Annotated in this window: 58 protein-coding genes and 1 pseudogene; 25 read left to right on the top strand and 34 right to left on the bottom strand. The window is 33.8% G+C overall.

From position 1 onward, the window contains the following. Positions 1 to 11 precede the first annotated feature (11 nt). From AVL50_RS07550 to AVL50_RS07525, 5 genes are all read right to left on the bottom strand, one after another. Positions 12 to 335: a hypothetical protein gene (locus AVL50_RS07550; protein ID WP_062615877.1), complete on the bottom strand. Its 324-nt coding sequence runs from the start codon at positions 333 to 335 to the stop codon at positions 12 to 14. Between the two features lie 217 nt (positions 336 to 552). Next, complete coding sequence (locus AVL50_RS07545; RefSeq protein ID WP_062615876.1) at positions 553 to 1,047, bottom strand: hypothetical protein; 495 nt, start codon at positions 1,045 to 1,047, stop codon at positions 553 to 555. A gap of 100 nt (positions 1,048 to 1,147) precedes the next feature. Further along, positions 1,148 to 1,654 carry a hypothetical protein gene (locus AVL50_RS07540; RefSeq protein WP_157491197.1) on the bottom strand — a complete coding sequence of 169 codons (507 nt, stop codon included), beginning with the start codon at positions 1,652 to 1,654 and terminating at the stop codon, positions 1,148 to 1,150. Positions 1,655 to 1,718: 64 nt separating this feature from the next. Next, positions 1,719 to 2,270, bottom strand: coding sequence for a hypothetical protein (locus AVL50_RS07535; protein WP_157491196.1), 552 nt, complete (start codon positions 2,268 to 2,270; stop codon positions 1,719 to 1,721). 457 nt (positions 2,271 to 2,727) lie between these two features. Next, a complete protein-coding gene (locus AVL50_RS07525; RefSeq protein ID WP_062615872.1) occupies positions 2,728 to 3,420 on the bottom strand; it encodes a LuxR C-terminal-related transcriptional regulator in 693 nt (230 codons plus the stop codon). Positions 3,421 to 3,560: 140 nt separating this feature from the next. Between AVL50_RS07525 and AVL50_RS33805 the strand changes: the two are divergent. From AVL50_RS33805 to AVL50_RS07510, 3 genes and pseudogenes are all read left to right on the top strand, one after another. Beyond that, positions 3,561 to 3,887: pseudogene (locus tag AVL50_RS33805) on the top strand (carboxypeptidase-like regulatory domain-containing protein); the annotation flags it as partial. 2,416 nt (positions 3,888 to 6,303) lie between these two features. Then, the gene (locus tag AVL50_RS07515) at positions 6,304 to 7,386 is read left to right on the top strand and encodes an ankyrin repeat domain-containing protein (protein ID WP_062615870.1); all 1,083 of its coding nucleotides are present in this window, start codon (positions 6,304 to 6,306) and stop codon (positions 7,384 to 7,386) included. Positions 7,387 to 8,193: 807 nt separating this feature from the next. After that, complete coding sequence (locus AVL50_RS07510) at positions 8,194 to 13,206, top strand: fibronectin type III domain-containing protein (RefSeq protein ID WP_062615869.1); 5,013 nt, start codon at positions 8,194 to 8,196, stop codon at positions 13,204 to 13,206. A gap of 972 nt (positions 13,207 to 14,178) precedes the next feature. Here the strand turns inward: AVL50_RS07510 and AVL50_RS07505 are convergent. The 4 genes from AVL50_RS07505 to AVL50_RS33705 form a co-directional block, all read right to left on the bottom strand. Then, positions 14,179 to 16,038 (bottom strand): SusD/RagB family nutrient-binding outer membrane lipoprotein, encoded by a 1,860-nt coding sequence (locus AVL50_RS07505; protein WP_062615868.1) that lies wholly within the window; start codon positions 16,036 to 16,038, stop codon positions 14,179 to 14,181. Positions 16,039 to 16,040: 2 nt separating this feature from the next. Continuing rightward, on the bottom strand, positions 16,041 to 16,913 hold the full coding sequence (locus AVL50_RS07500; RefSeq protein ID WP_062615867.1) for a hypothetical protein: 873 nt from the start codon (positions 16,911 to 16,913) through the stop codon (positions 16,041 to 16,043). A 202-nt stretch (positions 16,914 to 17,115) separates the two neighbouring features. Next, positions 17,116 to 17,643, bottom strand: a complete 528-nt coding sequence (locus AVL50_RS07495; protein ID WP_062615866.1) for a BamA/TamA family outer membrane protein — start codon at positions 17,641 to 17,643, stop codon at positions 17,116 to 17,118. A 52-nt stretch (positions 17,644 to 17,695) separates the two neighbouring features. Continuing rightward, a complete protein-coding gene (locus tag AVL50_RS33705; RefSeq protein WP_256366107.1) occupies positions 17,696 to 17,818 on the bottom strand; it encodes a hypothetical protein in 123 nt (40 codons plus the stop codon). A gap of 679 nt (positions 17,819 to 18,497) precedes the next feature. On the opposite strand from AVL50_RS33705, the gene AVL50_RS07490 reads away from it, so the two are divergent. The 8 genes from AVL50_RS07490 to AVL50_RS07455 all read left to right on the top strand — a co-directional run bounded on the left by AVL50_RS07490 (position 18,498) and on the right by AVL50_RS07455 (position 31,476). Continuing rightward, complete coding sequence (locus tag AVL50_RS07490; RefSeq protein ID WP_062615865.1) at positions 18,498 to 18,908, top strand: hypothetical protein; 411 nt, start codon at positions 18,498 to 18,500, stop codon at positions 18,906 to 18,908. A gap of 380 nt (positions 18,909 to 19,288) precedes the next feature. Further along, the gene (locus tag AVL50_RS07485) at positions 19,289 to 19,993 is read left to right on the top strand and encodes a chalcone isomerase family protein (RefSeq protein WP_062615864.1); all 705 of its coding nucleotides are present in this window, start codon (positions 19,289 to 19,291) and stop codon (positions 19,991 to 19,993) included. Positions 19,994 to 20,207: 214 nt separating this feature from the next. Next, positions 20,208 to 21,224: an efflux RND transporter periplasmic adaptor subunit gene (locus AVL50_RS07480; RefSeq protein WP_082795709.1), complete on the top strand. Its 1,017-nt coding sequence runs from the start codon at positions 20,208 to 20,210 to the stop codon at positions 21,222 to 21,224. A gap of 12 nt (positions 21,225 to 21,236) precedes the next feature. Further along, positions 21,237 to 25,640 carry an efflux RND transporter permease subunit gene (locus AVL50_RS07475; RefSeq protein WP_082795708.1) on the top strand — a complete coding sequence of 1,468 codons (4,404 nt, stop codon included), beginning with the start codon at positions 21,237 to 21,239 and terminating at the stop codon, positions 25,638 to 25,640. A 184-nt stretch (positions 25,641 to 25,824) separates the two neighbouring features. After that, complete coding sequence (locus tag AVL50_RS07470; protein ID WP_062615861.1) at positions 25,825 to 27,111, top strand: ATP-binding protein; 1,287 nt, start codon at positions 25,825 to 25,827, stop codon at positions 27,109 to 27,111. A gap of 198 nt (positions 27,112 to 27,309) precedes the next feature. Continuing rightward, entirely contained in the window at positions 27,310 to 28,590 is a 1,281-nt protein-coding gene (locus tag AVL50_RS07465) for an ATP-binding protein (protein WP_062615860.1), read from the top strand. A gap of 173 nt (positions 28,591 to 28,763) precedes the next feature. Further along, positions 28,764 to 30,104, top strand: coding sequence for an ATP-binding protein (locus AVL50_RS07460; RefSeq protein WP_062615859.1), 1,341 nt, complete (start codon positions 28,764 to 28,766; stop codon positions 30,102 to 30,104). 25 nt (positions 30,105 to 30,129) lie between these two features. Beyond that, a complete protein-coding gene (locus AVL50_RS07455) occupies positions 30,130 to 31,476 on the top strand; it encodes an ATP-binding protein (RefSeq protein WP_062615858.1) in 1,347 nt (448 codons plus the stop codon). 151 nt (positions 31,477 to 31,627) lie between these two features. Here the strand turns inward: AVL50_RS07455 and sppA are convergent, their stop codons facing one another. After that, a complete protein-coding gene (gene sppA, locus AVL50_RS07450; protein ID WP_063850596.1) occupies positions 31,628 to 33,430 on the bottom strand; it encodes a signal peptide peptidase SppA in 1,803 nt (600 codons plus the stop codon). Positions 33,431 to 33,664: 234 nt separating this feature from the next. On the opposite strand from sppA, the gene AVL50_RS07445 reads away from it, so the two are divergent. From AVL50_RS07445 to AVL50_RS07435, 3 genes are all read left to right on the top strand, one after another. Then, positions 33,665 to 34,501: a LexA family transcriptional regulator gene (locus AVL50_RS07445; RefSeq protein ID WP_062615878.1), complete on the top strand. Its 837-nt coding sequence runs from the start codon at positions 33,665 to 33,667 to the stop codon at positions 34,499 to 34,501. Positions 34,502 to 34,816: 315 nt separating this feature from the next. Next, positions 34,817 to 35,341, top strand: a complete 525-nt coding sequence (locus tag AVL50_RS07440; protein WP_062615856.1) for a DUF4924 family protein — start codon at positions 34,817 to 34,819, stop codon at positions 35,339 to 35,341. A gap of 154 nt (positions 35,342 to 35,495) precedes the next feature. Beyond that, positions 35,496 to 36,404, top strand: coding sequence for an NUMOD4 motif-containing HNH endonuclease (locus AVL50_RS07435; RefSeq protein ID WP_062615855.1), 909 nt, complete (start codon positions 35,496 to 35,498; stop codon positions 36,402 to 36,404). Between the two features lie 73 nt (positions 36,405 to 36,477). On the opposite strand, the gene AVL50_RS07430 is transcribed toward AVL50_RS07435, so the two are convergent. Both AVL50_RS07430 and AVL50_RS07425 read right to left on the bottom strand, forming a co-directional pair. Continuing rightward, positions 36,478 to 37,644, bottom strand: coding sequence for a homogentisate 1,2-dioxygenase (locus tag AVL50_RS07430; protein WP_062615854.1), 1,167 nt, complete (start codon positions 37,642 to 37,644; stop codon positions 36,478 to 36,480). 145 nt (positions 37,645 to 37,789) lie between these two features. Continuing rightward, entirely contained in the window at positions 37,790 to 40,024 is a 2,235-nt protein-coding gene (locus tag AVL50_RS07425; protein WP_062615853.1) for an amino acid permease, read from the bottom strand. An 801-nt stretch (positions 40,025 to 40,825) separates the two neighbouring features. On the opposite strand from AVL50_RS07425, the gene AVL50_RS07420 reads away from it, so the two are divergent. The 6 genes from AVL50_RS07420 to AVL50_RS07395 all read left to right on the top strand — a co-directional run bounded on the left by AVL50_RS07420 (position 40,826) and on the right by AVL50_RS07395 (position 51,446). Then, positions 40,826 to 42,364, top strand: coding sequence for an AbgT family transporter (locus tag AVL50_RS07420; RefSeq protein ID WP_062615852.1), 1,539 nt, complete (start codon positions 40,826 to 40,828; stop codon positions 42,362 to 42,364). Positions 42,365 to 42,784: 420 nt separating this feature from the next. Next, a complete protein-coding gene (locus AVL50_RS07415; protein ID WP_062615851.1) occupies positions 42,785 to 43,699 on the top strand; it encodes a DUF2911 domain-containing protein in 915 nt (304 codons plus the stop codon). Positions 43,700 to 43,798: 99 nt separating this feature from the next. After that, complete coding sequence (locus tag AVL50_RS07410; protein ID WP_062615850.1) at positions 43,799 to 46,312, top strand: PIG-L family deacetylase; 2,514 nt, start codon at positions 43,799 to 43,801, stop codon at positions 46,310 to 46,312. Positions 46,313 to 46,436: 124 nt separating this feature from the next. After that, a complete protein-coding gene (locus tag AVL50_RS07405; protein WP_062615849.1) occupies positions 46,437 to 48,134 on the top strand; it encodes a sodium:solute symporter in 1,698 nt (565 codons plus the stop codon). A 303-nt stretch (positions 48,135 to 48,437) separates the two neighbouring features. Next, positions 48,438 to 48,920: a 6,7-dimethyl-8-ribityllumazine synthase gene (gene ribH / locus AVL50_RS07400; RefSeq protein ID WP_062615848.1), complete on the top strand. Its 483-nt coding sequence runs from the start codon at positions 48,438 to 48,440 to the stop codon at positions 48,918 to 48,920. A gap of 132 nt (positions 48,921 to 49,052) precedes the next feature. Further along, the gene (locus tag AVL50_RS07395) at positions 49,053 to 51,446 is read left to right on the top strand and encodes an RND family transporter (protein WP_062615847.1); all 2,394 of its coding nucleotides are present in this window, start codon (positions 49,053 to 49,055) and stop codon (positions 51,444 to 51,446) included. An 84-nt stretch (positions 51,447 to 51,530) separates the two neighbouring features. Here AVL50_RS07395 and AVL50_RS07390 read toward each other — a convergent pair whose 3' ends face one another. The 10 genes from AVL50_RS07390 to AVL50_RS07345 form a co-directional block, all read right to left on the bottom strand. Continuing rightward, positions 51,531 to 52,055, bottom strand: coding sequence for a hypothetical protein (locus tag AVL50_RS07390; RefSeq protein ID WP_062615846.1), 525 nt, complete (start codon positions 52,053 to 52,055; stop codon positions 51,531 to 51,533). A gap of 9 nt (positions 52,056 to 52,064) precedes the next feature. Next, complete coding sequence (locus AVL50_RS07385; RefSeq protein WP_062615845.1) at positions 52,065 to 53,084, bottom strand: alkane 1-monooxygenase; 1,020 nt, start codon at positions 53,082 to 53,084, stop codon at positions 52,065 to 52,067. 219 nt (positions 53,085 to 53,303) lie between these two features. Then, positions 53,304 to 62,498 carry a T9SS type A sorting domain-containing protein gene (locus AVL50_RS07380; RefSeq protein ID WP_062615844.1) on the bottom strand — a complete coding sequence of 3,065 codons (9,195 nt, stop codon included), beginning with the start codon at positions 62,496 to 62,498 and terminating at the stop codon, positions 53,304 to 53,306. A 796-nt stretch (positions 62,499 to 63,294) separates the two neighbouring features. After that, complete coding sequence (gene arsA / locus AVL50_RS07375) at positions 63,295 to 65,067, bottom strand: arsenical pump-driving ATPase (protein ID WP_172826786.1); 1,773 nt, start codon at positions 65,065 to 65,067, stop codon at positions 63,295 to 63,297. A 27-nt stretch (positions 65,068 to 65,094) separates the two neighbouring features. Next, complete coding sequence (gene arsB / locus AVL50_RS07370) at positions 65,095 to 66,183, bottom strand: ACR3 family arsenite efflux transporter (RefSeq protein ID WP_062615842.1); 1,089 nt, start codon at positions 66,181 to 66,183, stop codon at positions 65,095 to 65,097. 29 nt (positions 66,184 to 66,212) lie between these two features. Further along, complete coding sequence (locus AVL50_RS07365; protein WP_062615841.1) at positions 66,213 to 66,833, bottom strand: hypothetical protein; 621 nt, start codon at positions 66,831 to 66,833, stop codon at positions 66,213 to 66,215. 31 nt (positions 66,834 to 66,864) lie between these two features. After that, entirely contained in the window at positions 66,865 to 67,197 is a 333-nt protein-coding gene (locus tag AVL50_RS07360) for a helix-turn-helix transcriptional regulator (RefSeq protein WP_062615840.1), read from the bottom strand. Positions 67,198 to 67,279: 82 nt separating this feature from the next. Next, on the bottom strand, positions 67,280 to 67,780 hold the full coding sequence (locus AVL50_RS07355) for a hypothetical protein (protein ID WP_062615839.1): 501 nt from the start codon (positions 67,778 to 67,780) through the stop codon (positions 67,280 to 67,282). Between the two features lie 67 nt (positions 67,781 to 67,847). Continuing rightward, positions 67,848 to 68,363 (bottom strand): hypothetical protein, encoded by a 516-nt coding sequence (locus AVL50_RS07350; RefSeq protein ID WP_062615838.1) that lies wholly within the window; start codon positions 68,361 to 68,363, stop codon positions 67,848 to 67,850. A 118-nt stretch (positions 68,364 to 68,481) separates the two neighbouring features. After that, positions 68,482 to 68,976, bottom strand: coding sequence for a DUF1648 domain-containing protein (locus AVL50_RS07345; RefSeq protein ID WP_062615837.1), 495 nt, complete (start codon positions 68,974 to 68,976; stop codon positions 68,482 to 68,484). 197 nt (positions 68,977 to 69,173) lie between these two features. Between AVL50_RS07345 and AVL50_RS07340 the strand changes: the two genes are divergently transcribed. Beyond that, positions 69,174 to 69,821 (top strand): peroxiredoxin-like family protein, encoded by a 648-nt coding sequence (locus AVL50_RS07340; protein ID WP_062615836.1) that lies wholly within the window; start codon positions 69,174 to 69,176, stop codon positions 69,819 to 69,821. Positions 69,822 to 69,976: 155 nt separating this feature from the next. On the opposite strand, the gene AVL50_RS07335 is transcribed toward AVL50_RS07340, so the two are convergent. The 4 genes from AVL50_RS07335 to AVL50_RS07320 form a co-directional block, all read right to left on the bottom strand. Next, positions 69,977 to 70,444, bottom strand: coding sequence for a hypothetical protein (locus tag AVL50_RS07335; RefSeq protein WP_157491195.1), 468 nt, complete (start codon positions 70,442 to 70,444; stop codon positions 69,977 to 69,979). 527 nt (positions 70,445 to 70,971) lie between these two features. Then, on the bottom strand, positions 70,972 to 71,286 hold the full coding sequence (locus AVL50_RS07330) for a hypothetical protein (protein ID WP_062615834.1): 315 nt from the start codon (positions 71,284 to 71,286) through the stop codon (positions 70,972 to 70,974). A gap of 527 nt (positions 71,287 to 71,813) precedes the next feature. After that, entirely contained in the window at positions 71,814 to 72,122 is a 309-nt protein-coding gene (locus AVL50_RS07325) for a DUF6150 family protein (protein WP_157491194.1), read from the bottom strand. A gap of 16 nt (positions 72,123 to 72,138) precedes the next feature. Further along, positions 72,139 to 73,524, bottom strand: a complete 1,386-nt coding sequence (locus tag AVL50_RS07320) for a cation:dicarboxylate symporter family transporter (RefSeq protein WP_062615832.1) — start codon at positions 73,522 to 73,524, stop codon at positions 72,139 to 72,141. Between the two features lie 170 nt (positions 73,525 to 73,694). Here AVL50_RS07320 and AVL50_RS07315 point away from each other — a divergent pair, with 170 nt between their 5' ends. The 4 genes from AVL50_RS07315 (at position 73,695) to AVL50_RS07300 (ending at position 76,270) form a co-directional block, all read left to right on the top strand. Beyond that, positions 73,695 to 74,186, top strand: coding sequence for an RNA polymerase sigma factor (locus AVL50_RS07315; protein ID WP_062615831.1), 492 nt, complete (start codon positions 73,695 to 73,697; stop codon positions 74,184 to 74,186). Continuing rightward, entirely contained in the window at positions 74,170 to 74,805 is a 636-nt protein-coding gene (locus tag AVL50_RS07310) for a hypothetical protein (protein WP_062615830.1), read from the top strand. The genes AVL50_RS07315 and AVL50_RS07310 overlap by 17 nt, the downstream gene beginning before the upstream one ends. Positions 74,806 to 74,846: 41 nt before the next feature. Next, entirely contained in the window at positions 74,847 to 75,416 is a 570-nt protein-coding gene (locus tag AVL50_RS07305; protein WP_062615829.1) for a trans-aconitate 2-methyltransferase, read from the top strand. Between the two features lie 149 nt (positions 75,417 to 75,565). Further along, positions 75,566 to 76,270 carry an AAA family ATPase gene (locus AVL50_RS07300; protein WP_062615828.1) on the top strand — a complete coding sequence of 235 codons (705 nt, stop codon included), beginning with the start codon at positions 75,566 to 75,568 and terminating at the stop codon, positions 76,268 to 76,270. 623 nt (positions 76,271 to 76,893) lie between these two features. Here the strand turns inward: AVL50_RS07300 and AVL50_RS07295 are convergent. The 8 genes from AVL50_RS07295 to AVL50_RS07260 form a co-directional block, all read right to left on the bottom strand. After that, positions 76,894 to 77,481 (bottom strand): hypothetical protein, encoded by a 588-nt coding sequence (locus AVL50_RS07295; RefSeq protein ID WP_062615827.1) that lies wholly within the window; start codon positions 77,479 to 77,481, stop codon positions 76,894 to 76,896. A 117-nt stretch (positions 77,482 to 77,598) separates the two neighbouring features. Continuing rightward, complete coding sequence (locus tag AVL50_RS32900) at positions 77,599 to 77,841, bottom strand: hypothetical protein (protein WP_157491193.1); 243 nt, start codon at positions 77,839 to 77,841, stop codon at positions 77,599 to 77,601. Between the two features lie 288 nt (positions 77,842 to 78,129). Continuing rightward, entirely contained in the window at positions 78,130 to 78,723 is a 594-nt protein-coding gene (locus tag AVL50_RS07285; RefSeq protein ID WP_157491192.1) for a hypothetical protein, read from the bottom strand. A gap of 224 nt (positions 78,724 to 78,947) precedes the next feature. Next, on the bottom strand, positions 78,948 to 79,589 hold the full coding sequence (locus tag AVL50_RS07280; RefSeq protein ID WP_157491191.1) for a hypothetical protein: 642 nt from the start codon (positions 79,587 to 79,589) through the stop codon (positions 78,948 to 78,950). Between the two features lie 299 nt (positions 79,590 to 79,888). Beyond that, positions 79,889 to 80,548 carry a hypothetical protein gene (locus tag AVL50_RS07275; protein WP_062615823.1) on the bottom strand — a complete coding sequence of 220 codons (660 nt, stop codon included), beginning with the start codon at positions 80,546 to 80,548 and terminating at the stop codon, positions 79,889 to 79,891. A 217-nt stretch (positions 80,549 to 80,765) separates the two neighbouring features. Next, a complete protein-coding gene (locus AVL50_RS07270; RefSeq protein ID WP_062615822.1) occupies positions 80,766 to 81,107 on the bottom strand; it encodes a hypothetical protein in 342 nt (113 codons plus the stop codon). After that, the gene (locus AVL50_RS07265) at positions 81,104 to 81,541 is read right to left on the bottom strand and encodes a hypothetical protein (protein ID WP_062615821.1); all 438 of its coding nucleotides are present in this window, start codon (positions 81,539 to 81,541) and stop codon (positions 81,104 to 81,106) included. Before AVL50_RS07265 ends, AVL50_RS07270 begins: the two co-directional genes overlap by 4 nt. A 110-nt stretch (positions 81,542 to 81,651) precedes the next feature. Next, positions 81,652 to 82,104, bottom strand: a complete 453-nt coding sequence (locus tag AVL50_RS07260) for a hypothetical protein (protein WP_062615820.1) — start codon at positions 82,102 to 82,104, stop codon at positions 81,652 to 81,654. Between the last annotated feature and the right edge of the window lie 172 nt (positions 82,105 to 82,276).

Genomic DNA, 82,276 nt, shown 5'->3' with positions numbered 1-82,276 from the left:
GGGTAACTATACTAGTCTTTTAACTCAAAATTAGAATATTGTATTTTAAACCACTTCAATCCTTTCTTAACGAAAAAGTAATTCGCACTATCTAGTTTGAATACAGAATCTCCTTCATCAATCATAGTCGTATCATTCAAATTCTGCAACTTCCAGGAAGTTACAGAATCATACTTATAGCCATTTTCATCCCAATCATAAATTTCTCCTTGTATCTCAACATAAAAATGTCGCAGTGAATTATCCTTTTCTGTAATAACACCTTTAAATTTTGTCAAGTATAATGACGTGTCATACACTAATTGATCATCTCTCGATAAATATTTGTTTATCATACTAATTATGAAAATTATTGAAAAAGGAATCAAAATTATTAATCTTAATATCTCTTGAGATTTACTATTCTTCATAAAAAAATGTGTGAAAAGTGTGATTATCGAAGTATTCTATTTGAAAAAAAAACTATAGTTATCCGGTAGTTCAGACTACAAATTATCCTTCTTGAAAATGGTGTAAATAATTAACACATGGAGTAATGGTGTAGAAATTCATTTAATGTTTAAAATCACAAACTGGTATCAAAACTCTTAGATAAAGCTTTTTCACATATTCCTCTTGGTATAAAATTTCAGAATAAATCTCTCCATCTGCATCAATTATTTTTTGGTGATAATCTTCTATTTTCATAAAGGTCAATTTGAATTTCTTGGTTGCTAATTTCTGGATCTTGATTTTGTTATTTAACCGTATAATTGGGTTAATCTCATCATAATATTCACACCAAGCCGAGTTATTGTTTATGTAATCAATATAATAACCATCCAAATACGCATTCTCATCCATTAAAAAATCTGAGTATGAATATTTTTTAAAATTGTGAGTACTATCTACAATACAGACTAAGTTTGCTTCACCTCTTTTATGAATGAACACTTTATAGGGATTAATCAATTCAACTGTGTCCATACTGTAATACTTCATGTCATCTTGTGCAGAACTATAATTAGCACAACTCATGAAAAGGATCAATAATATTATATTTTTCATACTATTTATTCTTTTTTACTTTAAGTCAAGTGATAACATTATAAACAGCTAACACAGGTATACTCTTGGAAAAAATATCAAACATACCATATTTCATCTATTAATAACTATCATAATGAATCTTATAAACTGATTTACATGTATCAAAATAATTGCGGAAGTCATTCTTGATTTTCATTAGTGATTTATAATATAAATCAACAAAATCACTTTTATTCTTTTGTACATTCCTGTTACGAAAAGGTACTATTTTTATAGATTTTATCAGCTTCCCATTTTCTTCAGCCACGAATTCATGATAATCACTTAGATTACAAATACCTGAATCTACATAAATTGTATCTACTTTTACAGAAATAATAGTATCAAACAAAGAATCTAAATTAAGATCAGAAGTATTAAAATAATTGATTTCAGCTTCAACAACTTTATCCAAAATATATTGATCCCTTTTAATTGTATCTTCTGTTAAAGAGTACATTTGGTTAAAGACTCCATATGTTCCAAAGCCATCTACATAACGGACTTTCTTTTGACAATAAGACTTTTCTAAAGGAAATAGAAAAAATATCATCATTAATAAAACTATTCTAATTGTTTGCTTCATTTTTATTGAGGATATAAACTCAACACTGTTTATGTGTTTATATCGAGTTTGCTGTTAATATATATCACAGGTTACAACTTAATTCTTCCAACCGATCCCTTAAATCCAATTTCAATGATTCACAATACTCAGTACCAGGCCTGCTTTCATAAAATAATACCAAAATAATAGAGTATGTGTAATCAAAGTTTCCACTTTCTCCATGCTCTGGTAAAAATGGAAGATCGCCCCATATTTCTTTGTCCGAATAGTGAGGGTGGTATAAATCAAGATGAAATAGATAATACAAAAATTCGATCTTTTTACAATCCGATTGAATATTCTGATAAATGACGGATAAGTCCTTTTTTGCCTCTATTTTTTGAATTTCCAATGAATCAAATATTTCATTCAATTGGTAATCGTCTGGATCCAGTTTATAGTTGCTTAAAACTTCAGTGATGCTTTTTAAATCACTGCTATCCAAGTGTACTAATACATCTTCAAAATGACAAGTGCTACTCTCCTTTATTGTATCTAATTCATGAATTAAAGATGATGTTTTGGTTTGATTTGATACTTTATATGGAGAACATCCAATTAAGATAGACATTAGAACAAATAAGATAACCTTCATAAATGCTGTACATTAAAACAAGAATCTACATTTTTAAGCTTAAAATCAATTATAACTTATTCAAAAGATAAATTCCAAGTGAAGTGAACTCTTAACACCTAAAACTGTAGAGTAACTAGATGATATTGTCTTGAACACTCAAAACCACTTGAGATTTATACCTATGGTATTACTTTGAAGAACATTAATATCCATAGCGTTACAAAGGTCATTAAACTGATAAAAGTTATAGAGTTTGAAATCCCTTTTCCTAAATATAAAAAGATCACAAATAAAATAATACAAAATAAATTAGCAAGATCAACTCTATTACTTGCAATCACTGGATCTTCATTACCAACTCCTAACCCATTCATGAAAAAAATAAGTAATACAGAGTATCTTATAAGGTAAAAAACAATTAGACTTCCAAAAGGTACTAAAATAAATTTGCGCATAATAAAAGCTAATTAGACTATCAAATCAACTGCATAGACATAGCTACCTGAACTGCTTCGGTTGTATTCCCCACGGCCATTTTAGAAATGATATTCTGACGATGTGTGTTTACAGTATTAACAGAGATATTGAGTTTGTCTGATATTTGTTTGCTTAGAAGTCCGTCTCCGATTTCTTTTAGCACTTGGATTTCTCTTTTTGATAGATCGTAATTTTTTTGTTCCCTTGGAAATACCTTCACATCTCCTGTTTCAGTATTGATCACTTGAGCGGTACAGACTTTAGCTACTTTGGGTTGCATGGATTGGTCCAAGATGCCCAATGTGTATTTTAGGTTTTGCTGATCTTCTGTCATTTCTAATACCAAATGCTTCTCGATCACCCAAACGTAATCTCCCTTTGCGTTTCTGATTCTATACTCGGTAACATATTGTACATTGAACAAATCAAGATCTCCTTCTGCCATTAAATTAAGAAAATAACCGCTCATATAGTTGAGATGCTGAATGTCTTCAGGGTGGACTTCCTTGTCCATAAATCCTTTTTGGAGGTCCTCGTCGTTTTCAAAATCCCAGCCAAATATCTTTTCGTAATTTCTGGAGATGTAGGTATGATACTTTTTTTCAAAATCGAAAATAGTGACACAGCTTCCTAGTCTTTCGATTTGCTTTACGGTTGTAATATATTGATTTACAGATTTATCAAGTTCCATAAGTAAGTTCTTTAATAGTTGAAGTTAATTAATGAGTATTCCAAAAATCATTATTTTTCAGTATTGAATCAGTAGTTAAAATACACTCTCTTTGTAAAAGGAAAAATACAATCATCATCATTTAAAAAAGAGATCAAAACATGAAAAATATCCTTTTGCTACTATTTTTTTGCGTTACGAATATACAAGCTCAAAATTTAATCCACACTGTTTCTGGAAAAGTCATTGATAAAGATACACAGCAACCTCTGATTGGTGTATTAGTTTTCACACAATATAACGATACCACTACCTCGAATACTACCAATATTGATGGTCAATTTGAATTAAAATTACCGATGGGTCGTTATAACCTTCAGTTTCAGATGTTGGGTTATCAATCTTTTGTGCAAGAAGAAGTGGCAGTTCCTAATGCCTATGGCAATAACATCAGTGTTGCATTACAAGAAGATGAGACCGTTCTTAATGAAGTGGAAGTGGTGTATAAATCATCCAAAGATGAACCTCAGAATACCATGGCTATTGCTTCAGGTAGACAATTTACGGTGGAAGAAAGTAGTCGTTATGCGGGTGGATTTGATGATCCGGCAAGATTGGCTACGGCATTTGCGGGAGTGGCAGGTTCTACGGGTTCTAATGGTATGGTGATTCGTGGTAATGCTCCTAAAGGGGTTTTATGGCAGGTGGAAGATTTGCCTATTCCTGATCCCAGTCACTTATCAAATATTGTTGCTTTTGGAGGCGGAAGTGTGACAGCTTTGAGTACGTATGTAATGGATAATTCTGACTTTTATACAGGTGCTTTTACTTCTGATTATGGTAATGCAATGGCTGGTGTTTTTGACTTATCGCTGAGAACAGGTAATGCAGAAAAGAGATCCTATCAAGCACAATTGGGTGTGAATGGAATTGATTTTGGTGCTGAAGGACCTTTTAAGAAAGGAAGTGATGCGACATATTTATTCAATTACCGTTATTCTACTTTTGCTTTGCTAGCCCCAATTTTACCGGAGGAAATGGGTTTCCTGGGCTATCAAGATTTATCTTTTAAAGTGAATATTCCTACTAAAAATGGTAGTGAATGGAACATTTGGGCTGTAGGTGGTGCTGATCGTCAATATAGAGATGCTTCAAGAGATTCTACTGATTGGACCTTTGATGATGCCAACCAATCTTTTTCTACTAATATTCTGTTTGGTGGTTCTGGTGTGTCATATCAGGTGCCTGTCAATAAAAAAGGATATTGGAAAAATATAGTAGGTTTTACGGGCAACTCAACTTATTGGTCTTCTTCTGAGCTTGACAATCAAATGGTCAATCATACATTAGATGATTTTAAAAATGTACAGTATGACTTCTCTTATAAAACATACCTGCATTATAAATTCAGTAAAAAACATACAAACCGAACGGGTTTGACCATCACCCAAAAACATTATGACATCAATATGCAACAAGCAGAGCAAATGGGTGATCCGTTGGAAACATTTGCTGTGGGCAATGGGAACAGTCTGTTTGTACAAGCTTATACGCAATCCAAGTTTCAACTTTCTCAAAAATGGTCTATGAATGTGGGGGTGTATGGACAGTATTTTGAGGGAACGAATGCTTTGTCCATAGAACCAAGAGCGGCGTTGAAATATCAGATCAACCCTTGGCATTCGTTGTCTTTCAGCTATGGTTTACATAGTCAAATGGAAGCGTTGCACTATTATTTAATGCCTCAAAATGTGGAGGGTGTGGAAACGTACCCGAATCAATCTCTGGACTTCTCCAAGGCACATCATTATGTGTTAGGCTATAATTGGAACATCAATAATAATTTGAGGTTTAAATCAGAAATCTTCTATCAAGATCTTTTCAATATCCCGGTAATAGAAGGCAGTTATTTTTCGATGTTGAACCTTACGCATCAGTGGTTTGTGGACGCTCCTTTGGTCAATGATGGAACGGGTAGAAATGTTGGTTTGGATCTTACTTTTGAACAGTTTTTAAAGAAAGGCTATTATTATACCATCACTTCTTCCCTATTTGATTCAAAATACGTGGGCGGTGATGGTGTTGAGAGAAATTCCCAATTCAACAAACGTTATGTTGTCAATATTTTGGGAGGTAAAGAATGGACTGTTGGAAGGGAACGTAATAAGACGTTATCATTGAATGGTAAATTCACTTTTATGGGTGGTGATAGAAGGCATCCATTAAAGGAACAGGAGACGATTGAACAGGGAGAAATTGTGTATGATTATGAGCGTGCTTACAGTGAACAATTTCCATCAAGCAAAATTCTGAGTGTGAGTATGCTTTATAAAATCATGAAACCGAAGTACACTTCTCAATGGACGATTCAGATCATCAATGCATTGGGAGCTCCTGAATATTATGGGTATAGTTATAATCAAAAAACGGGAGCAATTACGGATGATACGGACGTTTTGATATTGCCGAATATTGCTTATAAGGTGATGTTTTAGATTAAGTCTTTTTTGTGATGGTTCGTGATGTGGCTCACGAACCATGATCAGCAGAAATCTCCCGATTTCTAAATATCAAAAATATTCGAAAATTGAGATTACTATGTATTTAACACTGTTTAAACAGCGTTTCAATGAAACAGAACTAACATAATTATAATTGCATTTATACTTTGTTACCCAAATTTTAAACTACTTTTATCACATAATGTGATATATATAATTGTATATATCACATTATGTGAATATTTCTAAATACCCCCTCAAGTTAATTGTATGTACAATCAATTTGATTAGATTGCGGTCGTAAATATTTAAATGATGAAGGAACAACTCTCTATTTGCTTGTAAGAATACAAGTTTAATCATTGTCTGATCATTCTAATTATTATTAAATCCTAACTAAATCATGATGAGAACAACAACCGGATTATCCCTATTGTTATCACTTTTCATTACGGCACAAAGCTGTCAACAACCTGATGATCAATCAAAACAAAACTCAGTCGTTGAACAAGAATATAAAGAAACAGCAACGGGATTACCAACACTGCATCAAGCTATCATTGATAATGATGAAAAAAGAGTTTTAGAACTCATCAAAGCAGGTGCAGATGTTAATCAGTTAGATTCTAAAATGGGCAATGCTCCTTTACACATTGCATCACAAGGAGATAATCCCAATCTCATTTTACATCTGATTGAAGCCGGTGCTTTTGTCAATTTGCATACACCTCATGCTGGTCACACTCCATTGATGGTGGCTACTTGGTACAGCAAACCTGAAAATATCAAGGCGTTATTGACAGCAACTGATATTAATATTTATGCTAAATCTCCTTTTGGAGGAAGAATAGCTAAGGACTTTATTGGCGGATTTGATCAACATCAAACTGAAGATGAACAAAAGAGAAATGCTGCTTTAATTGCTATTTTCAATGCTTATGAAAAACAATTAGAGAAAAAAATTGAGGCTCAAAAAATCTATCAAACAGTAAATGATAACACACTTTCTGATGAAGAGAAAGCCGACCTTGTGCAATCATTGATTGATGAAAATCAGAGTGTAAATACAGAATCTTTTGTCACTGGTGATGGAAATGACCGTCACTCTCCCCTATTGGTGGCTACAAGGAATAATTACCCTGCCACTACAAAAGTACTTTTGGAAGCAGGCGCTGACATTGGTCAGAGAGGTTATTTGATGAATGCAATTGCCTTTCATAAAGCAGGCTATATGGGCAATACTGAGATTATGAAAATGTTGGTACAACATAGTGATGCCGACAAATACATCAATGATCAAGGTTTAAATAATGGTTATACACCATTGCATGATGCAATCTGGCATGGTAATACTGAAGCGGCTAAAGTTTTAATTGATGCCGGTGCCCGATTGGACCTTAAGACCTATGAAGGGGATACTCCTCTTGACCTTGCTAAAAGGTATAACTATAACGACATCGTAAAGTATATCGAAAATAAACAATAAGACACTAAACCTTCGTCAACTATTAATTGATGTTTCTGCAAGCTTTTGATGTTCTACTTCAAATCCTCCTTCTTCTTCATTTTTGTCTTGAAACAAAAACGAAGCAAAAAATTCAAGGCTTTGAAGTCAAAAGCTAAATTTCATTCCTTTCACCTGAATGATTTTAAACTCGCTTTGCTCAAACAAAAAAATCATTTTAACCGGCTCATTCCATGAAATTCTTCACGCTTTTCCCTTCAAGGCCAACGGAAGAACTACAAAATGAAAACAGAGCACAAGGTAAATGTTTTTGCTTTAGTAAAGTGTAGTTCTGTAGGAATGTTGCAAAGGAACGAAGGCTTAGTATACAGTTTATTGTCACCCCTTAATTAATCAAAATAAATAGCGGGTATACCTATAGAAAAAACCGACAGTTCTTTGGTATATCCCGCTTTACTCTTCGTCTTTAATTCCGAGACTAAGAACCATAAAAATGAACTAATCCGTTGAGTTTATCATCATCCTTTTTTATAAAGTACAAATTCAAAATTATCTAATACTAATTCTATTTATTGTTTTGCGATTACTTCCTTCAAAAAACTTTCAATAGAACCACTATTCATACGTTTTTTAGCGTTGTACTCACAAAAAATAAATTAGAATTAACTATGATTTATTTTTGACTTAGTACTTAAATCATTTTAGAATAAGTAGTAAACTCTCTCTACTGCGTAATAGAATTGATCATTTTTTAAGGTCAATACAGACTTCTATTTAGGAGACCGCTCATGATATAACTCAACATACATTCAATCTAAATTATATTAAATGTTTCAACTTTATTATTACAAACTGTCCACATTAGCTGGTTGGAAGCTTATTCTCTTTTTATCTATTTTTTCCTCCATTTTTATTGCAGAGAATAGCTTTGCGCTCTCTCCACAATTAGTAGCTTCAAATGAAAGTACCCTCAATCAATTTAAGAACAACGTCTTTATTGAATTGGGTACCAACACACATGAAATTGATATTACAGCACTAAATAATGAGTATCACACGGTGATGATCACAAGTGATGATGAAGACCTTGTCACTGCAACAATACAAGGCAATCAACTGATTTTAACGCCACAAAATGATGAAGTGGGTGCCACACAGATCAGAATTAATGTCAATAATAGCATTACCGCTTCATTTACGGTTTTCATCAACAGTACGATTGATCGGTTAATGTATCAAGAAGGCTTTGAAAGAAATAATGGTCAATGGTTCTCTATGGGCAACAACAGCTCATGGGAATGGGGCACACCTAACAGTACGATCATTAATAAAGCGGCCAACGGAAGTGATAAGGCTTGGAAAACAAATCTTGATGGCAACTATAATCCACAAGAACAATCTTACCTTATCAGTCCTCTTTTTGATCTATCGGCTGTAGAAAAAGTAAAGATTTCATTTGACCTTTGGTGGGAATTAACGGAATCTATCTTTTTTGATCCTCGCGATGGTGTCAGATTAGAATACAGCACTGATTTGGGCGAATCTTGGCATTCACTCACCGATGAAGGTAGAAGCCAAAACTGGTTCAATGAAGGTAACATTCCAAGCTTTAATGGAGCTGGATGGGCGTATGAAGAAGAAAATGAAGATTATGTCCCTGCCTTTTTGGAATCTGAAAAACTCGGGGGTGAATCACAAGTGATGTTTCGCTTTTTCCTACATTCAATTAGTCACAATCCAACAGAAGGTTTTGCGTTTGATAATTTCTCTCTCCAAGAAGTAGATTATGACTTGGGTATTGAAACAGTAAACATTGTACATAACAATGTACAAGTCGGAGTTCCATTTTCGGCAGAAGTGACAGTCAAAAATTATGGTACAAAAGCATTGAATAATTTTAATGTCTCCCACCAATATAATGGTGCTGGAGAAATTACAATTACAGCTTCCAACACTATGTTAGCGCCTAATGCTGAAACAACAATTACGATTGATAATCTAGTTTTTGACAGAGGTGGTCAACAAGCCATTCAATTCTTCGTGGACCAAGCCAATGATGTGTTTGCCATCAATGATGAATTCAACTTAGAAATCTTGCCTCAAAGTGCAACAGATTTAAAAATCAATTCGATCGAAAAACCCATTGTTATTGCCGAAGGTGTTCCTTTTGAAGTTGAAGTTGAGGTTGAAAATATTGGCAGTAATGCATTGGGAGCATTTTCTATTTCCTATAAATTGGGTGATCAACCTAGAGGTTCCGTTAATTTTGATCAAGAAGTACTTGCAGGAGCTACCGCCACTGTAACGGTAACAGGTATAGTGGGAGAAGAAAATGGGACTTTCCCACTTGAATTGAGACTTTCAAATGATGGTGATAATTCGAACAACAGTATCACTGAAAATTTTACTATTTCCCCTATTCTTAGTAGTCTTCCTTACAATGAAAACCTAGAAAACAACGACGGTTCCTGGGTAGCTGGGGGCTTTAGAAGCTCTTGGGAATATGTAAACGGCAACGGCGGAAAGATCTGGAAGTCAGATATTGAATCCCATTATCTCAATAGAAAAGAAGTTTCTTATATCGTCAGTCCTGTATTTGATTTTACAGACATTGCTAAAATGCGTCTGTCAATGGACATTGAATATAACATCCAAAATGGTCGTGGTGGCGCACTGATGGAATACAGTACAGACTTAGGAAAAACATGGCACTTGTTAGGGCTAGGTTGGTACAATCACCACCGTTATGATTTAAATCAATACAGACCTATACTGCATAGAGATCACTGGTGGGCAGGAAATTCGAATGGATTCCAAAGACATACTGTTGAAAATGATCAAATTGGGAACCAACAACATGTGGTATTTAGATACCGTGTAGAAGCGCAAGACAGCAATCAATTTTCAAGAGATCATGAAGGATTTTCTTTTGATAATGTCACTATTTTATCTGCCAATCACAACCTAGCATTGACTAATATTCTCACTGACTTTGCTCCTGCAAATGGGAATTTTGAATTGAAAGTTGAAGTAAAAAACGAAGGTGGAAAAACACAAGACAACTTCAAAATTGCCTATCAAATTGATGGTGGTGAAGTAGTAGAAAAGAATATTACAACATCAATTACCCCTAACAGATCAAGCATCATTACTCTTGATGATGTTGAAGCACTGACAGTAGGTGAACATACAGTTGACGTTGAAATTGTATTGGATAAAGATTTTGACACAAGCAATAACACTTTCTCAAAAGATATTCAGGTATTGCCTATTGTTTCTCAATTCCCATATAATGAAGATTTTGAAAATGATAATGGTGATTGGTTTACTTATGGTTCAAACAATTCATGGGAATGGGGTGTAGCAACAGATCAAAAACAGGGCAACGTCTGGGCAACCAACTTAGATGGCCATTATAATCAAGAAGAAAAATCATACATCGTCAGTCCATTCTTTGATATATCCGAGCTTAGTAATATCGACATTTCATTTGATTCATGGTGGAACATCACTTTTGAAAGAGATTATATTACTGCCATAAATGATAATGTTGTCTTTCAATATAGTATAGATCAAGGTGTCACTTGGGTAGATTTTCACCCTAATGAGGAGAGTGAAAACTGGCATAATAAAGTATATTATTCAAATGGGCCATTTTTCTTTGGCACGGTCTCTTATTGGTCTGGTTCTTCATTGGATGAAAGTAATTCCTATGATTTTGTCAGATCAGTTTCAAATCTCTCAACCACAAATCATTTTAAAAAAGTATTATTCAGATTTTCATTCAACTCCTTTGATCACTTAAATACAGCAGAAGGTTTTAGCTTTGATAATGTTCGAATTATGGAAAAGATCAATCCACCAACAAATTTGGTTCTTTCCAATACTTCCACAACGCAATTGACATTCAATTGGGATAAAGTGCAAAATGCAACAAGCTATGAGTATGAACTAAGTACAGACCGTGATCACTTTGAGGCGAATATCAGCAACAGAGGAATGGTGATGAATGCAGAAACTGTACAGATAAGTAACCTCACTCCTTCTACTAAATATTACTTTAGAATAAAAGCGGTAAATAGACTTTTTGAAAGTGAATTTACCAATATCATTGAAGGTACAACAGTTGAAATTCCTACATTAGAAATTCCTTTGAATATAGTCGTTTCCAATACCACTACATCACAACTGACATTCACTTGGAATGAGGTACAAGACGCAACTAGTTATGAGTATGAGTTAAGTACGGACCATAGTGACTTTAATAACAACATTCTTACTCAAGGAACTGTTGATAATGGAGTTTCAATTGAATTGGAAAACTTAACCCCTGCCTCTACTTATTTCTTCAGAGTAAAAGCTAAACACTCTACAACTGAAAGTGCGTTTTCAGAAATCGTAGAAGGTACAACAATGGCTATTCCAACATTGGATATTCCTGCCAATGTAGTGCTATCGAATCCAACAACTACACAATTGACTTTTACTTGGGAGAAAGTACAAGACGCAACTAGTTATGAGTATGAGTTAAGTACAGATCGTAATGACTTTAACAACAACATTCTTACTAATGGATCTATTTCAAGCGGAGAAACTATTCAATTCGATAACTTATCACCTGCCTCTACTTATTTCTTCAGAGTAAAAGCTAAAAACAGTACTACCGAAAGTGTGTTTTCGGATATCGTTGAAGGAACTACAACAGCTATTCCAACATTGGATATACCTGCTAACTTAGTGGTTTCGAATCCAACAACTACACAATTGACTTTTACTTGGGAAAAAGTTCAAGACGCAACTAGTTATGAGTATGAGTTAAGTACAGATCGTAATGACTTTAATAACAACATTCTTACTCAAGGAACTGTCGATAATGGAGTTTCAATTGAATTGGAAAACTTAACCCCTGCCTCTACTTATTTCTTCAGAGTAAAAGCTAAAAACAGTACTACTGAAAGTGCGTTTTCGGATATCGTTGAAGGAACTACAACAGCTATTCCAACATTGGATATACCTGCTAACTTAGTGGTTTCGAATCCAACAACTACACAATTGACTTTTACTTGGGAAAAAGTTCAAGACGCAACTAGTTATGAGTATGAGTTAAGTACGGACCGTAGTGACTTTGAAAATAATATTAGCAATAAAGGAATGATTGTGAACGCCACCACAGTTCAAATCAATAACTTAAATGCTGCCTCTACCTATTTCTTTAGAGTAAAAGCGATAAATAGCAATACAAGTAGTGCATTTTCTGATATTATAGAAGGCATTACGGAAGCTATTCCTACTTTAGATGCACCTATGAATTTAGTCATTTCAAATGCATCGACAACTCAATTGACTGTCTCTTGGGATAAAGTAGAAAACGCAACAAGCTACGACTACGAGGTAAGCAATGATGAACATTTTACGGAGAGTCAAATTATCATTAAAAGTTCAGTAAATACCACCGAAGTGATTCTTGAAAACCTGATCAGCAGCACTACTTACTATGTAAGAGTGAAAGCAAAGAATAACCAAGTGGAAAGTGACTATTCTACTACAGAATCGTTCGCTACAGTTGATATTGTTTCCTCAATTGATGATCATTTCAACAGCAGTATTAAGGTGGCACCTGTCCCTGCTTCACAATACATCATCATCACATTTGATGACAATCCCAGAGGTCAGTTTGTGCTCTTTTCTTTAAAGAATACCTCTGGACAAACCGTCAGAGAGTGGAATAAGGTGGGTCAAAAATCGATTACGTTAGATATTAATACACTGCCATCCAACATCTACTTACTTCAGATATTGATTGATGGTCAATACTTTACAAAGAAAATCATGAAAAAGTAATTTCTTTCACAGTTTCCAAAAACAACCTTTCTCACTGAAATGGTTACGGCTTGCTACAACTCTTTGGTTGTAGTAAGCCTTTTCTTTTTAATCAATTCTACCACCTAATTGATTTTCTGATTACATATCTAAATACAAGGTTTTTTATAGTTACCCTCTTAAATGTAGCATAACAGCATGTACAGTGTGTAAGTCCTAGCATGTACAACGGTACATAGGAGCATCTACGGTGTCTAAGTCCTAGCATATACAACATGTACATAGGGGCATCTACGGTGTCTAAGTCCTAGCATATACAACATGTACATAGGGGCATCTACGGTGTCTAAGTCCTAGCATATACAACATGTACATAGGGGCATCTACGGTGTCTAAGTCCTAGCATATACAACATGTACATAGGGGCATCTACGGTGTCTAAGTCCTAGCATATACAACATGTACATAGGGGCATCTACGGTGTCTAAGTCCTAGCATATACAACATGTACATAGGGGCATCTACGGTGTCTAAGTCCTAGCATGTACAACATGTACATAGGGGCATCTACGGTGTCTAAGTCCTAGCATGTACAACATGTACATAGGGGCATCTACAGTGTCTAAGTCCTAGCATGTACATAGAAGCACGTACGGTATGTTGCATCGCAATGTCCTCACATACCACAATACATAACCATTAACTATTCATAAAATATTCGTCTAACATACAAGACGAACCTATCTATAATTTTGATTCTCCTGAGAAGAGTTTTTAAACATTAAAACTAAATCTCTAATGTCTTTACACAAAAATAAAACCCTAACTAATAGTAATTAGGGTTTTATACTCTCTTTGTACTTATCTATATATTTATGTCTAAATCTCACCTATATAACACTATGGCATACTGTTAAGTTCCCTGCATTCAAAATAGTGTCTATAAATATTTCAACTTTAGCTCTTTTTAATTTATAGATAGTATACATTATTTTATTTCTTACTGATCCATTGAGGAACTGCTATAAAATGAGTTGCGCTACTAGAATTAAACTGAGCTTTTTGTCGCTCAATAGCATTATCTTTATTTGGTCCACTGAATTGCCCCCACATTGAATATTCAATACGATATGGACGAACATAGTTTGTTACACCGCCTTGGTGCTTTTCCACACGATGTGTACCAATAACAGCTTCATCGACTGATTCAAGTGGACTTTGAGCATAAGAAGGTAGGTCAATAAATCTATTTTGTTCAGAAATTGTTCTTTCCATAAAACTTGGATACCCTGTTCTATTCAACAGTGAAAATGCTTCAATAGACTTATCGCCAATCAATGATAGCCAGTGCTCGGTAATAACTACCTCACGTTTATTCGCAGAAGCATTATAACGAGCTATTGCATCATCTACATACTTTATTTTGTTTGCTGAATGATCATACGCTGAATTTGTTTGTAATTTATACCTATCCACTAACGAAGTTTCAACATCAGCTCCACCAAACCCAACAGCATCATATTTAGATTGGGCCAATTCAATAGCTTGTTTAAAAGCATCATTATTGTTAATTCCATACTCTGGAATTGTTGATGCTTCTGCAATTAGGAACATCACTTCATCCGCTCCAAGAACAATCGTAGGAGATGTTCCATTAAAAGTTGCAGGTGATATTGCAGCAGGCATAATATATTGTCCAACACTAAAATCCATTGTTTGGTCAGCCCAATACTCTACATGTTGTATAGTCTTATTATTTTCTGTATAAAATAACCCACGTCCACCATCACTTGTCGAAGCTAAACGAAGACCTCTATAGTGTACTTTTTTAAAGTTTCCATTATTATTCATCCCCGCAATTGCAAACGGATCAAAATTATCATAGTTCTCATATTTCGTATAGGCTTCAGATGACCATGTGTAATCAAGGTGTGAAAATAATCGGAAAATTCTAGGGTCTTGATTCGCTTGCATCAACTCTAACGCTTCAGGCGAAATGAAATTACCACTAAAGCCACCAACTCTTGATTGATTGACTACACCATAACCGTTTATTGAATTTCCCCAAGGGCCTCCCTCTTCTGTATGGTAGATAACCGGTACATCTTGCCATGATTTTATATAACCACCAGTGTGATTGTATCCCATTTTAAAGACCTCAGCACCACGAACCGGATTCGCTTCTGACATCAATACTCCAATCTTGATAAATAATGAATTGATTAACTTTATGTAACCGTCTTTATTATTCACACCAAAGTTGTATCGTATTGCATCTTGAACATCATCAATAGAGTCTAAAACTGTACGAGCCTCAGTCAAATCATAAATCATTAACTCCAAAGCTTCTTCCTGTGTATCAAACTCAGGGTAATAGATTCCTGCCGTAAAACCTTTCTTTGTTGCTGAATATGGAATATCACCATATAACTGAGTTACAAGTAATTGATTGATTACATTAGCAACATCAAGTTGAGCAATTTTGACATCTGCATCACTTAGATTACTATTCGATAGCTCCAATCGAGTAGATGCATAAGATGGTGTTATTATTGAATACAATAAATCAATTAACGCACTTGAAATGGCATCGTTAGTGGTAAAACCGCTACCATATGTAAGATAGGTCGAATTAGTACCTGAAAGCGGTCCTGCAAGTAGGATTTGTGCTCTCCAAGAGGAATGCCCATTACTATAAATTTGTGATTGTGCTTTATCAATCTCTGAATTAGCAAATGTTGTATTTATTCGTTCACTACTTGTTTCAGTTGTATTCACTTCCTCTACTAATTTATTAGTACAAGAAGATAGCCCAGCAATTACAAGTATGCTAAGTAATATAGTTTTTTTCATTTTTAAAGTTTGATTTCAATTCTACGGTCATTCCAATCAATACCTCCAATTTCCACTTGGTTTCCATTGGTAATTTCGTTGTCCTTATCCACTAATGCGTCAAAAATAGTTTTGATATCTATGTCAAAATCAATTCGATCTCCAATATTTATCTCAAGTTGATCTAAATCAGACTCCCATGAATAATACTCACTATTTTCCCAATTCAACGTGTCATATTTTGCAAAAGAAACATAAATATGATCAAATACACCAGACGTTTCAATTGATCTATAGTTCTCCGTAGGAACAATGTTATAGTAAGGGTTACTTTCCGTCTCGATAAAAAAATATTTTTCTAAATTCCTATATTGCCAATCTTCATTCCCCCAATTTTGAAGATAGTAACGTTCTGTAACGGTAACAGACTCATTTGTTCGTAATCTAATATTATAAGTAAAATCAGATGGGATTTCTGATGTTGCATTAATTTTATACACAAAACCTTTCGGTTCAAGCTTCATATTAAATTCAAGGTCCTTATCAATTACCTCGATCGATCTTTTTGCAATACCCATACAGTTTCCAATATGATCATCAATACGAATGTCAATAATGTATTTGCCAGGTACTACTTCTGATAATTCTACAACATCAGATCCAGGAGTAGAATCAAATAAAAGATCTCCAGATTCGCTACGTAATGTAAAATAACAATACTGACCTTCAAAATAATTGTTATTTGTTCGATTGAAGGATACAAATTCTGGTGGTGACAATGCAACCTTAATAGAGTAGGTTTTGTCTGTTGGTATCACAGAGTTTTCTTCTTGCTCTGAAGTACTACAGGCAAAAGCAGTACATAGAACTAAGAAAACTAAAACTAGGTTCTTCATAAAAAAATTGATGAATAAAATTGGTTCAAAAAAATTGGTTTTAAAAAATTGTTTGCTATTTCAAATGTATGACAAAAGAAAGAATCTATTTCTTAATAAAACTAAAGTAACAACGATATAATTATCAAACTAATTATGAAAAGAAGTAAATATTAGTAGGATTATATTTCTCTTTATCAAAAGCTGTTACTACTAAATTTAATTACATGTTAAGTAAATAACATTTCTTGTCAAGTGTATAACCTGTAAACAAACGGACAGCAAATACATCTCTATTTCTTCTTACTGGAAAATAATGATTGTATTCTAATGTCAATGGATTAGACTTTTGTGTATTACCCATAAAAGCTGAATGTGTCACAAAGTTAGTCTTAATTAAGTAACCACTGCGAGGGTAGGATATATTAGATCGTTTATCAATAGATACTTCAAGCGTTAAACCGTAAATAGTTGAAGCACTTTGTGGCATCTCAGCTGTAAATAATGTATTAAAGCGAGTATAGGTGTGGCCCATCCCTGCATATACATCTTTGAACACTTTTCGGCTTACATGTAAATCTGCGTAGTCTAAAACTGCATTATATCGATACGATCGGTTAATTTGACTTCCTACGAATGTCAGGAAATTGAAATCACCAACACCAGCCACTGTAGATATTCTCCATTTATCTTCATTGAAGTAAAACTGACCAAATGCCATTACCCTCCATGTACCGCTTTGACTATACATAGAAAAAACACCTACACAGGAAAATGGAGAAAGGGTATCTTTTTCTGATGGATTAAACACTAATTACTGGAATAACTCCAATCGTAGCTTCTGACTGTACACCATAATCTACATATGGCAGAGGAATAAACTTAGCTTTTCCTTGAATTCTGTCAGAACCGCCCCATGTTTCCAAATTGAGCAAAACAGGAGAGAAAGAATTTAAAATATGAAATGAAAATAGGCCTTATCAGTTGTGAATTTTGTTTACTATTCTAATAAGTATGAGAAATGATGCAAAACCCTATCATAAGTACCCGTTCAAAATTATCTATAGCTTAAATGCATTTAAATTATGATCAACTACTTAACTCTATTTATCATTTCAATGTTTTTATTCAAAGCCTAACGATAATTTTAAAACGCAAAACCCTACCTATATAATAGGTAGGGTATCTACAATCAAAACAGTAAATAATCAAATCTTGAAGCAAGGTTAGTTATTTCATAAACTTAATAATACATCATTTACAACGATCTCATTTATCAATTTCTTGGCACGGATCATCATCCGCACCGTAGTAGACAGTAGTTGGGTTATAGATAATGTTGATTTAATTGGCTTAACTATCTAACTTACACTCTACTTAACGCACATTCAGAACAGTACGATTTCCTCAATAAGCCCAAAAAGTACCTTATTCGTCCATTTTGATTTGAAAAAAGTATTTCTTGCACTTTTCTAAGTATATAATAAATGAACAAGCACTTATTTATAAAAAGCTTTATCTTTATTTAGTACAGTGTCAAAAGGAAAAAGATCGTTCGTCTTTTGAAGTAGTACATATTAGAATCAAAATTACCAATTGAAAAGAATGGAATACGAGCTAGTTTATCAGAGTGAGTATATCACCAATTTTTGGAATGCACCCAACAAAATTCTAAGAACTATTTGGACAACCCCTATCAGCATGCCGGAAGAAGTATACCGGCAAGAAGTTTTATCACATTTAGATATTACGCAAAAATATGCACCACAAGGAATGTTGGTCGACTCAAAAAACGCCTATTATAATGTAATGCCTGAAACCCAAGATTGGATCAACCAAAAATTTGTTGGGGTTGTAGCTGACATTGGACTTACAAAAGTGGCTTGGATAGTCTCTGAAGATTTCTTCGCACAGATCTCTTTTGATCAATTTATTGATGATGCAAAAGATCAACAAGCATTAAAAATCCAATACTTCACCAACAACGAGGAAGCCATTGAATGGCTATTAAAATAATTCATTTTGTCCTAAAATTAATGTATGAAGGGGAGTCAAACTCCTCTTTTTTTGTACCCTTTTTTTCAGTTTTAATCATTTTTTGAAATAAGAAACAGCCAAAACAACCCTTATTAGCAAAGTGTGAATTCATTATACACTTCACCACTTCAATCAATCTCATTAATAACGGGTGAAGATTATCACTAATTAAAATTCCTTTACATTTGAAAGAGGACTTTATCTATAAAAAATTATACTATTTCAGTACAAATGAAAATATTTTAGTGTGATATAGACGCTTTTAAGCGAAACAGTGACAACGCTCACCAAAAAAATAAATTTTAATATCAATAATTGCAATGCAGTAATACAAAATTTTTTATTTCATACTTCTATTTATGGCTAAATTCATTTACACTCTATTATTAATTTTATCATCAACACACGTATTTTCACAGGAACAAACCTACGACGTCTCAATTTTTAAAAACGTAAAATTCCCAAATGTAATTACAGTCGAAAATGAAAACTTAAAACTAAATGGACATGGAATGCATTCGTCAGGCCTATTTAAGCTTTTTGTATGCGGACTGTATGTTTATGAAAGAACTGATGATCCAATTAAAATTATCTACGATGACCATGCAAAAATGATTGAAATGGTCATCACATCCAATCAATTCCAGTCGGATAAGACTATTGAAGAAGTGAACCGAGTTCATGACGAAAACATGAAGCTAATGAAGTCAGGTGAACTTGGTGACATGGTCAATAACATCAAGAAATTTGATGGTATTATTCCACACAAAATGATCTCTATTGACAAGAGTTTTAAAGACTCTATTATTAAAGCCAATAACGGTCAGATTGATAACATTGTCGGTGACATCGAAACTTTCCTCAGCATGTTTCAAGAAGAAGTAAAAATCGGTGACCACTTCAGATTCACATGTTACAACAACGAATTGCACCTCTCAAAAAACAACAAAGAGAAAGGAGTAATTCAAGGAAAGGAATTCCAAAAAAGCCTTTTAAACATCTTCATTGGGAACATGACATTCAATGAATCCCTTAAAGAAGATTTACTTTCTAAAGATCTTTAAGATCCCACATCAGTAGTAAAAGCCGTTGTTTCTTCTTGATTCAACGGCTTTTTTATTTTGAACACTTACTAAAGAAAATAACGATTTATAGATAATATGGCACTTAGGTTATTTATACCTTTATTTAAAACAAAAGACTATTAATTCAGTTCATCAATTTGTAACTTCTTATTACATCGCATTTACTCCCAAAAACACACTACTATTTTTGACAATGAACCACAAAATCTTCTTCTTTCTCATGATTGGCGTTTTCGTTTTTTTCCAATGTAAAAAAGATCTCCAAGAAAAAACGACCACTGTATACACAGTGAACGTTGAAAAAATAAAGGCTCAGAAAATACAACCCTCTTTAGATCTTTTTGGGGAAATAAAATCAGAAGGTAAGCATGAGCATTCATTTTTGATTGATGGAAAATTAGCGGTTATCAAAGTAAAGGAAGGTCAGAATGTCAAGAAAGGAACAGTACTGGCTCAACTGGACAGAGTGGATTATAATGAAGCTGTAAAAATTGCAAAAGCCCAATTAGATGAAGCCAATGACCAACTAGAACGTTTAACAAAAATGTACAAAGCGGGAAGTTTGGCGGAAGCAGATTATAATAAAATCGTCTTCTTACAGCAACAAGCAAAATCCAATTATACACTCTATCAAAACAAATTGGACTACACAACACTTAGAGCAGCAGTGAGTGGTACGGTCAGTAAAATCTGGGTCAAAAACGGTGGTGGTATTTCAAAAGGAGAACCAATTATTAGAATCATTAATAATAACTCTGTTTTTGCTACGGTTGGAATTCCAGAAAACAAGGTCAATAACATTGATTATAATAAAGAATGCAAAATCATAATCAATGCTACTCAAGATACCATTATGGGTAAAATCACCACCCTTCACCCGACCGCAACCCTACTTTCAAGAACTTTCCGTTTGGATATTTTGATTGATAATAAAGAGCATAAATACAAAGAAGGAATGCTTTGTAATGTGGAGGTTTATGAGAATGGCAGTGAAGAAAAAATAAGTATTCCTATACAGTTAGTCACCAAAGACATCGATGGTCTCAATTATGTATTTGTAAAAAGAAAAGGACTGGCTCACAAGCAAAGAGTTTTCCCTGGGAAGATTACTGGAAACAACATCATTATTGACAAAGGTTTATATGCCAATGATGAATTGATTCTTAATCCACCTATCAATTTAATGGATGGAAGTGCTGTAAAACTTTAAAAACCGAGCATTATGTCTATTGTAAAACAAGCACTTGACCACAAGCAGATTATTCTCACTATCACTTTCCTAATTGTCATGTATGGTATTTTCTCTTTGGAAACGATGCCAAGAAGGGAAGATCCAAAATTTAACATTAGAGAGGGACTGGTTGTGGCATTTTTCCCAGGGGCGAGCAGTGTTGATGTGGAAAAAAAAGTGACAGCAAAAATTGAAGATGTACTTTTCAGTTTTGAGGAAGTCAATAAAGAAAAAACTTATTCCAATTCTAGGGAAGGGGTTTTGTACATCGTTGTAGAATTACAGGATTACGTTACGCAAGCTGATATTTTCTGGTCAAAGCTTCAAAACCGCCTTAATTTGCTTAAACTCACAGAACTCCCTTCCGGCGTGATAGGCCCCATTGTACAATCTGACTTTGGGGATACCGTGGCACTTTTGGTTTCTTTCCAAAGTAAAAATAGAAGCAGCAGAGAAAACCAAGGGTATGTAGATGAGTTATGTGATCGGCTGAGAGGTATTACTTCCCTTTCTAAAATCAAAAAGATGGGCTCCAAAAAAGAATGTTATTACATCAATGTGGATTATAGAAAGCTAAGTCAATATAAAATATACACTCCTCAAATTCTTGCCTCTTTAGCTGGTGAAAATCTGATTGTTCCCTCCGGGCGTATTGAAGTAAATGGCATCAATACACAATTTATCAGCACACATCAATTCTCCAACCAATCAGATATTGAAAATCAAATTATTGCCGTAGGCGCTCAAGGAGAAACTATTCGGATCAAAGATATTGCCGAAGTGGAAAGAGGATTTAAAGAAGATGACCAATATATCAGAGTCAATGGTACCTCCTCCATTCTAATTTCAATGGAAATGCAAAACGGTTTCAATATTGTTGATTTTGGAGAGGAAGTAGAAAACATGGTAGAAGAATACCAATCTGAGATTCCTTCAGATGTAAAAATTGATTATGTGGTCAATCAGCCTGAAAATGTAAAAGAAAGTATCAATGATTTTATTCGTGAGTTTTTCATCGCTATAATCTCCGTGATTATTGTAATCCTGCTTTTACTTCCATTCAGAGTGGCACTTATTGCCACGTTGGCCATTCCTGTTACAGTAGCCTTTACGTTTGGTATTCTTGATGGTTTAGGCATACAATTACAGCAAGTTTCATTGGCCTCGCTTATTGTGGTTTTAGGAATGCTGGTAGATGATGCCATTGTAATTGCTGATAATTATGTTGAGAAATTAGAAGAAGATTTTGATCCTTATGAAGCCGCTTGGCGTTCGGCAGACGAATTGAAAATTCCTGTTTTTACCGCAGGGTTGACTATTGCTGGAGCATTTTTCCCACTTATCACCCTCTCAGGAGCAGTAGGCGAGTTTATTCACTCTCTTCCTTTAACTGTGGCTATTGCCATTAATGCTTCCTATTTGGTGGCCATGCTTCTCACTCCTTATTTATGTTATACTTTTATCAAAAAGAAATTTGAGAAAAAAGAAGGTGGAAAGAAAAGTATGCTGGATTACTTACAGCTCTTCTTTGATCATGCCATTGACCTTTCATTTAAGTATCCAAAAACGTTATTTCTCTTCTCTACCCTGTCATTTATTGTTGGCGGCAGTTTGTATTTTCTATTAAAACAAAAGCTATTCCCTGCCGCCGAAAGGAATCAATTTGTGATTGAAATAAGAACCAAAGAAGGTACCGCATTGAGCGTCACTGATAGCATTACACTTGAAATTGAAAAGCAGATCAACAGCAATGAAAAATTGGTCAGCTATGCTAGTTTTGTTGGTACTTCCTCCCCAAGATTTTACTACAACTATGCTCCAAAATTCCCACAAAGTAATCTGTCCCAATTATTGATCAATACCATTTCTAATGAAGCTACTGAAGAATGGGTAGCTGAATTAGAAGAAATTCTTCCCGACAAGTTCCCAGAGGCTGTGATTGATGTCAAAAAAATGCAACAAGGAACTCCTTATGAAGCACCCATCGAATTAAGAATCAAAGGAAAAGATTATGCAACTATTCAAAAGATTGCCAAGGATATAAGAACCATCCTAGAAAAATCTCCTTATTCTTTTAATGTTAGAAATGATCATTTTGAAAATCAATTAAGTATTGAAGTAAATACCATTAAAAACGTTGCACAACAATTGGGCATCAGTGAAGCTACTATCATGAGGCAACTTACGGTAGCTTATACAGGAATGTCCGTGGGTACATTGTGGGAAGGAAATACCGCTTTGCCCATCATTATTCAAGATAAATCTGTAAAACATAAGAACATTGAAGGGTTGAAAAACTTTTATGTGACCAGTATGATTACAGGAGCAAGTTTTCCACTGATGGAAGTGGCTGAAATTTCCCCAGCATGGATGCCTTCTAATATCAAACATAGAAACGGTGTAAATACATTGACCGTAGAATCACAAACTAAGGTGGATGTACTGCCTTCACAAGTGCTTAATTCCATTCGTGAGGAATTGAACAATTATCAGATGCCACATGGTTATGAATTAGAGATTGGCGGTGAAGATGAAAGTCAAAGAGAAACGTTTGAAGAAATGAACAATGTGATTCTTTATTGTGTATTTATCATATTCCTTGTTATTCTGATGCAATTCAAGACTCTGAATCAGGTGAGTATTGTATTAGCTGCAATTCCGCTTAGTGTATTTGGGGCCTTCTTCGGACTGCTATTATCAGGCTATCCATTTGGTTTCACAGCATTTGTAGGATTGGCTTCTTTAGTGGGGGTATCAGTGAGGAACTCCATTATTTTAGTCGATTTCGCCAATGAATTAGTCATCAAAGAAAATCACACCATCAAAGAAGCCGCAATTGGGGCGGGCAAAAGAAGAATCAGGCCTATTTTTCTTACCACTATGGCGGCCGCAATTGGGGTGACACCAATGATTATTTCAGGTTCTCCAATGTGGGCACCTTTGGCCACAGTTCTTGCTGTAGGTCTTGTCTTCTCCATGTTTATGACCTTATTGACAATTCCTGTCCTTTATTGGAAGTTTGGAATGACAGAAGAACTCAAAAAGCACATTTCAAAAGGAGCTGCAGTGATTCTATTCTTTTTCATTTTCCAACCCAATGACCTACTGGCTCAAGAAACCATACAGTTAGATCAATGTGTTGAGATTGCAAAACAAAACAACCAACAATTACAATTATTGCAGCTTGAGATTCAGAAAAAGCAAAAGGAAGTCCATAAAGTCACAGCCAATTACCTTCCAACTGTGATACTTGATGGAGGCCTTTTTTGGTATTATCACACTGAGAGAACATCTGATGTCAGCTTAAAAGTCAATGAACTGCCATTGATCGGTGAAGTCCCTCCTATTCCCTTTGGAGCAGAATTTACATTGGCTGAAAACAATACGTTTTTAGGAGTTGCAAATGTTGGTGTTTATCAGCCCATTTCTCAGATTTTTAAGATAAAAGCAGGTTCTGAAGTAAAGGAAATTGATTATAAAATAGTACAGAATAAATACTATGAGGCTGAACAGCAGATCCGCTCTGGTGTTTCGAAACTTTATGTAGGCATTGCCATTGAGGAGGCCAAGGTCTCAACCTATCAAGAGCAAATTGAATTGATTCAGAAAAAATTAAAAGATGTAGAGGTAGGTGTTGATGCAGGGGAATTACTAGACGTATATGCCATAGGGTTACAAGCTGATTTGCTCGATCATCAATCCAAATTCCAACAGTCGAAAATTGATGCTTCAAAATATAGATTACAATTGAATACCATCTTAGACTTTCCCCAAGATTCAATATGGAGTGTAGCTGAAGTCACTTATGATTCCATTGGAGTACTGGAACTTCTGAGTACTGTAAGTACTGATTCTTCCATTATTCTGGACAATTACAGAGTGAGGGAATCCAACTTAATGATAGAAAAGGCGGAAGCGGGATTATCCTTTCATAAAAACCAGCATATTCCAGATATTACCCTTACAGCACAGGGCTTTTATTTTGGTAATATTCCTTTGATTCCACAAACTAACGTTTTAGTAGGTGCCACATTAAGCTGGCCAATACTGCAGTGGGGAAAGAAATCACGTGATGTTGAAATTTCTAAAATTCAACTCCAACAGGCAAAGCTTCAGCTGGATGAAAATAAGAAAGAAGTTACAAAAGATATAATTGTAGTATCTGAAGAATTAAAAAATGCAATGGTCATTTTGAAAACAGCCCAACAGGCACTTAAATTTAGAGATCGCGAATTAAAAATAAAGAAAGACGCCTTTGACAACGGCCTTCTGAATTATAAAGATTACTCTGACTGTCAGGAAAAAAACCTTGAAAGCAGAACTCTTGTACTCAAAGCTAAAGCGAATGTGATTGTCAAAGAGTACGAATTAAGAGGTTTAATCAACAGTCAATAATTGACAAGTTTCCATCTAAATTGAAGGATTGTAACATTGTTTAGTAGATACAGGGTTAAATTTGCCCATTTCTTCTTTATGTTCGCTGATAGTCTTAAATTGAGAATACGTAACCTAATACAAAAATTAACTCGCTCAATTGTTGACTATCAAAAGAATCATATTTAGACTACAGGGGATTGGAATGCACGAAGGATTAGATGTTGATACTGTAAAAAAAATCTTTCTAACCAATTCATTTTCATTTACGAGTATCAGCGTGACATTCATCATGTTATTATACGCTTATTATTTAGAGCTGAGTAATTTGATGATAGCATTCATTGGAGGGATTGTGTTGCTTTTATTTTCACCTCCATTACTGAACTATCTTCAAAAATTCACATTAGCAAGAATTGCATACCTTTTCAACTCCTTTCTCATCTTGATGACAATTGGTATTGTATCCGGAACTGAATCACACGCACAATTTTTACTTTTAACTTATTTGGGACTACCGTTTATCTTATTTGATGAAGAACCCGCCGATGTTAAAGTGGTATTATCTTCCTTCGGGATTATTGGTTTCATTTACCTTCAATGGCATTTGAATAACTATGATCCTGTTTTTAAAATACCAGATGAAATAATATGTGATATAAGATTAATCAATGAGCTTACAATCTTTGGTATAGTATTGAGCTTATTTTATTTTTTTACATCAATTAATAATAAATATCTCGATAAACTTAAGAAAAACAAGAATGAAATTGAGGATAAAAATAAGGAGCTGGAACACTTTGCTTATATCTGTTCTCATGACCTAAGTGAACCTCTTAGAACCATAGATGGTTTCATCAGAATCATCAAAGAGGAGTCAGACTTAACAAACAAAAAACTCAATACTTATTTTTCTTATGTGGAGGCGGCAAATCAAAGAATGAATATAATGATTATTAGTTTATTAGAATTTGCAAAATTGAAAAACAAAAATGAGTTCCATATTTTTAATGTCTATAACATCATAGGAGAAGTAAAAATAGACTTGTATCAATTGATCTCAGAGAAAAATGCAATTATAGAATTCTCTAATAATTTACCTAACATCATTGGTTTGCCCACTCAGGTTAAACAGGTATTTCAAAATTTGATTATCAATGGTCTTAAATATCAGTCTCCATTTACCCAACCTATTATCAAAATTTCATATAAAAGTACACCTGAATATTGGGAGTTTTGCGTGGCAGATAATGGTATTGGTATAAAAGTAAGAGACCAGAAAAAGATCTTTCAGATATTTACAAGATTGCATTTAAAATCTGACTTCCAAGGTGATGGTATTGGATTAGCATTCTGTAAAAAAATAGTAGAAATACACCAAGGCAAAATCTGGGTAGAATCTATTTATCAGCAAGGAAGTAAGTTTTATTTTACAATTAAAAAAGACCTAGCACTTAAAGATAACCATGTCAGTGCAGAAGTATTTATTTAGTTAAAAAAATGACTTGAATCTGATATAAGCAAACTATAGTAAAATTGTAGGATAATAACTTTATATATAAACGCAATTGGTTAATCATTTCAATATTTCGTATTCTGCATTTGACCTAGTATATTTCTTCTAACCAATAGGACTACCTAATTTTGTGAATTAATTCCTCAGTCTTTGAAAAACTCTAGAATCAAAAAAATGCTATTTACGCTTCAAAACATTGGAGTGCATGAGGGATTGGATGCTATGACAGTCAAAAAGGTACATCTCGCAAATAATCTATCTCTGATGTGTATTGGAGCCGCCAGCATCCTTTTTATATTTACACTTACGTATAATGTTCCACTTGAAGCCAAAGTTTTTCTTTGTTTTATTGGTCCTGTTTTATCTATCATTCCCACTTTAAATTATTTCAGGTATTACAGAATCGCTCAAATTGCTTTTTGCTGTTTAGCATTACTCATCATCACTTCAATGAGTGTTACATTAGGCAAATCATTCCATTTTCAATATGTTTTACTCCCCTATCTCGGGTTGCCTTTTGTGATGTTTGAGGATGAAATTGGAATTAAGAAAATTATATTCTCATTATTTGGTATCCTCCTTTTTATCTATTTGGAATGGCACTTTTGTAATTTTGATCCACTTATCACACTTCCTGAAGACGGCCCGAAAGCCAATCAATTCCTTACTGACATTCTCATATTTGGTATTGTGTTTCTGTTATTTTTCTTTTTTATCAATGAAAATAAAAGCTACATCAAGAAGCTTCAAAGAAAGCAAGAACAGCTAGTAGATAAGAACTATGAGTTAGAACACTTTACCTATATCTGTTCTCATAATTTGAGTGAACCTTTACGTACTGCCAGTAGCTTTTTAGAGTTTGTCAAAAAGGAAATCAAAGACTCGAGCAAAAAACTAGACATTTATTTCAACTACATACATGAGGAAATTGAACGAATGGATCAGATGATTCTAAGTCTCTTATCCTTCTCCAAATTAAGTAAGGCATTTGACTTTAAAGTAACCGACTTGAATACTACCTTATCTGATATTAAAATTGAGCTGAAAGAGGTCATTGCGGAAAAGAATGTTGTCTTCAATTATGAGTACCTGCCAAGTATTTACGCAGAACCTCAACTTATCAAAAAGTTATTTAAGCACCTTATCTCAAATGCTATCAAATATCAAAAGCAGGATGCTCTACCATTCATCACAATTCACTTTAAAGAAAACCCCAACAATTGGGAATTTGTTGTTGTTGATAACGGCATAGGTATTAAGGAAGATAATCAACACAAAATTTTCAGCATGTTCACTCGTCTTCATCTGGATTCTGAATATGATGGAATTGGCGTTGGTCTTTCCTTCTGCAAGAAAATAATTGAGATTCACGGCGGGCAAATTTGGGTAGAATCAAAAGTCAATGAGGGAAGCAAATTTCATTTTTCCATCAAAAAACATTTACCGGTTCAGTAAAATATCGACACTTTAAATTGTATGATTATAACATTGTATAGTAGTTCAAAAGTGAAATCGATTTATAATTTTCTATTCTAGCGATCACATAGTATATTTCTAATAGCTCACAAAAACCTAATTACTCAATTTTTAAATCCCTTATCTTATTGAAAAATTCACGATTCGGAAAAATGATAACCGTACTCCAAAATATTGGAGTGCAGGAGGGATTGGATGCTGATACTATCAAAAAAATTCATCTAACCAATTCAATCTCCTTCATGGGGTGCTTGTCTGCTGTGGCTATGCTAATTTATGCATTGGTGATGGACACTCCGTATTATTCAAAACTTGTCACAGCACTTGTAATTCCTGAAATAATGATCGTACCATTGCTCAACTATTCAGGGAAATACTATGTGGCAAGAATCACACATTGCCTTTTATCCTTATTTATTTTAATGACTGTGGCCATTGTTTCAGGCCCGCTTTTACATTCTCAATTTCTTTTAGTGCCATACTTAGGCCTTCCATTTATTTTACTGGATGACAAAAAAGGAAGAGTAAAAGTCTTACTTTCATCCGCTGGGATTATTGGTTTTCTATATCTAGAATGGCATTTCAGAAATTTTGATCCTCTGATTTTTCTTGACCCTAGCATTGTATTTGAAACCCGGTTGCTCAATGAAATCATCCTTTTCGGTTTTATTATCTGTCTCTTCTATTTTTTCACCTCTGAAAACAACAAATACCTTGAAAAACTGAAAAAGAAAAATGAAGAAGTTGAGGAAAAAAACAAGGAACTGGAACATTTTGCGTACATCTGTTCCCATGACCTAAGCGAGCCACTGCGAACCGTAGATGGCTTTATTAGTATCATAAAAGAAGAATCTGATTCCTCTAATGCTAAGTTGAATACCTATTTTCATTATGTAGAGGAAGCTAATAAGCGGATGAACACCATGATTCTAAGTTTGCTGGCTTTTTCAAAACTACAAAACAAAAATACTTACCAAAGTGTCAACAGTCATGATATTATCAGTGAAATAGAAGTAGACCTAAGCCAATTGATTCTCGAAAAAGAAGCTACCATTGAGTATTCTTATTTGCCAGACATTCATGGTCTCCCCACACAGATTAAACAGGTTTTTCAAAATTTAATTATCAATGGCATCAAGTATCAATCACCACATACAAAGCCAGTAATCCAAATTTCTTATGAAGACACCCCTGATTACTGGGAGTTTTGTGTAGCGGACAATGGGATTGGAATTAAAGAAAAGAACTTGCAAAAAATCTTCCATATGTTTACTCGCCTTCACTTAGATAATGAATTCAAGGGACAAGGAATTGGTTTAGCTTTCTGTAAGAAAATTGTAGAGATCCATAAAGGAAAGATCTGGGTTCAATCAAAATATCAGCAGGGCAGTCAGTTTTATTTTACCATTAAAAAAGATTTACCTATAGAAGTCAATAAAATACCCACTAAAACACTACACTATAAACCCAAAAGCTATAAAAATGTAGATTAACGATTGACAAGGAATTATATCTTTTATGAAAAAATTAAAGCATATTGTATTCAACATTGGAATTCAAAAAGGACAATCTCCTACAATGATTAAAAAAGTACGTTTGTTAAATGAACTTTCTTTAATCGCTATAGGGGTTATCATCATTTTTTTTATTACTTCAATATCAATCAATTCTCCTTCAAAGATTACAATAATTACGGGTTGCTTAATCCCTGTTTTTGGTATAATTTTACTTCTCAACTACTATCAGAAGTTTCATTTATCTCAAATTATTTACTGTGTCTTATCATTAATTATCATTGGTGGAATGGCTATTAGCTTAGGAGAAGTTTTTCATTTCCAGTATCTATTCATTCCTTATTTAGGGCTACCTTTAATCATTTTTGAAGAAGTTAAAACACGTAAAAAAAATACATTTACACTTTTAGGTATAATGGTGTTCAGCTATTTAAGATGGCATTTCCATCATTTTGAACCCCTCATTTCCACAACTGAAGAAATACAAAGGTATAGTCAAATGGTAATTGACTTTATCAATTTAGGGGTCTCATTGGTTATTTTATCTATCTTCTTATCAGAAAATAAAAAGTATATTAATAGTATTAGAGATAAACAGGAACAACTTGAACGGAAAAATTATGAGCTAAAACATTTCACCTACATCTGTTCTCATAATCTTAGTGAACCACTACGCACAACTAGTAGTTTTCTTCAATTTATTAAAAAGGAAACCCAAGGTCCAAATGAGAAATTTGACCTCTATTTCAATTATATTCATGATGAGATGAAGATTATGGATCAAATGATTCTGAGCCTGCTCACCTTCTCTAAACTAAGTCATGAACAAGAGTTCAAAGCCACTAACCTTAATGGTATTCTTTCTGAAATCAGTAATGAAATGAAAGATATAATCACCCAAAAAAATGTGATACTTACTTACCATCTATTTCCTGAGATGGATGTTGCTCCAGATCTTATCAAATTATTATTTGAACACCTCATCACCAATTCGATCAAGTATCAAAGTGAAGATGCAATTCCTGAAATAAATATCACCTATACAGAATGTGATACCTATTGGCAATTTTGTATAGCTGACAATGGCATTGGTATTACAGACCAAAATCAAGATAAAATATTTGATATGTTTACCAGACTTCATTTGAAATCAGAATATGAGGGTATTGGTGTTGGTTTAGCTTTCTGCAAGAAAATAGTGGAAATGCACCAAGGCAGTATATGGTTTAAATCTAAGCAAAATGAAGGTAGCCAGTTTTATTTTACTATTAAAAAAGATTTACTATTGGAAGTCAAAAGTACTCCAACACCAACACTTCATTACAAACCTAGTCAATTTAAAAATGTATAATTAACTGTCTTTCAATCTCTAATACATATTTTTAGACACAAAAAATCCTGATATCGATCTTGTACATTGAATACAAGATGAACATCAGGATTTTAATTATTGGAGAAATAAAGAGCATGTTTGGAATATATATTTTTACACGCTCTAAGAATTAATATCCTTCGATTTCCTCTAAATAAGGTACTCTTGCTTGAACACCTTTCATTGAATTCATCCAATTCATGATTTTATCAGTTTCAGAAGAATACTCCCCTAACAAACTCTTTTTCAAGTAAGCTTGAGCATCGATTTCTAAGTTCTTAAACATTTCTTGGAAAATATCAATCTCACCAGGAAGATACTTCACTTCGTATCCATCTTCTTCTAAACCAGCCAATTCAGCAGCCATTTTAATAGCAACTTCATAGCCACCTAATTCATCTACTAATCCCACTTGTTTCGCTTGAACACCTGTCCACACTCTACCTTGAGCCACTTTTAATAAATCATCAATATTCATATGACGACCTTCAGCTGCTTTTTCAGTAAATGTCTTGTAGCCTTCCTCTACGCTTTGCTGAATAATAGCAAAATCTTCTTTCGTAAAATCATCCAAAGGTGATTGGAAGTTAGAAAACTCACCAGTACTTACTGCATAAGTTTTAATACCTAATTTCTTGCTTAGTAATTCAGATGGATTGAACATTAACCCAAAAATACCAATAGAACCTGTGATGGTATTAGGGTAAGCTACAATCTTATCGCAACCCATAGAGATGTAATATCCACCTGAAGCCGCATAAGTTGACATAGAAGCAACAACTGGCTTTTTCTTTTTAAGGTTTTGAACCGCTCTCCAAATCAAGTCAGAAGACAATGCACTACCACCTGGAGAATTCACTCTCAATACCACAGCATCCACTGATTCATCATCGGCTAACTCATTAATTTCTTTCACTAAATCAACGTTGGTAATTGCTTTTGAACCACTTTCTGATTTTCCATAAATAATTTCACCTTCAGCAGCTAAAACAACAACCTTACCGTCCTTTTCAATATCATTTGTTCTAGGATCAAAAGCGTTTTTGTATTTGTTATATTTAATAAAGGAAATATCAGATGTTTTCTCCACTTCCAACATCTCAGCTATATGTGTCTCCGCTTCATCTTCATAAACTAGCTCATCTACAAATTTATATTGCTGCGCATCATGAGAATTTCTAATCAACATCTTATTAGAGATATTTCTCAACTCCTCTAATTTAATACCTCTTGACTCGCTGATACCCTCTAAATATTCATCATACAAAGAATTTAGATAAGAGGAGATTTGCTCTTTGTTGGCAGCACTCATTTTATCTGTCATGAAGGGTTCAACAGCACTTTTATATTTACCTACTCTGAAAATCTCTGGCTTAACACCAATTTTCTCAAAAAAGTTTTTCAAGTAAACAATTTCAGAAGAAAGACCATTAAACTCTAAACCACCAATTGGGTTCAAATAAATCTTGTTGGCTTCTGCTAACACAAAGTAACCTGCTTCTGTAATGTAGTCAGCATATGCGTAAATAAACTTCCCTTCATTCTTGAAGATTCTTAAGGCATTTCTTACTTCTAATGCCATTGGCATACTACCACCAAATGTTCCACCTTTAATATAAATACCTGAGATATTATCATCATGAGTAGCTTTATCGATAACATCTAAATAATCTTGTAAACTCACTGAGCCTTTTGAAGGAAAGAAGCTTGAATTAAGAGATTCGAATGGGTCTGTTTCACCGATTTCATTAATGGGTTGAGATAATTTTAGTACTAGTACAGATTGATCATCAATCATAGTAGGTTCGGAAGTACCGCTAGAAGCTGATGCAATAATTCCAATCAATGCCACACTACCACCAACAATTACTACTCCTGTAAAAATAGACATTCCTAATAGTACGGCGAAAATGGTCTTTAAAAATCCTTTCATATATATGTTTTTGAAGTTGTGTTTATAATTATTATTTGAGTTTTTATATATGTAATAAACAATAATAAAGTTAAAACATTATTACCGTCTTACAATATCTTTTAATGTATAAATCTTATACAATTCAAAAAAAAATAGGGCTTTATTACATTTTCGTTGAAATATTTGGCAATTAATGTTTAATATCTTAAATTGACAAAAAATTTAGTATTCCTAAGTGTAAAAAATCATCAAATGTCGAAAATACCATCAAAATTTGGAAAAAACCTAAGGTTTTTAAGACAACAGCAGAAGCCCAAATTAAGTCAAACTGATTTAGGAGATCAATTAAGTACAGAAGAAGATATTGTATCAAGAAGTGCAGTATCCTCCTATGAGGATGGTCGTGCAGAACCTAATTATTTCCGTTTAGAACGTATTTCTCAGTTCTTTAATGTTGCCATTGATGATATTTTGACAAAGGACCTTACATTAATGGATCCAATTAGTGTTCAAAAGAGAGAGAATACAGAAGAGCATATTTCAGGAAAAGGAATGCGAATTCTTGCTATTCCAACAGATAAAGAAACTGACGAAGAGAACATTGTATTAGTGCCTGAAAAAGCCAGAGCCGGATATGCAGCGGGATACTCAGATACTTCTTTCTTCAAAAACCTCCCAAAATATACACTGCCTTTCTTACCAAAAGGAAAAACATATAGAGCATTTGAGATTACAGGTGATTCCATGCCTCCATTAGAAGAAGGTACAATTATTATTGGTGAATACATTGAAGACTGGAAAACTATTAAAGAAGGTTCAGTTTGTATTGTCACCACAAAATCAGAGGGTTTTGTACTAAAAAAAGTGTACAATAACATTAATAATAATAATAGTTTCATCCTCAAATCAACCAATCTAAAGTACTCCCCTTACGAGGTTAGTGCACTAGAAATCAGTGAGATGTGGCGTTTAGTCGCTCACATTTCCAGAGAGTTTCCAGAGAAGGAAGCCAATGACTCATTATCAGAGATGCAGGAAGCAATTTGGAGGCTTGATCAAGAAGTCTTGAATATCAAGAGTAAAAAATAAATCTAAATAAAAATATTATTATTCGAGGAAATATTTGATTTATCATCTATTTCCTCTTTTTTTGCTTTTTAAATAAAAAAACAGCCACTATTTAAGGATTGTTTTAATCTATAGGCATACGTTTTTAAGATATTAGTATTTTGATATTATTTATAAATTCATTTTTTAAGTCAATTACTCTACTACATCTTAAACATAAAATAAAGTCTAGATCTATTAAATAGTTGCTCATTGGTATTGCAATAATGAGATTCATAACTAATTAGAGAAATACCTTTTTCTAAATAGTTACTTACGCGTTTAGAACTTGCATTAATGATAATAGCAGATAAAAAAAAGGAAGATAATATATGTGAGTACATCATATATATCTATCAATCAGAGGAGTTATTGAGGGCCTTTAATTTTAATTTTGACGATATAAAAGAATATGTTCTTAAGCATATTACAAAATTAACTGAAGAAGAAAAAGAAGAGGTACTGAACTGGCATAAAGAACTAATGAAACTCATGGAATCTGAGGAGGTAATGAAGGAAGGACATTGCTCTTTGGCCCAAAACGAGATTGATACAATTACGACAATTCATGAGAAACTTCTAAAAGAAGATCAGGATTATTTGAAAATTTATCAAAATGCCGCTCCACATATTGAGAATAACTTAAAAATCGCTGATGGTTTAATTACAAATCCAATACAAATTTGTATAAATGGGATATTTGGGTTATTATTACTCCGAACAAGAGGGAAAAAGGTTGATGATCAGACGAAAGAGATTCTTAATACCTTCGGAGATGTTTTATCGTATCTTGCATTTAAATATAAACAACAGTTCTATTAACGTATAGCATAACATTCATTAATTGATTTTCCTTACGATTTACGTTTACAAATAGTACAAAGATATAGCCTCTTTCTTTTTTATGATTTAAACAAGTATTTAGGTTGTAATCTATCACTACAAATTTAACTATCTTAATTGAAACAGTCGAATTATGAAAACTACTTCGCCCGAAAAAACAACTACAGAAGAAATCTGGGTTGAGCTACCCTTTACTGATAAGAAGTATGAAATTAGTAACAACGGTAAAGTTAAATCTTATGCTCGTTCTCAAAAAGGTGAACTTATTAAAGGAAGAGATATAGGAGGTGGTTACCTTTCCATTGACTGCAAAGTAAATGGGAAGAAGAAATCATTTTACGTACACCGTTTGGTAGCTGAAATGTTCCTTGATAAACCAAAAGAAGAAGGACAAATTGTAATCCATAAGGATGGCGACAAGTCCAACAATCAAGTAGACAACCTAGAATGGTGTACTTTGAAAACAAGGTTTGCCACAAAAAGAAAATACATTCCAGATTATTCTGAAAAGTTTGTAAAAAGCTGTAAACCATCTAAGAAAACCGCTGAAAAACCAATTGACGGTCATGATTATTACCATTATAAAAACAAATACCACCGTATTTCAGATAATGGATCATGCTTGTTTATCAGAGTTAACGAAGATGGCAAATGGAAATCTTTGGCTATTGCCGAGATTATTTTGAGAGACCTAGGAAAGCTTAAACCTTCAAAAAGTCACAAGCTTGCCTACAGAGATTGGGATTATAAGAACTTGGCTCCTATCAATTTATTCTGGGAAACCCAAGCTGACAAATCAACACGTCTTTTGGAGCAACGTCCGTTACAATTAGACCGAATCCGTAAAATGGGTCAGTCACACCGTAAAGAAATCGCACAGCGTAAAAAAGATTTAATCAAGAAATACCTTGATGAAGGTAAAAGCATAGCTAAAATCAGTAGACTTCTGGATATTGGATACACAAGATTGTACAACTACATCAATGAAAATGATCTAGCTGCAATCACTCAATATTCAAAAAAAGAAATTGAATTAGATTAAAGAAACAATTGATGCCATTATAAAGTAAATTATAATGGCATCGTTGTTATTATTAAAATAATATTACATTTTTTTATTGCCAGCTAAAAGGATATTCTTCATCTAGAAACGCTTTTGCTTGTTCGGTTATATATAATGGAGCAAATGTATCTACCATAACCGCATATTCTTCAGTCCCTTTTTTGCCAATACTTTTTTCCATAGTTCCTGGATGTGGCCCATGTGGTATTCCTCCTGGATGTAATGTAAAAGCACCTTGTGCAATTCCCTTTCTGCTCATAAAGTTTCCTTCTGTATAAAACAGCACTTCATCTGAATCAATATTAGAATGATTGTAAGGTGCAGGAATACTTAAAGGGTGATAATCAAAAAGACGGGGTACAAAAGAGCAGACAACAAAAGCTCCTCTGGCCTGAAAAGTTTGATGTACTGGCGGTGGCTGATGCAATCGACCTGTTATGGGCTCAAAATCGTAAATTGAAAAGGTATAAGGATACAAGAAACCATCCCACCCAACAATATCAAATGGTGAATTCCCATAAATATAATGGTGTAATTCAGCACCTTTCTTGATTTTCATGGAATACTCCGACGCTGTCATATCTAAGTCTGACAACCTTACTGGCGGATGTAAGTCTCTTTCACAATATGGTGAATGTTCAAGAAGCTGTCCTAATTCATTTCTGTAACGACCTACCGTTTCAATTGGCATTTTAGATTCTACAATCAAGAATTTCTGAGTGCTATCCTGATCAAATTCCATTTTATAAATGGTCGTTCGAGGAACCACAATGTAATCCCCTTTTTGAAACGGGACTACACCAAACTGTGTATGCATTTCCCCTTTTCCTTCATACACATAGATCATCTCATCACCATCGGCATTTTTAAAATAATCTTCCATTTGCAACTGCTTTGGATAGCATAATGAAATAATGCATTGGCTATTGACCATCAGAGGTAACCTTGCAGAGAGATAATCATCTCCTGTAAATTCAACATCAGCAGTTTTGAGATGTGTCATTTTCAATCCATACCCTTCTAGTATCTTGTATCCATAAGGAATAGAAGCTTTGATTCCTTTGACTTTTGTAGGAGGTACTTTATGGTATATGTTAGAATAAATACCTGAAAACCCCAATGAACTCACCAATTCTTCATGATACAATGAACCATCAGGCTGTCTGAATTGAGTGTGCCTTTTAGGAGGAATTTCTCCTAATCTGTAATAGTAAGTCATGATAGTTATGTGTTTAAAGCATGTGTTATAACAACGCAAACAACGCTTGTTTGCGTTAATTTATTGGTTAATTAAGTACTAAGCCAAAAAGTATTGATAATTAATTTATCATAATCTTGGCTTAGTATTTATTCAGAGAAAAACATTATGAAATGTCTTTCCCTTGAGCTGTATGGATAAATAATACATCTCCTATATCATCATATCCATAAAATACTTGTTCATTAACTTTCTTCAATGCTTCTAACCTTAATCCAACAATAGTAAGGTCTGCATCTTGTGAAGTTGAGTTAATCACTGTTTTAATATCTACATTATCTGCCCTTGATATTAAGCGTACATTATTCTTTGATATTGGCAGACGTCCTGTTTTTATCAGTTTTAAGATCTGTTCCCTTCTCATTTCTAACTCTGCATCTGGGAAACAGGCTAGTAATGTAATTTTTGCGTTACTCCACTCTGGATGACCAATGATAATAAATGCCAAAAGAATCATGAGGTTCGCATTCTCAAGATCTTTAGGAGTTAACCAAATATGAATCTCTGTTTTATAACCAAAATTTCTTTCATCAGAAGCGAGTACACAAATATCATTGCCGGTAACTGACATTAGCTTAAAGTTATCAATCACCTGTTTCAAACCATCATCATTGTTTTTCTTTGAGAATTCAAACATCAACATATTGTTCTCTTTACCAGCAACAGATGGCAATTGAATTACTTGTGCAATCACAGAAGTCATTGACGGACTAATCATTGTATCAAGATATACTTTTGAATTACTTGCTTCAGATATTTTAATCAACCTATCTAGATCCTTTTGAGCTTCTTTATTGGTTTCTTTTGATAAATATCCGTCAATTAAATGGATATATGTAGCAAATCCATATTTGTGTGCAATCCATTTCACAAGATTAAAAGCAGAGAAACGTTTAAAAGTATTTCTACTTACACAAACCACAGCCGGTCTCCAGTGATCTTCTTCATTATCAATTTCAGTTTTCTGCAAGAAGATCTGGAATTGCCTACTCAATTGGAAAATTACACCTTGGAAAATAGCTTTTAATCCTTCTTTGTTTGGAGTGAACCTTCTTACCATTTGATATAAAATCACCATAAATACCAATGCAATCATGGTATAAGTCACAGAGATTTTGAACATCAAGTAAAGACACATTACAGCTCCAACCAATGAAATAATAGGTTTTGATTTGAATACTGGTCGATATGCTGGATCAGATGCAAAATGCTCTAAGAAGGAAATCAAACAAATGGCACCGTAGGTCACCATGAAAAACATTGTAATAATTTGAGCAACGATATCAATATCACCAATCAACACAAAAACAATAGTCACAAATGAAGTAACTAAAGATGAGTTTAATGGTTCTCCAGAATCTTTAGTAATGTACCCTAACCATTTATTGACAGACTGATTAGGTAATACCTTATCTTCTGCAATGGCTTGCAACGTTCTTGGTGCAACTAGAATTGAACCAATAGCTGATGAAAGTGCCGCTGCCGCTAAACCAATTGGAACCATAGGACCCCAAATAGAAATATCGGTCATGATCAATGGATCAGTATCCAAATCTGTCAGAGAAGCTGACACCGACAATTTATAAGCGACAAACATGTAGACTACCATACCAAAAACACCTGCCAACATGGTTCCAATTGGGATGGACTGTTCTGGTGATTTCAGGTCTCCTGATAACCCTACCCCTGCCGCTATACCGGTGAAAGCGGGGAAACAAATGGCTAATACTTTAAAGAAACTATCTCCATCTTTAATGTGACCATTCCAATCTACTTTTGTTAATTCTTGTGCAAATTCAGTTGTGCCTGCAAAGAAAGAAAGTAAAGAAAGGAAAAGAATCCCTACTACTATATATAATGTACGCATTCCCAAATCTGCACCTTTATAGATAACCAAGGCGATTAATCCAATTGTGATTGGAATTGTAATCCACCTGAGATTGAGGTCTACAATGCCATAATCAGCCAATAATGGAAATAAAGGGCGGAATGCTTCTGCAAATGCTATAATATAAAAGGCCGTACTAATGGCCTGAGATAAGTAAAGTGATATACCAATTGCACCACCTATGGTAATACCGAATGATCTGGAGATGATATAATAAACACCTCCACCTTGTACTTTTTGGTTCGTTGCAATTTCAGAAATTGCCATTGCTGTAGGAATGGTTACTAAGTGTCCTACAAGTACCATGACTAAACATGACAACAACCCTAAGTTTGCTACTGCATATCCAAATCTCAAAAAGAGAATCGCACCTAAAATCGTACTTATTGAAGTGAAAAATACGGGAGCCGTCCCGAAACCTTGATGTTGTGTTTTGTCTAATCTATTAGCCATAATATGGTTGCTATGTACTCAATATTAGGATGAATACCTTTAAAGGGTCCTTTTATTCGTTTTTTATCCTACTCTAAGCCTATAGACAACTACATTTGAGTTATTTAAATCACTATGAGTAACATTAAAAACCACATCCTCAAAACCTCTTTTTATTTATATCCTAATACATAAATTCTATATAAGATCCTTTATACTCCGTCTTATTTATTACTTTAAAACAGTTTCAAATTTCAATTGTTTTTGAGCAATACAAAACTAAAAGACATTGATATGAAAGGTTGATGACCTTATGTAGCTTAATCAAATATAGTATTTTTGTTTTTACTCATGCAAGTCAAAATGTATGATTTTAGAGTCTCTTAGTCTTAAATAATCAGTTCTGAAAAGCTTTAATAAAGATTAAAAGTAGGGCTTTGTTCATAAATTAATCCTAAAAACTAGATCTGAAATAAAGTATGCATTCTTTTAAAACTTATCATTTACTAAATGATAAAGAAAAATGAAACCTCTTCATATGCTTCGTTATTAATTAATATTTACTAATAACATTTTTCAGATGATTGATATTTACACCTTATTATGTAGTTTAGTTCCTAATAAAATTCAAAATTCATAGCTGACAGTCTTTATCTCATTAGATTTCAAAAACTCTCCTTATTTTTGTTTGATTTTTTATTTCTATGATAGAAATCTTAACCATATAAAGTAAACATACTTCATTACGTCACAATCTAAATCGCTAAACGAAACTGAATATTGAAGGTTTACTGAAAAAAATACTATATAAACTATTAATACATGAACGATATTCAACCAAAAAAAACAAGTTTAATTGATCGTTTTCTATCTTTTGTAGAAAAAGTAGGAAATGCTTTACCTCACCCTGCTACTTTATTTGCCGGGTTTGCCTTTGGTGTTGTGATTCTTTCTTGGGTATTTGCACAAACAGATTTAAGTGTTATTCACCCTGGAACTGGAGAAACCATTTCAGTTGTCAACCTTATTTCACAAGAAGGCATTTATTTAATGCTGACAAAACTGGTCAAAAACTTTACAGACTTTGCTCCACTGGGTGTGGTATTAGTAGCCATGCTAGGTATTGGTATTGCTGAAGGAAGTGGCCTGATCGGTACGCTTATCAGAATTCTGGTTTTAAAGTCACCAAAAAGTATCATCACTTTTGTGGTTGTTTTTGCAGGCGTATTATCCAATACAGCAAGTGAAGTTGGATACGTATTATTGGTTCCTCTTTCAGCCGTTATCTTCTTGGCATTTGGAAAACATCCCATCGCTGGACTTGCCGCCGCTTTTGCAGGGGTGTCTGGTGGGTATTCTGCCAATCTGCTATTAGGAACAATTGATCCGCTGTTGCAAGGTATTTCACAAGAGGCTGCTCAGATTATTGATACGGACTATTCTATTAATGCTGCCTGTAACTATTATTTCATGTTTGTATCTACTTTCTTCATTGGAATTGCAGGTACAATTGTAACAGAAAAGATTGTTATCCCCCGTTTAGGAGAATATAAAGGTGATATTGAAGCTGAAGAAATGCATAGTTTAACTTCTGAAGAGAGAAGAGGATTAATTTATGCTGGTATTACTGCTCTTGTATTAACGGTTGTCATCCTAGCAGGTATTTTACCAGAAAGTGGTTTCCTAAGAAGTGTTGATGAGCCTGAGAATATTTTTAAGTCTGCCTTAATGAAAGGTATTGTTTCTTGGATCTTTATTATTGCTGCAATCTGTGGTATTGCTTACGGTAAAGGTGCAGGTACCTTCAAAAATGACGCAGACATCATGAAAGGTATGGCGAAATCAATGGAAACAATGAGTAGCTATATTGTTTTGGTATTCTTTGCCGCACAATTTGTTGCTTATTTCAAGTGGACTAATCTTGGTTTAATCTGTGCTGTAAAAGGTGCTCAGTTTTTGGAAACGATCGGGTTAGATAAAATTCCATTACTTATTTGTTTTATTTTCCTCGCCGCTCTGATCAATTTAGTGATGGGAAGTGCCTCTGCAAAATGGACTTTAATGGCACCTGTCTTTATTCCTATGTTTATGCTTGTAGGAATTTCTCCAGAATTAACACAAGTCGCTTATAGAATTGGCGATAGTGTCACAAATATTATTTCCCCAATGATGTCTTATTTCGCATTAATTGTAGCGTTTATTCAACGTTATGACAAAAATGCAGGTATAGGAACTGTCATTGCCACAATGCTTCCTTATTCTATTGCATTCTTGATTGTTTGGGTGGTTTTAATGGCTGTTTGGCTAGTATTAGACTTACCAATAGGACCAGATTCTCCCCTTCATTACTTACCAAATTAATATTTTTTGTAAAATTATTACAATTTCCATTGTATTTATAAAATATCTTCGTATGTTTGTAATGCAATCAAACACGATTGCAATGAGAAATAGTTAGTTTTTGGGTTAGCAAAAAGGTTCTGGTATCCGGGACCTTTTTGTCGTTTATAAGGTTTCGTTTTTAATGCTAACTATTTTACACTTTACTCCTTTCAAAATACCCTCATCTACTTTTCATATTCTAATGACGTCTTCAATTTATGAGGCAGGATTTCCAAAAAGGTTACTTTATTGTTTTTTAGATATTTTCACACTAATTAAAAGTATTTTAATATTCCAAATAAATTCAATAATATATTTGAATTATTAAATTCTATTTGGTTAATTGACCCGGCCTTTGAGTCAATTACTCTCAAATTTTTAAATTAAATACTTATAAACATGTTTAAAAGATCGCTACTAGCTTTATTAACGATTGCATTATTTGCGGTGCAGAGCCTAACAGCTCAAGAACTTCCTGCACCAAGTCCAAGTGCATCAGTAACTCAAAAAGTAGGCGTTACTTCCATTACAATTGATTATTCTTCTCCAGCTGTAAAGGGCCGTAAAGTATTCGGTGAATTAGAGCCTTTTGGAAAAGCGTGGAGAGCGGGTGCGAATGCTCCAACTGCCATTACATTTAGTTCAGACGTGAAAGTTGGTGGATCTGATGTTAAAGCAGGTACTTACAATATTTTCATGACTCCTCAAGAGTCTGCTGATTGGGATGTGCATTTCAATGGTAAAGGAAAAAGCATCTTTGCCTACAACACAAAAGACGGTCAAGATATGGCTGCTATCAAAGCTGATGATGCTGCATCTGTTAGTGTAAAAGCTACTGAAGGACCTTTCAGAGAGCGTTTAACTTACTTGATCGAATCTGTATCTGACACTGAAGGTAAAGTAACTTTATGGTGGGACAAAACAATGGTTTCTTTTATTGTAACTGTTCCTACAGCAGATTTAACGAAAGCAAACATTGAAGCTTCATTAAAAGATGCTGGTAAAGTTTGGAGAACTTATCAAAACTCAGCAAAATACTACGCTGAATCTGATCCTGCAAAAGCAATGGAATTGATCGACATGTCAATCGCTACTCGTCCAAATTACTTCTGGAACCAGTGGACTAAAGCTCAATTCTTAGCAAAAGAAAATAAAGTTGACGAAGCGCTTGATTTTGCTATTGCTGCAAGAAAAGCTGGAGAAGCAAAACCTGACGGTGCATACAACTTCTTCAAGCCTTCTATTAATAAGGACATTGAAGCTTGGTTACCAAACGCTTCTAAAAAATGGAAAAAAGCTAATAAAGATATTTAATCTTTTGGCGTTCATATAAATAAAGGCATTCTAAGAGAGAGATAAGTAATACTCTTTTAGAGTGCCTTTTGTGTCTATTTCCCAACTTCCCTAATAGAAATGAAAATCAGAGTACTATTTTTAGCAATCACCTTTTTTTATACACATCTATTATCTGCCCAAACGCCTGTAGATGGACAACCTAATGTATCCAAAATCATTCAAGAAATTAATCACCTCAATACACTTGGGAGTGTAATGTATTTTGCTGCTCATCCTGACGATGAAAACCAAAGAGTTATTGGTTATTTCGCTCGAGCGAAAGGTTTTGAGACGGCATATACTGCTTTAACTAGAGGAGATGGCGGTCAAAACCTTATCGGAAAAGAAATTAGAGAAGAGTTGGGAATTCTAAGAACCCAAGAACTTATCGAAGCTAGAAAAGTAGATGGAGGGCAGCAGTTTTTCTCAAGAGCCAACGACTTCGGTTATTCTAAAAACCCTGAAGAAACTCTTTCAGTTTGGGATAAAGATCAAGTGTTAGCCGATGCGGTTTGGAACATCAGAAAATTCAGACCAGATATTATTGTTACCCGTTTTTCTCCTGACAGAGGTGGACGTACGCATGGTCATCACACAACTTCTGCAATTATTGCTGTAGAAGCATTTTCTTTAGCGGCAGATCCTACTGTATTTCCTGAACAATTAAAATACGTCCAGGTATGGCAACCGAAAAGAATTTTCTGGAATACCAATTCTTGGTTCTTCAGAGGAAAAGGAGAAAAATTTGAAAAAGACAAGTATTTAGGCGTCGATACAGGTGAATATATTCCAGTATTAGGTCAATCTGTAGGTGAAATTGCAATGGCCGCTCGTTCTAAACACAAATGTCAAGGCTTTGGTGCTGCACTTCATAGAGGTGAAAATATTGAGTATTTTAAGTTACTGAAAGGTGATAATGCCGACAAAGACCCAATGGAAGGTGTAGACACTTCTTGGGGAAGAGTAAAAGACAGTGGAGCTTTACAAGAAGCTATCAAAACTTTACAAAAAAACTTTAACCCTACCCAACCTGCTTCAGCATTACCTTATTTAATTAAAGTAAAAAAAGAATTAGGCAAACTTGACCAAACCAATCACTGGGTGATTGTAAAAACAAAAAAAGTGGATCAATTGCTTTTGGAATGTTCAGGAATCTGGTTAGAAGCACTTACTCCAGAAAGTATTGTTGCTCAGGGTGATTCCCTCACTGTAAATATTTCTTCTTTGGTAAGAACATCAAGCAAAGTGACTATTGAAAGCATTAAAGTAGGTGATTTAGAGGAAAGAAATCCTTCATCAATACTTACTGAAAATAAGATTTTGAAAGAAGAAATCTCAGTGAAGATTCCAGAGAATTTTGAAGTTTCACAACCATATTGGTTAAAAGAGAAAGCAACAAAAGGGATGTACGTTGTAAACGATCAAAAAATGATTGGTTTACCAGAAAAGTTCGCTGAGATTCCGGTGACTATAGCCTTAAATATTGAAGGTGTAACTGTTCATAAAGCATTAAACATCTATCAAAAACGTGTGTACCCTGCTAAAGGTGAGCGATATATCCCTTTAAAAATTGTTCCTCCAGTTGCACTTACATTAGACCAAAGTGTTTGGATTTTTGGAGATAATAATTCTAAAGAAGTTACAGTCTCTATACTTTCAAATACTGTTCAATTCGATGGTACTTTGAAGTTAAACACTCCAAAAGGATGGAAAATTGAACCTCAGCAAATCCAAGTATCACTTTCTGACAAAGGACAAAAGAAAGAAGTGAAATTTACCATTACTCCTCCTAAGAAAGATAGTGAAGGTGAATTACAAGCGTTAATTGAAAGCAGTGGAAAGACATACAATCAAGGACTGATCAATATTGATTATGATCATATTTACAGACAAGTTTATCTAAAACCTTCTACAGCAAAAATCATTAAGCTGAATATCGACAAAGGAAATGCTAACAAAATAGCTTACCTGATGGGTGCTGGCGATGCAGTACCGGAATCATTAGAAGCGGCAGGATACAGTGTTGACATACTTTCTCATGAACAAATCAAAGCATCAACTCTAAAAAGCTATGATGCTTTAATTATTGGTATCAGAGCTTACAATGTCTTAGAAAACATGAGGTATTTACAGCCTGAAATCTTAAAATATGCTGAAGAAGGTGGTACAGTTATCGTTCAATACAATACATCTTTCCGTTTGAAGGTGGATCAAGTAGGACCTTATCCTTTAAAACTGTCAAGAGATAGAATTACAGTAGAGGAAAGTCCAGTTTCATTTTTAACTGAAAAGCACAAAACATTAAACTCTCCAAACAAAATCACAGATCATGATTTTGACAATTGGGTACAGGAAAGAGGTTTGTATTACCCTAATGAATGGGGAGATGAATATACAGCAGTTCTTAAAATGCAAGACCCTAATCAAGATCCAGTTGATGGTGCACTCCTAGTTGCAGATTACGGAAAAGGAGCATTTATCTATAGTGGAATTTCTTGGTTTAGAGAGTTGCCTGCTGGTGTTTCAGGCGCTTATCGCCTTTTTGCCAACTTATTAGATTACAAACCTACTAACTCAAAAGATATAAAATAATGGATCAAAACGAACAGAAGCCTCCTGTGGGCAAATCCTGGAAACAACTTTATGCAATTGTGTTAGGAGAATTAGTTGTCCTTATCACTTTATTTTCAATCTTTTCAAAAGCATTTAACTAAGGATGAGTATTTTAGACTGGGCTGTACTTTGCAGTACACTGGCCTTTATTGTGATCTATGGTATTTGGAAAACCAGACAGCAACAGGACATCAACAGTTACCTTCTTGGAAATAAAGAAGCAAAATGGTTTACAGTAGCACTTTCCATTATGGCTACACAAGCCAGTGCCATTACTTTCCTTTCCGCACCTGGACAAGCTTTTGTAGATGGCATGCGTTTCGTGCAGTTTTACTTTGGTCTTCCAATTGCAATGGTGGTACTTTCAAGTGTGGTGGTACCTATTTATCACAAGATGAATGTGTACACTGCCTATGAATATCTCGAAAAAAGATTTGATCTGAAAACAAGAACCTTCACGGCTATTTTATTCTTAACACAAAGAGGCTTAGCCGCTGGTTTTACCATTTTCGCACCATCTCTTATTCTATCTTCATTGTTAGGTTGGAATATCAATATCACTAACATAGTTATTGGGGTCATCGTGACTGCTTACACTGTGATTGGCGGTACAAAAGCTGTAAACCAGACTCAAAAACTACAAATGGCTGTAATTTTTGTTGGAATGCTGATCGCTGGAGTATTGGTTGTTCAAATGTTGCCAGACGAGATAAGTTTTTCGAATGCATTACATATTGCTGGAGTGGCAGGAAAGTTAAATGCTGTTGACTTTGAATTTGACCCAACAAGTAAATATAATGTTTGGTCAGGCATTATTGGAGGTTTCTTCTTGGCAATGTCTTATTTCGGAACAGATCAGTCGCAAGTTCAACGTTACCTATCAGGTGCGTCGATTGCTCAAAGTAGACTAGCACTCCTTTTTAATGGTATGATTAAAATACCAATGCAGTTCTTGATACTTTTTATCGGAGCGATGGTATTTGTCTTTTATTACTTCAACCCCTCTCCAATTATATTTAATAAAGTGGCCTTAACTGAAGCTACTGAAAAGGTAGATGGATTTGATAAGCTTCAAAAAGAATATGCACATCAAATGAAGGAAAGAGAATCATCTGCTTTAGATTATGCTGCCGCGTTGAACTTTGGAAATAAAGAGGAAATTGCTACCACTAAATCTCATCTAATGGTAGAAAATGCTAAAACAGTAGCCTTAAAAAGTGAAATCATTGAAAAGGTAGAAAAGCAAGCACCTGAAGTGGATGTTAATGACACGAACTATATCTTTCTGAATTTTGTGATTGAGTACCTACCTCAAGGTTTGATTGGTTTATTGATTGCGGTAATACTTTCAGCAAGTATGTCTTCTACTTCTTCTGAGATTAATGCGTTGGCATCTACAACCATTATTGATATTTATAAAAGAATTCTGAAAAAAGACGGCTCAGATCAACATTATCTAACAGCGTCAAAAATGGTGAGTGTAGGCTGGGGACTTTATGCTATACTGTTTGCCACCTTTGCCAATAAACTAGGGTCTTTAATAGAAGCCGTCAATATCTTAGGATCTTTAGTCTACGGTGTCATTTTAGGTGTATTTTCAATCGCTTTCTTCTTTAAGAAAATTGGTTCGAAACCTACTTTTTATGCCGCCATTATTTCTGAAGGAATTATTATTTACTTATTCTTCTTCACAGAAGTGCCATTCCTATGGTACAATGTTATCGGATGTTTATCCGTTATTTTATTCAGTTTGATTTTTAGCTACTTCATGAAAGAAGAAGTTAGAATGAATGAAGAATAATTCAATTTAAACCTATTTTGAGCCTAAATTTTAGAGGTATTGATCTCAGGATTTGAATTTAGTTACAATTAACATTGATGCATAAGCATACTATGATTAACAAAATTCAAAATTACCCGCTAAAAGATCAAATTACACTAAAGTTTAGGTTCATTTTCTTCATTTAAATGAAAGTTAGGTTAACATTTCTAAGATTATGATGTTTTTACAATTAAAGAATCTATAAAATATGCTTCAAGCTATTAGAAGATATAAAATTTAATAACTTTGTAAGCAGTAAAACATTAATCATTATAATAAGAAATGGCAACAGCATTAAAAAGTCTTAGTGAGTATTCAAAGAAGAAAGAAATTGATATTTCAAACAAAAAATTTGCTATTGTAATATCAGAATACAATCCTAAGATTACTGAATCGTTATACGACGCAGTTGTTGAAACGCTACTTAAAGAAGGCGGAAAAGAGGAGAACATTTACAGAGAGGACGTACCCGGTGCATTTGAATTGACTTTTGGTGCTCAATTAATGGCACAAGAAGAGGAAATTGATGCTGTCATCACTTTAGGATGTGTGATCCAAGGTGAAACACGTCACTTTGATTTTATCTGTGAAGCGGTAGCCCACGGTGTGACGAATGTATCATTAAAATATAACAAGCCTGTCATCTTTGGTTTATTAACACCAAATACAGAGCAACAAGCATTTGATAGAGCAGGTGGAAAACATGGTAATAAAGGTGTTGAAGCGGCAGTTGCAGCAATCAAAATGTTGGGAATGAAGCAATAATTCATTATTCCTTTTTGTACTAAGGCAAACTCACCAGCTAGTTAATTGGACTTGGTACGTATTACTATTAAAATATTTTTCAATAAGCCTATCGCTTCTAAGTGGTAGGCTTATTATAAATTCAAACACATCATGTGGAAAAAAATAGCAGAATTTATTCTTGGTAACAGAATTCCTATTTTAGTGTGCATTGCGATCTCTACCCTTTTTATGGGCTACCACGCAAGGGACGTGAAATGGTCTTATCAATACATCAGAATTATTCCTGACGATGATCCAGATATGATCAATTTCAACCGTTTCCAAGAATTATTCGGAGAAGATGCTTCTTCGTTTGTGCTAGGGATTAAGGATGAAAAACTTTTTGAGTTGGATAACTTTTTAAAGTTTATGGAACTAGGTGATGAAATCAAAGAATTAGATGGAATCACAAGCGTATTGTCATTAGCAGATGCTCCAAATCTTAGTGCGAACAGACAATCTCAAAAATTTGAAATCAAACAGTTTTTCAATACTCCTCCAAAAACTCAAGCAGAGTTGGATAGTATTTTAGGTGCTGTTGAAAATCTGAAAGTTTATAAAAACCGCTTAATCAGTAAAGGCGGTGCTACAGCAATGGTGATTAAAATGGACCCTGAGGTTCTGAATTCGAAAAACCGTACTGCTGTAATGAAAAGGCTTGAAAAAAGAGCTATTCAGTTTCAAGAAGAGTCAGGAATCCATCTGTATTATGCAGGGATGCCTTATGTTCGTTCGATTATGGCGGACAAAGTAAAAGCAGAGACAATGATATTCTTAGGGATATCGATTGGTGTTGTTGCTATTGTTTTATTCTTCTTCTTCCGTTCTTTTTCACCAGTATTCTATCCACTTTTAGTAATTGGTACAGTGATCGTTTGGATTATGGGTACGCTATCCTTGCTCGGTTACCAAATCACTATTCTTACTGGATTACTTCCGCCTGTGCTTGTCGTTATTGGTATTCCAAACTGTATTTATTTGCTGAATAAGTATCATCAGGAATATGCAAGTGGCACTCCTAAGGTAGAAGCTTTAGCATTTATCATCAAAAAGATTGGTGTAGTTACGTTGATTACAAATACGACTACAGCGATTGGTTTTATGGTATTGATTACTACAGGTATCACTGCAATGCAAGAGTTTGGTATCGTAGCCGGTATCAATATCTTCGTGACGTTTATCATCAGTATTACATTTATTCCTATTGTATTCTCTTATTTACCAGCACCTGATGTAAGACACCTAAAACACTTAGACTTCAAACCTACCAATTGGTTATTACATCAATTGGAGATGTTGGTTCTTCATCATAGACCTTGGGTGTATGGTTTTACAGCTGTTATGGTCGCACTTTCTATTTACGGAAGTTACAAAGTAACAGCCAACTCATTTATGGTAGACGATTTACCTGAGGATTATCATGTCAAACAAGATTTACGATTCTTCGAAGAGGAATTTAGTGGTGTAATGCCTTTTGAATTGATCATCGATACAGGTCGTAAAAAAGGATACTTAAAGAAAGGTACTTTAGCGAAAGTTGAAGAGGTAGAAAACTTTATTGAATCATTAGATGAAGTTTCTCAACCTATTTCGATTAATACTTTCCTTAAAGCTGGAAATCAAGCCTTCCACGCTAGTGACTCAAATTATTTCAAACTTCCTTCTAGAAGCGAGATGTCTTACATCATGAAATATTTAAGAAACAGTGCCGACGATGCTTCTTCTTCGTTAAGTGATGCAATGATTGATTCTACAGGAAGGTATATCAGAGTTTCATCAAGTATGGCTGATATTGGTTCGGTTAAAATGGACTATTTGGTTGACAGTGTGATCAGGCCAAAACTTGCTCAAATTGTAGAAGGTACTCAATTAGAGACAATGGTAACAGGTTCTACTTTGATCTTTATCAAAGGAAATGATTTCTTAATCAAGAACTTGAAGCAAAGTATGTTGATCGCATTTGTTCTGATAGCTATCATCATGGGTACATTATTTGGTAACTTGAGAATCATTATTATTTCTCTTATTCCAAATATCATCCCTCTATTGTTTACTTTAGGATTGATGGGCTTCTTGGGCATTCCATTAAAGCCAAGTACCGCCATTGTATTTAGTATCGCTTTTGGTATTTCAGTTGATGACAGTATTCACTTCTTAGCAAAATATAGACAAGAAATTGTGCTTCATAACTATAATATGAAGAAAGCTGTAATCATGGCATTGAGAGAAACAGGTTCAAGTATGCTTTATACTTCTATCGTATTATTCTTTGGTTTTGCCATTTTCATGGGGTCTACGTTCGGGGCGACTCAAGCACTAGGTTTATTGACTTCAGTTACGCTAATTGTAGCGATGACAACAAACCTTACATTACTTCCTTGTCTACTTTATACATTCGATGCAAACAAGCAAAGCATGCATCCTATCATCGACGGAATGGACACGTTCTATTTTGAGGATGAGGATGAAGAAATCGACTTGGGAAAAATTGACGTCAACAAATAGAGAATTTTATTTCCATAAAATAAAAAACACCTAATTGGGAAACTAATCAGGTGTTTTTTTATATAAAATGTAAAAATCAGCCTATCATTTCATAAGCATTTTATCATTGATATCATTTTGAAGGTATACATTTCCTCCTTCGCTAAAGAGTGCACACATTGACTTAGAGTTCAGAAAAATATCTGTAAATGTATTATTCGAATATTTAATAATCTTTTCACAGTCCAACGATTGATTATAGATCTTAATGAAAACACTTCCTTGGTCATTTATACAAAAGTCTGAAAAATCACTATACTCGTAATCTTCAGGCAGATCTACAAGTTCTGAATCTTGCTTGCTTATGAGATCAAAAATTTCTATTTCTTTTGAACAAGGTGATACCTTAATGATTACCGAATCATTATACAAAAGGCTTTCATTCATTTCCAATGCAAATGAATACAGAATCTCCTCTTCATTAAATACTCTTACCTTCGTTTTTGAAAAATGATTTTCTTGAGGATTCGAGTACATAATCTGAAATCCAACTTTATCATTAATATTTGTAATAGTAGTTTTAGCTTTTTCTTGAAAGAAAAAAATTAATAGAATTGTTAAAAAATACATAATTAGTTATTAGCTTAATCTTTTATCCATCACCCAAAACCATAACCAAGGTACCAATGAACATAAAATTGCCGTAGGGTATCCAAATGGTAATTCAGGCGCTGATGTTTGATGTTCTAAAGTGTGATATTTTTTTGATGCTTTATAATGATGGTCCGAATGTCTAGTTAGCTCAAAAAGAATGATTCTACCAAAAGTATAATTGGCATTCCAACTATGATGCAATTGCACTCTTTCGTATTTTCCATTCGGTAATAGTTTCCTTTTTAATCCATAATGCTCTACGTAATTAATTGTTTCAAGTAACAAAAAACCCACGATTCCTGAAAGGATACAAAATAATAAAACCTTTTCATTAAAGAAGAATAAAATTGCAGACACATAAATCAAATAGATCAAATGATACAAAAGCATATTATTTTTGAGAGAGAAAAACTTCCCTTTCAATAATTTCATCTGAATTTTCCAAGCACTTATATAAGAGAAAATGACCGTTTTAAACCAAAAGGTATACACGTATTCTCCTTTCTGTGCAGTCGCTGGATCTAAGGGAGTTGCCACATTTGCATGGTGTCCCCTATTGTGTTCAATAAAGAAATGCATATAAAAAGTAGGAAGCAGTAAAGCCTGAGCCATTAACTGTTCCTTTTTGTTAGAACGATGTCCCAATTCATGCGCTACATTAATCCCTGAAGTCCCTAATACCAACCCCAAACTTACAAATAAACCAATTGATTCATAAGTAGCATACGTATGGTTCATCCATTGATAAGAGCCATAAATCACCAACCCAAAAACCCAAACTAGATTCAGGTATAAAAACCAATCGTATAGTATGGAATAGTCCTTATTATTTTCCTCACTTACCTTATCTGAAGTAGGTAGTAATGCGTCCATTATTGGCGTGATGATAAAACTAAAAATTACTGTAAGCCATGTGAATACTCCACCAAAATAAAAACCTATAAAACAGCAAAGAGGAATTAAATAAGCAGATGTATATTTTATTTCTTTGTAAAAGGTAAACATGGTTTTTGGCTATGCATTTAGAGGTTGACGTTGCTTTCTTATTTATTTAAGTCAATTAAAGAGTTTCAACAAATAAAACAAAAAATTATCAAATTAAATATTACATCGTTCATAAAGTGAAGTTATTTCCTTATCGGTGTTCAAATTAATATCATAAAAAATACACCTTGCTTCACCCAATAGTGAAACGAGGTGCATTTTTATATTTTCAACTCTGATTTACTCCACAATCAATCTTGTCGATTTAATAGTTTTACCAGATTTTAATCTCAATAAATAAACTCCTCTTGGTAATTTATCTAATTGAATTTGCTTCAACTGACTATCACCATAAGACCACTGATCGCTTAAGACTTTATATCCCAGTGTTGTAAATAAACCAATTTCTACATCTCCTTTCCAAGATTTCAATAATAGATTAATTTTACCATCTTGAACAGGATTAGGATAAACAGTAACATCTGCAACTGCTTCTTCTCCTTGCATAAATACCTCTACTGGATCAAAAATTGTTTCCGTTCCATCAAAATCAGTTTGAATCAATCTATAATATGATATTTGGTTCATCACAGGATTCATATCGATGTATTCATAATCCAAACGGATATTAGAATTTCCAGCACCATCTACTATTCCCAATGCACTCCATGTTTTACCATCAATTGATCTTTGGATTTCAAATTGATCGTTATTCAATTCTGAAGCTGTTGACCATTCTAATTTCACTTCAGTTTCTTCAGTAAATGCATTGAATGAAATAAGTTCTACTGGGAGATCTGTTGACTCATCAGTAGCACCAATTGCAAGGTATTTTTCACTGAATGACACTCCATAAGTTTCAAAATAGTCGTCAGTATTATGCAGAGGATCTCCCGCTTTCGTCCATTGATCACCTGAGAAACCAAAAGCCCACACCGCCAAAGTATAACTCGAACTTTTACCTAAAGACTCATAATATGCATAGATATCTGCAGTACTTGATGTTGCACTTTCTCCATCTGCAATGTCCGTTACTCTCCATTGGTAATCTTGAGAAATCACCGTAAGATTTGTTGTTTCATCAATAATAGTCTCATCTTGACTATTTGGAGCATGTTCCACAGTCCATGTTTTCCCAGACCTAACTATTGGAGAATCATTATCCTCTTTATAGTGTACTTCTAATTTACGTTGGTTTCCGCTACCTCCTACCTGGAATACAAAACTATCATTGATATTCATTTTCTTAGAAAGCGGTCCATCAACATAAGAATTACCACTTATATCACTCGTCTCACCTAAAATAAGTAAAGATCCATCGACATTTCCTGAATTATTCAATACAGAATTAAGCGTTAAATTAGTAATCTCCTTTACGTCTCCACCTGATAATATCACGTCTCCACTTGACTTATCGATCTTTAAATTATCTATTGATTTACTATCGCTAGACTTGAAATCTCCAATGAAGTTTTGATTTCCAGAAGATCCATTAAAAGTTAGTGTAGCACCTGTCAATGTAGATGAGGTTGTTCCGGCATCTTCAAAATCTCCTCCAACACTTAATTCTGAACCAGAACTTAGAGATAAAGTTGAACCACTCGCTAAAGTGATATTACCATCTACAAATAATTCCGATGAGTTCTCTAATTTTAAAGTACCATTTACATCATTATTACCTTTGACAATAAATGACCCTGCTTTTACATTGAAAGTCGATCCTGCTTCTACGCTAACATTACCATTTGATGTAGATGCAGATGCTGTATTGGATGTAAATGCACCATTATTTTCAATAGTTATATCATTTACAGTTGATGCAGTACCAATTTCAAATTCTAAATTATCCACTAAAAGGGTACCAGAACCCATATTCAAACCATTACCATCAGGCAATTCCCACTTTTGATTTGAGCCTGTTCCAATTAATTCTAAACTACCAATCGTCAATTTACTATTGTTGATTGGGGCGTTTAGATTGATTAATGGATTAGTTGCGTCACCTTCAATGATGATACCACCACCTGATGTATAAAAACTTTCCCAATCCGCAAATGGCATTTGCCCAATTGTTGCATTATTAATATAGAACTTCAATTTACCGCTCCCCTCAACTTCGTTGAATACAATATCTCTATCACCAACATTAATTTCAAGAGTACCATTAATAATTGCTTTATAATAGGATTTAAAACCTAATGAACCATCATTGGTCGTAACTAAGTTTGTTCCTACTGGCACTTCTAGAATTGTTCCTGAAGTTAAATCTGGAGAAGGTTCATCTTCAAGTTTAGAATAAGATGAGCCATTGTCTTTTGAAATTTCCCATTTCAATGTAGAAACATCACTTAACGTAGCGTCAGTAACTCCATCGGAAATTTTATATCTAATAATGTTGTCAGGAGTAGAATTCACTTCCCCCGCGAAATAATCTCCAGTGATTAAAGATGAATTGAGGTTTATTCTGATTTTGTTATTAATGAAATCATCGTTGATGCCATCAGATCCAGGGTTACTTGTGCTGTTATCCAATACGTCTTCATTAATATCAATTGGCTTTCTAATTAAAGCTTCATTATCAATAATCACACCTCTGTAATCATCTAGCGTTCCTCTCACATTTGCCTCATCAAAATATAAAGATACATACCTTGGACTTGCTTTAGAAGTTCCAGTTTCTGAGAAGACAAACCTCCAATACTGTTCTAACGCATTCTGAGTGTCTCCTTGATTTTCAGCAACTGTATGCATCGTATTCACAGGTTTTACGGTCACATTAGCACCATCAAAATCGCCAAAGAATCCTACTGGAGCATAAGTACCTGAATAACCCATTGGAATCACAATCTCAGATGAGATATTTCCTGATGGCAAAGCAATTTTCACACCTTGTGCATTTACACCGCCACTTAACTGAATCATATTATTTTCATCAAATGCAGTTGTTGCTACCAATGATATATCTGTTCCCAAATTAAGACTATACTTATCGATATTTAGTACTCCATTTGTAAATACAATTTCTTCTGCCACTAATGCTAAGTTATCTTCTAAGTTGATTCCAGCTAAGTTATCAATTTCCATACGACCTACACTTCCTAAAATTTCTAATGCTTGAGCACTCGAACCGTTTAGTTTAATTTTTCCTACTGTAGTAGTAGTATGTGCACCAGATACCGACAAATCACCTCCAACATTAATTGTATTACTATTATCAGACAATGTTCCTGAAGTAATAGTTAAGTCCTTACTTATATTAATGTCAGTGTTCATATTAACAGTGGACCCGTTTGTGTTTACAACCATATTTTGAGTTGTAATTGTTTGACTTCCAGAAATAGACTGATTATCAGAACTAATCAACGTAATAGTTGAAGTTGAAGCATCTAATGTACCATTGTTATTAATACTACCTGCCGTAGATAAGTTTTTACCATTCAGATTTAAAGTCGCCGTAGATGGAATTTCAAGATCGCCAGATAATTGTATATCATTGATCAAAACATTTACAGTAACATCTGAAATTAATTCTACCTTACTTACTTCATTGGCTAATTCAGCTCCAATAGTCTCTGTTGTTGAAATATTGCCCAATTTAATTTCAGCAATTTCATTTACAGAAGATGAAGCAGCATCTAATGCTATTTTACCCGAAGCTACAATAATTTCTCCTCCGCTAAAATCAAAGGTAGAAGCACTACCTACCACCTCAAAAGTACCCCTTGAAGCTACATTAGGTGCACCAATCAAACCTGTACTAATGACACCACCAGATTGAGTATATTTAATCGAAGCATCATCCGCAGCTAAATCTCTTCTCAATTCTGAACCCACATTTATGATCCCATCAGTTAATTCAATTTCACCACTTACAGAGTAAACAATTGAGTTATCTTGACCTGCATTCGACATATTTAGTGTTCCACCCGAGACCGTTAACTTACCTCCAAGAGAGAAATTTGTTTTATCGCCTTGTACATTTACAGTACCTTGATTTATTGTCAAGCCCGCTGTTGAAGCAAGGTTCCAGTTTGTACCAGGCACAGCATACGGTGTGATATTGATATCACTATTATTAAGGATTAAGGTTCCATTCGACAATGTAATTAACTCCTCAGTAGTACTTGATGGTAAAGTAAAATTAGTATTCATACTAAATGTTGGCGTTTTAGACGCTCCTTTATTCATTACTACTTTATAAAGTTCTGGAACTATTTCTGAAGTATAGAAGTTAGAAAACACTCCATCATCTTCACCTTGTAATTCTAAGATTACTTTATTACCAGTCGCTCCATTGTATAAATCAAACTTGATATTGTTTTGATCTCCAGCTGAAATTTCTAGGATTTCAATCCCTTCTTTGACAATTAATTTATGTTCCACATCATCCGTTCCTTCTGTCAAAATTCTATTCTCTGCTGAATTTATGTTTGAAAAGATATTATCAATTTTGATATTTTGACATGATACTTCGATAGGTGTTGATGCATCAAAAATAAAATCTCCTTCTTGAAAACCTCCAATATTGATAGTTCCTTCAACATCAAGACTCTTATCCAATCTTAGTACTAATCCTTCCACCATCATTCTTTTGATCTGAACAGGATCTGTAATAGCATCATCAAACACATATTCACCCCCAGAGGATGCTCCATATAATCTTAAAGTAGGATATTTTGGAAAAGTTGGGATTACAAAATCATTAAAAGGATTCCCCCCATTATTTCCAGATTGGTTTTGGATCATCAATTCACTTTTCTCTTCACTTAAGAAATCGTTCATATCATTTCCATTTAAAACACCTCTGTTAGTACCATCTGTATCCGTACCTCCAAATATTCTAAATCTTCCTATATCTTCTACTACTTCTGCTGTTAGAGTTGAATTATTTTGAATTCTAATTTCCGGCAGTCCATTACTATTTTCTTCTTGATAGAAACTGCTTGACTCATTTCCTTCTTCAAAACGTACTAAAGCAACTTCTCTTGTGATACCATTCATTCTTACTCTATGTCCAGTACCGTCTACGTATGCTGATCCATTCCATGAACCAAATCCAACCACTACAATATCACCTTTGCCTGGCTCTCCTGAATTTTCTAAAACAGTACCTGGGCCATTGGTTTTCCAATCTGATCTTGTGGTCCAACGCTGATTTTCATCCCAAAAAGCGATACTTGAAACTGTGTTTCCATCCGCTCCTGTACCTCTGAAAGAATAATATACCTGAATTTGTCCAGAGAATTGTGACGCCTCCCCTGCAGAGAACATTGCAGTTAATGGCTTAGATGTAGTGGAAACATTTACAGTGTTGGTTCCTACTGTCACTGTTCCTAAAACTGTTCTTGAGTAATCTCCTTCTAATAATATTCTTGAAGCAACATAATCCGTTTCAGTACCTATTACATCTTCATCATTATAATTCAGAGTCAATGTGATATCTGGTTTATTCGAATCATTTGAGTAGCTATACGCATTTGATTTCCAATAATAATCCAACAAGTTTGTCGCATCATCAGGATCTGTAGCAAAATCAACTAAACTACCATTATTGATGGCTAGTTGAATAAAACCTTCCTCTGAAATATTAGCTACTGTAACTGATGCAGGAGTATATTTATATGAGTTTGCGACGGGAGTATCAAATTCAGAACCTAAAGGATAATTATAAGTTCCGTTGGAATGAATTAAATATGTCAATCCACCATCTGATGAATTACCCGTTCCTAAAATAATTTTATTATTTGTCCCAATTGCATTACTACCTTCATCCACAATTCCTTCAGCTCCAATAACAACTCCAAATTCGTTTGTCTTGATGATACCTTCTTCCCAAGTCAGTTTTGTTGCATAGATGTTTTTCTTAAGATTAAAACCATCCGAATTGTTTAACCAAAGGTGAGCAATTCCCACATTTGTTGTATCTGCAACTTGCTCATCTACCAAATCATAGCTTGAAGTGATATTTTGACTTGATCCAGCACTGTTGTTTAATTTGATATGACCTAATGAAGTAGATTTTCCAATTCTTCCTTGGAACGTTAAGTCTCCTGTAACTTCTACAGCATAATTGGTGTAATCAAATGTTCCTTGTGTAAGGGTCAATGAATTGAGCACTTTTAACCTTGTATCTCCATCAGAAGCATTATTACTAATATCTCTCAACTCTAAAATATCAGATGTATTAGGTAAATCAATTACTAAATTATTGATTTCATATGGAGTATCAGTATCTCTGATATCAATGTAATGGTTTTGTATTGTACCACCATTGTTATCACTTGCACCGTTAAATGTCAATGTATTATTGTTATCAATATTAAGCTGTGCGTCATTATACAAAGTAAGATCACCACTAATCGTTACATCAAATGTACCGACCTCAATATTACTATTTTCTTCCACCACTAAGTGATTCAACACTTTTAGGCTTCCATCATTTGAAAGTGGGTCACCAAATGATCCAACACCATCCGAAAGTCTAACTTTTCGAGAAGGATAATCCGTAGTTACTGTTAAATTGTAGAAAGGAATAGAAGAGATAAAACTTACATCTTTATCTGTATTTATATCAAAAACGATTTCTCCACCTGTTACATTATAGAAACCATCGTCCATTGCAAACTTTGTCAGATAACCGATACTGCTATCTTCATTATGGATGGTAATTGTACCACCTGACATATTGAAAGAATTGGTATTGTATGGAAGAGAGAAAGCCGCTACATCACTGCTTGGCACATGACCGTAAATTGTCATTTCACCTCCTGACATAGTAAATGAACCTTGGTGGTCTCCACCCAAAACTGAAGTTTTAATTTGATTTAAAAATACTTCACCTCCTTGAATAACAAGATACCCTTTCTCTCTTAGAGTGATACTGTTATGATTACCATTACTCGTGCCATCATAATTAAGACCAATATTCAAACGACCTCCAGTCACTAAAACATTACCATAAACAGTTAAAGCATTGACAGGTCCAAAATTAACATCAGCTCCTTCATCTACCCAAATTCTACAACCAAATCCTAAATCATAGTTACCTGTTGTGTTTGCATAACTTGGAATATAAATGTTTTGCCCGAAGTGAATAGTTCCGTACTTCATCACAAACATACCATTACTTGTCGTCATGGAACCATCAGAACCGCCAGTTCCTCCGTTGCCATGAGTATTATAACCGTACATTTCAAAAAGGCCTGTTGCACCCGCACTGATATTTACACCATAATAATCCGAAGTACCTTTTTCAATAACCATTTGATATAAAATGGTTTGGCCATTTGCAATAAGATCTTGATCTCTATTATCTGCATCAAAATGAATGATAGCATATTGTCCTGATAAATTATCAGCAAAGTATTTTTCTAATTCAGTAAGATATTCATCAGAACCATAAGTGTAACCAAATTCCTCAACAATAGATTTTCTATTTGTGAAGGCCACTTTTCCGGAGTTATATAAACCTCCTTTGAAATAAATATTATGGATAACGTTGTCTGTACCTATTCCTAAAGATCCGTTTGTTGAGATTCTAGTGTTACCATGAATGGTCAAATTCACCGCTTCATCTGAATTATCACTTGTTCCTAAAACTACTTTACCCGATTCAATAAGTAATGAATCCGTTAGAGTAATTGGATTTGAAGTGGCAATCATCAGCTCGTCTAGAGGATTATCCAAATTAATGTGGACTGTATTATAGGAATAATTATTCGTGAGAATTGTACCTGAACCAGTAAATTCAACGACCCCACCATTTTCTGTCAAAAATCCTCCTTGACCAGTTGCTGTAGCCGCAGATGGAAAATTATCCTCTGAAATTCTTATCCTTCCTTTTCCATTAAGAGAAGCAAAGCTATGGCCAGTAGTACTTCCTACAATAAGTCTACTTCCCTTATTTACACTTACATCTCTTGCTGCTATATTATTTTTATCCATTGTTACTTCAAAGCCAGATAAGATAACTACATTATCTGTTGAAGCAGGAATTTCATTTAAACCGTCTGATGCTCCTGAAGGGTTTCTTGTCCAAATGTAAGAATCCCAATCTCCTGAACTTTTGGTATAAAATGCCTCTGGAGCCTTGGAAGCTAATGTATAAAAACCGTCTCCATTTACATCATATTGTGCATCAGTTATTGTAAATTCCACTTTATCTGAACCCACAAAAGAAGCACTAGGACCTTCTACTATTTCATACTCAGAACCATTGTCTGAAGAGTAAACTAAAGTATAATCTCCTGTTCCTCTTTCAGCCCCATCACCTGTATCATAGTCATTTGGTTTTCCTTCATAGTTTTGAATATTAAAACTTAATGAAAAATCTAAGTCTCCATTTTTCTGGATGTATAACTTTTTAGCCCAAATTCGTTTTTCTGCTGGTGCATTCTCAAAAACCAATCCTGCCTCATCTGTTTCACCTACTATTACATAATCTCCATTTGAAGTTCCAGAAGTAGAAACTTCAATAGAAGTAGAAGGGTTACTCCTATCTGGCGTATAATCTCCACCATCATTACCATATACTACAACATTTTGATTTGGAGCTGTATAGTTATTGAAAAGCTCATCTGTATCTGAAAACTCAGCATGTGTGAAACCATATTTTGCTGTCAAATAATCATTGACTCTTAATCTAGTTACTGGGTCCAACCCTGTTGATTTTTCATAGACAATCACCTCAGCAATTGAACCATTCCAACCTAATACAGTAGAATAATTTGCTCCTCCAACAGTACCAAATTTATGTGTATTGGTATTCGACGTATTATTTGTCAAGACATTAAGTAAACCTCCATTTGAAGTATGGCTAGTTTCATTACTCCCATTTCTTTGAAAAGAGATTAAACCCCAATTTCCACCAATAGGCCATAATGCTCTATCTGTATTGCTTAAAACATTGTCAGGACCTCTAAAGTAAAATTGAGCATTATCCCATTTACCATATAAGGATCTAGTAGTATTACCTCCTGCATAAAAACCAACGTTACCAGACGTGGCACCTGCTTTAACTACAACAAAAACCTCATAGTTTTCCATTAAAAATTCAAATGCAGCATCTGAACTATTTTTTAATATCAAACCTTCATGACTGCTTGAAGTAAAAGAAACAGCCGGCTGATTGCCAATAAGTGCATCACTTGAATTGTAAGTGATTACGTTCACAGCATTTTCATTGTGTACATAATAACCATTATCTACACCTGTTATAGTGGGAGCTTGGTCCACCCATTTATCTAATCTTAATAATGTACCATCCCCGTTGACATCAGTGTAATCATCAGCAATGATAGCATCGGCTTTCAACCATAGTTTTAAGCCGTCAGCAGGGATCTCATTTTGGGCAAAGATATTGGTCGCAGTAAAAAAGCATAATAATACTAAAAAACATCTCCTCAGAGAGAAGTTGAAAACAGTAATTTGTAGCATATTTAATTATTTAGTAAAGAGTATATTGTTGTTTTATTCGTACTTGAAATACAGACAATTGAAAAATTTATTACAAAAAGTTTCCTGTTACCATTCCAAAAAATGGCACAGATGTTTTGACCATTAAACATCAGTTTTACTCATGATTAATTGTCTTTTCATTTTCTAAGGTGTGTGATGATATAATTCAACTACTCGTTGATTTGCAGAAAAAAAATAACAGTAAGATGAATGAATATTTAATCTCTTAAGAAATAATGTTTTGAGGCACGATATAATGAATACCGTTTGTTGACCTTACTATTAAGTTATCAAGTGTAGATGTAGTGGACAAGTGATTTCAATTACTACCTACCAAAGTGATAAGAATGCAGATAAGAGTATGAGTTAAACCATATAATTCACATTTATGAGAATGAAGTGTTCTACCGAACATTGTTTAGGGATTAGTTGTTCAGACAACATTTTTGATGTAAAACTAAACCCATTTTAATCCAAAATCCCTCATACAGAGAGATCGTTCCAAAATTATTTCGCAGCATATTACTTGATTTCGTGAAGAGTATATTTTGTTCGTAAAAAATTAAGTTTTGTATTGAATCAATTATAATATCACTAGTGTGATCATCATCATTTTTACACAGTATACCGTAAAAGTCTTTTATTTTTTTGAATTATTAAAATAATTAGAAACATTTTTTAAAGATATGGGAACTTTTTTTCAAATAAACAAAACAGCCTTAAAGTGATTGTATCTCTCTCACTTTAAGGCTTGTGTAAAAAAATGCAATTTATTTTAAAGCATTTCAGCCATAATTTTGTCCTCTTTAATGTAGTCTATTTGAAACACCTTGTTTGTTTGAACAGACTTCAACTCTGATATTAATTGTTGCTGATGCTTTCTTTTTCGCAATAAAATTGAGTCTGAAAAATTCACCTTGGTAGGTAAAGATTGATTGACAACCCAGGCATATGGATGAATTGACGCTCGCTTTAAATCACTTTGCAAACTTTCTGCTTCCCTGATCGGAGTCGTTTCAGGCAATGTTACTAAGATTACTTTTGTGATGTTTTGATCCTGTATCATTTGATAAGGAGTGTGTAATTTAGAAACATCAATATTACTTTGTTTGACTACTTGTTTATGATAACTGCCCGTAGTATCTAATAATAATAATGTATGTCCTGTTGGAGCTGTATCTACCACTACAAACTGTCTTTTTGCACTTCTAATGGCTTTAGAAAATGCATGAAACACAGCCACCTCTTCTGTACAAGGAGAATTTAAATCTTCTCTGATCAATTTTATTTGATCTTCAGTCTTCCCTACCCCTCTCTGAGCAACTGCTTTTTCAATATAGATTTCAGTTTCAACTTTTGGATCGATTCTCTCCACTGTTAATGTTTCTGGAAGATCCACTACTTGACCTGTATAATCCGCTAAGTGAGCCGCAGGATCAGTGGTCGTCAAGGTCACTTTATGTCCTCTATTTGCTAATGAAATAGCAATAGCTGATGCAGTTACCGTTTTACCTACACCACCTTTTCCCATTGTCATGATCAAACCATGGCCATCTTTTTCAAGATCATCAACTAAAGCTGTAAAGTCAGGTGTTTCCTCTATTTCAAAACCTTCAGTTTGCTCATTTTCTAATATTAATTGCTGTTTCTCTTTTGAAAAAACAGAACGCAATTTTTCTAGACCTAAAATATTATAAGGCAATAAAGGAAATTCTTCTCTTGGTAACGATAGTAGAACCTCAGGAAGATTTTCTAGTTGATATCTTGCATTTTCTGAAATCTGAGCTGCGTATTCATCTTCCAAATCAATAGGTGAATAAATTCCATTTAGAAGCAAACGCTGATTATACATTCCCAGTTCAGACAGTTCTTTTGCAGACCTAGCCGCTTCCTTTAAAGAAGTTTCCTCCGCTCTTGCTACTAAATAGAAAGTAGTTTGTTCAGGGTCTTTCAGTACATCCACCACTTCCTTGTAACGCTTATGATTACTTTTTAAAGCACTTGATGGCCCTATACAAGAAGCTCCTTCATTATGATCTAAGAAATCATTCCATGCATCTGGCAATTCCAGTAGTCTCAAAGTGTGACCTGTAGGTGCTGTATCAAAAACAATATAATCATAGGCCTCTGGATTCGCCTCTCCTGAAATGAACCTTGTAAACTCATCAAATGACGCAATCTCAACCGTACAAGCCCCTGAAAGCTGTTCTCTCACTTTATTTCTGTAAGCTGGTGTAGCAAGCATTCCTAGAGAAGAAATCGCTCTATTTTTATACGATTCACCAGCCTCTTCTGGGTCAATATTGATTGTAGATAAGGTAGTTAAATCAGGATGTTTGGCTATAGTTTTATCACCCACTTCTGTCGCCAGTACATCTGTAAGGTTAGATGCTGGATCTGTACTGATCAATAATACTTTATGACCTTGATCTGCTAATTGAACCGCCGTTGCACTTGATAATGAAGTTTTTCCTACTCCTCCTTTTCCTGTAAAGAATAAGAATTTTGTATCTCTGAAGTCCATAAAAGTCAAAAGAAGGTAATCCACACTTTTTATGCGGATTACCTTTCCTATTTATTTGTTTGTATAATATTTTTTCCTGAACCAAAAGGCTAAATTCACCAAAGCAATTAATGCTGGCACCTCAACCAAAGGGCCAATCACACCTGTAAAGGCTTGACCGGAGTTGATTCCAAAAACACCAATTGCCACTGCAATCGCTAATTCAAAGTTATTTCCTGTAGCTGTAAATGCAATGGATACGTCTTTTTCATAATCAGCGCCAAAATACCTAGCCAGCATAAAACTTACCACAAACATTACCACAAAGTAAATCACAAGTGGAATAGCAATTCGAACAACATCCATTGGAATTTCTACAATCATTTGTCCTTTTAGTGAGAACATTACTACAATGGTACTCAATAATGCAATCAATGTAATAGGTGATACTCTTGGCACAAATTCTTTTTCAAACCATTCTTGACCTTTCGCTTTGATCATGATCTTGCGGCTTAAAAATCCTGCTAAGAAAGGAATACCTAAATAGATAAATACACTTTCCGCAATCTGTCCCATAGTAATATCCACCACTGTACCATCAAACCCAAATAAAGGAGGTAAAATTGTAATGAATACATAAGCATAAACACTGTAGAAAAGCACCTGAAAAATACTGTTCAAAGCAATTAACCCTGCTGCGTATTCTGAACTTCCTTCTGCCAAATCATTCCATACTACCACCATTGCAATACATCTTGCCAGTCCAATTAAAATCAAACCTGTCATGTATTCTGGATAGTCATGCAAGAAAACCAAGGCTAAAGCAAACATCAAAATCGGACCAACAATCCAGTTCAGTACCAATGAAACTGTAAGTACTTTCACATTCGTGAAAACTTTACCCATCTCTTCGTACTTTACTTTTGCTAATGGAGGATACATCATTAAGATCAAACCGACTGCCAGTGGAATATTGGTTGTCCCAACTGACATATCATTGATGGAATCTGCAACACCTGGAAAAAAGTAGCCAATACCTACACCAATAGCCATGGCTAAGAAAATCCAAAGTGTCAAATAGCTATCTAAAAAAGAAAGTTTCTTTGGTTGCTTCTGAGGACATAATGGATCTTGCGCCTCTAGATTTAATTCCTTATTCATTGTTATGGAAGTTTTATAAACGAAATGGATTAAATAACTGAGAAAGCATATAATAATTCTCTAGCAATTTGACGACATCTTTCATCGTATTTGTCTTCTTGCTCCGGAGTACCATCAAATGCTTTTGGATCTTCAAATGGCAGAGAAATTCTTGTTGCCCCTGGAATAAATGGACAGTTAGCATCTGCATGCCCACATGTCATTACGGCTCCAAAACCCGATTGAGCATTGAATGAATGATCATATTTTTTTGAGAATCCAATAATTGCTGGCTGATTCTCATCATATTTGATTGCATACACAGGGTTAGCCTCATCCGATAATTTCTGAATAGTTAATCCTGCTCTCTCTAATGCATTGGCAGCCGATGGGAATAAAGCTGTTGCCTCTGTACCACCTGAGTACGCAAATACATCAGAAAAACCATAATGATAAGCCGCCACTTGTGTCCACACTTGTGAAAGGTGGCTTCTTCTTGAATTGTGGGTACAAATTAGAATCAAGTTTGCTAAGCCGTCTTCTGCTAACTTCATTTTTACAAAGTTTGAAATTACTTCAAGAGCTGCTTTTCTCTCATCTGAGATTAAATGAAACTCTTCTTTTGCTGAAGTAATGTACTGCTCTAATGTTGATACCGTTGTGTTTTCCATTTTTATATATTCTTTTAAAAATAAATTCTAATTAACAAGCACAGCTTTTACCGGGTGTGATCTGGTCTGACGAAGAATTGAAGAACACTTTTATTTTGTTCCATACCTCCTCATTGATACAATAGGAAATGCAATTTCCTGTAATTGTACCTTTGATCAAGCCTACTTTCTTCAACTCTGAAAGATGTCTTGAAACTGTAGATTGAGCAAGTGGCAAATGATCCACAAGATCACCATTGATGCAATCTGGACTATTAATCAAATATTCCATGATGGCAAGCCTTGCAGGGTGCCCCAATGCTTTTAATATTTCCGCCATTTGAGTTACTTCAGGAGTGAACCCATCTACTTTTGTTATTCCCATATCGCAATATTACGATATTTAAATATAGATTGATGTATTTTCAATGTTAACAAAAAGTAAACGCTTCATAAATGAATCATAATCACCATGGTAAAGTGTAATTCAGATCAAAAGATAGACTATATTCTTGTTGGGTGATATTGTATTCAAGTGATGAAGTTAGAGAAACAACATGCTTTGGCGTTACTTTTAAAGTGTAAGTGGCTGTCAATCCTGTAGACCAATCTCCATTATTAAATTGGTAGTCTCTACGTTCATTTTCATTATTCAAAAAACCTTTAGCAATACCTGAACCAATAGACCATTTATCATTGATTTTATATCCTGCTGTAACTGCCACTGTTAAATTTTGAACATATCTATTGGGTTCTTTTTCCTCATCCCACATCAAAGCCATTCCAGTAGAAAAATTGGAATTTTTAATGGATCTCGAGTAATCCATACTTAAACCATAAAAAGGATTATCATTTGTCATATTCACTCCTCTACTTACGGAGAATGAGATAGCATTACACTTTTCTTGTGCATAAACAGTAGCTGAAAAGAAGATAATCGAAAATAGAATAAGGATTTTTTTGAACATAATATTTTCACTTTTACAAAAAGAAAAGCGTGCTCAACGTCTTGAATCCCTATCTTATTTGTACTTATTAATTGTCCGTTTTTTTCTCCGGCAACTCCCACTCCTCCCAGGTGATCAATCTTGCAAATTTGGTGGTGAATTGATGTCCCCCCAAGAAAACGAATGCCACAATGAATAAGAGATCTATAATCAAATAATAATACCACATCAACTGATCAAGGTGTAATAGTTCCATAAAACCTGGTATATATAAGGGTACTGTAAGTGATATCAGCCACATAAACATAATAAACAATGCCAAATTGTATTGTCTTTTTGTAGCTGGGTATCTTCCTTCAGGTAAACCCAACATTCTTTTTAGCTTGTTCTGAACTAAAGTAATGCCTTGTTTTCCTGCCAATGCTGTACCTATTACTAAAAAAACCTCTGGGCCTCCTACCATAAATACCGCGACAAGGGAAGTAGTAAGTGTTGATGATAAATTAAAGAAAGGGATTAATAAGCCAATCACGGGCGATATAAATCCCATTACTATTAAAGCTATTCCAATTTTGCTTCTTAATGCTGTTTTGCTTGAATTCATCTGAACAGATTGATTGTTTTTTTTTCAAATTAAGAAATAAGTATCAAGACAAAATTATTTTATGGTAAATCTTCATTTTCGACTTTGCATTTAAAATCAAAAACTGATATAAACCCAATCAACTTTTATTTTTTTCCATCACTTTCACAAGGTAAATAATGATGGGTACAAAGGTAATAAGCAATACAAAAGGCATAAAAAATACACCCAATCCCTCTGGATCCATTTCAATAGTCTTATAGACAATAACCAGAAATACAATCAAAATGGCCAATTTGAGAAAACGCATAAAACGAGTGGACAGCATATACTGTCTTTCAGCATTTTCCTCCGTAATCACTGTTGGGTAATTAAAAGTATGCGGATATTTATTGAGTACTGTTAGTAATATAAATAACAAGGAAGAAACCACAGGCAGTATAAACAACGTACTCTTATGACCGTAATTGTCAGGGATTCCTTGAGCATTAAAATGTATTGCGATTTCATTTGGCAGCTCTTCATACACCATCAGTGGTAACAACCATATCAATAAGAGTACTAGAATTGCTATTATCTCTACGGTTTTATCCTTATTGGTTAAGTTCAATTTAATTTTTGGTTGATTTTTCATGATAATTGTTAAGCTAGAGAAGAAAGTAACCCTATTACTATACGTCCTCAACGTGTAAACATCTGTTAATAATCGTCAAATATTCAGTTAAATGAGCATATTCTACTACTCATTATCATTAAATACTCCTTGGGGTTGGAAATAGGAAAAATAAAAAGCTATATTTGACCCATCAGTCAAAAACAAATTTTTAAACTATGAAATTAAACTTAAAATTAACTCTCAGTATTGTACTTGGCTTCTTATTGGCAGGTACAATGGTATCAGCACAAGAAAAAGCTGTTTATGAAAAATACGGTGTTGTTGTATCATCTTTACAACCCGGACTTGAAGTTGGAGACAATGCTTTCCTATTTGATGGTAAAACACAAGACGATAAGAATTTCGATCTTAAAAAGGCATTAAAAAAAGGGCCTGTTGTTGTCAACTTTTTTAGAGGAAGCTGGTGTCCATATTGTGCAAAACACCTTATCAATGTCAATGATTCATTGAGTATGATTGAGAAAGCGGGGGCTACTTTTGTAGCTGTCACTCCAGAAACACAAGAACGCTTTGCTGCTTTTGCTTCAAAAAAAGGGTTTGATTTTGATTTAGTAGGTGATCCAAAACTTGACATCATGAATGGTTTCCAAGTGACGTTTGATGTCAATGAAGGATACCAAGAGATGTTACAGAAATATGAAAAAGATTTAACGAAGATAAATTCGATCAAAAAAGCTTCTTTACCAGTTCCTGCTACATTTATCATTGGTCAAGATGGTAAAATTATCGCAAAGCATTATGATCCTGATTATAAAGGAAGAATGAGTGTGAAAGACATTTTAGCAGCACTAGAAAGTATCTAAAAATATAATTACAGATTTTCATACAGTAAGAGAGGCCTTTCGAAATGAATCGAAAGGCCTTCTTTGTATGTGCCCGTACAGTTTGGGCGTAGAGCTAATGAAAAAAAGTTTACCGTTTATATTTTTAAGAAGCATTATACTGCTTCATTTTTAGATTAATTTTTTTTATTGTTTGCTATTTTCCATGTCTCCGTTGAATGCGTATTGGGTCTATAATTCAGCTGATTACTAGTCAAAGTCACATTCTTTACAAAGTTGCCTGGATCTGCAATAGTCATCAAATGATTGATTTCAAATCCATGTATTACAGAGTGAGATGCATCTGAATTATCATCTATGATTTTCTCTAAGATTATTTTATCAATCTTGGCAGAAGCGTTATTTGATTCGTGCGTAAAAATCCTCTTGGCTATAAGGACCACTTTTTTTGTGATGGAGATTTCACCATAACTTTCATGAGACAGGTTTACATAAATACTGTCGCCATGTGAAGCTTGATTAATGGCATCTTGTAAACTGTTAAAATCTGCATTGTTGGATTGGTTACATACATAGATAGCCTGAGCATTAATTGAGGTGCATACCCCAAAGAGTAGCATTAGGGTTATTATAAGATTTTTCATAAGTACAATAGTTAAGTTAAGGGTGAGAATTAGTTTTGTAATAAATCGCACAAAACATGCCATACCACATTGTTTATCAACTCTATACAAATTAATATAGAATACTTAATATCACTATACCCACAAGTAGGTATTTTGTAAGAAAAGAAAACTACTATCAAATTAATCCAAAATGATTCTCCCTTATTTTCTACTTCTGGATTGTTTGATAGTAGTAAGATCTTGTGGGTACTAAATCATGGTTAGTACTATGAAAAATAGTAGTTGGGTTATGAATGTTTTCAATGCTTTTTATAGAAAAATTTTAGTATTCAAATGTGTGCAAAACTTGTTGAAATTTAGATGAAGAAGCAAACGCTGTTATGATTGAGAAGTAGGATATAACTTAGAAAACTACTTCTATTTTCACCTCTCCTTATTTTGCCACAGCAAAAAATTAAGGTTTTGAAGTCCGCATTTAGTCCGCCATTATTTTGATTTTATAAGATGAATAAAACTAGACTACAACGTACATGGTATAATTGCTTTTACAACGAAACCGTAAATTTATGATTAGGCTTTAGGACTTCATCTTTATACTTCAGCTGATGATAATCTTTCACCGTATCTACCAACTCCCAAGACCAATTGACACCTGCCACCTGAGACAACTGTTTTGAGATGCCAAAATATGTAGCGCCTCTTCCTACATTAATGGTATAACTATTAGCAATGATTCTTTTACTACTTACTTCTTTTTTTGCAGATTCTGCTAAAGGTGCTTTTGGAGACGTTTCAGAAATTGCATTATTTGTGAAGCTCAATAAGCACATTATCAACATGGTGATTATGAAATTTCTCATTATATATTCTGTTTAAATTACAAACTCTAACTGGTTACAATCACTTTGTGATCGTTTGATAATTCAAATTTAGATAATGATTATTTTTTAAACAAATTAAATGTTTATTTTTTTATCATTAATTGCGAATATTTTAAACAGAGATGATTATCAGTACATTATAGAATGACTATTCATCAATTTTTAATCAATAATGTTAAGCGACATTCGTACTTTGCTGATGAAAGAGGTTGTTTAATTTCTACACACCATCAATTTTTAAAAATTAGTCTATAGTTTTCTTTAAAAAATTGACAAAAAAAAGAGGTGCCAAATTAATGACACCTCCCGGAAAGCGTTCTTTCCTTTTTTGCGCATGCGCACTTAGGCAGAATACTTCGATATATTTTTAAATTAACCCGTGGTTAATTATTTGTTCAATACCTTGAATGAATGAACCTCAAAGGTAACACCATTAAAGTTTCTTTAATGTAAAGGTAGTATAATAATTGTTAAGGACCACAAAAGAAATCACAGTTTTAAGTTTTCTACTTAAAATACACTTTGTAGTCAGCTTTATAACTTTCTGATGTAAGATAGATTTTCAAATCGGCCTTGTATAATTCATCCACCAAAATCCAATCTGCTGTTGTCTCCCATGATTTTGAAGAAATAACTTTGTCCGCTTTATAAGCCTGATCTACTGATACAACCACATAATCTGCTTTCCACTGCTCTGCAACGATAATTACACGAGGTTTATCAGCACTAACTTCTCCCATCAATTCACAACTTGCTAAGGCTAATAATGAGATGCAAAAGCAGAATTTCAATAAAATATTTTTACAAAACAGCATATCTTCATTCTTTTAGTTATGAAGCTTGATTAAATACTTTCATATCCATTTGTTTTTCTTTTTTTGAGATAAAAGTAGCAGCCGATGAAACACCGAAAATGTTAGTGGCTGTACGCCCCATATCTATTAATGAATCTACTGATAATACAAAAGTTAAAACCATTCCCATTACTTCTGGTGTAATCCCCATAATTGTCATGGCTGTAATAGCGGCAAAAGAAGCTGTTCCTGGTAAACCTGCTATTCCAAAAGAAGAAATTGTAACAGCAATAAACATGGTGATAATTACTCCAGGAGACATAATATCAATCTGCTGAATTCCTAATGCATTGGTCACTCCCACTGACAAGATAATCATAAACACAGGCCACATTGCACCGCAGGCATTCATTCCCATGGTTGTACCTAATGAAGCCGCGATATTTGCCGTTTCTGTATCTACTCCATTTCTTTCAGTTAGAGAGTTAATGGTTACTGGAAGTGTTGCTCCTGAAGATTGTGTTGAAAACCCTGTAATTATTGCTGGTAACAGATTCTGAAAATGTTTCACAGGATTATTCCCTACTGTAAGCTGTACTAGCATATGCATTCCAAAAATCAGTGCCATAGTCAAATAAGAGACACCTATGAAAATGGCTAAATCACCGAACAAAGTAGGTCCATTTTTGGACACCGCAATGGTCATCAAAGAGAACACACCATAAGGCGTCAATTTGATAATAGTCATTGTGATGGAATTGATAATGATTTTTGTGCTGTCCAAAAGACGGATAATTCGTCCCATTTCTTCTGGCTTACGTTGCTCCATTCTACGAATTGCCAAGCCAATCAGCAACGCAATCAATAACGTTCCAATAATGTTATTTTCTGAAAATGCTTCAAAAATTGACGTCGGTATTTTCTGTGTAAAACCATAGATCACTTTGCCGAGTGAGGCATCACCAATACTTTCAATTCTATTAGCATATCCTTGAGCAATGTTTTCTTCGGAAAGTTTTGAAACATCTATCAACGAAGAAAAATTAAAGAAATTGGCCATTATGAAAGCAATAGAAGCGGCTCCAGTGATGGAAACCACAAAATAAGCAATCACCTTGCCTATTCTATTCCCAATATTTGATTCTTTATTCAAGTTCACCAGAGTAGAGGTGATACTTATAAATACAATTGGGACAATCATTAATTTCAGAAAACGGATGTACACATTCGAAACCGTTTTCATATAATATTGTAATTCTTGGTAAGTTTCTTTAGGTAAGAATTCGAAAAGTCCCCAACCGAAAATGATTCCTAATCCAATGGCTGAAAGGTTGCGGTAATGAAATTTTATTTTTCTATCCGATAAAAGTTTTAAGACACCGAGGAGGCCTACAAAAGCTATTAAAGCTATGATTAAATACATGTAATTTTTTTTTGATAATCTTAAATGGTGGAGAAATGTACTGAAAAAAAATCACAAATTACTGGAATTAGTATTTGTTTGAAGTTGATTTCAATTATAAGTTTTCAAAAAAAAATTCCCAAGGGTGTAATAATTTTCGGTTTGGGCCACTAATCAAATAAAAAAGAATTGTGAGCAGTGATTTTTATACAACATACATTCAGCCTCATAGTGGAATTATCATTAAGATATGCCGTGCTTATACCAACACGCAAGAGGACTTTGAAGACTATTATCAGGAAGTCTGCCTGCAGATATGGAGGAGTAAAGACAATTTCCAACAAAAGTCTGATTGGTCTACTTGGGTGTACAGGTTGGCGGTCAATGTCTGCCTGACATTACTCAAAAAGAAGAAAAACAACGTCCAGAATTTTGCAAGCGATTATTTGCCTCCAGAAATGGAAGAGGAAAGCAAAGCATTTCAAGACGAAGACCTCTCTCTTCTTTATGATGCCATACGCAAGCTGTCTGAAATAGACAGAGCTATTATTCTACTTTACTTGGAAGAAAAAAGCTATCAGGAAATTGCTGAAACATTTAACGCAACTTCAAACAACATTGGGGTTAGAATCAAAAGAATTAAAGAACGTTTAAAAAAATTATTACATGGAAAAGTCAATTGAAAGCATTTGGAAAAAAGGATTTATCAATCAAGAAGCATTAGTGGCACCCAAAATCAATGCACTTTATGAAAAGAAATCCATCAATTTTGTCGACAAATTTATCCGAGATTTTAAAATCAACCTCTGGGCTATTGGTGTCTTTGCGTTTGGCCCTCTATTTCTTGGGTTAGTAGGCAATGTTTTAGGATTGGGAATGATCCTTAGCTTATCACTTTGGTATTTGGTTTATTATGGTCAAAAAAAGCTAAAAGTACTCAAAGGATTAGAAAAAACTAATACAAGTTATGATTATATCAAACAATTTGACGGTTGGTTGAAAAATACAATTAATGGTTATACAAAAATTTATAGATTCGTTTATCCATTAGTACTTATTATCTCGACTTTATGTGTTTGGGAAACATTTTTGAAGCAAGAAATAATAAACCATTATGATTCCGCATCATTAATATGGGGAATACCCAAAATGGGCCTAATAATGGTAGCGATTGGAGCAGTTCTTCTTTCTGTTTTTGCTAGAAAGATCTATTATTTTGATATGAACCTTGTCTATGGTTCCCAGTTCAAAAAGCTCAGAGAAATGATAGCAGAAATGGAGGAGTTGAGGAATGAAGAATAAGAGGATGTTAAGGAACATCCCAAGAACTAAAATTAATCTAAATGGAAGGAACGTACTATTTGAGTAAAGAGGGAGTTGAGGAATACATCAACATGGCCAAGGAAGTCAATAGTGAACCACTAATTGAAAAGTTAAAAGAACATCTTGCACCTCAAAGCATGTTGTTGGAACTAGGTTCTGGCCCAGGAACAGATTGGAGAATTTTAAGTCAGACATTTACAGCTGTGGGTTCTGATTATTCAATGGAGTTTGTAAAATACCTGAAAAGAAATAACCCTGCAGGTACATTCCTTCATCTTGACGCTATTACTTTAGATACTTTTCTTCGTTTTGATGGAGTTTACGCCAATAAGGTAATGCAACACCTTACGGATGAAGAAATCAAAAAATCTTTGGAAAAGCATAGTGATATTTTGAACAAAAGCGGTATTATCTGCCACTCCTACTGGAAGGGTGAAGGTGATGAAATATTCAAAGGGCTTTTTGTCAACTATCAATCGGAAGAAACACTTCAAGAACTTTATGAGGAACAGTTTGATATTTTAAAAATTGAAGTTTATAAAGAGTTTGAAGAAGAGGATTCGATCATAATTATTGCAAAGAAAAAATAATTACAAAAATATATTTCAAAGCATTCAAGGTGACTCCATTTGCATGAAGTCACCTTTTTTTAGTGATATTGGTTAGCGGAAAATTCCATTTTAAGTGTAATATTTACATATATAAATTAATAACCAGAACAACTAAAAATAATAAAGCCATGGAACCCGATATTTATAATTACCTGATAGATATAGAAAATAGACAAGTTAAAACTCCTGAATCAAAAGGAATGATTGTTACACTGTCTAGGAAGTTTGGAACAAACATTAGACCTGCCGCTGAAAAATTAGTACAACAACTTAATGATGAGCAAGTGGGGTTTGATATGCTGAAGAGGCCTTGGAAATTAATTGATAAAACAGTGTTATATCAAATTTCAAAAGAGCTCAAAGTAGGCATTGATAAGCTGAATGAGTTTGTACCTATTCAAAACAAAAGCATCTTCGAGCAAATTATGTACGGCTTGGATATCTACCATGATAAACTAGACGACAACCTAAGAGGTGCTTTACAAACTGTTATCAATTCATACCTTGAAAGAGGTAATGTAGTCTTCTTAGGAAGAGGAGCAAGCTTTTTTGCTCAAGGATTGGATAATAGTCTTAAAATTAAAGTTAAAGCCTCTGACCAATACCGTTCAACACAATATGCACTCAAAAACGATCTTCCAAAAAACTACGCTATAGAAGTGGTAAAACGTAAAGCTAAAAGACGTAAAAACTTCTTGAAATTTATATCCCAAGCTGTTCCAATTACCTATGATGAAATCATCGACAGAGAAAATATCTCTAACGATGCTCTTGCTGATGAGCTATATACTCTTGTAAAAATGAAAGAGTATGAAATGCTCAGAAATGTATAGTTTTATTACACACAACACTTTTTGACATCAAAGATTCTGGTATGCTAAATCGTTTCGGTTTAGCATACTATGTTTTTAAGTACAAATTATCATCAACTGTAAATTGGCATTTCTGCAAGCATTAAGGTCCTACTTCCAAGCTTCTTCATTTTTTCTTGAAGCAAAAAATTCAAGGCTTTGAAGGGAGAAGCGCTAAACATATTAAGTAAAAAGCCTACTGCCGCGAATGTTAAGCGTAAGCATCATTCGTGTCCTACAAATCATCAGAAATCTCCTGATTTCTAAATACAATAAATATTCTAAAACTTTCTTTGGTACGGCTAATCTAGGACAAAAGTAAACGAATGTTTCTTGTACTATAGTTAAAACTATGGGCAGGTGATACAACAACCTAATCAAGGCTAAAGTCTTGAAGATTGATAACGTAAGCAACACTTTAGTGTTGGTGGAGTCAACATCACCAGCCCATAACTTTGGTCATAGTGCACGTATATTATTTTTCCTTTTCTTTTGTCCAAGTACTTGTATATTGAAAGGTGCAGAGAAACCTGCATTGTTAAAAGACGAAGTTGTCAGTAGTACCTTTCTGAAGAAGCCTATTGACTACTAGAAAGAAAACAGAGTTACTTCATTAATAACCACATTTCTTTTTTCTTATGTTTCACTATAATTGTATTTGCACCAAATTCATCCCAATCAAAACTATCTCCAGCTGTCATATTGGATGAAAAATCGATTAAAACTTTTTCTTTAAGTTTACTTTTCTCATCAATTGAAAACTCGTTCAATAAATTAGGATCAATTTCCTTAATCGGTTCTATTGTTGTTCCTTCAATGTCCAAAACCTCATCTCTGATAACTTGCTGAAAAAATTCATACAATGAATCAGATTGCTTTTCTAAATAAGCTGGATCATGACAACAGAAATAAACAGCTTCGCATTCTAAATTTTCATTAACTTCAACTACCCAAGTATTACCTGCACCGTCATTAGAAATTTCAATTCCATTATTCACTAATCCATTAAAATCATGATAATCTAAATGAATATGAATCTCCTGCCCATTAAGGAGGAAGTTTGCTCCATAATTTTTGATTATATCAACAATTTCATTCGGAAATGATTTATTGTCAATATCTTCTGGCTCCGAAAAGGACATGAATTTAATACCAGATGTAATAGTTTGTTTTAAATAATCAATTGTTTGCATTAGTAAATCTTTTAATTGTTAAAAGCATATGACAAGTTTGTCATTTTAATTTCATGATAGACCATTTGAAAATGGCTTTTACAAGTTAATTTTTCTCTTTTAAAATAGCAATCAGGGCTACAAAACTGCAATTAATAAGAACAGTAATAACCCCATACTTGCAAAAGATATTAGGTTCTGAAAAAATTGCTGTTTTGATAGGAAACCTATTCCATAGCTTTTCAATGTATTTTTTGAATTACCCAAAACGACACAAACTAATCCAAATATTAAAAAGCCTAAACCTAAGTCAATGTTACTTTCAGAATACATCTTGAATAAACCTCCTGATACACTTAAATAAGAAAAAAGGTTTATCATTATTAAACTATATTTTGACCTGATAAACAGGGACAAAATACTTATCAATAGAACTAACTGCTCAGTAAAGGTCAATAGTAACTGCTTTATAGATAGTATTAGTTCTAATGATAAATTAGAATAACTAAGATATCCATATGTCACATACCAATATTGATCAATTGTAACTCCTATCAACTTAATTACAAAGAGAATCAATAGGAGGAATTGCGCTTTTGAAGCTATTCTTTCCTTCATTTTTATGACTTGAATAATTGGTTGAAAAAATGTTCTTCCGTTTTATAGTTTTTATAAAGATCTAAATATTGTCAACTTCAAAGGGTACTCTTCCTTTAATTCATCAATTGTTAGTTTTGAATCTGATTGATTTTTTAAATAACTCTTATATCCAATTCCTATCTGTTCAATTGCCCCTACTAATACCTCTTCTGAACTAGACGTGTCATAGAGGATTTGTATGAAATTATAATCTTGATTCCTCGACACCAGATATTTAGAAATTTGATGATTGATTTCCTCAACATTATCTATAAGCATATTATCAGACAAATACTTTCCTTCTTTATTGATTAAAATATCAAAAGATTCTCTGACAGGTACACATAAACAGCATAAGTTCTCATGTTTTGCTATAAGATGTACATTTTTAAATTCTCCAACATCGATGAGGCAGTCAAATTGTCCTTCACAAAAGTTATGAGCATAGTTTTCTGTTATAAAGTTTCTATCAACTTTATGAAGTTCTTTAAATGAGGTCGCTAATTTAGGATACCCTTTATGACTTTCTAGGATCTTTATTGATTCATGCTTATTTGTGTTGGTACACGAACTCAAAGTGAAAGTCAATAGATATATTATAAATAAGTACTTATGGTTCATCATTAATGGTGTAATTCATTCAGCTTATTAATCTCTTCTGTTCTTAGTATTAAGACGATAGGCGTTACTGAGAACTAGTAATTGTCCAAAGTCTTTGACTTATAACATAATAGGCCTAATACTGTTTTTTACTTTTATAAGTTATAAACTTAAACAATAATGAAATACATAGTAATGCCTATCGGCTTGAAACTACGAATAGTGAGGGAGTTTGAATACTAGAAGTCTCAACTATAAAGTAAATTAAAAATCAATTTTATAAAACTTAAGAATACTAATAAGACGATAGGTATTAAAACCTTTATATCTTTCATAGGAAAAAAACTTTCATCCTTATGAGATAAACAATGTATTAATGGATATTGATTAGATACTTGAGCAAAGTATTTTTTTTCTCTGAAATTTTTATTGGATGTTGAAAACTCATTAACTATTTCTTGCTCCTTTTGTTCATATTGATATTTCACTTTATAGGAAACTCCATCTTCACTACTTTTTTCGTATACACCCAGTATTTTTATATCTTTTATTGAATAATCTTCATAAAATTTCTTACAATAAATAGATTCTCTATAGATACATAGACTAGAAATAGTTATCGCAATAAAATCTGTATACCATTTTAAATTACTTGTATATTCAAAAAAATAACTTACCAAAACATCTACTAGAAAAACAGTAGCCAAAATATAGAACCTATATTTATCCAACTTAAAGAGGTATTTTATATTCTCATGATAATCATGTTCCACCTCTAATAAAAAAGGATTACTGGATAAGAAGGTTTTATTTTGATTAAACTCATCAATAAATAAATACTCATATTCTTTAGTATTTGTAGTGGATATAGTCTTTAATCTGAGCATCATTTCAATAGTTTATTAATTTCTAACTGGCACAAGTATTAAGATGAAGTCGTTACTTGTGTCTTATTTTTTGAAGCAGTCTGTTGACTTCAAACCCTAAAGTTCATTGAGCTTATTGATCAATTTATCTTTCTCCTTACTTTCATTTGTACCAAAACGCAAGATAGGGAAATTATATTTTTCTAAGATGCTGTCTTTCATTTTATCCCTTTCAGCTTGTATTGTTCCTTGTTTGTGAAATTCAAAACTAAAGACCAAGTGATGGCTAAACTACGAGAGGACGCATTACCCAAACATGGAGATTAGCTCTGTTGTTGTAGCATGTTTTCAGATAGATATTTTTCAATATGTTCTATACTCTTTAAATCAATTAATTCAAGTGTGTTCCAATCCATTAATAGTAAGTTCCACTTTACACCAATCTCATTCAGCACTTGTATTAAGTTTACTTTTTCAACATCGGGTGTACCAACTACCCAAATATTTGTTACATAATCAGTTTTATAATTGAAGAATATTCCATTGTAATCCTCTCCGTATCCAATAGTATCTTTACAAATAAACTCTCCTGGTATTATTCCTGTAGATATTTCTTCAGATCTATCTAAACTTAATTTTGAAAAGATTATGTCGAGATTTTTTGGATCAATTTCTCTTTGTTTCAATAGATACTCTTTTTCATCTCTTACAATTATATCTTTATAACCATCTTCTGTATAATTTGATCCTTCAAAATATTTAATATTTTCTGCTTGAGAAATTAATTCTTTAAAGTTTTCATTAGGAACTATTTCTACCTGAAGGTAATCATCTTCATGATAAAATATTGATTTAGTGATATTGCTTTTATTCACATTAAAGCCTTGATGCATTAGTGATGACAAATGTCCTGAGTAACGCTTTGAAACAAACCAAATGATTGCTCCAATTAGGATTACTGTTATATATATTTCTATTTCCATATTTTTTAATATGCTACAACGTTAAGTATAAGAAACATAAGTGATTTCGAAGTTCTTACCTGTCAAGTTGCACTGAGCCAAATCTGCGTTTTGCTATAAAAAAGTTTTAAAACAACCTACCAAATTACAGATTTTTAGTAGCTGATTAAATGTACCAAAGTCCTGTAAACCACTGAGCCACTTATGTTTTTTATACATTGTTGTAGCCAGTTGTTCCTTATCCTCTTGATATTTTAAAGTCAATAACTTTTTCATTTTCAAACTCAATTGTTAGGGTTCCATAATCAATTCCATGTCTAGCCACACCCAAGTTATATTGGTATGTGTTACTGTATCTTTGTTCTGGCTCTCCAAGCAATTCAATTATTTCTCTTTCGTTAAGGTTAATTAGTTTATGCTTTTTAAGCAAGTCTTTTCTCATATCCCATCTTAACGACATTGTTGATTCTGTTTCAACCCAGTTTTTCCATATTTCTGAATCAAAATCAATTCTGTGATTTTCAGAACATGATAAACAAATGATTCCTATTAGGAATATGTATCGAATTATATTTCTCATGGTTTATGAAACGAGGTCGCAATTATTTTTCCATTACCAGCAATCTGCATTATTTCCACAAAATCAGAGTTTATACATTTTCTCCCAATAATCAGCTTATTATTAATTGAGCCAAAACAATACTTGTCTGCTCTTCTATTCCAAATCGCCAAATCATAAGAGTCAATTATTTTCCAATCTTGCGAGTAGGTTCTAAGCATAAATTTATAATCTCGACCAATAGTATCATTTCCATCTCTGAATATTACATGTAGTCTAAAGTTATCAGTCTTATAAATCTCTCCAAAGTCTTTGAATGTTGCAGGCTCAGGTAATATTGTGTCATTTGTAAAAATATCAGATTCAAGAAGTCGAGTTTCTTTGATTTCAGCCCAATTCAAGAAAAATCGAACACTATCAGCTGAAATCGGCAATGCATTTGTTGACTCTGCCATGTACAAAAAATCACTTCGATGTTCTGTGTTTTCGTTTATCCAAAACAGCTTTTCCGACTCCGAATGACAGGAATGAAATAAAAAAGTCAATATTATTAATCCGTATATTTTCATATTATGCAGTTCGGTTCTTCATTTGGGTAGGGTTCTTCAAGTGTTGCCTTTCTCCAAATACTATTTTCTGTCCTTTTCAAGGATTTATCTATGTTGTAGTTCGCTATCTTTTGTTTTAAGTCCTCCAGTTCAATAGTTTTTTCAAACTTGTCGTCAAAAGCAATAAGAGCGTTGGTTTCAATACTCAGGAAATAGGCAAGGAAGTAACCAAATTCAGCTTTGGAAGATTCTATTTCATAGACTTCAGAATTCTGCTTTGTTTGTACAATTTCGGCATATTCATTTTCAATTTTCCGATTGGACAAATAGAGCCAAGTCCATTCTTTACTTGCTGGATTATGAGAATCTCCTTCTGTATCTACGTTGTGTATGTTTTCAGAAACCCATTCACAAACCAAACGGAAATCAGGTCTTAATTTAGATGTCTTGAAGTATATATAATATTCCATATAATGTTTTAGTAGAGTAGAGCCTGATAGCTCTCTCAGTTTAAATAATTATAAATGTAATCATATTGAGAAAACTATCAGAACCCCCTTCATCAAACCGTACGTGAAGTTTTCCCTCATACGGCTTACCGATGGATTTCTTTGTTTGATATTCATAAGAATCTACCCAATA

Origin of the sequence: Flammeovirga sp. SJP92 (genome assembly GCF_001583495.1) — a bacterium.
In the GTDB taxonomy this organism is placed as follows: Bacteria; Bacteroidota; Bacteroidia; order Cytophagales; family Flammeovirgaceae; genus Flammeovirga.
Note: the sequence above shows the minus strand (reverse complement) of the source record. Positions and strands in the feature narration are given on the sequence as shown.

Bases quoted from the DNA above. Each gene is read 5' to 3' on its own strand.
- AVL50_RS07510 (WP_062615869.1), top strand. From the start codon at position 8,194: ATGTTTCAACTTTATTATTACAAACTGTCCACATTAGCTGGTTGGAAG.
- AVL50_RS07305 (WP_062615829.1), top strand. From the start codon at position 74,847: ATGGAAGGAACGTACTATTTGAGTAAAGAGGGAGTTGAGGAATACATC.
- AVL50_RS07455 (WP_062615858.1), top strand. From the start codon at position 30,130: ATGAAAAAATTAAAGCATATTGTATTCAACATTGGAATTCAAAAAGGA.
- sppA (WP_063850596.1), bottom strand. From the start codon at position 33,430: ATGAAAGGATTTTTAAAGACCATTTTCGCCGTACTATTAGGAATGTCT.
- AVL50_RS07350 (WP_062615838.1), bottom strand. From the start codon at position 68,363: ATGAATTCAAGCAAAACAGCATTAAGAAGCAAAATTGGAATAGCTTTA.
- AVL50_RS07265 (WP_062615821.1), bottom strand. From the start codon at position 81,541: ATGGCAGAGTCAACAAATGCATTGCCGATTTCAGCTGATAGTGTTCGA.
- AVL50_RS07475 (WP_082795708.1), top strand. From the start codon at position 21,237: ATGTCTATTGTAAAACAAGCACTTGACCACAAGCAGATTATTCTCACT.
- AVL50_RS07525 (WP_062615872.1), bottom strand. From the start codon at position 3,420: ATGGAACTTGATAAATCTGTAAATCAATATATTACAACCGTAAAGCAA.
- AVL50_RS07535 (WP_157491196.1), bottom strand. From the start codon at position 2,270: ATGAAGGTTATCTTATTTGTTCTAATGTCTATCTTAATTGGATGTTCT.
- AVL50_RS07335 (WP_157491195.1), bottom strand. From the start codon at position 70,444: ATGAAAAATCTTATAATAACCCTAATGCTACTCTTTGGGGTATGCACC.
- AVL50_RS07330 (WP_062615834.1), bottom strand. From the start codon at position 71,286: ATGAGAAATTTCATAATCACCATGTTGATAATGTGCTTATTGAGCTTC.
- AVL50_RS07545 (WP_062615876.1), bottom strand. From the start codon at position 1,047: ATGAAAAATATAATATTATTGATCCTTTTCATGAGTTGTGCTAATTAT.
- AVL50_RS07325 (WP_157491194.1), bottom strand. From the start codon at position 72,122: ATGCTGTTTTGTAAAAATATTTTATTGAAATTCTGCTTTTGCATCTCA.
- AVL50_RS07270 (WP_062615822.1), bottom strand. From the start codon at position 81,107: ATGAGAAATATAATTCGATACATATTCCTAATAGGAATCATTTGTTTA.
- AVL50_RS07395 (WP_062615847.1), top strand. From the start codon at position 49,053: ATGTGGAAAAAAATAGCAGAATTTATTCTTGGTAACAGAATTCCTATT.
- AVL50_RS07360 (WP_062615840.1), bottom strand. From the start codon at position 67,197: ATGGGAATAACAAAAGTAGATGGGTTCACTCCTGAAGTAACTCAAATG.
- AVL50_RS07410 (WP_062615850.1), top strand. From the start codon at position 43,799: ATGAAAATCAGAGTACTATTTTTAGCAATCACCTTTTTTTATACACAT.
- AVL50_RS07495 (WP_062615866.1), bottom strand. From the start codon at position 17,643: ATGTATAGTCAAAGCGGTACATGGAGGGTAATGGCATTTGGTCAGTTT.
- AVL50_RS07445 (WP_062615878.1), top strand. From the start codon at position 33,665: ATGTCGAAAATACCATCAAAATTTGGAAAAAACCTAAGGTTTTTAAGA.
- AVL50_RS07365 (WP_062615841.1), bottom strand. From the start codon at position 66,833: ATGGAAAACACAACGGTATCAACATTAGAGCAGTACATTACTTCAGCA.
- AVL50_RS07460 (WP_062615859.1), top strand. From the start codon at position 28,764: ATGATAACCGTACTCCAAAATATTGGAGTGCAGGAGGGATTGGATGCT.
- AVL50_RS07345 (WP_062615837.1), bottom strand. From the start codon at position 68,976: ATGAAAAATCAACCAAAAATTAAATTGAACTTAACCAATAAGGATAAA.
- AVL50_RS07355 (WP_062615839.1), bottom strand. From the start codon at position 67,780: ATGTTCAAAAAAATCCTTATTCTATTTTCGATTATCTTCTTTTCAGCT.
- AVL50_RS07470 (WP_062615861.1), top strand. From the start codon at position 25,825: ATGCACGAAGGATTAGATGTTGATACTGTAAAAAAAATCTTTCTAACC.
- AVL50_RS07300 (WP_062615828.1), top strand. From the start codon at position 75,566: ATGGAACCCGATATTTATAATTACCTGATAGATATAGAAAATAGACAA.
- AVL50_RS07285 (WP_157491192.1), bottom strand. From the start codon at position 78,723: ATGATGAACCATAAGTACTTATTTATAATATATCTATTGACTTTCACT.
- AVL50_RS07435 (WP_062615855.1), top strand. From the start codon at position 35,496: ATGAAAACTACTTCGCCCGAAAAAACAACTACAGAAGAAATCTGGGTT.
- AVL50_RS07465 (WP_062615860.1), top strand. From the start codon at position 27,310: ATGCTATTTACGCTTCAAAACATTGGAGTGCATGAGGGATTGGATGCT.
- arsB (WP_062615842.1), bottom strand. From the start codon at position 66,183: ATGAATAAGGAATTAAATCTAGAGGCGCAAGATCCATTATGTCCTCAG.
- AVL50_RS07480 (WP_082795709.1), top strand. From the start codon at position 20,208: ATGAACCACAAAATCTTCTTCTTTCTCATGATTGGCGTTTTCGTTTTT.
- ribH (WP_062615848.1), top strand. From the start codon at position 48,438: ATGGCAACAGCATTAAAAAGTCTTAGTGAGTATTCAAAGAAGAAAGAA.
- AVL50_RS07275 (WP_062615823.1), bottom strand. From the start codon at position 80,548: ATGGAAATAGAAATATATATAACAGTAATCCTAATTGGAGCAATCATT.
- AVL50_RS07420 (WP_062615852.1), top strand. From the start codon at position 40,826: ATGAACGATATTCAACCAAAAAAAACAAGTTTAATTGATCGTTTTCTA.
- AVL50_RS07280 (WP_157491191.1), bottom strand. From the start codon at position 79,589: ATGATGCTCAGATTAAAGACTATATCCACTACAAATACTAAAGAATAT.
- AVL50_RS07430 (WP_062615854.1), bottom strand. From the start codon at position 37,644: ATGACTTACTATTACAGATTAGGAGAAATTCCTCCTAAAAGGCACACT.
- AVL50_RS07550 (WP_062615877.1), bottom strand. From the start codon at position 335: ATGATAAACAAATATTTATCGAGAGATGATCAATTAGTGTATGACACG.
- AVL50_RS07415 (WP_062615851.1), top strand. From the start codon at position 42,785: ATGTTTAAAAGATCGCTACTAGCTTTATTAACGATTGCATTATTTGCG.
- AVL50_RS07485 (WP_062615864.1), top strand. From the start codon at position 19,289: ATGGCTAAATTCATTTACACTCTATTATTAATTTTATCATCAACACAC.
- AVL50_RS07505 (WP_062615868.1), bottom strand. From the start codon at position 16,038: ATGAAAAAAACTATATTACTTAGCATACTTGTAATTGCTGGGCTATCT.
- AVL50_RS07515 (WP_062615870.1), top strand. From the start codon at position 6,304: ATGATGAGAACAACAACCGGATTATCCCTATTGTTATCACTTTTCATT.
- AVL50_RS07390 (WP_062615846.1), bottom strand. From the start codon at position 52,055: ATGTATTTTTTAACAATTCTATTAATTTTTTTCTTTCAAGAAAAAGCT.
- AVL50_RS07425 (WP_062615853.1), bottom strand. From the start codon at position 40,024: ATGGCTAATAGATTAGACAAAACACAACATCAAGGTTTCGGGACGGCT.
- AVL50_RS07260 (WP_062615820.1), bottom strand. From the start codon at position 82,104: ATGGAATATTATATATACTTCAAGACATCTAAATTAAGACCTGATTTC.
- AVL50_RS07490 (WP_062615865.1), top strand. From the start codon at position 18,498: ATGGAATACGAGCTAGTTTATCAGAGTGAGTATATCACCAATTTTTGG.
- AVL50_RS07385 (WP_062615845.1), bottom strand. From the start codon at position 53,084: ATGTTTACCTTTTACAAAGAAATAAAATATACATCTGCTTATTTAATT.
- AVL50_RS07500 (WP_062615867.1), bottom strand. From the start codon at position 16,913: ATGAAGAACCTAGTTTTAGTTTTCTTAGTTCTATGTACTGCTTTTGCC.
- AVL50_RS07320 (WP_062615832.1), bottom strand. From the start codon at position 73,524: ATGTATTTAATCATAGCTTTAATAGCTTTTGTAGGCCTCCTCGGTGTC.
- AVL50_RS07405 (WP_062615849.1), top strand. From the start codon at position 46,437: ATGAGTATTTTAGACTGGGCTGTACTTTGCAGTACACTGGCCTTTATT.
- AVL50_RS07440 (WP_062615856.1), top strand. From the start codon at position 34,817: ATGATAATAGCAGATAAAAAAAAGGAAGATAATATATGTGAGTACATC.
- AVL50_RS07310 (WP_062615830.1), top strand. From the start codon at position 74,170: ATGGAAAAGTCAATTGAAAGCATTTGGAAAAAAGGATTTATCAATCAA.
- AVL50_RS32900 (WP_157491193.1), bottom strand. From the start codon at position 77,841: ATGATAAACCTTTTTTCTTATTTAAGTGTATCAGGAGGTTTATTCAAG.
- AVL50_RS07540 (WP_157491197.1), bottom strand. From the start codon at position 1,654: ATGAAGCAAACAATTAGAATAGTTTTATTAATGATGATATTTTTTCTA.
- AVL50_RS07340 (WP_062615836.1), top strand. From the start codon at position 69,174: ATGAAATTAAACTTAAAATTAACTCTCAGTATTGTACTTGGCTTCTTA.
- AVL50_RS07295 (WP_062615827.1), bottom strand. From the start codon at position 77,481: ATGCAAACAATTGATTATTTAAAACAAACTATTACATCTGGTATTAAA.
- AVL50_RS07380 (WP_062615844.1), bottom strand. From the start codon at position 62,498: ATGCTACAAATTACTGTTTTCAACTTCTCTCTGAGGAGATGTTTTTTA.